103 protein-coding genes and 1 other RNA gene (2 of these 104 only partly in view) are annotated in these 112,995 nt (G+C 69.0%); 48 read left to right on the top strand and 56 right to left on the bottom strand.

Annotation, left to right across the window (positions count from 1 at the left end):
* On the bottom strand, positions 1–435 hold the beginning of the coding sequence (locus tag ACW5F0_RS03365; RefSeq protein WP_456964612.1) for an ArsR/SmtB family transcription factor. The gene continues 495 nt to the left of window position 1, outside the view; only the first 435 of its 930 coding nucleotides appear in the window; it begins with the start codon at positions 433–435; its stop codon lies off the left edge, out of view.
* Positions 436–596: 161 nt separating this feature from the next.
* Between ACW5F0_RS03365 and ACW5F0_RS03360 the strand changes: the two genes are divergently transcribed.
* The 3 genes from ACW5F0_RS03360 (at position 597) to ACW5F0_RS03350 (ending at position 7,685) form a co-directional block, all read left to right on the top strand.
* Positions 597–1,745, top strand: a complete 1,149-nt coding sequence (locus ACW5F0_RS03360; protein ID WP_456964611.1) for an acyl-CoA dehydrogenase family protein — start codon at positions 597–599, stop codon at positions 1,743–1,745.
* 162 nt (positions 1,746–1,907) lie between these two features.
* On the top strand, positions 1,908–6,809 hold the full coding sequence (locus ACW5F0_RS03355; RefSeq protein ID WP_456999015.1) for an NAD-glutamate dehydrogenase: 4,902 nt from the start codon (positions 1,908–1,910) through the stop codon (positions 6,807–6,809).
* A 90-nt stretch (positions 6,810–6,899) separates the two neighbouring features.
* Positions 6,900–7,685 carry an NAD kinase gene (locus tag ACW5F0_RS03350; protein ID WP_456964609.1) on the top strand — a complete coding sequence of 262 codons (786 nt, stop codon included), beginning with the start codon at positions 6,900–6,902 and terminating at the stop codon, positions 7,683–7,685.
* A gap of 27 nt (positions 7,686–7,712) precedes the next feature.
* On the opposite strand, the gene ACW5F0_RS03345 is transcribed toward ACW5F0_RS03350, so the two are convergent.
* Positions 7,713–8,858 (bottom strand): alpha/beta fold hydrolase, encoded by a 1,146-nt coding sequence (locus tag ACW5F0_RS03345; protein ID WP_456964608.1) that lies wholly within the window; start codon positions 8,856–8,858, stop codon positions 7,713–7,715.
* Between the two features lie 125 nt (positions 8,859–8,983).
* On the opposite strand from ACW5F0_RS03345, the gene ACW5F0_RS03340 reads away from it, so the two are divergent.
* Positions 8,984–9,892 (top strand): 5'-nucleotidase, encoded by a 909-nt coding sequence (locus ACW5F0_RS03340; RefSeq protein WP_456964607.1) that lies wholly within the window; start codon positions 8,984–8,986, stop codon positions 9,890–9,892.
* 276 nt (positions 9,893–10,168) lie between these two features.
* On the opposite strand, the gene ACW5F0_RS03335 is transcribed toward ACW5F0_RS03340, so the two are convergent.
* From ACW5F0_RS03335 to asnS, 15 genes are all read right to left on the bottom strand, one after another.
* Complete coding sequence (locus tag ACW5F0_RS03335) at positions 10,169–10,738, bottom strand: DUF2939 domain-containing protein (protein WP_456964606.1); 570 nt, start codon at positions 10,736–10,738, stop codon at positions 10,169–10,171.
* A gap of 2 nt (positions 10,739–10,740) precedes the next feature.
* The gene (locus ACW5F0_RS03330) at positions 10,741–11,427 is read right to left on the bottom strand and encodes a DUF2461 domain-containing protein (RefSeq protein WP_456964605.1); all 687 of its coding nucleotides are present in this window, start codon (positions 11,425–11,427) and stop codon (positions 10,741–10,743) included.
* Positions 11,424–12,908, bottom strand: a complete 1,485-nt coding sequence (gene sbcB / locus ACW5F0_RS03325) for an exodeoxyribonuclease I (protein WP_456999014.1) — start codon at positions 12,906–12,908, stop codon at positions 11,424–11,426. Before sbcB ends, ACW5F0_RS03330 begins: the two co-directional genes overlap by 4 nt.
* Before the next feature lie 184 nt (positions 12,909–13,092).
* The gene (locus tag ACW5F0_RS03320; RefSeq protein ID WP_456964603.1) at positions 13,093–14,487 is read right to left on the bottom strand and encodes an FAD-dependent oxidoreductase; all 1,395 of its coding nucleotides are present in this window, start codon (positions 14,485–14,487) and stop codon (positions 13,093–13,095) included.
* On the bottom strand, positions 14,484–15,776 hold the full coding sequence (gene kynU / locus ACW5F0_RS03315) for a kynureninase (RefSeq protein ID WP_456999013.1): 1,293 nt from the start codon (positions 15,774–15,776) through the stop codon (positions 14,484–14,486). The genes ACW5F0_RS03320 and kynU overlap by 4 nt, the downstream gene beginning before the upstream one ends.
* A gap of 138 nt (positions 15,777–15,914) precedes the next feature.
* The gene (locus tag ACW5F0_RS03310; protein WP_456964601.1) at positions 15,915–16,940 is read right to left on the bottom strand and encodes an amidohydrolase family protein; all 1,026 of its coding nucleotides are present in this window, start codon (positions 16,938–16,940) and stop codon (positions 15,915–15,917) included.
* 7 nt (positions 16,941–16,947) lie between these two features.
* Positions 16,948–17,496: a 3-hydroxyanthranilate 3,4-dioxygenase gene (locus tag ACW5F0_RS03305; protein ID WP_456964600.1), complete on the bottom strand. Its 549-nt coding sequence runs from the start codon at positions 17,494–17,496 to the stop codon at positions 16,948–16,950.
* Complete coding sequence (locus tag ACW5F0_RS03300) at positions 17,493–17,930, bottom strand: RidA family protein (RefSeq protein ID WP_456964599.1); 438 nt, start codon at positions 17,928–17,930, stop codon at positions 17,493–17,495. The genes ACW5F0_RS03305 and ACW5F0_RS03300 overlap by 4 nt, the downstream gene beginning before the upstream one ends.
* Position 17,931: 1 nt before the next feature.
* A complete protein-coding gene (gene can / locus ACW5F0_RS03295) occupies positions 17,932–18,594 on the bottom strand; it encodes a carbonate dehydratase (protein WP_456964598.1) in 663 nt (220 codons plus the stop codon).
* A 38-nt stretch (positions 18,595–18,632) separates the two neighbouring features.
* Positions 18,633–20,057, bottom strand: a complete 1,425-nt coding sequence (locus ACW5F0_RS03290; RefSeq protein WP_456999012.1) for an aldehyde dehydrogenase — start codon at positions 20,055–20,057, stop codon at positions 18,633–18,635.
* A gap of 31 nt (positions 20,058–20,088) precedes the next feature.
* A complete protein-coding gene (gene nei, locus ACW5F0_RS03285) occupies positions 20,089–20,901 on the bottom strand; it encodes an endonuclease VIII (RefSeq protein ID WP_456964596.1) in 813 nt (270 codons plus the stop codon).
* Positions 20,902–20,905: 4 nt separating this feature from the next.
* The gene (locus ACW5F0_RS03280; protein WP_456964595.1) at positions 20,906–21,691 is read right to left on the bottom strand and encodes an SDR family oxidoreductase; all 786 of its coding nucleotides are present in this window, start codon (positions 21,689–21,691) and stop codon (positions 20,906–20,908) included.
* Between the two features lie 34 nt (positions 21,692–21,725).
* Positions 21,726–22,043, bottom strand: a complete 318-nt coding sequence (locus ACW5F0_RS03275; protein WP_456964594.1) for a hypothetical protein — start codon at positions 22,041–22,043, stop codon at positions 21,726–21,728.
* The gene (locus ACW5F0_RS03270; RefSeq protein ID WP_456964593.1) at positions 22,040–22,345 is read right to left on the bottom strand and encodes a hypothetical protein; all 306 of its coding nucleotides are present in this window, start codon (positions 22,343–22,345) and stop codon (positions 22,040–22,042) included. The genes ACW5F0_RS03275 and ACW5F0_RS03270 overlap by 4 nt, the downstream gene beginning before the upstream one ends.
* Before the next feature lie 4 nt (positions 22,346–22,349).
* On the bottom strand, positions 22,350–23,750 hold the full coding sequence (gene asnS / locus ACW5F0_RS03265; protein ID WP_456964592.1) for an asparagine--tRNA ligase: 1,401 nt from the start codon (positions 23,748–23,750) through the stop codon (positions 22,350–22,352).
* 91 nt (positions 23,751–23,841) lie between these two features.
* Between asnS and ACW5F0_RS03260 the strand changes: the two genes are divergently transcribed.
* From ACW5F0_RS03260 to ACW5F0_RS03225, 8 genes are all read left to right on the top strand, one after another.
* Entirely contained in the window at positions 23,842–24,180 is a 339-nt protein-coding gene (locus ACW5F0_RS03260; RefSeq protein WP_456964591.1) for a HesB/IscA family protein, read from the top strand.
* A 387-nt stretch (positions 24,181–24,567) separates the two neighbouring features.
* Entirely contained in the window at positions 24,568–25,011 is a 444-nt protein-coding gene (rpsF, locus tag ACW5F0_RS03255) for a 30S ribosomal protein S6 (protein ID WP_456964590.1), read from the top strand.
* A gap of 11 nt (positions 25,012–25,022) precedes the next feature.
* Complete coding sequence (gene rpsR, locus ACW5F0_RS03250; protein ID WP_456964588.1) at positions 25,023–25,253, top strand: 30S ribosomal protein S18; 231 nt, start codon at positions 25,023–25,025, stop codon at positions 25,251–25,253.
* A 97-nt stretch (positions 25,254–25,350) separates the two neighbouring features.
* Positions 25,351–25,800, top strand: coding sequence for a 50S ribosomal protein L9 (gene rplI, locus ACW5F0_RS03245; protein WP_456964587.1), 450 nt, complete (start codon positions 25,351–25,353; stop codon positions 25,798–25,800).
* Between the two features lie 197 nt (positions 25,801–25,997).
* Positions 25,998–27,413, top strand: a complete 1,416-nt coding sequence (locus ACW5F0_RS03240) for a replicative DNA helicase (RefSeq protein WP_456964586.1) — start codon at positions 25,998–26,000, stop codon at positions 27,411–27,413.
* A gap of 6 nt (positions 27,414–27,419) precedes the next feature.
* Positions 27,420–28,562, top strand: coding sequence for an alanine racemase (gene alr / locus ACW5F0_RS03235; RefSeq protein ID WP_456964585.1), 1,143 nt, complete (start codon positions 27,420–27,422; stop codon positions 28,560–28,562).
* 92 nt (positions 28,563–28,654) lie between these two features.
* On the top strand, positions 28,655–29,332 hold the full coding sequence (locus ACW5F0_RS03230; RefSeq protein ID WP_456964584.1) for an OmpA family protein: 678 nt from the start codon (positions 28,655–28,657) through the stop codon (positions 29,330–29,332).
* Positions 29,333–29,501: 169 nt separating this feature from the next.
* A complete protein-coding gene (locus ACW5F0_RS03225) occupies positions 29,502–30,227 on the top strand; it encodes a helix-turn-helix domain-containing protein (RefSeq protein ID WP_456999011.1) in 726 nt (241 codons plus the stop codon).
* Positions 30,228–30,247: 20 nt separating this feature from the next.
* Here the strand turns inward: ACW5F0_RS03225 and ACW5F0_RS03220 are convergent, their stop codons facing one another.
* From ACW5F0_RS03220 to ssrA, 6 genes are all read right to left on the bottom strand, one after another.
* Positions 30,248–32,278, bottom strand: a complete 2,031-nt coding sequence (locus tag ACW5F0_RS03220; protein WP_456999010.1) for a PAS domain S-box protein — start codon at positions 32,276–32,278, stop codon at positions 30,248–30,250.
* Entirely contained in the window at positions 32,275–33,027 is a 753-nt protein-coding gene (locus tag ACW5F0_RS03215; RefSeq protein WP_456999009.1) for a response regulator, read from the bottom strand. Before ACW5F0_RS03215 ends, ACW5F0_RS03220 begins: the two co-directional genes overlap by 4 nt.
* 81 nt (positions 33,028–33,108) lie before the next feature.
* Complete coding sequence (locus ACW5F0_RS03210) at positions 33,109–33,348, bottom strand: hypothetical protein (RefSeq protein WP_456999008.1); 240 nt, start codon at positions 33,346–33,348, stop codon at positions 33,109–33,111.
* Positions 33,341–35,689, bottom strand: a complete 2,349-nt coding sequence (locus ACW5F0_RS03205; protein ID WP_456999007.1) for an FdhF/YdeP family oxidoreductase — start codon at positions 35,687–35,689, stop codon at positions 33,341–33,343. The genes ACW5F0_RS03210 and ACW5F0_RS03205 overlap by 8 nt, the downstream gene beginning before the upstream one ends.
* A complete protein-coding gene (gene fdhD / locus ACW5F0_RS03200; protein WP_456964578.1) occupies positions 35,686–36,549 on the bottom strand; it encodes a formate dehydrogenase accessory sulfurtransferase FdhD in 864 nt (287 codons plus the stop codon). Before fdhD ends, ACW5F0_RS03205 begins: the two co-directional genes overlap by 4 nt.
* A gap of 113 nt (positions 36,550–36,662) precedes the next feature.
* Positions 36,663–37,016, bottom strand: a transfer-messenger RNA (tmRNA) gene (gene ssrA, locus ACW5F0_RS03195).
* A 164-nt stretch (positions 37,017–37,180) separates the two neighbouring features.
* Here ssrA and ACW5F0_RS03190 point away from each other — a divergent pair.
* Positions 37,181–39,364: a CHASE domain-containing protein gene (locus tag ACW5F0_RS03190; protein WP_456999006.1), complete on the top strand. Its 2,184-nt coding sequence runs from the start codon at positions 37,181–37,183 to the stop codon at positions 39,362–39,364.
* A 75-nt stretch (positions 39,365–39,439) separates the two neighbouring features.
* Here ACW5F0_RS03190 and smpB read toward each other — a convergent pair whose 3' ends face one another.
* Complete coding sequence (gene smpB, locus ACW5F0_RS03185) at positions 39,440–39,937, bottom strand: SsrA-binding protein SmpB (RefSeq protein WP_456964576.1); 498 nt, start codon at positions 39,935–39,937, stop codon at positions 39,440–39,442.
* A 53-nt stretch (positions 39,938–39,990) separates the two neighbouring features.
* On the opposite strand from smpB, the gene ACW5F0_RS03180 reads away from it, so the two are divergent.
* Both ACW5F0_RS03180 and ACW5F0_RS03175 read left to right on the top strand, forming a co-directional pair.
* Positions 39,991–40,419 (top strand): type II toxin-antitoxin system RatA family toxin, encoded by a 429-nt coding sequence (locus tag ACW5F0_RS03180; protein ID WP_456964575.1) that lies wholly within the window; start codon positions 39,991–39,993, stop codon positions 40,417–40,419.
* A 3-nt stretch (positions 40,420–40,422) separates the two neighbouring features.
* Positions 40,423–40,680, top strand: a complete 258-nt coding sequence (locus ACW5F0_RS03175; RefSeq protein WP_456964574.1) for an RnfH family protein — start codon at positions 40,423–40,425, stop codon at positions 40,678–40,680.
* Positions 40,681–40,693: 13 nt separating this feature from the next.
* Here ACW5F0_RS03175 and ACW5F0_RS03170 read toward each other — a convergent pair whose 3' ends face one another.
* Positions 40,694–41,086: an outer membrane protein assembly factor BamE gene (locus tag ACW5F0_RS03170; RefSeq protein ID WP_456965256.1), complete on the bottom strand. Its 393-nt coding sequence runs from the start codon at positions 41,084–41,086 to the stop codon at positions 40,694–40,696.
* A 103-nt stretch (positions 41,087–41,189) separates the two neighbouring features.
* Between ACW5F0_RS03170 and fur the strand changes: the two genes are divergently transcribed.
* A complete protein-coding gene (gene fur / locus ACW5F0_RS03165; protein ID WP_456964573.1) occupies positions 41,190–41,594 on the top strand; it encodes a ferric iron uptake transcriptional regulator in 405 nt (134 codons plus the stop codon).
* Positions 41,595–41,617: 23 nt separating this feature from the next.
* On the opposite strand, the gene recN is transcribed toward fur, so the two are convergent.
* Complete coding sequence (recN, locus tag ACW5F0_RS03160) at positions 41,618–43,297, bottom strand: DNA repair protein RecN (RefSeq protein WP_456965255.1); 1,680 nt, start codon at positions 43,295–43,297, stop codon at positions 41,618–41,620.
* A 90-nt stretch (positions 43,298–43,387) separates the two neighbouring features.
* Here recN and hrcA point away from each other — a divergent pair, with 90 nt between their 5' ends.
* From hrcA to ACW5F0_RS03085, 15 genes are all read left to right on the top strand, one after another.
* Entirely contained in the window at positions 43,388–44,479 is a 1,092-nt protein-coding gene (gene hrcA / locus ACW5F0_RS03155; RefSeq protein ID WP_456964572.1) for a heat-inducible transcriptional repressor HrcA, read from the top strand.
* Positions 44,476–44,982 (top strand): nucleotide exchange factor GrpE, encoded by a 507-nt coding sequence (gene grpE, locus ACW5F0_RS03150; protein WP_456964571.1) that lies wholly within the window; start codon positions 44,476–44,478, stop codon positions 44,980–44,982. The genes hrcA and grpE overlap by 4 nt, the downstream gene beginning before the upstream one ends.
* Before the next feature lie 97 nt (positions 44,983–45,079).
* Positions 45,080–47,014: a molecular chaperone DnaK gene (gene dnaK, locus ACW5F0_RS03145; RefSeq protein ID WP_456964570.1), complete on the top strand. Its 1,935-nt coding sequence runs from the start codon at positions 45,080–45,082 to the stop codon at positions 47,012–47,014.
* Positions 47,015–47,016: 2 nt separating this feature from the next.
* Positions 47,017–48,150 carry a molecular chaperone DnaJ gene (gene dnaJ, locus ACW5F0_RS03140; protein WP_456999005.1) on the top strand — a complete coding sequence of 378 codons (1,134 nt, stop codon included), beginning with the start codon at positions 47,017–47,019 and terminating at the stop codon, positions 48,148–48,150.
* Between the two features lie 64 nt (positions 48,151–48,214).
* Positions 48,215–48,928: a 4-hydroxy-tetrahydrodipicolinate reductase gene (gene dapB / locus ACW5F0_RS03135; RefSeq protein ID WP_456999004.1), complete on the top strand. Its 714-nt coding sequence runs from the start codon at positions 48,215–48,217 to the stop codon at positions 48,926–48,928.
* A gap of 134 nt (positions 48,929–49,062) precedes the next feature.
* Positions 49,063–50,184, top strand: a complete 1,122-nt coding sequence (gene carA, locus ACW5F0_RS03130) for a glutamine-hydrolyzing carbamoyl-phosphate synthase small subunit (protein ID WP_456999003.1) — start codon at positions 49,063–49,065, stop codon at positions 50,182–50,184.
* Positions 50,184–53,429 carry a carbamoyl-phosphate synthase large subunit gene (gene carB / locus ACW5F0_RS03125; RefSeq protein ID WP_456964565.1) on the top strand — a complete coding sequence of 1,082 codons (3,246 nt, stop codon included), beginning with the start codon at positions 50,184–50,186 and terminating at the stop codon, positions 53,427–53,429. The genes carA and carB overlap by 1 nt, the downstream gene beginning before the upstream one ends.
* 8 nt (positions 53,430–53,437) lie before the next feature.
* Positions 53,438–53,899 carry a transcription elongation factor GreA gene (greA, locus tag ACW5F0_RS03120; protein ID WP_456965254.1) on the top strand — a complete coding sequence of 154 codons (462 nt, stop codon included), beginning with the start codon at positions 53,438–53,440 and terminating at the stop codon, positions 53,897–53,899.
* Positions 53,900–53,906: 7 nt separating this feature from the next.
* Entirely contained in the window at positions 53,907–54,848 is a 942-nt protein-coding gene (locus ACW5F0_RS03115; protein ID WP_456964564.1) for a phosphoglycerate mutase, read from the top strand.
* Positions 54,845–56,587: a single-stranded-DNA-specific exonuclease RecJ gene (recJ, locus tag ACW5F0_RS03110; RefSeq protein WP_456964563.1), complete on the top strand. Its 1,743-nt coding sequence runs from the start codon at positions 54,845–54,847 to the stop codon at positions 56,585–56,587. Before ACW5F0_RS03115 ends, recJ begins: the two co-directional genes overlap by 4 nt.
* Positions 56,588–56,683: 96 nt before the next feature.
* Positions 56,684–58,030: a hypothetical protein gene (locus ACW5F0_RS03105; protein WP_456999002.1), complete on the top strand. Its 1,347-nt coding sequence runs from the start codon at positions 56,684–56,686 to the stop codon at positions 58,028–58,030.
* Between the two features lie 97 nt (positions 58,031–58,127).
* A protein-coding gene (gene prfB / locus ACW5F0_RS03100) for a peptide chain release factor 2 (protein ID WP_456964561.1) occupies positions 58,128–59,256 on the top strand; the annotation gives its coding sequence in 2 pieces (ribosomal slippage) (positions 58,128–58,202 and positions 58,204–59,256; 1,128 coding nt in all).
* Positions 59,257–59,346: 90 nt separating this feature from the next.
* Positions 59,347–60,882 (top strand): lysine--tRNA ligase, encoded by a 1,536-nt coding sequence (lysS, locus tag ACW5F0_RS03095; RefSeq protein ID WP_456964560.1) that lies wholly within the window; start codon positions 59,347–59,349, stop codon positions 60,880–60,882.
* 163 nt (positions 60,883–61,045) lie between these two features.
* Positions 61,046–62,110 carry an HD domain-containing phosphohydrolase gene (locus ACW5F0_RS03090; protein WP_456964559.1) on the top strand — a complete coding sequence of 355 codons (1,065 nt, stop codon included), beginning with the start codon at positions 61,046–61,048 and terminating at the stop codon, positions 62,108–62,110.
* 5 nt (positions 62,111–62,115) lie between these two features.
* Positions 62,116–64,245: an ATP-binding protein gene (locus ACW5F0_RS03085; RefSeq protein ID WP_456964558.1), complete on the top strand. Its 2,130-nt coding sequence runs from the start codon at positions 62,116–62,118 to the stop codon at positions 64,243–64,245.
* Positions 64,246–64,257: 12 nt separating this feature from the next.
* Here ACW5F0_RS03085 and ACW5F0_RS03080 read toward each other — a convergent pair whose 3' ends face one another.
* Together ACW5F0_RS03080 and ACW5F0_RS03075 are read right to left on the bottom strand one after the other, a co-directional pair.
* Positions 64,258–65,178, bottom strand: a complete 921-nt coding sequence (locus ACW5F0_RS03080; protein WP_456964557.1) for a crotonase/enoyl-CoA hydratase family protein — start codon at positions 65,176–65,178, stop codon at positions 64,258–64,260.
* A 182-nt stretch (positions 65,179–65,360) separates the two neighbouring features.
* Positions 65,361–67,040: a long-chain fatty acid--CoA ligase gene (locus tag ACW5F0_RS03075; RefSeq protein ID WP_456964556.1), complete on the bottom strand. Its 1,680-nt coding sequence runs from the start codon at positions 67,038–67,040 to the stop codon at positions 65,361–65,363.
* Positions 67,041–67,231: 191 nt separating this feature from the next.
* On the opposite strand from ACW5F0_RS03075, the gene ACW5F0_RS03070 reads away from it, so the two are divergent.
* Positions 67,232–67,642, top strand: coding sequence for a nuclear transport factor 2 family protein (locus ACW5F0_RS03070; RefSeq protein WP_456999001.1), 411 nt, complete (start codon positions 67,232–67,234; stop codon positions 67,640–67,642).
* A 41-nt stretch (positions 67,643–67,683) separates the two neighbouring features.
* On the opposite strand, the gene acnA is transcribed toward ACW5F0_RS03070, so the two are convergent.
* Positions 67,684–70,443, bottom strand: a complete 2,760-nt coding sequence (acnA, locus tag ACW5F0_RS03065; protein WP_456999000.1) for an aconitate hydratase AcnA — start codon at positions 70,441–70,443, stop codon at positions 67,684–67,686.
* A gap of 162 nt (positions 70,444–70,605) precedes the next feature.
* On the opposite strand from acnA, the gene ACW5F0_RS03060 reads away from it, so the two are divergent.
* From ACW5F0_RS03060 to ACW5F0_RS03045, 4 genes are all read left to right on the top strand, one after another.
* On the top strand, positions 70,606–70,851 hold the full coding sequence (locus tag ACW5F0_RS03060) for an AbrB/MazE/SpoVT family DNA-binding domain-containing protein (protein ID WP_456964553.1): 246 nt from the start codon (positions 70,606–70,608) through the stop codon (positions 70,849–70,851).
* Positions 70,852–70,858: 7 nt separating this feature from the next.
* Positions 70,859–71,296, top strand: a complete 438-nt coding sequence (locus ACW5F0_RS03055) for a type II toxin-antitoxin system VapC family toxin (RefSeq protein WP_456998999.1) — start codon at positions 70,859–70,861, stop codon at positions 71,294–71,296.
* 49 nt (positions 71,297–71,345) lie between these two features.
* Positions 71,346–73,940 carry a bifunctional aconitate hydratase 2/2-methylisocitrate dehydratase gene (gene acnB, locus ACW5F0_RS03050; protein ID WP_456998998.1) on the top strand — a complete coding sequence of 865 codons (2,595 nt, stop codon included), beginning with the start codon at positions 71,346–71,348 and terminating at the stop codon, positions 73,938–73,940.
* A 118-nt stretch (positions 73,941–74,058) separates the two neighbouring features.
* A complete protein-coding gene (locus ACW5F0_RS03045; RefSeq protein WP_456964550.1) occupies positions 74,059–74,421 on the top strand; it encodes a DUF3817 domain-containing protein in 363 nt (120 codons plus the stop codon).
* Here ACW5F0_RS03045 and ACW5F0_RS03040 read toward each other — a convergent pair.
* The 5 genes from ACW5F0_RS03040 to ACW5F0_RS03020 all read right to left on the bottom strand — a co-directional run bounded on the left by ACW5F0_RS03040 (position 74,378) and on the right by ACW5F0_RS03020 (position 79,349).
* The gene (locus ACW5F0_RS03040) at positions 74,378–75,859 is read right to left on the bottom strand and encodes an MFS transporter (RefSeq protein WP_456964549.1); all 1,482 of its coding nucleotides are present in this window, start codon (positions 75,857–75,859) and stop codon (positions 74,378–74,380) included. The genes ACW5F0_RS03045 and ACW5F0_RS03040 overlap by 44 nt on opposite strands.
* Complete coding sequence (locus ACW5F0_RS03035; protein WP_456964548.1) at positions 75,859–77,088, bottom strand: amidohydrolase; 1,230 nt, start codon at positions 77,086–77,088, stop codon at positions 75,859–75,861. The genes ACW5F0_RS03040 and ACW5F0_RS03035 overlap by 1 nt, the downstream gene beginning before the upstream one ends.
* A gap of 64 nt (positions 77,089–77,152) precedes the next feature.
* Entirely contained in the window at positions 77,153–77,761 is a 609-nt protein-coding gene (locus ACW5F0_RS03030) for a lysogenization protein HflD (RefSeq protein WP_456964547.1), read from the bottom strand.
* Positions 77,758–78,870 carry a tRNA 2-thiouridine(34) synthase MnmA gene (gene mnmA / locus ACW5F0_RS03025; protein WP_456964546.1) on the bottom strand — a complete coding sequence of 371 codons (1,113 nt, stop codon included), beginning with the start codon at positions 78,868–78,870 and terminating at the stop codon, positions 77,758–77,760. Before mnmA ends, ACW5F0_RS03030 begins: the two co-directional genes overlap by 4 nt.
* On the bottom strand, positions 78,870–79,349 hold the full coding sequence (locus ACW5F0_RS03020; protein ID WP_456964545.1) for an NUDIX hydrolase: 480 nt from the start codon (positions 79,347–79,349) through the stop codon (positions 78,870–78,872). The genes mnmA and ACW5F0_RS03020 overlap by 1 nt, the downstream gene beginning before the upstream one ends.
* Before the next feature lie 156 nt (positions 79,350–79,505).
* Here ACW5F0_RS03020 and clpS point away from each other — a divergent pair, with 156 nt between their 5' ends.
* Together clpS and clpA are read left to right on the top strand one after the other, a co-directional pair.
* A complete protein-coding gene (clpS, locus tag ACW5F0_RS03015) occupies positions 79,506–79,826 on the top strand; it encodes an ATP-dependent Clp protease adapter ClpS (protein WP_456964544.1) in 321 nt (106 codons plus the stop codon).
* A gap of 183 nt (positions 79,827–80,009) precedes the next feature.
* On the top strand, positions 80,010–82,292 hold the full coding sequence (gene clpA / locus ACW5F0_RS03010; protein ID WP_456964543.1) for an ATP-dependent Clp protease ATP-binding subunit ClpA: 2,283 nt from the start codon (positions 80,010–80,012) through the stop codon (positions 82,290–82,292).
* A 151-nt stretch (positions 82,293–82,443) separates the two neighbouring features.
* Here the strand turns inward: clpA and infA are convergent, their stop codons facing one another.
* The 4 genes from infA to trxB all read right to left on the bottom strand — a co-directional run bounded on the left by infA (position 82,444) and on the right by trxB (position 85,647).
* Positions 82,444–82,662: a translation initiation factor IF-1 gene (gene infA / locus ACW5F0_RS03005; protein WP_456964542.1), complete on the bottom strand. Its 219-nt coding sequence runs from the start codon at positions 82,660–82,662 to the stop codon at positions 82,444–82,446.
* A gap of 88 nt (positions 82,663–82,750) precedes the next feature.
* The gene (gene aat / locus ACW5F0_RS03000; RefSeq protein WP_456964541.1) at positions 82,751–83,521 is read right to left on the bottom strand and encodes a leucyl/phenylalanyl-tRNA--protein transferase; all 771 of its coding nucleotides are present in this window, start codon (positions 83,519–83,521) and stop codon (positions 82,751–82,753) included.
* Positions 83,518–84,654 (bottom strand): GNAT family N-acetyltransferase, encoded by a 1,137-nt coding sequence (locus ACW5F0_RS02995; protein ID WP_456998997.1) that lies wholly within the window; start codon positions 84,652–84,654, stop codon positions 83,518–83,520. Before ACW5F0_RS02995 ends, aat begins: the two co-directional genes overlap by 4 nt.
* Positions 84,655–84,693: 39 nt before the next feature.
* Complete coding sequence (trxB, locus tag ACW5F0_RS02990; RefSeq protein ID WP_456964539.1) at positions 84,694–85,647, bottom strand: thioredoxin-disulfide reductase; 954 nt, start codon at positions 85,645–85,647, stop codon at positions 84,694–84,696.
* 176 nt (positions 85,648–85,823) lie between these two features.
* On the opposite strand from trxB, the gene ald reads away from it, so the two are divergent.
* The 5 genes from ald to ACW5F0_RS02965 all read left to right on the top strand — a co-directional run bounded on the left by ald (position 85,824) and on the right by ACW5F0_RS02965 (position 92,357).
* On the top strand, positions 85,824–86,894 hold the full coding sequence (gene ald / locus ACW5F0_RS02985; RefSeq protein WP_456964538.1) for an alanine dehydrogenase: 1,071 nt from the start codon (positions 85,824–85,826) through the stop codon (positions 86,892–86,894).
* Between the two features lie 56 nt (positions 86,895–86,950).
* The gene (locus tag ACW5F0_RS02980; protein WP_456964537.1) at positions 86,951–89,311 is read left to right on the top strand and encodes a DNA translocase FtsK; all 2,361 of its coding nucleotides are present in this window, start codon (positions 86,951–86,953) and stop codon (positions 89,309–89,311) included.
* Between the two features lie 182 nt (positions 89,312–89,493).
* Entirely contained in the window at positions 89,494–90,126 is a 633-nt protein-coding gene (lolA, locus tag ACW5F0_RS02975) for an outer membrane lipoprotein chaperone LolA (RefSeq protein ID WP_456964536.1), read from the top strand.
* Between the two features lie 95 nt (positions 90,127–90,221).
* Positions 90,222–90,944: a hypothetical protein gene (locus ACW5F0_RS02970; RefSeq protein WP_456964535.1), complete on the top strand. Its 723-nt coding sequence runs from the start codon at positions 90,222–90,224 to the stop codon at positions 90,942–90,944.
* 81 nt (positions 90,945–91,025) lie between these two features.
* Positions 91,026–92,357, top strand: a complete 1,332-nt coding sequence (locus tag ACW5F0_RS02965; RefSeq protein ID WP_456965253.1) for a replication-associated recombination protein A — start codon at positions 91,026–91,028, stop codon at positions 92,355–92,357.
* A gap of 48 nt (positions 92,358–92,405) precedes the next feature.
* Here ACW5F0_RS02965 and ACW5F0_RS02960 read toward each other — a convergent pair whose 3' ends face one another.
* From ACW5F0_RS02960 to hemN, 16 genes are all read right to left on the bottom strand, one after another.
* A complete protein-coding gene (locus tag ACW5F0_RS02960) occupies positions 92,406–93,128 on the bottom strand; it encodes a sulfite exporter TauE/SafE family protein (protein WP_456964534.1) in 723 nt (240 codons plus the stop codon).
* Positions 93,118–93,351 (bottom strand): cbb3-type cytochrome oxidase assembly protein CcoS, encoded by a 234-nt coding sequence (gene ccoS, locus ACW5F0_RS02955; protein WP_456964533.1) that lies wholly within the window; start codon positions 93,349–93,351, stop codon positions 93,118–93,120. The genes ACW5F0_RS02960 and ccoS overlap by 11 nt, the downstream gene beginning before the upstream one ends.
* Entirely contained in the window at positions 93,348–95,765 is a 2,418-nt protein-coding gene (locus tag ACW5F0_RS02950; protein ID WP_456998996.1) for a heavy metal translocating P-type ATPase, read from the bottom strand. The genes ccoS and ACW5F0_RS02950 overlap by 4 nt, the downstream gene beginning before the upstream one ends.
* Before the next feature lies 1 nt (position 95,766).
* Positions 95,767–96,270 (bottom strand): FixH family protein, encoded by a 504-nt coding sequence (locus ACW5F0_RS02945; RefSeq protein WP_456998995.1) that lies wholly within the window; start codon positions 96,268–96,270, stop codon positions 95,767–95,769.
* Positions 96,270–97,823 carry a 4Fe-4S dicluster domain-containing protein gene (locus tag ACW5F0_RS02940; RefSeq protein ID WP_456964530.1) on the bottom strand — a complete coding sequence of 518 codons (1,554 nt, stop codon included), beginning with the start codon at positions 97,821–97,823 and terminating at the stop codon, positions 96,270–96,272. The genes ACW5F0_RS02945 and ACW5F0_RS02940 overlap by 1 nt, the downstream gene beginning before the upstream one ends.
* Positions 97,820–98,074, bottom strand: coding sequence for a hypothetical protein (locus ACW5F0_RS02935; RefSeq protein ID WP_456965252.1), 255 nt, complete (start codon positions 98,072–98,074; stop codon positions 97,820–97,822). The genes ACW5F0_RS02940 and ACW5F0_RS02935 overlap by 4 nt, the downstream gene beginning before the upstream one ends.
* Positions 98,075–98,115: 41 nt before the next feature.
* Positions 98,116–99,051: a cytochrome-c oxidase, cbb3-type subunit III gene (gene ccoP, locus ACW5F0_RS02930; protein ID WP_456964529.1), complete on the bottom strand. Its 936-nt coding sequence runs from the start codon at positions 99,049–99,051 to the stop codon at positions 98,116–98,118.
* On the bottom strand, positions 99,048–99,191 hold the full coding sequence (locus ACW5F0_RS02925; protein WP_456964528.1) for a cbb3-type cytochrome oxidase subunit 3: 144 nt from the start codon (positions 99,189–99,191) through the stop codon (positions 99,048–99,050). The genes ccoP and ACW5F0_RS02925 overlap by 4 nt, the downstream gene beginning before the upstream one ends.
* A complete protein-coding gene (gene ccoO, locus ACW5F0_RS02920; protein ID WP_456998994.1) occupies positions 99,188–99,862 on the bottom strand; it encodes a cytochrome-c oxidase, cbb3-type subunit II in 675 nt (224 codons plus the stop codon). Before ccoO ends, ACW5F0_RS02925 begins: the two co-directional genes overlap by 4 nt.
* A 1-nt stretch (position 99,863) precedes the next feature.
* Positions 99,864–101,366: a cytochrome-c oxidase, cbb3-type subunit I gene (gene ccoN / locus ACW5F0_RS02915; protein WP_456964526.1), complete on the bottom strand. Its 1,503-nt coding sequence runs from the start codon at positions 101,364–101,366 to the stop codon at positions 99,864–99,866.
* Between the two features lie 246 nt (positions 101,367–101,612).
* A complete protein-coding gene (azu, locus tag ACW5F0_RS02910) occupies positions 101,613–102,068 on the bottom strand; it encodes an azurin (protein WP_456964525.1) in 456 nt (151 codons plus the stop codon).
* A 98-nt stretch (positions 102,069–102,166) separates the two neighbouring features.
* Complete coding sequence (locus tag ACW5F0_RS02905) at positions 102,167–102,574, bottom strand: SirB2 family protein (RefSeq protein WP_456998993.1); 408 nt, start codon at positions 102,572–102,574, stop codon at positions 102,167–102,169.
* A gap of 4 nt (positions 102,575–102,578) precedes the next feature.
* Complete coding sequence (locus tag ACW5F0_RS02900) at positions 102,579–103,817, bottom strand: NnrS family protein (protein ID WP_456964523.1); 1,239 nt, start codon at positions 103,815–103,817, stop codon at positions 102,579–102,581.
* A 3-nt stretch (positions 103,818–103,820) separates the two neighbouring features.
* On the bottom strand, positions 103,821–106,148 hold the full coding sequence (locus ACW5F0_RS02895) for a nitric-oxide reductase large subunit (RefSeq protein ID WP_456964522.1): 2,328 nt from the start codon (positions 106,146–106,148) through the stop codon (positions 103,821–103,823).
* A 122-nt stretch (positions 106,149–106,270) separates the two neighbouring features.
* Positions 106,271–107,029, bottom strand: coding sequence for a helix-turn-helix domain-containing protein (locus ACW5F0_RS02890; RefSeq protein WP_456964521.1), 759 nt, complete (start codon positions 107,027–107,029; stop codon positions 106,271–106,273).
* 22 nt (positions 107,030–107,051) lie between these two features.
* Entirely contained in the window at positions 107,052–108,455 is a 1,404-nt protein-coding gene (gene hemN / locus ACW5F0_RS02885) for an oxygen-independent coproporphyrinogen III oxidase (RefSeq protein WP_456964520.1), read from the bottom strand.
* A gap of 181 nt (positions 108,456–108,636) precedes the next feature.
* On the opposite strand from hemN, the gene ACW5F0_RS02880 reads away from it, so the two are divergent.
* On the top strand, positions 108,637–109,266 hold the full coding sequence (locus ACW5F0_RS02880; RefSeq protein WP_456964519.1) for a hypothetical protein: 630 nt from the start codon (positions 108,637–108,639) through the stop codon (positions 109,264–109,266).
* 65 nt (positions 109,267–109,331) lie between these two features.
* The gene (locus ACW5F0_RS02875) at positions 109,332–109,778 is read left to right on the top strand and encodes a hypothetical protein (RefSeq protein ID WP_456998992.1); all 447 of its coding nucleotides are present in this window, start codon (positions 109,332–109,334) and stop codon (positions 109,776–109,778) included.
* Positions 109,779–109,793: 15 nt separating this feature from the next.
* On the opposite strand, the gene ACW5F0_RS02870 is transcribed toward ACW5F0_RS02875, so the two are convergent.
* Together ACW5F0_RS02870 and ACW5F0_RS02865 are read right to left on the bottom strand one after the other, a co-directional pair.
* The gene (locus ACW5F0_RS02870) at positions 109,794–109,934 is read right to left on the bottom strand and encodes a hypothetical protein (RefSeq protein WP_456998991.1); all 141 of its coding nucleotides are present in this window, start codon (positions 109,932–109,934) and stop codon (positions 109,794–109,796) included.
* Positions 109,935–110,013: 79 nt separating this feature from the next.
* Positions 110,014–111,039: a zinc-binding alcohol dehydrogenase family protein gene (locus ACW5F0_RS02865; RefSeq protein WP_456964517.1), complete on the bottom strand. Its 1,026-nt coding sequence runs from the start codon at positions 111,037–111,039 to the stop codon at positions 110,014–110,016.
* Between the two features lie 447 nt (positions 111,040–111,486).
* Here ACW5F0_RS02865 and ACW5F0_RS02860 point away from each other — a divergent pair, with 447 nt between their 5' ends.
* The 3 genes in view from ACW5F0_RS02860 to ACW5F0_RS02850 are tightly spaced (each overlapping or abutting the next) and all read left to right on the top strand, a layout consistent with a single transcriptional unit that may run on beyond the window.
* A complete protein-coding gene (locus tag ACW5F0_RS02860) occupies positions 111,487–111,966 on the top strand; it encodes a winged helix-turn-helix transcriptional regulator (protein WP_456998990.1) in 480 nt (159 codons plus the stop codon).
* Complete coding sequence (locus tag ACW5F0_RS02855; protein WP_456964515.1) at positions 111,963–112,568, top strand: DsbA family protein; 606 nt, start codon at positions 111,963–111,965, stop codon at positions 112,566–112,568. Before ACW5F0_RS02860 ends, ACW5F0_RS02855 begins: the two co-directional genes overlap by 4 nt.
* Positions 112,565–112,995, top strand: the 5' portion of a protein-coding gene (locus tag ACW5F0_RS02850; protein ID WP_456998989.1) for an SDR family NAD(P)-dependent oxidoreductase. The gene runs 271 nt beyond the window's last position; 431 of the gene's 702 nt are visible here — the first part of the coding sequence; it begins with the start codon at positions 112,565–112,567; its stop codon lies off the right edge, out of view. Before ACW5F0_RS02855 ends, ACW5F0_RS02850 begins: the two co-directional genes overlap by 4 nt.

Raw genomic sequence — 112,995 nt, 5'->3', positions numbered from 1 at the left:
CAGCGGCAGCGCCGAGCGCGCCATGGCCTCCCAGGTGCGGCCCGGGGAGTAATGGCGCTCCATGTCGCCGGCCACCGAGTCGGCCCAGTTCTGGTCGGCGGCGCGCATCGCGAGGACGCCGGCCACGCGCTCGGCATCCTGGCGCAGCAGCGGATCGTCGCTGCCTTCGCGTAGCGTCTGCCACAGTGCACGCTGTGCCGGGTCGAGGCGATCCTCGTCGAAACGGTAGTAGGCGGAGACACCGGCGCGCCGGTCGCGCACCAGGCCGGCCTCCTTGAGCCGCGCGAGATGGGTGGACACCCGCGGCTGCGCCAGGCGGGTGATGGCCGAGAGTTCGGCGACCGTCAGCTCTTCGCCGTCGAGCAGCGCCAGCAGGCGCACGCGCGTGGCGTCGGCCAGCACCTTGAGGTGGCTCGACCAGGCTTCCAGATCCATATATATCTTCCCATCGCGATATAGCGATGCATTGTCCGACGGGATCCGGGCAGGGTCAAGCGCGATGGCTGCAGGCTGTCGAAGCCCCGCGGCGGGCAGGCTAGAATAGCGGCCTTGCCAACAGCTGCCGCGCGCATACGCGGCACGACCAGGAGCAGCGCGTGGATTTCAGCTTTACCGAAGAGCAGTTGATGATCCAGGACGTGGCCCGCCGCATCGCGCAGGAGAAGATCGCGCCGAGCGCCGAGCACCACGACCAGACCGGTGAATTCCCCCTCGACAACATCCGCCTGCTGGGCGAGAACGGACTCATGGGGATCGAGGTGCCGACCGAGTACGGCGGCGCCGACATGGACCCGGTGGCCTACGTGCTGGCCATGATCGAGATCGCCGCTGGCGACGCCGCGCATTCCACGATCATGTCGGTGAACAATTCGCTGTTCTGCAACGGCATCCTGACCCACGGCACCGAAGCGCAGAAGCAGAAGTACGTGCGCGCGATCGCCGAGGGCGAGGAAATCGGCGCCTTCGCACTGACCGAGCCGCAGTCCGGCTCCGACGCCACCGCCATGCGCTGCCGCGCCGTGAAGCAGGCCGACGGCAGCTACGTGATCAACGGCAAGAAGAGCTGGATCACGTCCGGTCCGGTGGCGAAGTACTTCGTGCTGTTCGCGATGACCGACCCCGACAAGGGCGCGCGCGGCATCACCGCCTTCCTGGTCCACGGCGACCGCGAGGGCTTCGGCCGCGGCAAGACCGAGCCCAAGCTCGGCATCCGCGCCTCGGCCACCTGCGAGATCGAGTTCAACGACTACGTCGTCCAGGCCGACGAGGTGCTGGGCGAAGAGGGCCAGGGCTTCAAGATCGCCATGGGCGTGCTCGATGCCGGTCGCATCGGCATCGCGTCGCAGGCCATTGGCATCGCTCGTGCGGCCTATGAGGCCACCATTGAATACGTGAAGGAGCGCAAGGCCTTCGGCCAGCCGATCGGCGCGTTCCAGATGACCCAGGCCAAGATCGCCGACATGAAGTGCAAGCTCGATGCGTCCCTGCTCCTGACGCTGCGCGCGGCGTGGACGAAGGGGCAGGGCAAGCGCTTCAGCAACGAGGCCGCGATCGCCAAGCTCACCGCGTCCGAGGCCGCGATGTGGATCACCCACCAGGCGCTGCAGATCCATGGCGGCATGGGCTACTCCAAGGAAATGCCGATCGAGCGCTACTTCCGCGACGCCAAGATCACCGAGATCTACGAAGGCACCAGCGAGATCCAGAGGCTGGTGATCGCCCGGCATGAGACCGGGCTGCGCTGACGCATCCAACGACCGTGCAGCCCGTGCCCAGACCCTGCCATTGCCCGCGTCACGTGCCGATCCCGATCCCGGGCGCGGACGCGACGGCGGCTCCTGGTTCCTGACGAAAACGACCCCTTGGCCCGTGCCTGTGCGCGGGCCTCATTGCATCCGGATGACGACATGAGCACCCCCAACAAGAAGGCTTCCGCCCGTACCTCCACCGCCGCGACCGCGAAGACCGGCAAGTCCGTGAAGACCGTGAAGGCCGCCGAGCGCCGCGCCGGGTCGCGCGCCGGCACGCTGCTCGACCCCGTGCTGGCCGCCCTGCGCAAGCGCGTGGGCAAGGCCGGCGGCGACGATGCCACCGCCTTCGCGAACGCGTTCTACCAGCGCATGGGCGACGACGAGATCGGCCTGCACGAAGCCGACGGCTGGGCGGCGCTGGCCGCCGATTTCCTCGCCTTCCTCGGCAAGCGCAAGCCGGGCACGGCCAGCGTGCGCCTGTTCAATCCGACCCTGGCCACCCACGGCTGGGAGACGCAGCACACGGTGCTGCAGATCGCCAACGACGACATGCCCTTCCTGGTTGATTCGGTGAGCATGGCGCTTGCCGAGCTGGGCGTGGGCGTGCACGTGCTGGGCCACCCGGTGGTGGCGCTGGACCGCGATCGCAGCGGCAAGCTGAAGGGCGTCGGCACGGGCGGGTCGGAGTCGCTGATCCACATCGAGATCGATCGCCAGTCGCCCGAGGGCTGCGCGCGCATCGAGGCGGCCGTGCGAGGCGTACTCGAGGACGTTCGCGTCATCGTCGAGGACTGGAGGGCGATGAAGACCCGCATGGAACAGGTCGCCGAAGGACTGGACGACGAGCCGCTGCCGGTGTCCGACGCAGAGCGCGCCGAGATCCAGGCCTTCCTGCGCTGGGCCGCGGACAACCATTTCACCTTCTTCGGCTACCGCGAATACGAAGTGGTGAAGACCGGTCGCGACGAGGTCCTGCAGGCGGTCGACGGCAGCGGCCTGGGCCTGCTGCGCGGACGCGACGTCGGCAAGCCGCGCCTGCTGAGCACGGTCGGCGCGCAGCGCACCGAGCGCACCGTGGAGCCGCTGATCCTGACCAAGACCAACGCCCGTTCGACCATCCATCGCCCCGGCTACATGGACTACATCGGCCTGCTCGGCTTCGACCGCAAGGGCGGCAAGGCGACCACCGAGAAGCGCTTCCTCGGGCTGTACACCTCCGGTGCCTACAACCGCCGTCCCTGGGACATCCCGATCGTGCGCGACCGCCACGAGCAGGTCATGGGCGCATCAGGCCTGGCCGACACCGGGCACAGCGGCAAGGCGCTCAAGCACATCCTCGAGACGCTGCCGCGCGACGAGCTGTTCCAGGCGTCGAGCAGCGAGCTGCAGCGCGTGGCCAGCGGCATCCTCGGCCTGCAGGAGCGCGTGCGCAGCCGCCTGTTCCTGCGCCGCGACCACTACGGCCGCTTCTATTCCGTGCTGGCCTACGTGCCGCGCGACCGCTACAACACCGAGGTCCGCCTGCGCGTGGAAGCGATGCTCAGGGAGGTGCTGGGCGCCGACCACGTCGACACCAACGTCGCGCTGGGCGAGTCGCCGCTGGCGCAGCTGCACATGCTCGTGCGTCCGCGCACCGGCGAGGCGGTGGACGTCGACGAAGCCGCGTTGCAGGTGCGGCTGGACGCGATCGTGCGCAACTGGCAGGACGACCTGCGCGAAACCCTGATCGCCGCCCACGGCGAGGCCGGCGGCCTTGCGCTGGCCTCGGGCTGGGGACGCGCGCTGCCTGTGCATTACATCGAACGCGCGACACCGGCCGTGGCTGCCGCGGACGTCGCGCACCTCGACGCCCTGGCCGGTCCGGACGACCTGCGCCTGAGCCTGCGCCGCTCCGCGCTCGACCAGCCCGACGAGGGCAGCCTGCGGCTCAAGCTCTACCGCGCCGGCCGTGACGTTCCGCTGTCGGACGTGCTGCCGATGATGGAGAACATGGGGCTGCGCGTGATCGCGGAGCATCCACACCGTCTCGAGGGGCAGTCGTCGGCGGCCACGGCCCCCCACGTGGCCTGGATCCAGGACTTCGAAGTCGAGGTGGTCGGCGGCGCCGAGCCCGACGCCGCCCGCTTCGAGGAGGCCTTCGCCCGCATCTGGCAGGGCGAGGCCGAGAACGACGGCTTCAACCGGCTGGTGGCCGCCGCGGCGCTCGACTGGCGCCAGGTATCGATGCTGCGCGGCTACTGCAAGTACCTGCTGCAGGTCGGCGTGCCGTTCTCGCAGAGCTACGTCGAAGAGACCCTGGTCCGCCACCCGCAGCTGGCGCGCCAGCTGGTCGAGCTGTTCGAAGCCCGTTTCGACCCCGCCGCCGAGAAGGCGCGGGCCGCACGCATGGCCGCAGCGCACGCCGCGATCAAGGACATGCTGGAGGGCGTCGCGAGCCTTGACGAGGACCGCATCCTGCGCGGCTACGTCGGCGTGATCGAGGCCACGCTGCGCACCAACTACTACCAGGTCGACGGCGAAGGCACGCCGAAGGACTACATCGCCTTCAAGTTCGACTCCGCTGCAGTGCCCGACCTGCCCAAGCCGCGTCCGTACCGCGAGATCTTCGTCTGCGGCCCGCGTGTCGAAGGCACCCACCTGCGCTTCGGCCCGGTGGCGCGCGGCGGCCTGCGCTGGTCCGACCGCCGCGAGGATTTCCGCACCGAGGTGCTGGGCCTGGTGAAGGCGCAGATGGTGAAGAACACCGTCATCGTGCCGGTCGGTTCCAAGGGCGGCTTCATCGTCAAGCGTCCGCCGATGGGCGGCGACCGCGACGCCGTGCAGGCCGAAGGCATCGCCTGCTACCGCCGCTTCATCAGCGGCCTGCTCGACGTCACCGACAACCTCACGGTGGACGGCAAGGTGCTGCCGCCGGCGAACGTGGTGCGCCACGACGATCCCGATCCGTACATGGTGGTGGCCGCCGACAAGGGCACCGCGACCTTCTCGGACATCGCCAACGGCATCGCCCGCGACTACGGCTACTGGCTTGACGACGCGTTCGCGTCCGGCGGCTCGGTGGGCTACGACCACAAGGGCATGGGCATCACCGCGCGCGGCGCGTGGGAGTCGGTCAAGCGCCACTTCCGCGCGCTTGGCCACGACACCCAGAAGCAGGACTTCACCGCGGTCGGCATCGGCGACATGTCCGGCGACGTGTTCGGCAACGGCATGCTGCTGTCGAAGCACATCCGCCTGGTCGCGGCGATGGACCATCGCCACATCTTCGTCGACCCGAACCCGGATTCGGCGAGCTCCTACAAGGAGCGCCAGCGCCTGTTCAAGGTGCCGCGCTCGAGTTGGGACGACTACGACAAGGGCCTGATCAGCAAGGGCGGCGGCGTGTTCGCGCGCAGCCTGAAGTCGATCCCGGTGTCGCCGGAGATGCGCGTGGCGCTGGGCCTCGAAGACGGCGTCACCGCGATCGCCCCGAACGAGCTGATGTCGGCGGTGCTGCGCGCGCCGGTCGACTTGCTCTGGAACGGCGGCATCGGCACCTACGTCAAGGGCGCGGGTGAAACCCACGCCGACGTCGGCGACCGCGCCAACAACGCCATCCGCGTCAACGGCGGCGAACTGCGCTGCCGCGTGGTGGGCGAGGGCGGCAACCTCGGCATGACCCAGCGCGGGCGCATCGAGGCGGCCCAGGCCGGCGTGATCCTCAACACCGACTTCATCGACAACTCCGCCGGCGTGGACACCTCCGACCACGAGGTGAACATCAAGATCCTGCTCAACGCGCAGGTGCAGGCCGGAAAGCTCAAGCTCGCCGACCGCAACACGCTGCTGAAGGCCATGACCGACGAGGTCGCCGGCCTGGTGCTCAACGACAACTACCGCCAGAACCAGGCGCTGAGCCTGATGGAGCGGATGAGCGTGCCGCGCCTGGGTTCCAAGCAGCACTTCATCCGCACCCTGGAGTCGCAGGGCCTGCTCGACCGCCAGATCGAGTTCCTGCCCAGCGATGCCGAGATCGCCGATCGCAAGGCGCGCAACCTGGGCCTGACCCGGCCGGAGCTGGCGGTGCTGCTGTCGTACTCGAAGCTGGTGGCGTTCGAGCAGCTGCTGGAATCGGACATTCCGGAAGATCCGTACCTGTCGCGCGAACTGCAGCGCTACTTCCCGCAGCCACTGCAGGCGAAGTACGCCAAGGCCATGGAGCAGCACCGCCTGAAGCGCGAGATCATCGCCACCGCGGTCACCAACTCCACCATCAACCGCATGGGTGCGACCTTCCTCCTGCGCATGCAGGAGGACAGCGGGCGCACGGCGGCCGAGGTCGCGAAGGCGTTCACGGTCACCCGTGAAACGCTCGATGCGCGTGCGATGTGGGCGCAGATCGACGCGCTCGACGGCAAGGTGGCCGAGTCGGTGCAGATCGACGCCCTGCAGGTGATCTGGGCGCTGCAGCGCTCCTTCACCCGCTGGCTGCTGGCACGTCCCGGGACGCTGCCCACGATCACGAGCGCCGTGGAGCGCTACCACGACGGCTTCCAGGCGATCCACGCCGGCGAAGAGATCCTCACTGCCGCCCAGCGCCCGGCGTACGAGCAGTCGCTGGCCGACTGGCGCGCGAAGGGCGTCCCCGCCGAGCTTGCCGGCAAGCTGGCCGCGCTGCCCTACCTCGAAGCCAGCCCGGACATCATCGAGCTGGCCCGCGAGCGCAAGCGCAAGCCGGTCGACGTGGCGCGCGTGCACTTCCGCCTGGCCGATGCGCTCGACCTGCCGTGGCTCGTGAAGCAGATCGACGCGCTGCAGGTGGATGGCCGTTGGCACGCGGTCGCCCACGGCGCGCTGCGCGACGAGCTGGCCGCACAGCATCGCGCCCTGGTCGGGCAGGTGCTGTCGATGCCGGGCCGCGATGCCGACGCCAAGGTCGCGCAGTGGATCGGCCGCGAGGATGCGGCGCTGAAGTTCACGCTCGGCATGCTCGCGGAGCTGGCGGCGCAGAAGACGCTGGATTACCCGACGGCGTCGGTGGCGGTGCGGAGGCTTGCCCAGCTGGCCAGCGCCGCCTGACCGGGTTCCCGCCCTTCCCCGCATTGCGGGGGAGGGTCGGGGGTGCGTGGCCCGGCTTTACCGGCCGGCGGTGCGCGGTATGCTGAACGCATGACCGGATCGCCGCGCATCGCCTTCCTCGCAAGCCCCACCCCGGATGCCCAGTCGGCGCTCGCGCAGTTCACCGCGCGCCACGGCCAGCACGCGCCCGAGGACGCCGACATCATCTGCGCGCTCGGCGGCGACGGCTTCATGCTGCAGACGCTCCATCGCCACGGGGCGCTGGGGAAGCCGGTGTATGGCCTGAAGCTGGGGACGGTCGGCTTCCTGATGAACCACGACCAGCGCGAGGGCGGCACCGTGCCCGACCTGATGGCTCGGCTGGAAGCCGCCGAGCCGGCCGTGCTGCGGCCGCTGGAAATGGTGGTGGCCACCGAGTCCGGTGCCAGCGTCGGCTCCCTGGCCTACAACGAGGTCTCGCTGCTGCGGCAGACGCGGCAGGCCGCCCACATCTCGATCGAACTCAACGGCCAGGTGCGCCTGGACGAACTGGTCTGCGACGGCGTGATGCTGGCCACGCCCGCCGGCAGCACCGCCTACAACTATTCCGCCCACGGCCCGATCCTGCCGCTGGGTTCCAGCGTGGTCGCGCTCACGCCGATCGCGCCGTTCCGGCCGCGGCGCTGGCGTGGTGCGCTGCTCAAGGCCGACACCGTGGTGCGCTTCCGCGTGCTGGATCCGTACAAGCGCCCGGTCAGCGCCACCGCCGATTCGCACGAAGTGCGCGACGTGGTCGAAGTCACCATCCAGGAGTCGCGCGAACGCACCGTGACCCTGCTGTTCGATCCCGAGCACAATCTCGAAGAGCGGATCCTCAGCGAGCAGTTCGAGGCCTGAGCGTAGCTGCGGTCGGGCCGGAGCGCCTCAGCGCGCCGGCGCCCCGTCGCCGTTGGCCACCGCGAAGGTCCGCACCCGATTCACCAGTGCCATCAGCACCCGCCCGGGCTCCTCCAGCGGCGCCAGGTGCGCCGAGTGCTCGAACCACACCGCGTCCTTGCCCGGCGCGTCCACCCGGGCCACCCAGTCGGCGGCCTGTTGCGAAGGCGTGGTGTAGTCGTGCCGCCCCATGAACATCACCACCGGCGCGCCGACCTCGCGCACGGCGCGGAAGTCGACCGCGTTCCACTCCGCCATGATCCGGTCCAGCGTCAGCATGCTGCCCTCGTGGATCGCGCGGCGATCGGACTCGCTGTAATCGGGCGACAGTCGCTGCGAGGCGAAGTACTGGTCGGCGTTGCTGCGATAGCCGCTGAGACCTCCGTAGTGGATGCTCCATTTGCGCTGCATGCCGATGCGGTCGCGGTGCAGCGGCTCGGATCCGGGGTAGGGCGCGAGTGCTTCGAGTTCGGCGATGGCCTCGCGATTGCCCTCGGTGCGTGCGCGGCGCAGGGCATATTCGTAGCCGAGGCTCTCGTTCTCCTCGATGCTGATGATCTGTCCCAGTCCGACGTAGGCATGCAGCCAGTCGGGGCGCTTCAGCAGCACTTCCATGCCGACGATCGTGCCCCAGCTGTGGCCCATCAACACGACCTTGTCCTTGCCGAAGCGCGCGCGAAGGAGTGCGATCAGCTCGATGGCGTCCTCGACGTAGCGCTCGATGTGGATCGTGTCGGCGACCGCGGCGGGGTCGTTCGCCCGATGGGTCTTGCCGGAGGCGCGCTGGTCCCATTGCACCACGGTGAAATAGTCTTCCCAGGCGCGCTGGAAGGTCCAGCTGGCCGGCATCATCGGCTGCGCGGGACCTCCATGCAGGTACAGCAGGACAGGATTGTCGCGGTCGGCGCCGCGCACCGAGATCCACTGGTCGATGCCGCCCAGCCGCACCTGCTCCAGGGTCTGCACGCCATCGGGCGTCACCACCCGCTGCAAGTCGGCGAGGATGCGCTTGGCTTCGGCGTTCGGTTCATCGCCGGGCGGAGGTGGCGGCGACGCCGCCGCCGTCGCGGTGAAGGCGAGCAGGGCGGCAAGGACGATCGCGGCGCGTGGATGCTTGCGGATGCGGGCTTCCATGAAGGGCCTGTCGGGTTGGCGGGCCCCCAGCCTCGCAATCCCGGGCGCGGCGCAACCAGTGCCTGCAGTCACGTGCCCTCCCGCGCGTCTCGCTGTCTGCGACGACGGTCGCGCATACTGTCCGCATGCCCTCCGATGTCCTGCCACCGCTGATCGTCGCCATCTCCTCCCGTGCGCTGTTCGACCTGGAGGACAGCCACGCGCTGTTCGAAAGCGACGGCATCGAGGCCTATGCCGAGCACCAGCGCACCAAGGAAGACGAGATCCTCGAGCCCGGCATCGCGTTCCCGCTGGTGCGGAAGCTACTGGGACTCAACGATGGCGCCGCCGCCGACGCGCCGCGCGTGGAAGTGATCCTCCTGTCGCGCAACTCCGCCGACACCGGGCTGCGCATCTTCAATTCGATCCAGCACCACGGCCTGGCGATCGCGCGCGCCACGTTCACGTCGGGCGAACCGACCTGGCCGTATATCCGGCCCTTCGGCGCGCAGCTGTTCCTGTCGGCCAACCCTGATTCCGTGCGCGCGGCGCTGGAAAATGGCGTGGCGGCGGCGACCATCCTGCCGGCCAAGGCCCCGGCGCACCGGCACGACCAGTTGCGCATCGCCTTCGACGGCGACGCGGTGATCTTCGGCGACGAGGGCGAGCGCGTCTCGCGCGAGGGCGGCATCGAAGCCTTCCACCGCCATGAGCTCGAGCGCGCACGCGAGCCCCTGTCGGGTGGCCCGTTCCGCGGCTTCCTCGACGCCCTGCACCACCTGCAGGCGGCCTATCCGCCGGGCGAGGCATCGCCCATCCGCACCGCGCTGGTCACTGCGCGTTCGGCGCCGGCGCATGAGCGCGTGATCCGCACCCTGCGCGAATGGGGCGTGCGCCTGGACGAGGCCCTGTTCCTCGGCGGCCGCGCCAAGGGCCCGTTCCTGGACGTGTTCGGCGCGGACATCTTCTTCGACGATTCGCAGCACAACATCGACAGCGCGCGCCAGCACGTGACCACCGGGCATGTGCCGCACGGGGTCGCCAATCACGGCTGAAGGGTCGGAACGGCAGGCTGTGCGTGTTGGTATTGCTGTCGTTACACGCTTATAGCCGCATGTTTGCGTCCGATCGATGACGTTTGCCGGCTTTGCAGTCGCTTCGCGCTGCCTTCCGTGCGTACATTTCGGCCGCCCGATCGCGTCGACTCGCTGGATGCGTTCCTGGCAGCATCGACGGCCCCGGAGATGCGTCCAGACGACGTGCCTGCAAAGCGGGCAGTAGCTGCACCGGTGCCAGCGCCAGCACCCGAAAGGGAGCTCGCGCGGGCCTGATCAACCGGGCAGGTCGGCTGGCGGCGGCAATCGCATCTCCGCCAGCCGCCAGCGCAGGCCCGTGCGGGTCAGCACCAGGCCGAGTTCGCTGCCGTCGTCCATGGTGACCGTGGCCGTGGCGCGGGAGAGTGATTCGAAGCGCAGCCGCGGGGCCGGGATCGGTTCCGGCTGCGCGCCGGTGTCGCTGCGCGTGGGGGGAGGAATGCCGCCCACCCGGTTCCAGGCCTTGCGTCCTTCCATCAGCGCACCCAGGCCGACGGGCGTCACCATCGCGTCCACCAGGCCGCCGGCGACGCCGGTGGCCACGGTCAGGCCGAAGGCTGCGAAGGGGCCGGTCTGCGCATCGACGCCCGCGGCGCGTACCAGGCGGTCCTGCACCTGGGGCTTCAGGCTCGCGCGCAGGGCCGGGAAATCGACGTGGCGCGCAAGCGCGCGCGCATCCTCGGTCTTGACCGCCTGGCGGATGCCCTCGATGGCGCGCCATGGGCCAGTGGCCGCCCACGCGAGCAAGGCCACCAGCACTGCCGCCACGATCCAGGGCAACCACCGCAGCCTGCGGGTGTCGGCCATGCTCAGAACTCCAGGTCCAACGCGGCGCAGAGGTAGTCGACGAAGGGCGCGAGGTCACGCAGGTCCTTCGCCAGCACCTGCCGCAGGCGCGGGCCGGTCACGGTCGCGTCGTCCAGCGCGCGCCAGGCCACGAAGCTGCGGTGGCGCAGGTCGTCGATGAAGGCGAAGTCGGCCGGGAACCCGCGCGGCGGACGCACCAGCATGTCCTCTTCGTCCAGCGCATAGCGGCGCTGGAACGCCGGCGCGTGCGCGGCCGCCTTCCAGCCCGCGGGGTTGTCGACGATGAACTGCCGGATCGCGCGCAGCGTTGGCGACTCCGGTCGCCAGATGCCGGCGCCGACGAAGCAGCCGCCGGGCTGGATGTGCAGGTAGTACAGCGGCGATGCGAGCTCCTTGCGGCGGGCATGGAACAGGCGCGCGCCCTGCCAGGTCTTGTAGGGGCGCTTGTCGTTGGCGAAGCGGGTGTCGCGCTGGATGCGGTAGAGCGATCCCCCGACCGTGCGCGGATCAGCCCGGAACTGCAGGCTGACCTCGGCCAGGTCGGGCGCGAGGTCCGTGACCAGGCGCTGCAGCGGGTCGCGCACGTGCGCGTCGTAGTCGTGCTTGTGGGCGTGGAACCAGGCGCGCTCGTTGTTCCGGGCCAGCGCGCGCAGGAAGCGGAAGGTCTTGTCGGAGAAATAAGCGCTCATGCAGGTGCGTCGAACATTGGCGGCGTGGCGGGTGCGAGGCCTGCCGCGAGGTCGCGGCCCCACTGCTCCAGCCGCTGGAGCAGCGCCTGGCGGTCCGCGTTGCCGGCGTGTTCCGTGCGCAGGCGGGCGATGTCGTTGAAATAGTCGTCGAAGGTGAGTTCGGACAGTCCGCTGTCGCCGGTCAGGCGCAGGCGGCGGTAATCGTCCCAACGGGTGCGCTCCCCGGCGTCGAGCGTTTCGGGCCAGTTGCGGGCGCGGTAGCGGAACAGCAGCTCCGGCAGGCGCGGGTCCTGGAAACCGAACTCGCGCGCACCCAGCTGTGCCGGTGGCGTGGCGCGCACCATCGCGAGGCGGGCCTTGTCGCCGTCGCCGATGAAGCCGTCGTACAGCGCGGCGTCGACATCCGGCGGGGCCCGTTCGCCATCGCGATCGCGGACGAACACGCGCCGCACTTTCTCCGCGATCGCCGGCCCCTGGGCGCGGATGCGCGCGGCGCGGGCCTCGGCGACGGCGGGATCGATTCCGAGCCGCTCGAAGTCCGCCGGCCGCAGGTGGCTCCACTGCACGAGGGCGGGGCAGCGGTTGGTGTGCACCTCTTTCAGCGGCACCCGCGATACGCCTTCGGGCAGGTCGGCCGCGCGTACATAGAGGCGGGCGGCGATCTCTTCGGCTGGCAGGTCCAGAAGGTCGTCGGGCTCGGCGTCGAGGTCGTACACGATCACGCGGTTGCCGATCTGGGGGTGCGTCGCCAACGGCAGCACGGCGGCGGCGCACATGCGCGCCGCGGGATAGCGCTGCGAGACGTGCAGCACGGGGGTCATCGCCATGGGGTCGAGCAGGCTGCCGACATGCCGTTTGTGGCGGAGCGCCAGCGCGTACTCCCACAGCCGTGGCTGCGCTTCGCGGAACAGCCGCGCGAGCCCGATCAGCGCAAGGACGTCGGACAGGGCTTCGTGCGCGTCGCCGCTGCGCACGCCGTTGGCCTCGGCCAGGTGCTCGAGCTTGAACGAAACGCCGGCACCGTCCTCGCGCATGGGCCACGCGATGCCCTCGGGCCGCAGCGCATGCGCCAGGCGCATGACGTCGAGCAGGTCCCAGCGGCAGTTGCCGTTGCGCCACTCGCGCTCATAGGGATCGTGGAAGTTGCGGAACAGCCCATGGCGCACGAACTCGTCGTCGAAGCGCAGCGAGTTGTAGCCCAGCGTGCAGGTGCCCGGGCGCGCCATTTCGTCGACGATCCGGGCGAATGCCTCGGACTCGCCGAGCCCCGTCTGCAGCGTGGCCTGCGGTGCCAGGCCCGTCACCATCGACGCGCCTGGCGATGGCAGCAGGTCGTCGGCCGGGCGGACCATGAACTCGATCGGAACTCCGAGCTGGCGGAGTTCGGTATCGGTGCGGATGGCGGCGAACTGCGCGACCCGGGTGCGCCGCGGATCGATGCCCCAGGTCTCGAGGTCGTAGAAGAGGAAGCTGTCGCTCATGCCCTGGCGACCTCGCCCGATATCGTGGGAGCGGCTGTGCACATTGTTGGCGCCGCCCCGCACATTGTGGAAGCGGCTGCGCACATTGTGGGAGCGGCTACAGCCGTGATTGCCCGGCAGGGCACGTCATCGCGGCTGTAGCCGCTCCTACAAATGCGGCTCCCGCTGGTGGGGGTGGACCGGGTCACGGGGTGTTCTCCAGCGGGGGGAGTGCCTGTTCAACCACCGGGTCCAGGGCGGGGAGGTCGACCTGCTCCAAGGTTGACAGCCCGCGGGTCGCGTCCTCGAGGATCCGCCGCTGCACTTCGCTGCGTTCCAGCGCGAGCGAGTAGGGGATGCGCATGAAGGTGACCATCGCGTAGTGCGGGATGAAGCGCGTGGGGTGCCTTGCCTGCAGGGCCAGTTCGAGTTCGCGCTGGAGAAGGAAGTCGGCGTCGTCGACGAGGTCGCGCATCTCGATGTAGTTGTCCAGGGCCATGCGCTGGATGGCCGCGGCATCGGGCATGCGCTGCGCTTCGAAGGCGGCGTAGGCCGTCGCCAGGTCAACCGATGCGTCCAGCTGCTTCGCAAGCGCCACGCAGTCCTCGAACGCGCAGTTCATGCCCTGGCCGTGGAAGGGCACCATCGCGTGCGCGGCGTCGCCGATCAGGACGGCGTCGCCGTCGAGGTGCCAGCGGTCGAGGTAGAGCGTGCCGAGGGTGCCGATCGGGTTGGAGTCGAAATGGTGCTCCAGCTCGGGGATCAGCGGCAGCGTGTCCGGGAAATCGCACTCGAACAACGCGCGCGCCTCCACGGATGTCGGTACCGTTTCGAAGCTCGGGTCGCCCACCCCTTCGTCACGCATCGCCATGAACAGGGTCACGGTGAAGGTGCGCTCGTCATTGGGCAGGGCGATGCACATGTAGCGGCCGCGCGGCCAGATGTGCAGGGCGTTGGGCTCGATGCGGAAGTCGCCGTCGGTGGCCGGCGGGATCTCCAGCTCCTTGTAGCCATGGCCGAGCCAGTCGGTGCGCTCGCCCAGGTCGCCGCGCTGCCCCATCTGTGCGCGCAGCGTGGAGCCGGCGCCGTCGCAGCCGATCAGGGTGGTGAAGCCGACACGGTGCAGCTCGCCGTCGCCGCGGTAGAACGCCCGCCGTGCGGCGAAGTCCACGGCCTCGAGCCGCCGGTCGAAGTGCAGCACCGCGCCCGCGGCCTCGGCGGCGTTGATCAGGGTGATGTTGAGTTCGCCGCGGCTGACCGACCAGATCACCTCGCTGTCGTCGCGACCGTAGCGCTGCAGCTGCGGCGCGCCGTCGAGGGGATGCACCATGCGCCCGCGCATCATCACCGCCTGCGCCAGGACGTCGCGGTCGGCGTCGGCGGCGCGCAGGGCGTGCAGGCCACGTTCGGCCAGCGCGAGATTGATCGAGCGGCCACCGGCGAATCCGTGGATGCGGGGGTCGCCCCGGCTTTCATAGACCTCGACCTTCCAGCCGCGCTGGGCGAGCAGGGCGGCCATCAGTGCGCCGGCCAGGCCCGCGCCGACGATGGTGGCTTCGCGTTGGGCGCCCGCTCCCGCCGTGGTTGCCGCCGAGCTCATGCCTGGTCCTCGCGCCAGGCTTCGGTGGCGCGCACGAAGCGCAGCACGTCGGCGTGGCTGTTGTACATCGGCGCCGGCGAAATCCGGATCACGTCGGGCTCGCGCCAGTCGCCGACCACGCCCTGCGCCGACAGCGACTCGAACAGAGATCGTCCGGCGTCACGACCGCTCAGGCCGCGGCCCTCGAGCACCCGCAGCGAAAGCTGCGCGCCGCGCTGCGCGGAGTCGCGCGGGGTGGCGATGCGCAGCGTGTCCGACAGCCGCGCGTCGATCAGCGCCTCCAGGTAGCCGGTGAGCGATTCGGACTTCGTACGCAATGCCTGCATGCCGACGCGATCGAACAGCTCCAGCGCGCCGCGCAGCGGCGCCAGGCCCAGGATCGGCGGATTGCTGAGCTGCCAGCCATCCGCGCCGGGCGATGGCTCGAAGCTCGGCGCCATGCGGAAGCGGGAGGCCTCGTCGTGTCCCCACCAGCCGGCAAAGCGCGGGCGGTCGGTGCGCGCATGGCGCGCATGCACGAAGCAGCCGGCTACCGCGCCCGGCCCGGAGTTCAGGTATTTGTAATGGCACCAGACGGCGAAGTCCGGATCGTCGTCGTGCAGCCGCAGCGGCAGGTTGCCGGCGGCATGCGCCAGGTCGAAACCCACCACCGCACCTGCGGCGTGCCCCAGCCGCGTGATCTCCGCGACGTCGAACGCCTGGCCGCTTCGGTACTGCACGCCCGGCCACAGCACCAGCGCCAGGCGCGGACCATGCATTTCGATGGCGCGTGCGATGGCCTCCATCGAGAACGTGCCTTCGGCCAGGTCGGGCTCGAGCTCGATCAGGTCGGTGGCCGGGTCGAAGCCGTGGAAGCGCAGCTGGGATTCCAGCGCATAGCGATCCGACGGAAACGCCCCGGCCTCCATCAGGATCGCCGGCCGCTCGCGCGTGGGCCGGTAGAAGCTGACCATCATGAAGTGGAGGTTGGCGGTCAGCGAGTTCATCGCCACCACCTCTGAAGGCTCGGCACCCACCACCCGTGCCAGCGGCTCACGCAGCAGCGCGTGGTAGGGCATCCACTGCGTGGTGCCGGTGAAGTGCGCTTCGACGGCTTCGGCGGCCCACTTGTCGAGCACATCGACCACGTGCGCGCGCGCCGACTTCGGCTGCAGCCCCAGCGAATTGCCGCAGAAGTACGCCTGCTCCCGCTCGCCATGCCGCGGCAGATGGAACTCAGCCCGCAGTCCGCGCAGCGGATCGGCGGCGTCAAGGGTTGCAGCGTGCTGGTCGGTGTACAGCTCGGTCATGGAGAAGAAGCCTCTTTTGCCACGGATTGACGCGGATAGACGCGGATAAAGCAGAAGCGAACAGATGTAGAGGCCAACTTCAAAAGCTCTTCGCTTCTGATCCGCGTTTATCCACGTAAATCCGTGGCCAAATGCTCTTCACGCGAACCTCGACCTCGGCAGGCCCAGCCATTCGAGCGCAGTACCGTGGTAGAGGCGCGCCTGGCCCGCGTCGTCCAGGCCCAGTGCGTCGATGCCGGCGCCAGGTTGCTGTTCGCCCAGGGGGAAGGGGTAGTCGGTGCCGAGCATCACGCGGTCGATGCCGCAGGTGTCGATCAGGTATTCAAGTGCCTTCGAGTCGGCGACCCAGGAGTCGAAGTAAAGGCGCGACAGGTACTCGCGGGGATTGCGCGGGTTGTCGGTGGCCACGAGGTCGGGGCGCATGTTGAAGCCGTGTTCGATGCGGCCGATGGTGTAGGGGAAGCTGCCGCCGCCGTGCGCCATGCAGATCTTGAGCTTCGGCAGCCGCTCAAGCACGCCGCCGAAGACCAGCGAGCAGGCCGCGCGTGACTGCTCGGCCGGCATGCCGACCAGCCAGGGCAGCCAGTACTTGGGCATGGTGTCGGTGCCCATCATGTCCCAGGGGTGCACGAGGATCGCCGCGCCCAGGTCGGCCGCGGCCTCGAAGAACGGGAACAGTTCGGGCGCGTCCAGGTTCCAGTGCGTGTCGGCCGATACCTGCACGTGCGAACCGATCTGCACGCCCTGCAGGCCAAGCTCGTCCATGCAGCGCTCGAGCTCCTGCACCGCCAGCCGCGGCGACTGCAGCGGTACCGTGCCGATGCCGGCGTAGTGGCGCGGATGCGCGCGGCAGGTTTCCGCCATGTGGTCGTTGAGTGCCTGGTGCAGCTCCAGCGCCTGGTTGGGCTTGGCCCAGTAGCTGAACATCACCGGCACCGTGCTGATCACCTGCACCTGCACCCCGAAGCGCGCGTAGTCGTCGATGCGCTCTTGCGGGTCCCAGGTCTTGGACCAGATCTCGCGGAAGAATCGGCCGTCCTTGTACATGCGGTGGCGGCCGTCCTCGGTGTGGTGGATCACCGGGAAGCGGTCGTCGCCGTACTTGCGCGCGAGATCGGGCCAGTCGCGGGGCAGGTAGTGGGCATGGATGTCGATCTTGAGCATGTCGCCCTCAGGTGATGTCGGCTTGCGAGTCGGCTTGCATCTCGTAGCGTGTCGGCCGCGGATTGAGATGCCCGCAGGCCTTGCAGGTGCGCAGCGCATCGCTGCGGTAGAAGTTCTCGAACACGCGGAAGAAGTCCTGCTCGATGTCCTCGAGGTGGAAGAACTCCTCGTAGACCTTCTCGTTGCAGTTGTCGCAGAACCACATCAGGCCGTCGTCCTCGTGCGGCAGGCGGCGGCGCTCGATCACCAGTCCAATCGACCCTTCGGCGCGCTGCGGCGAGTGCGGCACGCGCGGCGGCAGCAGGAAGGTCTCGCCGGCGCGGATCGGGATGTCCCGGACCTTTCCGTCCTCCTGGATGCGCAGGACCATCTCGCCTTCCAGCTGATGGAACCACTCGGGGCCTTCCTCCCAGTGGTAGTCGGTGCGCGCGTTGGGACCGCCGACCACCATGACGATGAACTCGCCGTCGTAGATGCACTTGTTGCCCACCGGCGGTTTGAGCAGATGCCGGTGGTCCTCGATCCACTTCTGGAAGTTCAGCGGCGCGGGAATCATGGCGGGTCTCCCTGGAAGGCGGCGATGCACTTGAGTTCGATCGCGATCGGCGTTGGCAGCGCGGTGATGCCGAGCGTGGTCCGGCAGGGCGCGGTGGCGGGGTCGGGGAAATGGGCTGCCCAGACCGCGTTGTAGGCCTTGAAGTCGCGCGCCATGTCGGTCAGGTAGACGGTCACGTCCACCAGGTCCTCCCAGCGCGCGCCGCTGGCTTCGAGCACCGCGCGGACGTTGGCGAACACGGCGTGGGCCTGGGCGGTGATGTCGTATGCGCGCAGGCGGCCGCCGCCGTCATGCTCGTTGCCCGGGATGGCGTCGGTGGACGGGTCGCGCGGTCCGATGCCTGACAGGAACAACAGGTCGCCCACGCGCCGTGCGTGCGGATAGGCGCCGACCGGCTTGGGCGCGGTGTCGGTGCGGACGATGCGGCCGTCCATCTCAGCGGTCCTCGCGGTCGTCGCGGATGCGCTCGACCGCCGGCTCGTACTGTGCAGGCAGCGCCGCGGGCGAATCGATCGACAGGCCCAGGTCGTGCACGCGGCCGTCGCGCAGCGAATACACCCACGCGTGCAACGCGACCTTCTGCCCGCGCGCCCAGGCCTCGCGGACCACGGTCGACTCGGCGACGTTGATCATCTGCTCCAGCGCGTTGAGCTCGCACAGGCGGTCGTGGCGGATGGCGTCGTCGTCGAGCTCCTCGATGATCGCGCGATGCTTGTGCTTGACGTCCTTGACGTGGCGGATCCAGTTGTCGGCCAGGCCGACGCGCTGGCCGTCGAGCGCCGCGCCCACGCCGGCACAGCCGTAGTGGCCGACCACGAGGATGTGTTCGACCTCGAGCACGTCGATCGCGTACTGGATCACCGACAGGCAGTTGAGGTCGGTGTGCACCACCACGTTGGCGACGTTGCGGTGCACGAAGACTTCGCCCGGGGCCATGTCGATGATCTGGTTCGCCGGCACGCGCGAATCGGAGCAGCCGATCCAGAGGTACTTCGGCTTCTGGATCTTCGACAGGCGCGTGAAGAAACCGGGATCCTCGGCTTCGACGCGTTCGGCCCAGATTCGGTTGCGTTCGAGGAGGTCGTGCATTCGGTGCATGGGATTCCGTCGTGCTTGGGGGAAAGGGGGTCGGGCGTTCAGGTCGCGATGCAGACGTTGCGCGGTTCGGTGAAGAAGCGCATCGCTTCCAGTCCGCCCTCGCGACCAAGGCCGGACTGGCCCATGCCGCCGAAGGGCGTGCGCAGGTCGCGCATCAGCCAGGCGTTGATCCAGACGATGCCCGTGCGCAGCTGCGCGCCGAAGCGGTGCGCGCGTGCCAGGTCGCGGGTCCAGACCGAAGCGGCCAGGCCGTAGTCGCCGGCATTGGCCAGCGCCAGCGCGTGGTCGTCGCCGTCGAATGCCTGCAGCGTGGCGACGGGGCCGAAGATCTCTTCACGGTTGCTGGCGCAGTCGGGGCCGAGGCCTTCGATCACGGTCGGCGCCACGAACCAGCCCGGGCGCTCCAGCACCGTGCCGCCGCAAAGCACGCTGCCGCCCTCGTCGCGGGCTCGGGCGATCGCCGCGACCACCTTGTCGAAGTGCGCCTGCGACACCAGTGGCCCGAAGTTGGCGTCGCTGTCCATCGGATCACCCGGGCGCAGCGCCAGCGTGCGTGCGACGAAGGCCTCGCGGAATTCGGCATGCACGCTGCGTTCGACCAGGATGCGCGAGCCGCAGAGGCAGATCTGGCCGCTGTTCTGGAACGCGGAGCGGACGATGGTGTCGAGGTGGTCCCGCCAGTCGCCATCGGCGAATACCAGGGTGGGGTTCTTGCCGCCCAGTTCCAGCGAGACCTTCTTCAGCAGTGGCCCGGCGATGCCGGCGATGCGCTTGCCGACCGCGGTGCTGCCGGTGAACGAGATCGCCTTGATCGCGTCGTGGCGCACGATGGCTTCGCCGACTTCGGGGCCGCCGCCGTGCACCACGTTGAGCACGCCCGCCGGCAGCCCGGCTTCAAGCGCCAGTTCGCCCAGCATCGTCGCGGTTGCCGGCGTCACCTCGGAAGGCTTGGCCACCACGGTGTTGCCCGCGGCGAGCGCCGGCGCGATCTTCCAGGTGAACAGGTACAGCGGCAGGTTCCAGGGCGAGATCGTGCCGACCACGCCCAGCGGCTGGCGCAGGGTGTAGTTCAGCCCGGCCTCGCCGTGGTGCGATTCGCTGGAGAACTGGGTGGCGGCGTGGGCGAAGAAACGCAGGTTGGACACCGCGCGCGGGATCTCGGCGTCGCGGGCGAGGGCGAAGGGCTTGCCGCCGTCGCGGGCCTCGGCGTGGGCGAAGTCGTCGATGCGCGCTTCCAACGCGGCTGCGAACCGTTCCAGATGCCGCGAACGTTCGCTGTTGCGCAGGCCGGCCCAGGCCGGGAAGGCGTCGCTGGCGGCTGCGACCGCGGCCTCGACGTCGCCGGCATCGCCATCGGCGACCTCGGCGTACGCCTTGGCCGTCGCCGGCTCGAAGACATCGCGCCAGCGACCGCTGGCGGCTTCGCGGCTGGCGCTGCCGATGACGTGTGCGTAGCGTCGCATCCCGCAAGCTTACCCGCGCCGGCCCGAGCCGTCAGGACTGGCAGGCCGGGCAGACGTAGAGCCGGCGTGATCCGACGCTCATGCGCTCGATCGTGGTGCCGCAGGCGGGGCAGGGCTGGCCTTCGCGGCCGAAGACCTGGAAGCGGAAGGCGTCGGGCGTATCGGTGAGGTAGTCGTCGCGCATGCGGTCGGCCGGCGCGATGCCGCGGGTGGCGTAGCTCAGGCGCGGGATGTCGAGCAGCGCCCGTGCCAGCCGCGCCGTCGCCTCCGGCTCCAGGTCCTTCGGTCGCCGTGCCGGCCGCAGCCCCGCGGCGAACAGCACTTCCGAGCGCAGGTAGTTGCCCATGCCCGCAAGAAAGCCCTGGTCGAGCAGCAGGCCGCCCAGCGCACGGCCGCGGAAGGGTGCGGACTGCAGTCGCGCGGCGACCGCGGCGGCGTCCAGCGCCGGGTCGAGCACATCGGGCCCGAGACCCTGCAGGAACGGGTGCGACTCGACCTCGTCGCTGCGCCACATCGACACATCCGATGCGGAGTACAGCAGGATCGCACCGTGTGCGGTCTCGAGCGCAACGCGCAGCGATCGCTTCGTCCCAGGTCGTTCACCGGGCGCGGCCACCTTCCAGACGCCGTACAGCTGGTTGTGGCTGTACATCGTCCAGCCGTGTTCGAAGCGGACCAGCATCGCCTTGCCCCGCGAGGTGATCGATTCGATGCGGCGGCCTGCAAGGCCGGCTTCGAAGCGCTTCAGTGCGGGGAATGCGAACCAGGCGCGGACCAGTGGCTCGCCCGCCACCGCCTCGACAAGGCGGTCGGCGGCGCGGCGGATCTCCGGGCCTTCGGGCACGGCCTCAGATCGAGGCCATGCGCCCGCCGTCGACCGCGAGGCTGACGCCGTTGACGTAGGACCCGGCCGGCGAACACAGGAAGGCGATCACGCCGCCGGTCTCGTCCGCGGTGGCGAAGCGGCGGGCCGGGATCGCGGCCTCCATCTCGCGGCGGACGTCGTCCTCGCTGCGGCGTTCCTTCTTCGCACGGTCGCCGATGATCTGGCGGATGCGCCCGGTCTCGGTGAAGCCTGGCAGGACGTTGTTGACGGTGATGCCTTCGGGCGCCAGCTCGCGCGACAGCGTCTTGGCCCAGGCCGCCACTGCGCCGCGGATGGTGTTGGACACGCCCAGGCCCGCGATCGGCTCGCGCACCGAGGTCGAGACCACGTTCACCACCCGGCCCCAGCGCGCTTCGCGCATGCCCGGCAGCACGGCCTGCAGCAGCACCTGGTTGGCGAGCAGGTGGCGGCGGAAGGCGGCTTCGAAAGCGTCCAGCGGCGCGTCGGCCGCGGGGCCACCGGGCGGACCGCCGGTGTTGTTGACCAGGATGTGCACGGGGTGCTGCGCGACCACCGAGGCCACGGCCTTGGCCAGGCCGTCGGTGTCTGCGCTGTCGGCCGCCACGAACGCATGCTCGCGGGAGCCACCGCCCGCCAGCGCCGACACCACCTCGCGCAGCGCATCCTCGCGGCGGGAGAGCACCGTGACGCTGGCGCCAAGCGCGGCCAGCTCGATCGCCGTGGCGCGGCCGATGCCTTCGGACGCACCGCAGACCAGTGCGTGGCGTCCTGTGAGGTCGAGGTCCATGGCTGTCTCCTTGCTGGGGTGGGGCGTGGCCCCGTCAGGCGTTGCCGCCGAAGGTCTGGACCATGCCGGCCTGCAGCACGCCGTCGTCGTCGCCCTGGGGCGGGGTGAGTTCGCCGGGGAGGAAGCCGCGCTCGGCGGCATCCGCGTCGTCCAGGCCGTCGAAGGCCACGAACTCGGCGTCCATCAGCATGGCGCGCGCGGTGTCCTCGCTGTCGTAGCCCAGGGTGTTGCCATCGCTGTCGAGCACCTCGGCGGTGCCGCCCTCGCGCACGCGCAACCGCGCCCAGATGACCATGCGTCCAAGCGTGGCCAGCCACCATTCGTCGCGCTGGCGACCGTCGTCGAAGGTCATGACAGCGCCACCGACCAGAGCCACATGATCGCGGCGCCGGACAGCCCGAAAATCACCGTCGACAGCGCCACGCGGGCCGGCGTCGCCAGGCCGGTGAACGCGGGATCGGCGGTCTCGCGATAGCCGCCCGACAGCAGCCACCACATCACCCGAGGCTTGAGGAACGCGCCTTCGCCCAGGCGCTCGCGCACGGCCGGATGCAGGTCGCGCAGCTGCACCAGCGACAGCGGCCAGAAGATGATGTACGCGCAGGCGCCGGCAATGGCGACGCCGACGAAGCACAGGGCAAAGAACAGCGGCACGGCCTCAGTACTCCGCCGTGCCCGGCGCACGCGGGTAGGGGATGGCGTCGCGGATGTTGGACAGCCCGCAGATGTAGACGATCAGGCGCTCGAAGCCCAGGCCGAAGCCGGCGTGCGGCACCGTGCCGTAGCGGCGGAAGTCGCGGTACCAGTCGTAGAGCTCGCGATCCAGCCCGAACTGGTCCATGCGCGCATCGAGCACGTGCAGGCGCTCCTCGCGCTGCGAGCCGCCGATGATCTCGCCGATGCCCGGGGCCAGCACGTCCATCGCGGCAACGGTCTTGCCGTCGTCGTTGAGGCGCATGTAGAAGGCCTTGATGTGCTCGGGATAGTTGGTCACCACCACCGGGCGGCCGACGTGCTGCTCGGTCAGCCAGCGCTCGTGCTCGGTCTGCAGGTCCAGGCCCCATTCGACCGGGAAGTCGAACTTGTGGCCGGACTTCTGCAGCAGCTCCACCGCGTCGGTGTACTCGATGCGTTCGAACGGCGCGTTGATGAAGGATTCCAGGCGCGTGATCGCGTCCTTCTGCACGCGCTCGGCAATGAAGGCCATGTCGTCGCCGCGCTCGTCGAGCACCGCCTTGAACAGGTACTTGAGGAACTCTTCGGAGATGCGCGCGGTTTCGGCCAGGTCGGCGAAGGCGATCTCCGGCTCGATCATCCAGAACTCGGCCAGGTGGCGCGTGGTGTGGCTGTTCTCGGCGCGGAAGGTCGGACCGAAGGTGTAGACCTTGCTCATCGCCAGGCAGAAGGCCTCGACGTTGAGCTGGCCCGATACGGTCAGGAAGGCTTCCTTGCCGAAGAAGTCGCGGTCGAAGTCCACGCTGCCGTCCTTGCCGCGCGGCAGGTTGGCGAGGTCGAGCGTGGACACGCGGAACATCTGCCCCGCGCCTTCGGCGTCGGAGGTGGTGATGATCGGCGTGTTGACCCAGTAGTAGCCGTTCTCGTGGAAGTACCGGTGCGCGGCCTGTGCCAGGCAGTGGCGGATGCGGGTGACGGCACCGAACAGGTTGGTGCGCGGCCGCAGGTGGGCAACCTCGCGCAGGAACTCGAGCGAATGCGCCTTGGGCTGGATCGGATATGTCTCCGGATCGTCCACCCAGCCGACCACTTCGATCGTCGAGGCCTGGATCTCGAAGCCCTGGCCCTGGCCCTGGGAGGGTACGAGGGTGCCGGTGGCGACCACCGAGCAGCCGGCGGTGAGGCGCTTCACCTCGTCGTCATAGTTCGAGAGACTGCTGGGCGCGACCACCTGGATCGGCGCGAAGCACGAGCCGTCGCTGACATTGACGAAGCTCAGCCCGGCCTTGGAGTCGCGGCGGGTGCGCACCCAGCCGCGGACCGTGACTTCGCCGCCGGCGGGGATCCTGCCCGCGAGCGCGTGTTCGACGCTGACCACCGTCATGCCTTGAATCCTCAGGGGAAGGGACAGATAGAAGGAGGGCAGTTTACCGGACGCCGCCGGACGCGGCGCCCCCACGGAGTAGAATGACGCCATGGCCATCACCCTTGCACCCGCCGCCCTCGAACGCGTGAAGGGCTATCTCGCATCCTCTCCCGCGGCCCTCGGTCTGCGCTTCGGCGTCAACCGCACCGGCTGCTCCGGTTGGGGCTACGCCGTCGACCTCGCGCGCGACGAGCGCGCCGACGACACGGTGTTCGAGCAGGACGGCGTCCGCATCTTCGTCGACGCCGACAGCCTGCCCCTGGTCGACGGCACCGAGATGGACTTCCTCAAGCAGGGCCTGAACGAGCAGTTCACCTTCAGCAACCCCAAGGCCGCCGCCGCCTGCGGCTGCGGCGAGAGCTTCACGACGGACGCCGACAAGGTCTGAGGGATTGCGTTGGCTGCCAGCGCTGAGGCGGGGTGGGGGAAGGGCGTCGGGCTTCCGCTTTTCCCGGCGGGCCGCGGGAAACCGCTGCGAGGCGGGTTGGGGGGTACGGAGTGGGCATGAAGGCCCGCGCAGCGGGACAGCCCACGGAGTACCCACCAGCCCGCCGTTCCGCGCGCCAGCGTAAGCAGCCCCACCAGTCCGCCGCGCCAGCGCCGGCCATGCCCGGCCTTCAGCCAGCCATGCGCCTTGCCGGAGCCCCGTGCCAGTGCAATACTGTGCGGCTCCCGTTTTGCGGGAGACCTTGCCCCACGGCGTCCGCCACGGACCTGCCGGGGGCTATCCGGGCCCCGGCGCGCTGCCGCGGCCGATATCCAGAAGGAACAACACATGCGTCATTACGAGATCGTGTTCCTGGTCCATCCGGACCAGAGCGAACAGGTGCCGGCCATGGTCGAGCGCTACAAGACCCTGATCGAAGGTGCCGAGGGCAAGATCCACCGCCTCGAGGACTGGGGCCGCCGCCAGCTGGCCTACCCGATCGACAACCTGGTCAAGGCCCACTACGTGCTGCTCAACATCGAGGTCGGCCAGCCGGTGCTCGACGAGCTGGTCGAGGGCTTCCGCTTCAACGACGCCGTCCTGCGCCACATCGTGATCCGTCGCGAAGAGGCCGAGACCGAGCAGTCGCTGATCATGAAGAACAAGGACGAGAAGCCGGAGAAGACCGACCGTCCGGAGCGTGGCGAGCGCCGCCGCCGTGACGACGAGGCCGAGGGCGAGGGCGAGAAGCCCGCCGCCACCGAGTCCGACGACAACTCCGAAGCCGCCTGAGGATCACCGACATGTCCAAGTTCTTCCGCCGCCGCAAGTTCTGCAAGTTCACCGCCGAGGGTGTGAAGGAGATCGATTACAAGGATCTCAACACCCTGCGCCAGAACGTCACCGAGAACGGCAAGATCGTTCCCAGCCGCATCACCGGCACCAAGTCGAAGTACCAGCGCCAGCTCGCGACCGCCGTCAAGCGCGCGCGCTTCCTGGCCCTGATCCCGTACACCGACAACCACAACGTCTGATCCCGCGGCCGCCCCAGCGGGCGGCGCGGCATCGTCCGTTCGGACAGCCACAAGTTGCGGCGCGCACGTGCGCCGCTAACGAACACGGAGCAAACCCATGGATCTGATCCTCCTGCAGAAAGTCGTGAACCTCGGCAACCTTGGCGACAAGGTCAGCGTGAAGCCGGGCTACGGCCGCAATTTCCTGGTGCCGCAGGGCAAGGCCGTTCCGGCCACCGCTGCCAACCTGGCCGATTTCGAGGCGCGTCGCGCCGAGTACGAGGCCAAGGCCCAGGGTTCGCTGGACAACGCCAACAAGCGCCTCGCCGCGCTTGCCGACGCCAGCGTCACCATCTACGCCAACGCCTCCACCGAGGGCAAGCTGTACGGCTCGGTCGGCCCGCGCGACATCGCCGAAGCGCTGACCAAGGCCGGCACCCCGGTCGAGAAGTCCGAGGTGGTGATGGGCGAGGGTGCGTTCCGCACCGTCGGCGAGTACGACGTCCTCGTGCACCTGCATGCCGACGTCGAGACCACGGTCAAGGTGGTGGTTGAAGCCGAAGCCTGATCCATCCAGGCAGGGCTTCTGACGGGCGCCTCGGGGCGCCCGTCTTCGTTTCCGGTGGCCCGTCTCGATTCCTGAGATGCCCACCGGTTATCCACAGGGTTGTCTGCAACGCTTCCCCCCCGGAGGCCATTAGGATGACAGTCCGACACATCATCAGGGGCCGCCGCGACGGTCCTGCCAGGGGAGTTCCGATACCGATGAGCCTACGACCGGGCTTCCAGAAAAAAGGCCGCGATTTCCAGGAGCGCGGCGAGGCCCGGGTCGAGCAGCTGCGGGTGCCGCCGCAGTCGGTGGAGGCGGAGCAGGCCGTGCTCGGTGGCCTGATGCTGTCGCCGGAGTCCTACGATCGCGTGGGCGACCAGCTCGTGGAGGGCGATTTCTACCGCCGCGACCACCAGCTGATCTTCCGCGCCATCAAGGAGTTGGCCGAACGCAACCGCCCCTTCGACGCGGTGACGCTGGGCGAATGGTTCGAGTCGCTGGGCCAGTCGGAGCTGGTCGCGGGCGGTGCCTACCTGGTGGAGCTGGCCAGCACGACGCCTTCGGCCGCGAACATCGTCGCCTATGCCGAGATCGTGCGTGACAAGGCGGTGCTGCGGCAGCTGATCGAGGTCGGCACCGGGATCGTCAATGACGGTTTCCAGCCCGAGGGGCGCGAGAGCGCGGAGCTGCTGGCCAAGGCCGAGCAGGAGGTGTTCGCGATTGCCGAGGCCGGCAGCCGCGGGCGCACCGACTTCACCGCGGTCAACCAGGCCATGGCCGAAGCCTTCGACGTGCTGCAGACCCGCTACGCCAACGGCGGCGGCATCACCGGCCTGCCGACGGGCTACACGGAATTCGACGAGATGACCGCCGGCTTGCAGCCGACCGACCTGATCATCCTCGCGGCACGTCCGGCCATGGGCAAGACCACGCTGGCGCTCAACATGGCCGAGTACGCGGCCATGAAGACCAAGAAGCCGGTGGCCGTGTTCTCGATGGAAATGTCGGCCAGCCAGTTGGCGCTGCGCCTGATCTCGTCCGTGGGCCGGGTCAACGCCACCCGCTTGCGCACCGGACAGCTCGAAGACGAGGACTGGAGCCGGATCTCGAGCGCCATCCGGCTGCTGAAGGAAACCAAGATCTTCATCGACGACACTCCGGCGCTGTCGCCCGACGTGCTGCGCGCCAAGGCGCGGCGCCTGAAGCGCGAGCACGGCCTGGGCATGATCGTGATCGACTACCTGCAGCTGATGGCGGTGCCGGGCAACAGCGAGAACCGCGCCACCGAGATCTCGGAGATCTCGCGCTCGCTCAAGGGCCTGGCCAAGGAGCTCAACGTGCCGGTGGTCGCGCTGTCGCAGCTCAACCGCTCGCTGGAAACGCGCACCGACAAGCGCCCGGTGATGGCCGACCTGCGCGAGTCGGGCGCCATCGAGCAGGACGCCGACGTGATCGTCTTCATCTACCGCGATGACTACTACAACAAGGAAAACTCGCCGGACAAGGGCCTGGCCGAGGTGATCATCGGCAAGCAGCGTAACGGCCCGACCGGCTCGGTGAAGCTCAAGTTCTTCGGCGAGTACACGCGCTTCGACAACCTCGCCCACGATTCGGTCGGCAGCTTCGAGTAGCGCGGCGTGAGCCTGCACGCCGCCGAGCGCCCGACGCGGATCCTGGTCGATCTCGACCGCATCGCCGGCAACCTGGGTGCCATCCGCGCCCACGTCGGCGTACCGGTGATGGCCATCGTCAAGGCCAACGCCTACGGCCACGGCCTGGTGCAGGTGGCGCGCCACCTGCAGGCGCAGGGCGTGGAGCACCTCGGCGTCGCGTTTCCGGAAGAGGGCATCGCGCTGCGCCGCGCCGGCATCACCGTGCCGATCCTGGTGCTTGGCGGCATCTACGGCCCGCAGGTGGCGCAGTACATCGTCCACGACCTGCAGGTCACGGTCTCATCGTTGGAAAAACTGCGCCAGGTCGAAGCTGCGGCCGAGGCACTGGGCCGCCGTGCCACCGTGCACCTCAAGGTCGACACCGGGATGGAGCGCATCGGCGTGCATGCCTGGACGGCCGGTCCCTTCATCGAGGCCGCAGTGGCCTCACGATGGATCCAGCTGGCCGGGATCTACTCCCACCTGGCCTGCGCGGACGAGCCCGATTCACCGGTGACGGCGTTGCAGCTGGAACGCTTCGAAGCCGCCTGCGCGCACTTCGGGCGCATCGGCGCGCCGGTGCCGCCGCGGCACATCGCCAACTCCGGCGGCATCCTGCACTTCCCGCAGGCGCGGCTGGACATGGTGCGGCCGGGCATCCTGCTCTATGGCGTGCTTCCGGGCGCGCAGTCGCGGTCGACGGTGGCCGTGCAGCCGGCGCTGTCGCTGGTCTCGCGGGTGGTCTACTTCAAGGTGGTGGAGGCCGGCCACGCCGTGAGCTATGGCGGCACCTGGGCGCCCGGGGACGACACCCGCGTGGTCACCGTGCCCGCCGGTTACGGCGACGGCTATCCCCGCGCGCTCTCCTCGCGCGGCACGGTGCTTATCCGTGGACGCGAGTACCCGATCGTGGGCCGGGTGTGCATGGACCAGTTCATGGTCGACATCGGCCACGACAGCGCGTGGAACGAGGACGAGGTGGTGCTGGTCGGGCGCCAGGGCGATCGCCGGCTGCGTGCGGAAGACGTGGCGCATGCCGCGGGAATGATTCCCTACGAAGTGCTGGTGGGTCTCAACGAGAGGATCCCGCGCGAATATCGCGGGGCCGGCTATCTGGAGCCTGAATAGGGCGCGGCGCCGTCACCCTGCAGGGACGCAATCGCGGGTAGCTTGGCGGCGTTCATTCACCGGGCGCACGCCGCCCCACAGGAGTCCCCACGATGCGCAATTCGCCCCGAATCCTTCTTGCCACCGCGGTCGCGGGTGCTGTCATGCTCACCAGCTGCGCCACCTATACCGGCCAGACCAGCGACCCGAATGATCCCAATCGCACCCGCAACAACGCGCTGATCGGCGCCGGTATCGGTGCGGTCGCCGGCCTGCTGAGCGGCTCCGACGCCACCGAGCGCCGCCAGCGCGCGCTGGTCGGTGCCGGCGTGGGTGGCCTGGCCGGCGGTGCGGTTGGCGTGTACCAGGACCGCCAGGAAGCCGAGCTCCGTCGCCAGACCGCCGGCACGGGCATCGTCGTCGACCGCGAAGGCGACGTCATCAAGCTCAACCTGCCCGACGGCGTGACTTTCGATTTCAACAAGACCGAGCTCAAGCCGCAGTTCTATCCGGCGCTGAACAACGTCGCGCGCACGCTGGCCGAGTTCGACCAGACCATCGTGGAAGTGGCCGGCCACACCGACAACGTCGGCGGTGATGCGGTCAACCAGCGCATCTCCGAGCAGCGCGCCTCGTCGGTCGCCAACTACCTGGTCGGCCAGGGCCTGATGCGCGAACGCTTCGAGGTGGTGGGCTTCGGCAAGACCATGCCGATCGCCGACAACTCGACCGAGCAGGGCCGTGCCCAGAACCGTCGCGTCGAGGTTCGCGTGGTGCCGCTGCGCAGCTGAACGGCGCAAATCGTGGATACAAAAGAAGGGCCGCGAAAGCGGCCCTTCTTCTTTCAGGCGACCCCGCGTGGCGTGTCGTTACATACCGTTACCAACGGTTACCGTGCGCTGCCCGTTCGGGAGACGCGCATCCATACAGTGGTCGGCATCGTGTCAACGGAGTGCCACCATGTTCCAGAACGCCCTGTCCAGCCCGCTCGTGCATCGCGGCCCAGCCGGTGACTGGTCGGCCGACCAGCGCCAGCGCGCGGCGCCGGCGCTGGAGTCACTGCTGCTGCGCTGGCCGCCGCGGGTGCATCGGCTGGAGCCGCGGCAATCGCTGTTCCATGCGGGACAGCCGAGGCACTCGCTGTTCTATGTCCGCGCCGGCTGTTTCAAGACCAGCGTGCTGAGCGAGGACGGGCGGGAGAAGATCACCGGCTTCCGCATGCGCGGCGACCTGCTGGGGCTCGACTCGGTCGACATGCCGGCGCACGCCTGCGACGCGGTGGCGCTCGACGCCGCCGAGGTCTGGGAGCTGCCCTGCGTGAAGCTGCACGACATGCTGCCCGAGCTCCAGGAGCGCGTGACCGCCATGCTTGCCGGCGAGATCCGTCGCGACTGGCGCTGGATGCTGGCGCTGGGGACCCTGGGCGCCGACCAGCGCGTGGTGGCCTTCCTGCTCGACCTGTCGGCGCGCTTTGCGGCGATGGGCCTGGACCCGCAGCTGCTGCAACTGCGCATGACGCGCGCCGAACTCGGCAACTTCCTTGCCCTCACCCTGGAAACCGTGACCCGCGCGCTGTCGCGCATGCAGGCCCGCGGGATGATCGAGGTCAACGGCCGCCGCATCCGTATCGTCGACGAAGCCGGCCTGCGCGCAGTGCTTGCCGGTGACGAGGAACGCTCCTACTGAGCTGATCGCGCAGGTGCAGCTCAGGCTCGCGCCGCAAGCTCCCCACGCACCGCGTCGAGCAGTTCCTCCCGCCGCCATGGCTTGCGCAGCAGGCGCAGGTCGGGATCGCCTTCGGCCCCGGCAGCGTGCTCTTCGTCGCCGGACGTCAGCAGCACCGCGAGGCCCGGGCGCAGTTCGCGCGCCTGCCGCGCCAGGGTCTTGCCGTCCATGCCCGGGCCGAGCATGACGTCGGTGAACAGCAGGGCGAAGCCGGCGTCGGCCAGCAGCCGCTCGAGCGCCGCTTCGGCGTCGGAGACGGCCTCGATCGCGTAGCCCGCGGCGCTGAGGAAGGCCACGGCGATCGCGCGCACGGCGCCGTCGTCCTCGACGACGAGTACGCGTTCGCCCCGGCCGCCGGATCCCTGCGGAGGCTTGTCCGGAGCGATGGTCCTGGCGGACATCGGCGCCGGCGGGCGCTCCACGGGCAGGTACAGCGTCACCTCGGTGCCGGCGCCCGGGGCGCTGTCGATCTCGAGGTTGCCGCCGCTCTGCAGCGCGAAGCCGTAGACCATGCTCAGGCCGAGCCCGCTGCCGCGCTCGCGGCCCTTGGTGGTGTAGAACGGCTCCATGGCACGCGCCAGGATCTCGGGCGGCATGCCGCTGCCGCTGTCGCGCACGGCCAGGCGCAGGTAGCGACCGGCTGCGAGTCCGGTGCCGGAGCGGTCGCCCCCGATCTCGGCGATCGCGGCGGCGACCACGATCTCGCCGCCTTGGAGCATGGCGTCGCGGGCGTTGAGCGCCAGGTTGAGCAGCGCGGCTTCAAGCTGGCCGGCGTCGACATGCGCGGTCGAGAGGTCCGGAGCCAGCTCCAGGCGCAGATGCACCGAATCGCCCAGCGTGCGGCGCAGCACCTGCTCGACGTCCTGCAGCAATGCCGGCACGTCGGTTTCCCGCGGTACCAGGCGCTGGCGGCGTGCAAACGCCAGGAGCTTTGCGGTGAGCTCGGCGCCGCGACCCACCGAGCGCAGGGCGCTGCCCAGCAGTTCGCGGCCGGACGCGCTGTCGACCTCGGTTTCGAGCAGCTGCAGGCTGCCTGACATCACCGTCAGCAGGTTGTTGAAATCGTGCGCGACGCCGCCGGTGAGCTGCCCGATGGCATCAAGGCGGTGCGCATGCGCGAGCTGTTCCTCGGCACGACGCTGCTGCACGAACGCCGACAGCGTGGCCGCGGCCGATTGCAGCAGGTGTCGCGCGTCGTGGTCGAAGCGCTGCAGTTCGCGGGCCACGGCGATGAGCGCGCCGGACGCCTGGTGGCGCTCGAGGACCGGCACCATCACCGCGCTGCCGGCATTGGGCAGCGGCAGGGGAAACAGTGCGGACGCGGCGGGGTCGGCGGCGATGTCGTCGATGTTCCAGGCGTCGCGGTGTTCGCCGGCGAAGGGGCGCGGCGTGGTCGCGCCGACCTGCCAGGCCGGCCCCGCGGTCGCACGGACCTCCGCGCGCTGGTGGCCATGCGCGGGCGCGAGCACGGCCACCGATTCGACCCCGAGCGCCTCGACGAGAAGCGGCGGCAGGGTGTCGATGAACTCGGGTCCGGTGGGGGCCTGCAGCGCGAGCTGTCCGATGTGGGCGGCGATCGCGTCGTAGCGCGCGCGGGCCAGCGCCTGGCGTACGCGCTGGGTGCCGGAAATGTCGCGGACCGAGGCCAGGTAGCGCGGCCCGTGATCGGACTGCAGCGGGCTGAGCGCGATTTCGATCGGGAACTCGTTGCCATCGCTGCGCAGCCCGACCAGGGTCTGCCCGGTCGCCCCCATGGGCCGTACGTGCGGGTGTTCCATGTAGCGGTCGCGGTAGTCGCGGTGGCGCGCGCGTGCCGCGGTCGGCACCAGCTCCTCGATTTCAAGCCCTTCCAGGCTGCCGCGGGCGTAGCCGAACAGGGCCTCGGTATGGGCGTTGGCGTGGACGATGCGGCCGTCCTTGTCGATCACCACCAGGGCGTCGGGCACGGCCTCGAACAGGCCGGGGATGCCCAGCGGCGGCAGTGCGTGCTCGCCATCGGCATGGCCACTCATGCCGGCCGCACCTCGGTGGCGAGCAGGTAGCCGGTGCCGCGTACCGAACGGATCAGCCCGGGCGCCGAAGGATCGGGTTCGACCTTGCGCCGCAGGCGTGCGATGCCGACGTCGATGGCGCGGTCGAAGGGGCCCGCTTCGCGACCGTAGAGCGCGCTCATCAGGTCGTCCCGGCTGCGTACTTCGTTGGGCCGCTCGAGCAGCGCACGCAGCAGGTCGAATTCACCGGTGGTGAGCAGGATCTCCTCGCCATCGGCACCGTGCAGCCGGCGTGCGGCCAGGTCGAGGACCAGGTGGGCGAAGGCCAGGCGGCGGGGCGGCTCGGGAGCCGACGGAGGCTCCACGGGCGCGGCGCGCCGCATGACCGAGCGGATCCGGGCCAGCAGCTCGCGGAAGTCGAAGGGCTTGGCGACGTAGTCGTCGGCGCCGAGCTCCAGCCCGACCACGCGCTCGACCGCTTCGCCGCGCCCGCTGACCACGATCACCGGACCGTGCCAGTGCGTGCGCAGCTGCTGCAGCAGCGACAGGCCGTCGGCGTCGGGCAGGCCGAGATCGAGCAGGACCAGGTCGGGGACCCCGCCGGTGAGCGCCGCCTGCATTGCGGCGCCGCTGTGCGCCGCGTCGACGTCGAAGCCGTGGGCACCAAGGTAGCGCTCGATCAGGGCGACGATGTCGACGTCATCGTCAACCACCAGCACCTTGGGGCGGGACGAAGCTGCGGAGAGGGAAGGGGTGGAGTCGTGGGCCATGCAGGGGCGGCGTTCGCGGACGGAGCGGGGCGGCACAGGATCGCATACGCGACCGCGGGAGGCGGATGCCGGATGGCGTGGTTACGGGAGCGCGCGTCCGGCATCGGTCAGGATCGCGAGCGTCCGCGCACCGTCCTCAACCGTCCGCACCCAGCCGGTGCCGGTGACGCCACCGACCTCGTCCTCGCCGATCCACGCGAGCGTGCGCAGCAGCACGCTCATGCGCACGTCCAGGCGCTTGCACAGGCGGGGCAGGGACACGCCTCCGGGCTCGCCTTCGAGTTCGGCGAGCAGGGCGCGGACGAGAGCCTCGTCAACCAACGACGCTGGCCGGGATGTCGCGATGGCGCGGCGCGGTGCCATCGGCGAGGTGCGGAACGATCACCACCGGGACCGACTTCGAGGTCGGCGTGCGTGACTCGTCTGCGAAGCTCGACAGCGGCACCAGCGGATTGGTCTCCGGGTAGTACGCCGCCAGGCAGCCGCGCGGGATGTCGTAGTCCACCAGCAGAAAGCCCATGGCTTGCCGGCGCACGCCGTCGTCGCACAGGCTTTCAAGGTCCACCCGGTCGCCGGCACGCATGCCCAGCGCGGCGATGTCGTCCGCATGGATGAAGAGCACGCGACGCTCGCCGAACACGCCGCGGTAGCGGTCATCGAGTCCGTAGACGGTGGTGTTGTACTGGTCGTGCGAACGCAGGGTGGTGAGCGTGAATACCGGGCGGGTGCCGCCCATGCGCCGGGCGCGGTGGATCGGATTGTCGACCGGCACGCCGGCGGCGATGAAGCGGGCCTTGCCGCTGTCCGTTTTCCAGACGCGGTCGCGCGCGCCATTGGACAGGCGGAAGCCCCCGGGCACGCGCACGCGGTTGTTGAAGTCGTGGAAGTCGTCGAACACCTGCGCGATCAGGTCACGGATGCGGTCGTAGTCCTCCACCAGCCACGCCCAGTCGACCTTCGAGCGTGCGCCCAGCGTCGCCTGCGCCAGCCCGGCAACGATCGCGGGTTCCGACAGCAACGTGTCCGATGCCGGCGGCCGGAGGCCCGCGGACATGTGCACCATGCTCATCGAATCCTCGACCGTCACGCCCTGCGGCCCGGCGGCCTGGATGTCGATCTCGGTGCGGCCCAGGCAGGGCAGGACCAGCGCTTCGCGGCCGTGCACCAGATGGCTGCGGTTGAGCTTGGTGGCGACATGCACGGTAAACGCGCAGTTGCGCAACCCGCGCGCGGTGGCGTCGGTGTCGGGCGTCGCCGCGGCGAAGTTGCCGCCCATGGCGAAGAACACCTTCGCGCGGCCGTCGACCATCGCCTCGATGGCGCCGATGGTGTCGTAGCCGTCCGCGCGCGGCGGCTCGAATCCGAACACCTGCTGCAGCCGGTCGAGGAACGCCGCGGGCGGCCGCTCCCAGATCATCATCGTGCGGTCGCCCTGCACGTTGCTGTGTCCGCGCACCGGGCACAGGCCCGCGCCCGCGCGGCCGATGTTCCCGCGCAGCAGCATCAGGTTGGCGATCATGTGGATGGTCGCCACCGAGTGCTTGTGCTGGGTGATGCCCATGCCCCAGCAGGCGATGACGCGCTCGGACCGCAGGTAGATCTCGCCGGCGTGGCGCAGCTGGGCTTCGTCGAGGCCGGACTCGGCGATGATCGTGTCCCAGGTCTCGGCGTGCACGTCGGCGGCGAAGGCGTCGAATCCGGTGGTGTGCCCGGTGATGAAGTCGTGGTCCAGCAGCGACGCGTCGCCGCGCGCGACCGCCTCCGCATCGCGCTCGAGCAGGTGCTTGGCCATGCCCTTGAGCAAGGCCAGGTCGCCGCCGATCTTCAGCTGGAAATAGTCCGAGGCGATCTTCGTCGAGCCGCCGCGCGCCATCTCCAGCGTGTCCTTGGGATCGGCGAAGCGCTCCAACCCGCGCTCGCGCAGCGGGTTGAAGGCCACGATCCTGCAGCCGCGCTTCGCCGCGTCGCGCAGTTCTCCGAGCATGCGCGGATGGTTGGTGCCCGGGTTCTGGCCGAAGACCAGGATGCAGTCGGCCTGCTCGAAGTCCTGCAGCGACACCGTGCCCTTGCCGACGCCGACCTGCTTGTTCAAGGCCGTGCCCGACGACTCGTGGCACATGTTCGAGCAGTCGGGGAAGTTGTTGGTGCCGTATTCGCGCACGAACAGCTGATACAGGAACGCGGCTTCGTTCGAGGTGCGTCCCGAGGTGTAGAAGACCGCCTCGTCCGGCGAGGGCAGGGCATTGAGGTGCCTGGCGACCAGCGCGAAAACCTCGTCCCAGGTGGCCGGCACGTAGTGGTCGGTGGCCGCGTCATAGCGCAGCGGCGTGGTCAGGCGGCCCTGGCTCTCGAGCCAGTGGTCGCTGTACTCCGCCAGCTGCGTGACGCTGTATCGGGCGAACAGCTCCGGACCCGCACGATGCCGGGTGGCTTCGGCGGCGACGGCCTTCGCGCCGTTCTCGCAGAACTCGAAGGTCGAGCTGTGGTCGCGGTCGGGCCAGGCGCAGCCGGGGCAGTCGAAGCCGTCGGGCTGGTTGGTGCGCAGCAGCGTCTTCGCGCCGCCAACGCCCACGCCTTCCTTCACCAGCTGCCGTGCGACGCTCTTCAGCGCGTCCCAACCGCCGGCGGGGCCGTCGTAGCTGCGAATGGGGCCCTTGCTCATGCCGCGCCGGTCCCGTCGCCATCGGTCGCCGCCAGCAGCCGCCGCCCATGCGCGTACACCGCCTGCCCATCGTCGCGCGCGAAGGCGATGAGCGTCAGGTTTGCCCGCTCCGCCAGCGAGATCGCCAGTGCCGTCGGCGCCGAAATCGCGGCCATGAAGCCGATGCCCGCGCTGGCCGCCTTCATCGCCATCTCATAGCTCGCCCGGCTGGTGACGACCAGGAAGCCATTCGCCGAATCGTGGCCTGCCGCATGCATCGCCCCGATCAGCTTGTCGAGCGCGTTGTGCCGGCCCACGTCCTCGCGCGCCAGCAGCAGCTCGCCGTCCAGCGCGGCCCAGCCGGCCGCGTGCGCCGCGCCGGTGAGCGCCGTGATCTCCTGTGCCGCGCGCAGTCCACCCAGCGCCCGTCGCAGTGCCGCGGTCGTGACCTCCACTTCGGACGCCACCGGCAGCGGATAGCGCAGCGCCGCCTCCAGCAGCTCGCTGCCGCAGACTCCGCAGCCGCTGCGCCCACTCATGCTGCGCCGGCGCAGGGCCAGCGCTTCGGCGCGTCCGGCCGGGATCCGCAGCCGGATCTCGATGCCTTCGATGAACTCCCGGATGTGCTCGATGGCCACGTCGTCGGCGCGCTCCACGATGCCCTCGCTGAGCGCGAAGCCGGTGGCGAAATCGGCCAGGTCCACGGGCGTGGCCATCATCACGGCGAAGGGTTCGTCGTTGTAGACGAAGGCCACCGGCACTTCTTCGGCGACGTGGTCGTCGAGCAGCTGCACGGCGCCGTCGCGCCAGCGCTCGACCGGGCGCAGGACGTTGCCGGTGGCGGTGGGGCGGTCAGCAGTGGAGGCGAGGCGCCGCGTCATGCGCATAGGATGCCGCATCCTGCATCACCTCGGCGCCGCGCACCGGCGGACCATAAGGAAAAGGCCGGGATCCAAGTGGATTCCGGCCTGTCCTGACTTGCGTGGAACTTGTTTGGTGGAGGTGGCGGGAGTTGAACCCGCGTCCGAAGGCACTCCATCCCCGGCACTACATGCTTAGCTCGCCGTTGGATCTCGTTCCCCGACAGCACGGCGTGCGAAGCGCACCAGGGAACCAGCCTGTGAGTTCAACCGTGGCAGACAGGCGGCCGCCGCGGCTGGATTCCCGTAATGATGACCCTACATCCACGAGTACGGGCACAAGTGGGTTCGGGGCTTACGCCTTAAGCGGCGAGAGCGTAGTTGTCGTCGTTGGCAACTAAAAGTTTGCAGCTGGATTTACGAGGAAAGCTACCCCCTCGGCATGCGCCAGGCGATTTCGCAACCCCCGTCGAAGCCAGTACACCCCCGTTGATCGGGAAACCTGGCGCCTGCCGGGTGGCAGTGAACACGCGCGACCGGACCAGTATAGGCGTGGCGGCAGCCCCTGCAAGCGATCCGGTCGCGTTGGCTGCACAAGGGTTCAGCTGGCTGAGCGCAGCCCGCCGGCGGGCACGCGTTATGCTCCGCCCCCATGGCCACGCCTGACCACGACATGCCTTCGGGCGAACCGCTGCCCGCGCGCCAGGGCTACGCGCTGGCTGTCCTGGTCCTGGTGGCGTCGCTGACCCTGGTGGCGGTCTATGCAACCGGTGCCGGCAATCGCGAGCTCGCGCTGGCGGAGGCGCGGCTGGCCGCGGAGGCCGACCAGGTGGCCGCGCGGCTGCGCCAGCAACTGCTGACGTACGAGCTGATCACCCGTGGTGGCGTGTCCTTGCTTGCCGCCGTCGACCGGCCCAGCGCCCGGCAGTGGCGCAATTATGCGGACGGCCTGGACCTGTCGACGCGGTTCCCGGCCATGCTGGGGCTCTGCTACGCGGCGGCGCTGTCACCGGCCCAGCTGCAGGACTTCCAGCTCGAGCAGCGCCAGGCCACGGGCACGCTGTTCCGGATCGATCCCCCCGGCGCGCGACCCGAGTACGGACCGGTGGTCCTGCTCGAGCCACAGACCTTGGACACCATCGACTTCATCGGCTTCGACATGCTGACCGTGCCGGCGCAGGCCGCTGCGATGGAGGCCGCGCGTGCCAACGCGTCCGCACGCATCACCGCGCCCCTGTCGCGGATGCGGGAGGGCGCAGGGCCGGGGCTGGTGATCTATGCGCCCGTGTATCGCAACGGGATCGTGCCCAGTAACCCGATGGCTCGCACGGCGGCGCTGGCGGGTTGGGTCTGCGCGCCGTTCCGCCTCGACCTGTTCGTTGCCAGGGCGCTCCCGGGCGGAGACCTGTCGCTGCGCATCGTCGACATCGGCGAAGGTGAAGGTGCAGGCGCCGAACTGCCGATGTTCCCGATCGATCCCGCGACGTTTCCCGGCGCCGAGGTCGAAGGCGTGCGCCACAGCAGGGTGGAGCACGTGTACGGCAGGCGCTGGCGGCTCGACTTCCACCAGGCACCGGCGCAGGGCGGGGGTGCCGGGCTTCTCGGCCCGGCAGGCACGATCTACGTCGGTGTGCTGGCGTCGCTGCTGCTGTTCGCGCTGGCGATGATCCTGGCGCGCACGCAGTCGCGCGCACAGAGCATCGCGGCGCGGATGAGCGACTCCTTCCGTCGCAGCGAGCTGCGCTTCCGGAGCGCGATCCGCTTCTCGGCGATCGGCAAGGCGCTGCTCGACCGCGACGGCCGCATCATCGACGCCAACCTGGCCCTGGCCGACATCCTGCGTGCTTCACCGGAAGAGCTGATGGGCCGGTTCTTCGGCAGCCTGGTCACCGGCGGCGGCGACGAGGCCGAAGCGCGTGCACGGGCGGCGTCGGGGAGCGTGTATCGCGTCACCCGGGAACTGCATCGCGACGATGGCGACATCCGCCACGTGCACCTGACCTACGCCCAGGTGCCGGGCGAACACGGGCAGGACCTGGCCAGCCTGGTGCAGGTCGAGGACATCACCGACCGGCTGCGCGCCGAGGCCCAGGTGCTGGCGCTCAACCGCACCCTGGAAGCACGCGTGGCGCTGCGCACGCGCGAGCTCACGCGCGCCAACGAAGAGCTTGAATCCTTCGCCTACACCATCTCCCATGACCTGCGCGCGCCGCTGCGCGCGATCGACGGTTTCAGCCGGATGGTCGCCGAGCGGCATGCCGACGCCTTCGACGATGTCGGTACCGGTTACCTGGCCCGGGTCCGCGCAGCGACCGCGCGCATGGGCGAGCTGATCGACGCGCTGCTGAAGATGTCGCGCGTGTCGCGCGGTGAACTCAGGCGCGAATCGCTGGACCTTTCGGCGATGGCCGAGGACATCATCGCCGAGCTGCAGCAGGGCGACTCCGCGCGGAAGGTCGAGCTGGATATCGAGCCGGGCCTCGAGGCCTCGGGCGACAGCACCCTGGTGCGCAACATGCTAGGCAACCTGCTGGGCAACGCATGGAAGTTCACCCGCGACACCGACCCGGCGCGGATCACGTTCCGGCGCGTCGAGCATGCGGGCGAAGCGTGGTTCGAGGTCGCCGACAACGGCATCGGCTTCGAGCAGGCCTATGCCTCGAAACTGTTCCGTCCGTTCCAGCGCCTGCACGCCGCCGACGAGTTCGCAGGCGAAGGCGTGGGCCTGGCTTCGGTGAAGCGGATCGTGGAGCGCCACGGCGGCGTGATCAGCGGCGAGGGCGCGCCAGGCGCGGGTGCGCGGTTCCGCTTCACGCTGCCCGACGAGCCAGCCTGAGTTTGTGGGAGCGGCCATGGCCGCGATCGCCGCTATAACGGCTCCCCCAGGCGCAGCGATCGCGCTATCAGGTGTTCAGGCGTTGGGGTTGTGGCGACGCATCAGGCGCTGCTTGTCGCGCTGCCAGTCGCGGTCTTTGGCGGCCTCGCGCTTGTCATGCGCCTGCTTGCCCTTGGCCAGCGCCAGTTCGGCCTTGACCTTGTTGCCCTTCCAGTACAGCGCGGTGGGCACGACCGTGTAGCCGTCGCGCTGCACCAGCCCGACCAGCTTGTCGATCTCGTGGCGGTGCAGCAGCAGTTTGCGCGTGCGCCGCTCGTCGGCGACGACGTGGCTCGAGGCCTGGGTCAGTGGCGTGACCTGGGCGCCGAACAGGAACAGCTCGCCGCCGCGCACCACGGCATAGCTCTCGCCGATGTTGGCGCGGCCGGCGCGGATCGACTTCAGCTCCCAGCCCTGGAGGGCGAGTCCGGCTTCGAAGCGGTCCCCGAGCTCGTACTCGTGGCGCGCGCGCTTGTTGAGCGCGATCGTGCCCCCGGCCTTGGCCTTTCCCTTATCCTTTGCGCTCTTGCCCATTGCGCCATTGTCCCACGGCGCCGGGCGCGACAGGTAATGGAAGCACGTCCCTCATGCCCACCATCACACGGTCCGCGCTGGTCGCGCACTCGGCAGCACGCATGTTTTTCCTGGTCAACGACGTCGAAGCCTATCCACGGCGCTTCGCGTGGTGCAGCGGTGCCGAGGTGATCGAGTCCGACGACAGCCGGATGCTGGGGCGCCTGGAGCTCGGCATCGGCGGCATCAGCACCTGGTTCACCACCGAGAACCAGCTGTCACCGCCGCACCACATCGACATGAACCTCCGCGACGGTCCGTTCCGCAGGCTGCAGGGGCGCTGGGAATTCCGCGCCCTCGACGAATCGGCCTGCAAGGTCACGCTGAGCCTCGATTTCGAGCCGCGCAGCCGCCTGCTGGTGCCGGCCCTGAAGCTCGGGCTGCAGGGCCTGGCCGACCGCATGGTCGACGACTTCGTGCGCGTCGCCGACGCCGGGGGCTGAGCGGTGCGGGTGGAGGTGGTGCTGGCGCTGCCCCGCGACCATCGCGCGGTGGTCGTCGAACTGGCGGCGCCTGCGACCGTCGATGATGCCGTGGCCGCGAGCGGACTGCCGCTGGAGGGCATCGACGGGTACGCGATCCACGGCGTGCGCGCCGCGGCGGGTCAGGGGCTGCGCGATGGCGACCGGGTGGAGCTGCTGCGTCCGCTGTTGCTCGATCCCAAAGAAGCGCGGAGGCGCCGCGCCGCACGCGCGGGCGGCTGAGGCTCGCGGGTGCTCAGCGGCCGCGCTTGCCCTTGTCGCGGGGCAGGTTGGGGCCGAATTGCCGGCGCACGTTGCCGATCAGCTCCTTGTCGCGGTCGGGGAAATAATCCCCCTCCCAGCGAGCGAGCGAGTCGCCCTCGAAGAACAGCACGAGGTTGTGGACCTCGGTCTTGCCGGCACGGCCGACGCGCTCGGTGGCGGTGTAGTCCCAACGCTCGTGGTGGAACGGATCCTGGATCGACGGCGTGCCGAGCAGCGCCGACACCTGCTGGCGGTTCATGCCGGCCTGCAGCTGTTCGACATGCTCCTGCGTCACCAGGGTGCCCTGGTAGATCGGCTGCTTGTAGATGACGCCGCAGCCGGTGACGAGGCAGGCGGTGAGGACGGGAACGATCAGTTTGCGCATCGGGAGCCAGGGCAGGGCGGACATGACGCGATGATACACTCGCCGGGCCGCCGCGACCGAACCACGGCAGCTGGCGCCGCAACCGCCAATGAACGGAATACGCATGGAAACCAATGAGCTGCGCAAGGCCGGGCTGAAGGTCACGCACCCGCGCATGCGCATCCTGCAGTTGCTCGAGCAGAAGACCGCGCACCACCACATGACCGCCGAGGACATCTACCGCCAGCTGCTCGACGGCGGTGACGAAATCGGCCTCGCCACGGTCTACCGGGTGCTCACCCAGTTCGAAGCCGCCGGCCTCGTGCTGAAGCACAATTTCGAGGGCGGCACTGCCGTCTACGAGATCGACCGGGGCGGCCACCACGACCACATGGTCGACGTCGACACCGGCAAGATCATCGAGTTCGAAAGCCCGGAGATCGAGGAGCTGCAGCACCAGATCGCGGACAGGTACGGCTATATCCTGGAAGAGCACTCGCTGGTGCTCTACGTGCGCAAGAAGCGCTGAGCCCGCGCTCGACCGCGCGTTCTTCAGCCGGCTGGCGCTTCATCGGCCTCGCGCAGCAGCCGTCGCGCCGCGGCACGCGCTTCGCGACTGACCTCGATCCCGCCCAGCATCCGCGCCAGTTCTTCCTGGCGGCCGGCGGCGTCGAGCAGGCGCACCGAGCTCTGCGTCATCCCCGCGCTTTCGGCCTTGCTGACGCGGTAGTGGGCATGGCCCTGCGCCGCGACCTGCGGCAGGTGGGTCACGCACAGCACCTGGCGCCGGCTGCCCAGGTCGCGCAGCTTCCGCCCCACGATCCCCGCCACGCCGCCGCCGATGCCGGAATCGACCTCGTCGAAGACCATGGTCTGCACGGCGTCCAGGCCGAGCGCGGCGACTTCGATCGCCAGCGAGATGCGCGAGAGCTCGCCGCCCGATGCCACCTTGCGCAGCGGCCGCGGCGGCTGACCGGCGTTGGCCGTGACCAGGAACTCGGCGCGCTCGGCGCCCTGTGCATCCGGAGCATCGGCGCCAGTGGGCTCCAGCGCGATCTCGAAGCGGCCGCCGCCCATGCCGAGTTCCGCGATCAGCGCGGTCGTGGCCTTGCCGAGTGCGGCGGCGGCCTTGGCGCGGGCCTTGCCCAGGCGCGTCGCGGCGGTGCGCCACGTGGCGGCGGCGACATCGATTTCGCCTTCCAGGCCCGACAGCCGTGCCGCCGAACCGACCAGTGTCTCCAGCTCGGCGGCTAGCGCGTCGCGATGTGTCGCCAGCTCCTCGGGCGCAACCCGGTGCTTGCGCGAGAGCTCGTGCAGGCGCGAGAGCCGGCGTTCCTGCTCCTGGAGCTGGTCCGGGTCGATATCCAGGTCGGCGCGGACGCGGTCGAGCAGCACGGCGGCCTCGTCCAGCTGGATCGCCGCGCCCTCGAGCATGCTGTCGACCTCGCCCAGGCGGGGCTCATGCGCCTGCATGCGCGCCAGCAGGCCGCGCAACTGCTGCACGGCCCCCGGCAGCGCATCGGCGTCGCCGCCCAGGCGCTCGAGCGCGGTGTCGCAGGCCTCGACCAGGTCGGTGGCGTGGGCCTGGCGGCGGTGTCCGGCCACCAGCTCCTCGATCGCCTCGGGCTCCAGTGCCTCGCGCTCGAGCTCGGCATGCTGGTGGGTCAGGAAATCGATGCGGTCGGAGACGTCGCCGGCCGCGTTCAGCCGCTCGCGCTCGTGCAGCAGCGCGGCCCAGGCGCGTGCCGCCGCGGCCACGGCCGCCAGCTCGGCCTCGTGGCGGCCGAAGGCGTCGAGCAGGGCGAGCTGGCTGCCGCGTGACAGCAGCGCCTGGTGCTCGTGCTGGCCGTGGATCTCGACCAGCAGCGCGGCCAGTGCGCTGAGCTGCGACAGCGTGGCCGGACGCCCGTTGATCCAGGTCCGCGAGCCGCCGTCCGCGCGCAGGGTGCGCCGCAGCTGGCAAGCCTGGCCGTCGTCGAACTCCTGTTCGCGCAGCCAGCCGAGCGCGGCGGGCGAGTCGGCGAGGTCGAACTCGGCGTCGAGCTCGGCACGCTGGGCGCCATGGCGGACCACTCCGCTGTCGGCGCGCAGCCCGGACAGGAAGCCCAGGGCGTCGACGATCAGCGACTTGCCGGCGCCGGTTTCACCCGAAACGACGGTCAGCCCCGGTCCGAACTCGAGTTCGGTGGCGGAGACGACGGCGAAATCCTTGATCGACAGGCGCTTGAGCATGGTCTGCGAATTGTGACGCGTGGACGCGAAGTCTGTCATCGACGGATCTCGTCGCTTGCGACAAGTGCCGCGCGGACGTATACCCGCGGCATGTCCCGACACCCTTCCGATCCCCTCGACCCGCGCGCGCGCCAGCTGTTGCGGACCCTGATCGGCCGCCATATCCGCGACGGCGAGCCGGTCGGATCGCAGACCCTGGTGCGCCACGCAGGGCTGGACGTGAGCGCGGCGACCATCCGCAACATCCTGTCCGACCTGGAGGAGGTGGGGCTGCTGTCGGCGCCCCACGCTTCGGCGGGGCGCGTGCCCACGGCCCGCGGCTACCGCGTGTTCGTCGACTCGCTGCTGCAGCTCAGCCCGCTGGGCGAGGGCGAGTTCGAGCGCCTGCGCGGGAGCCTCGCGCCCGGCGGCGGCACGCAGTCGCTGCTGGGCAGCGCCTCGGAGCTGGTCTCGGCCATGACCCGCTTCGTCGGCGTGGTCAGCGTGCCGGGCCGTGAGCAGTTCGCGTTCCGCCAGATCGACTTCGTGCCCCTGGACGGGCAGCGGGTGATGGCGATCGTGGTGTTCGCCGACAACGAGGTGCAGAACCGCATCGTCCAGACCCGGCGTGCCTACGACGCCGCCGAGCTGGAGCGCGTGGCCAACTACCTCAATGCCCATTTTTCCGGGCAGCCGCTGGCGGGCATCCGCGCCACCCTGCTGCGCGAGCTGAAGAGCGCGCGCAGCGAGATGGAAGGCCTGCTGCGCGCCACCACCGAGATCGCCGAGCAGGTGCTGGTGCCCGGGGGCGAGGACATGGTGGTCGCAGGCCAGGCGCGCCTGCTGGGCCTGCAGGACCTGGCCGACCTCGACCGCCTGCGCGAGCTGTTCGACGCCTTCACCGAGAAGCGCGAGATCCTGCAGCTGCTCGAACGCACGGTGAAGGCCCAGGGCGTGCGGGTGTTCTTCGGCGAGGAAACCGGGATCGCGCCGCTGGCCGGGATGTCGCTGGTGACCGCGCCCTACGGTGCCAACGGCCGGGTGCTGGGCGTGCTCGGGGTCATCGGCCCGACCCGCATGGCCTACGACCGGGTGATCCCGGTGGTGCAGGCGACGGCCGAAGTGCTGGGCGCCGCCTTGAAACCCGAGCCCGCATCCCCACTCAGTCCGGACCGAGACACTCCGGACCCACGAGAGCGATGACCACCGAACCCACGCCCGACCACGCCGCCGAGGCGCCCGCAGAAGACCGTCCCCTGGAAGACGTGATCGAATCCCTCCGCGCCGAACTGGAGCAGGTGCGCGCGCAGTCGTTGGTCGACCGCGCCGACCTGGACAACCAGCGCCGCCGCATGGAGCGTGACGTCCAGAACGCCTGCCGTTTCGCCAACAAGCAGATCCTCGGCGACCTGCTGCCGGTGTTCGACAGCCTGGACGCGGCGCTGGTCGCCGGGGCCGCCGGCCCGCTGCACGACGGCGTCGAGCTGACCCTGCGCGAGCTGCGCCGGGTGGCCGGCAACCACGGCCTGTTCGAGATCGCACCGGCTGCCGGCGACGCCTTCAACCCCGACCTGCACCAGGCGATGAGCGTGGTCGAAGCCCCGGACGTTGGTCCGGGTGCCGTGGCCCAGCTGTTCCAGAAGGGCTACCGGCTCAACGAACAGCTGCTGCGCCCGGCCATGGTGGCCGTCGCCCAAGCCGACTGAACCCACGGCCACCGGCGCTTGAAGGCGCCGGCGACCATCCCCAGATAGCAGTCATCGGCGGCGCCGCCGCCCCAGACACGAACCCAGAGGCAAACCCATGGCAAAGATCATCGGCATCGATCTCGGCACGACCAATTCGTGCGTGGCGATCATGGACGGCGGCAAGGCCCGCGTCATCGAGAACAGCGAAGGCGATCGCACCACCCCGTCCGTCGTCGCCTACACCAAGGACGGCGAAGTGCTGGTCGGCGCGTCCGCCAAGCGCCAGGCCGTCACCAACCCCAAGAACACCTTCTACGCGGTGAAGCGCCTGATTGGCCGCAAGTTCACCGATGCCGAAGTCAAGAAGGACCTCGAGCTGGTGCCATATTCCATCGTCGCGCACGACAATGGTGACGCCTGGGTCGAGACCAGCGACGGCAAGAAGCTGTCGGCGCAGGAAGTCTCCGCGCGCATCCTGGAAAAGATGAAGAAGACCGCCGAGGACTACCTGGGCGAGAAGGTCACCGAAGCAGTCATCACGGTGCCGGCGTACTTCAACGACTCGCAGCGCCAGGCGACCAAGGACGCCGGCCGCATCGCCGGCCTCGACGTCAAGCGCATCATCAACGAGCCCACCGCGGCCGCGCTGGCCTATGGCCTGGACAAGGACGGCGGCGACCGCAAGATCGCCGTGTACGACCTCGGCGGCGGCACCTTCGACATGTCGATCATCGAGATCGCCGAAGTCGACGGCGAGAAGCAGTTCGAGGTGCTGGCCACCAACGGCGACACCTTCCTTGGCGGCGAGGACTTCGACAAGCGCGTCATCGACTACCTGGTCGAAGAGTTCCAGAAGGACCAGGGCATCGACCTGCGCAAGGATCCGCTCGCCCTGCAGCGCCTGAAGGATGCCGCCGAACGCGCGAAGATCGAGCTCTCGACCGCGCAGCAGACGGAAGTGAACCTGCCCTACGTGACCGCCGACGCCTCGGGCCCGAAGCACCTCAACATCAAGCTGACCCGGGCCAAGCTCGAGGCGCTGGTGGAGGACCTGGTCAAGAAGACGATCGAGCCCTGCCGCGTGGCGCTCAACGACGCCGGCTTGCGCGCCAGCGACATCAACGAGGTGATCCTGGTTGGCGGCCAGACCCGCATGCCCAAGGTGCAGCAGGCCGTGGCCGAGTTCTTCGGCAAGGACCCGCGCAAGGACGTCAACCCCGACGAGGCGGTCGCCATCGGCGCCGCGGTGCAGGGCGGCGTGCTCGCCGGCGACGTCAAGGACGTGCTGCTGCTCGACGTGACCCCGCTGTCGCTGGGCATCGAGACCCTGGGTGGCGTGTTCACCAAGATCATCGAGAAGAACACCACCATCCCGACCAAGGCCTCGCAGACCTTCTCCACCGCCGAGGACAACCAGTCCGCGGTCACCGTGCACGTGCTGCAGGGCGAGCGCGAGCAGGCCCGCTACAACAAGTCGCTGGCCAAGTTCGACCTCAGCGGCATCGACGCCGCGCCGCGCGGCATGCCGCAGGTGGAAGTGTCGTTCGACATCGACGCCAACGGCATCGTGCACGTCACCGCCAAGGACAAGAAGACCGGCAAGGAGCAGAAGGTCGAGATCAAGGCCGGCTCGGGCCTGTCGGACGACGAGATCCAGCGGATGGTCGCCGACGCCGAGGCGCACCGCGAGGACGACAAGAAGTTCCATGAACTGGTCGGTGCCCGCAACCAGGCCGACGCGCTGGTGCACGGCACGCGCAGCGCGATCAAGGACAACGGCGACAAGGTCCCGGGCGATGTGATCGGCCGCGTGGAGTCCGCCATCGCCGAGGTCGAGACCGCGATGAAGGGCGACGACAAGGGCCAGATCGAAGCGAAGACCAAGGCGCTGGAAGAGGTTGCGCAGGCGCTGTTCGCCGCTGTCGCAGCCGCCGGCCAGGGCGAGGCCGGTGCCGGTGCCGGTGACGCGGGCCAGGCCGAAGGCGGTCAGGCCGACGACGTCGTCGACGCCGAGTTCACCGAGGTCAAGGACGACGACAAGAAGGCCTGACCTTGAGCAAGCGCGACTACTACGACGTCCTCGGTGTCGGCCGTACCGCCACCGAGGACGAGTTGAAGAAGGCCTATCGCCGCTGCGCGATGAAGCACCACCCTGACCGCAACCCCGGCGACGCTGCCGCCGAGGCCGCGTTCAAGGAGTGCAAGGAGGCCTACGAGGTGCTGTCCGACGGCGGCAAGCGCCGCATGTACGACCAGCACGGCCATGCGGCGTTCGAGCACGGCATGGGCGGCGGCAACGCCGGCCCGGGCTTTGGCGGCGCCGACATGGGCGACATCTTCGGCGACATCTTCGGCAACATCTTCGGCGGTGGCGGCGGGCCCCGTGGCCCGCGCCGCGGGGCCGATATCGGCTATGTGATGGAACTCGACCTCGAGGACGCCGTGGCCGGCGTCGAACGCAGGATCGAGCTGCCCAGCCTGGTGGAATGCGAGCCCTGCAAGGGCACGGGTTCCGAAGACAGCGTGCTCGAGACCTGCGATACCTGCCACGGCCACGGCCAGGTGCGCTTCCAGCGCGGCATCTTCTCGATGCAGCAGCCGTGCCCGTCGTGCCATGGCCGCGGCAAGACCTTCAAGTCGCCATGCCCGGCCTGCCGCGGCAACGGCCGCGTGGAGGAGGAGAAGGTGCTGTCGGTGAAGGTGCCTGCGGGCGTCGACAATGGCGACCGCATCCGCCTGTCCGGCGAGGGCGAGGCCGGCCCGTCCGGTACCCAGCCCGGTGACCTGTACGTCGAGGTCCGCGTCCGCGACCACGACATCTTCCAGCGCGACGGCGACGACCTGCACTGCGAGGTCCCGATCCGGATTTCACAGGCTGCCCTGGGGGACACCGTGCGCGTACCCACGCTCGGCGGCGAAGCGGAGATCCGCGTGCCCGCCGAGACCCAGACCGGCAAGGTCTTCCGCCTGCGCGACAAGGGCGTGAAGTCGGTGCGCAGCCGCGCCCCGGGCGATCTCTATTGCAAGGTGGTGGTGGAGACGCCGGTCAACCTGACCAACGAGCAGCGCGAGCTGCTGGACCAGCTGGAGGCGACCTTCGTGGGCGACAACGCGCGCCGCCATTCGCCGAAATCCAGCACCTTCGTCGACGGCGTGAGAGGGTTCTGGGAGCGTATGACGTCCTGAGCGGGCGCGGAGATGCGCGCGATCTTCCTTGTCGGGACCGGTGCGCGCGGCTAGCCTTGCGCGCATGGGCGAATCCACGCGAATCCTGATCCACGGTGCCAGCGGTCGCATGGGCCATGCACTGCTGCGCCTGTGCGCGGAAGGCGCGGCCGGCGACTGCACCGTGGTCGCGGCCGTCTCCCGCCGGCCCGCCCAGCGCGTGGTCGACGGCGTGCCGCGCTTCGCCGCCAGCGAGCTTGCGGGCGTACCCGCGTTCGACGTCGCGGTGGACTTCAGCCTGCCCGAGGGTTTCGATCCGCTGCTCGCGCTCTGCCGGCAGCGCGGCGCAGCCCTGGTGTCTGGCACCACGGGGCTGTCCGACGGACAGCGTCAGGCCCTCGCCGACGCCGCGGAGGCGATTCCCGTGCTCTGGGCGGCCAACTTCAGCCTGGGCGTGGCCGTGCTCGAGGAGCTGGTGGAGCGCGCGGCCGCAAGCCTGGCCGGCTGGGACTGCGATATCGTCGAGACCCACCACGTGCACAAGAAGGATGCGCCCTCGGGGACCGCGCTGGCCTTTGGCGCCGCGGCCGGGCGGGGTGGGGCGGAGGCGCGCTACGCCAGCCTCCGCGCCGGCGACGTGGTCGGCGAGCACCTGGTCCAGTTCACCGGTGCGGGTGAGCGGATCGAGCTGATCCACCGTGCCACCAGCCGCGATGTGTTCGCACGCGGGGCCCTGCACGCCGCCATGCGCCTGCGCGGTCGCGAAGCGGGCGCCTGGCGGCTCCGCGACCTGCTTTAACAGCATCGGTTCACGTCCCAAGCTGGCGCGGCCGGGGCCGCGCCGGTATCATTCCCGCTCGCCTGAACCACTTGCCTCCGGGCCGGCCGATGCCGGGCCGGCGGTGTCTTGCAACCCCACCTAGGCGACCGCCAGTGACCCCACCTGCAATCCTCGTGCTCGAAGACGGCACTGTCTTCGAAGGCGTATCCATCGGCGCGCCCGGCCTCTCCGTCGGCGAAGTCGTGTTCAACACCGCGATGACCGGCTACCAGGAGGTCCTGACCGACCCCTCGTACGCGCGCCAGATCGTCACCCTGACCTATCCCCACATCGGCAACACCGGCTGCACCGGCGAGGACGACGAGTCCGGCCGGGTCTGGTCGGCGGGCCTGGTGGTGCGCGACGTGCCGCGCCGCCCCAGCAGCTGGCGCAGCCGCGCCGCGCTTCCCGAGTGGCTGGCCGATCGCGGCGTGGTTGCCATCGCCGGCATCGACACCCGCCGCCTGACCCGCCTGCTGCGCGAGCGCGGCTCGCTGAACGGCGCGGTGATGGCCGGCGACATCGACGTCGACCGCGCCCTCGAGGCCGCCCGCAAGTTCCCCGGCCTCAAGGGCATGGACCTGGCGCAGATGGTCAGCACTGACAGCCGCTACCAGTGGAGCGAGGGCGACCTCGACCTCGACGCCGGCACGTTCCGCACCGTCGCGCCGCGCTTCCGCGTGGTGGCCTGGGACTACGGCGTCAAGCGCAACATCCTGCGCATGCTGGCCGACCGCGGCTGCGACGTCACCGTGGTTCCCGCGCGCACCAGCGCCGCCGAGGTGCTGGCGCTGAAGCCCGACGGGGTGTTCCTGTCCAACGGTCCCGGCGATCCGGAGCCCTGCGATTACGCGATCGAGGCGATCCGCGAAGTGCTGGCCGCGAAGGTCCCGACCTTCGGCATCTGCCTCGGCCACCAGCTGCTGGGCCTGGCGGTGGGCGCGCGCACGATGAAGATGGCCAACGGCCACCACGGCGCCAACCATCCGGTGCAGGACCTGGAAACGGGCAGGGTGATGATCACCTCGCAGAACCATGGCTTCGCGATCGACGAGGCCACGCTGCCGGACACCGTGCGCGTGACCCACCGCTCGCTCTTCGATGGCACCAACCAGGGCATCGCGCTCACCGACGCGCCGGCCTTCAGCTTCCAGGGCCACCCGGAAGCCGCGCCCGGCCCGCAGGACGTGACCCCGCTCTTCGACCGCTTCATCGCGCTGATGGAGGCGCACTGATGCCCAGGCGCACTGATCTCAAGACCATCCTCATCATCGGCGCTGGCCCGATCGTCATCGGCCAGGCCTGCGAGTTCGACTACTCCGGCGCGCAGGCCTGCAAGGCGCTGCGCGAAGAGGGCTACCGCGTGGTGCTGGTGAACTCCAACCCGGCCACGATCATGACCGACCCGGACACGGCGGACGCGGTCTACATCGAGCCGATCACCTGGCAGATGGTCGAGAAGATCATCGAGAAGGAGCGCCCCGACGCGCTGCTGCCGACCATGGGCGGCCAGACCGCGCTCAACTGCGCGCTGGATCTCGCCGACCACGGCGTGCTGGAGAAGTACGGCGTCGAGCTGATCGGCGCCAAGCGCGAGGCCATCATGATGGCCGAGGACCGCGAGCTGTTCCGCGTGGCAATGGCCGAGATCGGCCTGGAGTGCCCGAAGGCGGAGGTCGCGAAGACCTTCGAGCAGGCGGTCGACATCCAGACGCGCGTCGGCTATCCGACCATCATCCGCCCCAGCTTCACGCTCGGTGGCAGCGGCGGCGGCATCGCCTACAACCGCGAGGAGTTCGAGGAGATCGCCAAGCGCGGCCTGGAGCTCTCGCCGGTGGGCGAGATCCTGGTCGAGGAGTCGGTGCTGGGCTGGAAGGAGTTCGAGATGGAAGTCGTCCGCGACACCGCGGACAACTGCATCATCGTCTGCTCGATCGAGAACCTCGACGCGATGGGCGTGCATACCGGTGACTCGATCACCGTCGCGCCGGCGCAGACGCTGACCGACCGCGAATACCAGCGCCTGCGCCAGGCGTCCATCGACGTGCTGCGCAAGATCGGCGTCGATACCGGCGGTTCCAACGTCCAGTTCGGCATCAACGCCGAGACCGGGCGCGTGGTGGTGATCGAGATGAACCCGCGCGTGTCGCGCTCGTCGGCCCTGGCGTCGAAGGCGACCGGCTTCCCGATCGCCAAGGTCGCGGCCAAGCTGGCGGTGGGCTACACGCTTGATGAGTTGAAGAACGACATCACCGGTGGCCTGACGCCGGCGTCCTTCGAGCCCTCGATCGACTACGTCGTCACCAAGATCCCGCGCTTCGCCTTCGAGAAATTCCCGCAGGCCGATTCGCGCCTGACCACCCAGATGAAGTCGGTGGGCGAGGTGATGGCGATCGGCCGCACCTTCCAGGAATCGCTGCAGAAAGCGCTGCGTGGCCTCGAGACCGGCAAGGTCGGACTGGATCCCACCGGGCTGGACCTGGGCTCCGAGGACGGGCTGGCGGCGCTTCGGCGCGAGCTGCGCGAACCCAAGCCCGACCGCCTGTTCCACGTCGCCGACGCCTTCCGCGCCGGCATGACGGTGGACGACGTGTTCGCACTGTCGTGGATCGACCCCTGGTTCCTCGACCAGATCGAAGACATCGTCGCGGCCGAGCGCGAAGCCGAGGTCGCGGGCGTCGATGCACTGGACGCCGTGCGCCTGCGCGAGCTCAAGCGCATGGGCTTCTCGGATGCCCGCCTGGCGCAGCTTGTCGGCGTCGAGGAAAAGGCCGTGCGTGCGCTGCGCCGCGCCTTCGGCATCAAGCCGGTCTACAAGCGCGTGGATTCCTGCGCCGCCGAGTTCGCGACCACCACCGCCTATCTCTACTCGACCTACGAGGAAGAGTGCGAGGCCGAACCCACCGGCCGCGACAAGATCATGGTGCTCGGCGGCGGCCCCAACCGCATCGGCCAGGGCATCGAGTTCGATTACTGCTGCGTGCACGCGGCGCTCGCCCTGCGCGAGGACGGGTACGAGACCATCATGGTCAACTGCAACCCGGAAACCGTGTCCACCGACTACGACACCTCCGACCGCCTGTACTTCGAGCCGGTGACGCTGGAAGACGTGCTGGAGATCGTCGAGCTGGAGAAGCCCAAGGGCGTGATCGTGCACTACGGCGGCCAGACGCCGCTCAAGCTCGCGCGCGCGCTGGAAGCGAACGGCGTGCCGATCATCGGCACCTCGCCGGACTCGATCGACCTCGCCGAGGATCGCGAGCGCTTCCAGAAGCTGGTCGACGAGCTGGGCCTGAAGCAGCCGCCCAACCGCACCGCGCGCAGCGCCGAGCAGGCGCTGGCGCTGGCCGGGGAAATCGGCTACCCGCTGGTGGTGCGCCCGAGCTACGTGCTCGGCGGCCGCGCGATGGAAGTGGTGCATGCCGACGCCGACCTCGAACGCTACATGCGCGAAGCGGTGAAGGTGTCGAACGATTCGCCGGTGCTGCTCGACCGTTTCCTCGACAACGCGGTCGAGGTCGACATCGACGTCATCGCCGATGCCGACGGCCAGGTGCTGATCGGCGGCCTGATGGAGCACATCGAGGAGGCCGGCGTGCATTCGGGCGACTCGTCCTGCTCGCTGCCGCCGTATTCGCTGTCGGAGTCCACCAAGGCCCGCCTGCGCGAGCAGGTCGCGGCGATGGCGCGTGCGCTCAACGTGGTCGGCCTGATGAACACCCAGTTCGCCGTGCAGACCGACGACGAAGGCGAGGACACGATCTTCCTGCTCGAGGTCAACCCGCGCGCCTCGCGCACCGTGCCCTTCGTGTCCAAGGCCACCGGCGTGCCGCTGGCCAAGATCGCGGCGCGCTGCATGGCGGGCCGCACGCTGGCCGAGCAGGGCGTGACCGAGGAAGTCGTGCCCGGCTACTACTCGGTCAAGGAGGCGATCTTCCCCTTCGCCAAGTTCCAGGGCGTGGATCCGATCCTCGGCCCGGAGATGCGCTCGACCGGCGAGGTCATGGGCGTGGGCCAGAACTTCGGCGCCGCGTTCGCGCGGGCACAGGAAGCGGCCGGCATCCGCGCGCCGACGCCGGGCAAGGCCTTCGTGTCCGTGCGCGACCCCGACAAGAAGCGGCTGCTGCCGGTGGCGCATGCGCTGCTTGAACGCGGCTTCTCCCTGATCGCGACCTCGGGCACCGCACGCTGGCTGGGCGAGAACGGCGTGGCCTGCGAGCAGGTCAACAAGGTGGCCGAGGGCCGGCCGCATATCGTCGACCTGATCAAGAACGGCGAGATCGCCTATATCGTCAACACCACCGAAGGGCGCCAGGCGATCGCGGACTCGTTCTCGATCCGTCGCGAGGCGCTGCAGCAGCGGGTGACCTATTCGACCACCATTGCCGGTGCGAAGGCCTTGCTGCATTCTCTGGATTATCGCGGCAGCGGCCCGGTGTGGGCACTGCACGAACTGCATGAGGAGTTGAAGAAGACATGAGACCACCGATCACGGCACAGGGCGCGCAGCGGCTTCGCGCGGAGCTGGATGAGCTGAAGAGCGTCCAGCGGCCTGCCGTCATCAATGCGATCGCCGAGGCACGCGAGCACGGCGATCTGAAGGAGAACGCGGAGTACCACGCCGCGCGCGAGCAGCAGGGCTTCATCGAGGGCCGCATCAAGCAGCTCGAGGGCGAGCTCTCGCACGCGCAGGTGATCGACGTGTCCACGCTCAAGGTGGGCGACAAGGTGGTGTTCGGCGCCACCGTGCTGCTGGCCGACGAAGAAAGCGGTGCGGAAAAGCGCTACCAGATCGTGGGCGACCTCGAGGCCGACATCAAGAACGGCCAGATCGCGATCTCGTCGCCGGTGGCGCGTGCGCTGATCGGCAAGCACGCTGGCGACGTCGTCACCATCGAGGCGCCCGGCGGCACCAGCGAGTACGAGATCGTCGAGGTCAGCTACGGCTGATCCGGCGATGCCGGCCCCCAGCACCATCACCCTGCTGCTCCCGGCTGCCACGAGGCTCGGGCGGCAGCGCCTGTCCGTCGCGAACGCGACAGCGCTCGGGCGCGGCACGCGGCAGCCCGACGGCGAGCCCGGGCGACGCGCGCAGCTGCTCCGGTACTTCCCGCTGCGCGGCGAAGGCTGGCCGATCGCGGCGCTGTCGCGACAGGCCGAGGTCGGCGATGCCGAAGGCGCGGCCTGGCTGCGCGCCGATCCAGTGTGGCTGCGTCCGGACATCAACGGCGTGCGGCTGCTCGCGCATGGCGAGGCGCTCGCGCTCACGCGCGAGGACTGCGACGAACTGCTGCCCGCGCTGCGGCCGCTGTTTGGCGATGCCGGCTTCGCGCTCGACGCGCCGCACCCGGCGCGCTGGTACCTGCGCCTGCCCGGCGGCACGACGGTGCCTGCGTTCTCCGATCCGGGCGATGCGCTGGGCGAGGACCTCTTCGACCATCTCGACACCAGTCCCGAGGGCCGGCGCTGGCGCAGCCTCGCCAGCGAGGCCCAGGTGACCCTGCACAACCATCCGCTCAACGCGCGTCGCGCCGCGCGCGGGCAGGCGCCCGTGAACGCGCTGTGGTTCTGGGGTGGCGGTCGCCTCCCGGCGGTGGCCGGCGGCGGGGGCGAGACCGGCTACAGCGACGACGACACTGCGCGCGCACTGGCAGCGGTCGGCGGCTTGGGCGAAGCGCTGCCGGACCGGTTCACCGGCGCGCCCGGCGTGTACGACATCGAGGGCACGCGCGATCTCGAGTGGATCGAGCGCGAGTGGCTGCTCCCGGCGCTCGAGGCGCTGCGTGGGGGGCAAATCGCTGAGCTGCGGCTCGACGACGGCGACGGCTGGCGGCTTTCGCTCCGCCGCAGGCACCTGCTGCGGTTCTGGCGTCGCGCCACGTCCTGGCCCGCGCAGTGACGCCACCACGTACCATCCGCCGCCGGCAGGTCCCCGGCGTGCAGCCTGGCGCCGAGTGGCCGGCGGACGTGCCGCCACTGCTGCGCCGGATCTACGCCGCGCGCGGCGCCGCGGACATCGATGCCGCGCGCCCGCGCCTGGCCGGCCTGCTGCCGCCCGACGGCTTGCTCGACCTCGACCGCGCCACGAAGCTGCTGGCCACGGCCATCGCCGAGGGCCAGCGCATCCTCGTGGTCGGCGACTTCGACTGCGATGGGGCCACCGCCTGCGCCGTCGCGGTGCGGGGCCTGCGCATGCTCGGCGCGCGCGAGGTCCTGCACGCGGTACCCAACCGCATGATCCATGGCTACGGGCTGTCCCCGGCGCTGGTCGGCGAACTGGCGCCGACGCGCCCCGACCTCCTGGTCACGGTCGACCACGGCATCGCCTGCCACGCCGGCATCGACGCGGCCAAGGCGCTGGGATGGCGGGTCCTGGTCACCGACCACCACCTGCCCGGCGAACGCCTGCCGGCGGCGGATGCGATCGTGAACCCGAACCGGCACGGCGATGGCTTTCCCAGCAAGGTCCTCGCGGGCGTGGGCGTGATGTTCTACGTGCTGCTCGCGCTGCGGGCGCGGCTGCGCGCCGATGGACGGCTGGAAGGCAAGGGTCCGGACCTCGGGCAGCTGCTGGACCTCGTCGCGGTCGGGACGGTGGCCGACCTGGTGCCGCTGGACGCGAACAACCGTGCGCTGGTCGCCGCAGGCCTGCGCCGGCTGCGGGCGGGGCAGGGCTGCCCCGGGCTCAAGGCACTGATCGAGGTGGCCGGGCGCCGTGCGGAGTCGCTGGTGGCCGCGGATATCGGCTTCGCCGTGGGGCCGCGGTTGAACGCCGCCGGGCGCCTGGAAGACATGGCGCTGGGCATCGAGTGCCTGCTTTGCGACGAACCCGCGCGCGCCTACGAGCTGGCCCGCCAGCTCGACGCCATCAATCGCGAACGCCGCAACGTGCAGCAATCAATGCTCGACGAAGCAGAACGTGCGCTGTCGACGCAGGCCCTGGACGCGCTGGGGCGGACCGGGGCACTGCCTGCCGCGGTCTGCACCTTCGACCCGGGCTGGCACCCGGGTGTGGTGGGCCTGGTGGCCTCCAAGCTGAAGGAACGCCTGCATCGGCCAGTGGTGGCCTTCGCGCCCTCCGAACCGGGCAGCACCAGCCTGCGGGGCTCGGCGCGCTCGATCCCGGGCTTCCACATCCGTGATGCGCTCGCTGCTGTCGACGCCCGCCACCCCGGCCTGATCGAGCGCTTCGGTGGCCATGCGATGGCGGCTGGCCTGAGCCTCGACGCCGAGCGGCTGCAGGCGTTCGAAGCCGCCTTCCACGCCCATGCCGAAGCCACGCTCGATCCCGCTGCCTTGCAGGCCACCGTCGAAAGCGATGGCGCCCTGGCACCGTCCGAGTTCGATCGTGCCCACGCCCAGGCGCTGCGCGATGGTGGTCCCTGGGGGCAGGGGTTTCCAGAGCCCCTGTTCGATGGCGAGTTCGAGGTGCGCGACTGGCGCGTGGTCGCCGAGCGACATCTGCGGCTGACGCTGGGCGTGGATGGACTGCGTGCAACGCTGGCCGGCATCCACTTCGGCGCCTGGAAGGGGGAGCCGCCACCGCCCCGCGCCCGACTCGCCTATCGGCTCACGCCCGACGATTACCGCGGCGGCGATGCCATCCAGCTGGTGGTGGAACACCTCGAAGCCTGCTGACGCCGGTCCAGGGCTATCGCTGAATACGATAGCCCCGGATAATCCCGCGGCTTGGTCGGGCAATCAGGCCCTGCCGCATTTCGGGACCTCTTCAGCATGGAACACAAGCGACTGGCGGCACTGGCCGTTTCCCTCGGCCTTCTGGGCGGAGCACATACGGCACTGGCCACCGAGCCCGCGGCAACGCGGATCACCCCGGGACAGCAGGTCCGCGGGGAGATCACCAGCGCGGACGTGATCAACTGGCGTGACGGCTCCCGCAGCGAACTCTTCTCCTTCGCGCTCGACGCCGGACAGGCCGTCCAGTTCGCAGTCGAAGGCCCGCTGCGCGCGCAGCTCTCGGTGTTCCTCGATGGCCAGCTGGTGCGCGCCTCGTCCGGTGACGGGGAGGCCACGAACCTTTCGATCCGCGCCCCGCGTGCGGGCCGCTACGTGCTGGCGGTCAGCGGCCATGACGGCTCCGCGTACGGACCTTTCGTCCTCGGCGCGACCGAACTGCAGGTGTACGCAGGAGGCGAACTGGCGGCCGGCGCGTCGATCAGCGACTGGCTGGACGGCAGCAAGCGCATTCCGCTGCGCATCGAACGCGAAGGCGTGTACGCGCTACGCATGGCCGCCGACGGCTTCGACACGGTGCTGGGCCTGGAAGGCAACGGTGTCTCGCTCAGCAACGACGATGCCGAAGGCAGCAATTCGCAGCTGACCGCGTGGCTGGCGCCGGGCGCGTACACGCTGGTCGCCTCCGGCTTCGGCGGCATGGCGGAAGGGCAGTACGAGCTTTCCGTGGCCGAACGCGAACTGCCGCCCGGCGTCGAGATTGCCGCCGACGGCGAACTGGAGCCGGGCAGCGACATCACCGCGCTCTACCAGGGTCGGCCGGTGTCCTATCGTCTGAGCGTGAACGAGCGGCAACTGCTCGAGCTCGACATGCGCAGCCCCGAGCTTGATTCGCGCCTGCGGCTCGCTGGCGCGGGCGTGGTGCTTGAAGACGACGACTCCGGCGAGCGCCTGGACGCCCGCATCGCCTCGGTGATCGAACCCGGCGAATACACCGTGCAGGCGTCGGCTTTCGATGCCGAAGGTGGCGCAGGCGTGTTCACGCTGGCGGCGCGCCTGTCCCCGGTGCCTCACGATGCCGGCGGCGGCGTCCTCCAGGTGGGCCAGCAGCGCGAGGCCAGGCTGCTCCCGGGCGTGACCGACCGCTACACCTTCCGCATCGCGCGCGCAGGCAGCTACGCGATCACGATGGGGTCGAACGACGGCGTGGATGCCCACCTCAGGCTGTACCGCGACAACGAACTGCTTGCCGAGGACGACGATAGCGGTGGTGGTTTGGACGCCCGCATCGAGGACACCCTGCAGCCGGGTGACTACGTGCTCGAGGCGTCATCTGCGGTGGGCGGCGAGGGTGGCCGCTACCAGATCCAGGTACGGCGCCGCTGAGGCGAGGCCTTGCGCTCCGGATAGCCGGAGCGCAGGAAACCGGCTGGCAGCCGGAAATTGCTAGAATCCGCCTCTTTCCACGCGGATCTACCAGCACATGATGGAGCTCAATCCCGTCCGCCAGCGCATCGCCGACCTGAAGGGTCGGCTGGATGCGCTGAGGGGGTTTCTTTGACTACGACACCAAGCGCGAGCGGCTCGAGGAAGTAGAGCGCGAGCTCGAGAATCCCGACATCTGGAACGATCCCGAGCGGGCGCAGGCCCTGGGCCGCGAGCGCTCGCTGCTCGACAAGACCGTCAACGGCATTCGCGACCTGACCGACGGCCTCGTGGGCGCGGCCGAGTTGCTTGACCTGGCCGATGCCGAGGATGACGAAGAGACGGCCCAGGCGGTCGAAGCCGACCTCGACGGCTTCACCTCCCGGGTGGAGAAGCTCGAGTTCCAGCGCATGTTCTCCGGCAAGATGGATTCGGCCAATGCCTTCCTGGACATCCAGGCCGGCGCCGGTGGCACCGAAGCCCAGGACTGGGCCGAGATCCTGCTGCGCATGTACCTGCGCTGGGCGGAAGACCGCGGCTGGAAGACCGAGATCATGGAGGCCAGCGGGGGCGACGTCGCCGGCATCAAGTCGGCCACGGTGCGCGTCGAGGGCGAGTACGCCTACGGCTGGCTGAAGACCGAGATCGGCGTCCATCGCCTGGTGCGCAAGTCGCCGTTCGACTCCGACAACCGCCGCCATACCAGCTTCACCTCGGTGTTCGTGTCGCCGGAAGTCGATGACGACATCGACATCCAGATCAACCCGGCGGACCTGCGCACCGACGTGTACCGCTCTTCCGGTGCCGGCGGCCAGCACGTCAACAAGACCGAGTCGGCGGTGCGCATCACGCACATCCCGACCAATACCGTGGTCGCCTGCCAGAATGGGCGCAGCCAGCACCAGAACCGCGATACCGCGATGAAGATGCTGGCGGCGAAGCTCTACGAACTTGAAGTGCAGAAGCGCAACGTCGAGAAGGACGCGCTGGAAGCCACCAAGTCCGACATCGGCTGGGGCAGCCAGATCCGCAACTACGTGCTCGACCAGAGCCGGATCAAGGACCTGCGCACCGGCATCGAGCGCTCGGACACGCAGAACGTGCTGGACGGCGACCTGGATGAATTCATCGAAGCCAGCCTGAAGTCCGGGCTCGAGGCGGGTTCGAAGCGGCTTGACGCGATCTGACGTCGGGTCATGACCGGCCGTGGACGTTCCACGGTCCGGTGTTCGCAGCTCCGGCTGCTTCCACAGATGGTTTGTACTTTCGAGGCGAACGTGACGAAGACCGACCCAACCCCCGCACCCGCAGCGCCCGCGGACGAGAACAGCCTGGTCGCGGAGCGCCGCGGCAAGCTGGCCACGCTGCGCGGGCAGGGCATCGCGTTCCCCAATGATTTCCGGCGCAGCGACCATGCCGGCGACCTTCAGGGCGAGTACGCCGATGCGGACGCCTGGGACGCCGCGGCGCTCGAGGCCACGGGTCGCAGCGTGGCCGTCGCCGGGCGCATGCTCGCCAAGCGCGTGATGGGCAAGGCGGCGTTCGTCGAACTGCAGGACGTCAGCGGGCGCATCCAGCTGTTCCTGCAGGCCAATGCGCTGGGCGACATCTACGATGCGTTCAAGTCCTGGGACGTCGGCGACATCATCGCCGCCGAGGGCGGACTCACGCGCACCCGCACCGGCGAGCTGTCGGTCAAGGCCGCGACGCTGCGGCTGCTGACCAAGTCGCTGCGCCCGCTGCCGGACAAGTGGCATGGCCTGGCCGACGTCGAGCAGCGCTATCGCCAGCGCTACGTCGACCTGATCGTGAACCCGGAAGCGCGCGACGTGTTCGTGGTGCGCTCGAAAGTGGTCGCGGCCATGCGCCGCTGGCTCGACGCGCGCCGCTTCCTGGAAGTGGAGACGCCGATGATGCATTACATCGCCGGCGGCGCCACCGCGCGCCCGTTCACCACCCACCACAACGCACTCGACCTCGAGCTCTACCTGCGCGTGGCGCCCGAGCTCTACCTCAAGCGCCTGGTGGTCGGCGGCTTCGAGCGCGTCTACGAGATCAACCGGAACTTCCGCAACGAAGGGGTGAGCACCCGCCACAACCCCGAGTTCACGATGCTCGAGCTGTACGAGGCCTACGCCTCGTATACCGAGATCATGGACCTCACGGAGCGCATGATCCGCGACGTCGCCCTGGAAGCCACCGGTGGCACCCGCTTCGAATGGGACGGCCACGCGATCGACCTTGCGCCGGACTTCCGCCGCTGGAAGATGGAAGATGCCGTGCGCGAGCTCAACCCGGAAATCAGCGCCGCCGACTGCCGCGACCGCGAGGCGCTGGCTGGGCATTGCGCGCGCCTGAAGGTGTCGGTGAAGCCGTCCTGGGGCTGGGGCAAGCTGCTGCTCGAGCTGTTCGAGGCGACGGTGGAAGAGGGGCTGGTGCAACCGACCTTCATCACCCATTACCCGGTGGAAGTGTCGCCGCTGGCGCGGGAGTCGGACACCGATCCCGGCATCACCGACCGCTTCGAGCTCTTCATCGGCGGCAAGGAGATGGCCAACGGCTTCTCCGAACTCAATGATCCCGAGGACCAGGCCGCGCGCTTCCGCGCGCAGGTGGAAGCCAAGGCCGGGGGCGACGACGAAGCCATGCACTACGACGCCGATTACATCCGCGCGCTCGAAGTGGGCATGCCGCCGACCGGTGGCCTGGGGGTCGGCATCGACCGACTGGTGATGCTGCTGACCGGCTCGGCCTCGATCCGCGACGTGCTGCTGTTTCCTTACATGCGCCCGCAGGGCGCTGTCCAGGAGTGACGCACAAGGGCAGGCTTTGCCCGATCCGTCCCGGTTCTGACGTATTCTCCGGATACAAGGGCCGCCAGTCGGTGGCCACGTCGGGCACGGAATATGCGTGCCTCCATATCGGGCGGCACCTGCGTGCCGCGCCGCGACCGACCGGGCTTGGGGACAGGATCAGGTGAACATCGTCATCGTCGACGACCAGACCTCAGCGCGCACGATGCTGCGGCACATTCTCGAGGACATCAGTCCCGAGCTCGAAGTGCTCGACTTCAGCGAGCCGCAGGAAGCGCTGCGCTGGTGCGAGGCCAACCGCCCGGACCTGCTGCTGCTGGACTACCGTATGCCGGTGATGGACGGCCTCGAGTTCGCGCGCCGCTTCCGGCGCCCGCTGCTGCACCGCGACGTGCCGATCGTGCTGGTGACCGTGGTCGGCGACGAGCCCATCCGCCAGGCGGCACTGGACGCCGGCGTGATCGACTTCCTCGTCAAGCCGGTGCGCCCGCGCGAGCTTCGCGCGCGTTGCCGCAACCTGCTGCAACTGCGCCAGCAGGCGGAGTCGGTCAAGCAGCGTGCGCTGTCGCTCGAGCAGCGGCTGCTGTCGAGCATGCACGAGGTGGAAGAGCGCGAACGCGAGACCCTGACCCGCCTGGCGCGTGCCATCGCCTACCGTGACGCCGGCACCAGCGCCAACCTCGCGCGCCTGGCCGCGGTGGCCGGCGTCGTCGCCGAGGGCCTTGGACTGAACGAGGACGAAGTCCGCACGATCGAACTGGCGGCGCCGCTGCACGACATCGGCAAGATCGCCATCCCCGACGCCGTCCTGCTCAAGCCCGGTCCACTGACCGAGGACGAGCTCGAGGTCATGCGCAAGCACCCCGAGATCGGGCACGAACTGCTCAAGGACAGCCAGAACCGTTTCGTCCAGATGGGCGCCAGCATCGCCCTGCGCCACCAGGAGCGCTACGACGGCAGCGGCTATCCCGGGGGGCTGGTGGGCGACGCCATCCCGCTGGAGGCGCGCGTGGTGGCGGTGGCCGACGTCTTCGATGCCCTCCTGTCCGAGCGCCCCTACAAGCGCGCCTGGACCATGGACGAAACCTTCGCCTACATCGCCGGGGAAAGCGGGCGTCTGTTCGATCCGCGCTGCGTCGATGCGCTGGTGGCCGGCCGCACGCGCGTGGAGGAGATCTGCGCGCACTACGCGGCAGGCGTGGCCACCGTCGAGGCCAGCGGGGCCTGACCGCAGTGTTCGCCGCCCTGCACTGGGCCAGGCAACGCCTGGCGAACCGCCCCGACACCGAGCACGGACAGGCGCTGGTGCGCCTGGCGATGCTGGTGCTGGTGGTGCTCTACCTGCAGGTGGTGGTCAGCGGACGCCCGGACGTCGCGCAGGAGCTGCGGCTTTCGCTGCAACTGCTGGCAGTCGAATTCGGCGTCTGCTTCCTGATCCTGGGCTGGCTGCTGGCGCGCCCAGGCGTGTCGTACCCGCGCCGCGTGCTGGGCATGATCGCCGACTACAGCCTGATGGGCATCGGGCTCTACCTGCTGGGCGACCTGCTGGCCTGGATGTACGTGGTGATCCTGTGGGTTACCGTCGGCAACGGCCTGCGCTACGGCCCGCGCTGGCTGTACCTCGCGATCGGCTTTGCCGCGGTGTCCTTCGGCGCGGCGCTGGCCACCACGCCGTACTGGCAGGAGAACCTGCCGCTGGGTTACGGCCTGCTGCTTGGACTGGCCGCGGTGCCGCTGTACCTCAGCTCGCTGCTGCGCAAGCTGGTGCAGGCCACGGAGGCGGCGCAGGCGGCCAACCGGGCCAAGAGCCGGTTCCTGGCCAATATCAGCCATGAGCTGCGCACGCCGCTCAACGGCATCCTCGGCATGTCCGAACTGCTGTCGGCGACGCAGCTTTCCGCCGAGCAGCGCGACAGCGCGGAAGTCATCCGCACCTCGGCCCGCGCCTTGCAGATGGTGGTGGACGAAGTGCTGGACCTCTCCAGCCTGGAGGCCGGCAAGTTCAGGCGCACCGACGCCGACTTCTCGCTTCCCGAGCTGACGCGCGGTATCCAGCTGATGCTGCAGCCCAGTGCCCAGGCGAAGGGGCTGGCGTTCGAAACGCGCCTTGGCGACAACGTGCCCGCGTACCTGCACGGCGACGGCAACCACCTGCGCCACGTGCTGGTGAACCTGATGTCGAACGCGATCAAGTTCACCGACGCCGGTCGCGTCTCGCTGGTGGTCGAGCGGATGCCGCGCGACGACGGCTTCGCCTGGCTTCGCTTCTCGGTGCGCGATACCGGCATCGGCATCGCCGAGTCCGCCCAGCAGCGGATCTTCGAGGCCTTCGAACAGGCCGACAGCGGCCGCGAGCGCCGCTTCGGCGGAACCGGGCTCGGCACGACGATCGCCAAGGCGTTGGTCGAGCAGCTCGGCGGCAGCATCGGGCTGGAGAGCCAGCCCGGCGCCGGCTCGCACTTCTGGGTGGAGCTGCCCTTCGCGCTGGCCGAGCCGGCGGTCGACAACGGCAACGTCATCGCCTTCAGCGATCCCTTCGTCCGCCATCGCGCGCGCGTGCGGCCGATGCGCATCCTGGTCGCCGATGACCAGAGCGCCAACCTCATGGTCATGCGGCGCCTGCTGGAAAAGGCGGGTCACCGCGCGCAGGTGGTCGACGACGGCGAGGACGTGCTGGCCGCGCTCGAGGCCCAATCCTTCGACGCGGTGATCATCGACCTGCACATGCCCGGCGGCAGCGGCGTGGAAGTGCTCAAGCAGGCCCACTTCATGGAAGCCGGCCGCAGGCGCACGCCCTTCATCGTCCTCACCGCCGATGCCACGCCAGAGGCCCGTGCCGAGTGCGAACGCGCAGGCGCATTCGCCTTCATGACCAAGCCGGTGGTCGTCGATCGCCTGCTCGAACGTCTTGCGGCGGTTGCCGAGGGCGAGGCTCCGCAGGCCGGGATGGCCGAACTGCAACCTGCGAGCACGGACAAAGGCGACGGCAGCGTGATCTCGCAGCACATCCTGGAGGAACTCCGGGAGATGGGGCTGGGCGAGGAGTTCGTGCACCGCTTCCTCGGCGAGTGCGCGCGCGATGCGCGCAAGTGCCTGGCCGAACTCGAGGCCGCCGGAACGGGGGGGCAGTGGGACGCTTTCCGCGATGCCTGCCACGCGCTCAAGGGCGCGGCCGGCAACATGGGCGCGGTGCGGCTTTCGGAAAGCGCAACCCAGGGGATGCGCATGCACAGTGATGAACTGGGCCGCGAATGGCCCGGCGTGGTGCGCCTGCTCCGCCAGCAGCTGGAGCAGGCGCTGACCGCACTGCGCGCGCGCGGCGACCTCGTCCGTGAGGCCGCGACCGGTCCCGAAAGCGCCTGAGGAATTCCGGGGTCAGCGGCCGCCGCGGGCGACCGTCGCTCCTGCCGCCTCGGGGCGTTGCAGCTGCGCGCGGACCAGTCGCTCCATCATGCGCAGCTGGCGGTCGCCAAGCTGCAGCGCGGTGTCCACCCAGATCCGGGTGACTTCCATCAGTTCGTCGTGCGATACCGGATTGACCGTGTCACGCACGCGGTGCAGGGCGAGCCGGGCGGCGGCAATGCGCCGGTTCTGCCGGATCACCTCGTTGACCGCGCGGACGCCTTCGCCGCGCTCGACGAGCACGTCGACGATGCCCATCTCATGCAGCTGCTCGCTGCTGTACATCAGGCCGTCGAGCATCATTGCCTCGGCGCGCTTGGGACCGACCCGCGGCGACAGCAGTGAATAGGCGCCCATGCCCGGGAACAGGCCGAACAGCACTTCGGGGAAGCCCATCTGCACGCCGCGTTCGGCGACGATGGTCTGGCAGGCGAGCGCGAGTTCGAAGCCGCCGCCCAGCGCGTCGCCTTCCACGAGCGCGATGGTGTGCGCGGTCGGGTGCAGGCGGGTATGCAGCAGGTGGATGCTGTCCACGCATTCGGTGGCGTAGCGCAGCAGGCCGTCGCGATCCCGCTCACGGATCAGCCGGGCGAACAGATCCAGGTCACCGCCGAGGTTGAAGACGTGCGCGTCGGAGCCGATCACGATGTGCGACAGGGGCGGGGCAGGGCCGGTCGCGTCGGCAACCGTGGCTTCGCAGCCCTCGATCGCCTCGCGGGCGAACAGGCGCAGCTCACGGAGCAGCCGGGGCGAGAAACAGGGGCGGTAGGAGGCGTCGCGGAAGGCCTCACTGGCATGCATATGGCACCAGTGCGAGGCGTTTGACGGATCGTGGGAGATGCGGATCGTGGCCAGGTCGGTGGCGGTGGTGCCGTGCAGCAATTCAACGTTCATGTGGAGGTCCCCTGACGAGCAGGACGCCTCCGGCCGGGCCCGCCGGCGGAGTCCTTGGAAAAATGATGAATGCCCGATACCGGGCATCTATGCGCCGTTTACCGCGCCGGGGCAAGCAGGAGGCGCCAAGGAAGGGGAGTCGGACTCCCCCTCGCGGGCAAAAGTGTGAACCCGGTCACATGTCAGGCGGACGGCTCATCCCGAAGTTCCCGGCGCAGGATCTTGCCCACATTCGTCTTGGGCAGCTCGTCACGGAACTCGATATAGCGGGGCTGCTTGTAGCCGGTGAGCTCGGTGCGGGCGTGGGCCTTGACCTGGTCGGCGGTCAGCGACGGATCCTTCTTCACGATCACCAGCTTTACCGCCTCGCCGGATTTTTCGTCGGGCACGCCCACCGCGGCAACCTCGAGCACGCCCGGCATCATCGCGATCACGTCCTCGATCTCGTTCGGATACACGTTGAAGCCCGAGACCAGGATCATGTCCTTCTTGCGGTCGACGATGTAGAAGAAGCCGCCTTCATCCATGCGCGCCATGTCGCCGGTGTGCAGCCAGCCATCGGCATCGATCGCAGCCGCGGTGTCCTCGGGTCGGTTCCAGTACCCGCGCATCACCTGCGGACCCTTGATGCACAGTTCGCCGACCTCGCCGACGGGAAGCATGCGGCCGTCTTCGTCCTTCACGCAGGCGTCGGTGGAGGGCACCGGCAGCCCGATGGCGCCGTTGTAGTCGGCCAGGTCCATCGGGTTGATGCAGGCCGCGGGCGAGGTCTCGGTCAGGCCGTAGGCCTCGACCAAGGTGACACCGGTGACCTTCTTCCAGCGCTCGGCCACCGAGCGCTGCACGGCCATGCCGCCGCCCAGCGTCAGCTTCAGGCGCGAGAAATCCACTTCGTCGAAGCCTGGCGTGTTCAGCAGGCCGTTGAACAGCGTGTTGACGCCGGTGATCGCGGTGAAGGGCTCGCGCTTGAGCTCCTTCACGAAGCCCTTCATGTCGCGCGGGTTGGTGATCAGGATGTTCTTGGCGCCGAACTTGGTGAACACCAGGCCGTTCGCCGTCAGCGCGAAGATGTGGTACAGCGGCAGCGCGGTGACGATGACCTCCTGGCCCGGGGTCGCCTGCTTGCTGACCCAGGCCGAGGCCTGCTGCATGTTGGCCACCAGGTTGCGGTGGGTGAGCATCGCGCCCTTGGCGACGCCGGTCGTGCCGCCGGTGTACTGCAGGAAGGCAATGTCCTCGCGGTCGATGTCGACGGGCGGCACCGGGTGCGCCGCGCCGGCCTTGAGGGCGTCGCGGAAGCGGGTCGCGCCCGGGATGGAATAGTCCGGCACCATCTTCTTCACGTTGCGGACGACGAAGTTGACGATGGCGCCCTTGGGGAAGCCGAGCATGTCGCCCAGGCCGGTGGTGATGACCTTTTCGATCTTGCTGTCGGCCAGGACCTTCTGCACCACGTCGCCGAAGTTGTCCATCACCAGGATGACGCGCGCGCCGGAGTCGACCAACTGGTGGCGCAGCTCGCGGGCGGTGTACATCGGATTGGTGTTGACCACCGCAAGCCCGGCGCGCAGCGCGCCGAAGGTGGCGATCGGGTACTGCAGGCAGTTGGGCATCATGATCGCGATGCGATCGCCTTTCTTCAGCTGCAGGACGCCGAGGAGGTAGGACGCGAAGCGGTTGCTGAGCTCGTCGAGTTCGCCATAGGTGATCGAAACACCCATGTTGGAGAACGCAGGCTGGTCGCGGTACTTGTCGATGGCTTCCTGCAGGAGGGCGGGGATCGACGGATACTCGTCCGCGTCGATTTCAGCCGGAATTCCGTCGGGATAGTTCGCCAGCCATGGCCGTTCGGTACTGCTCATTCATTCCCCCTCGGGCTGTGTGCCGCCACGATCCATGCCGTGGCGTATCGTCTGGATTGGATCACAGGCCTCCGCCATGCGGCAAGGCGCAGTGCAGCTATGCTGGCGCAGGGACGGATACGCAGCGGGGAAGCGGCATGCGGGGAGTTGGGCAAGTAAACCCAGCGCGGTGGTTCCGACTGGCGGGCGTATTGGTGCTGCTGTGCGCGATCGCGGCGGGCTGCGCACGCACGCCGCCCGAGCAGGCCCTGCGCAACGCTTTCGACGGCCTGCAGGTGGCGATCGAATCGCGCGACGCAGGCGATGTCGCCGACTTCCTGGCCGAGGATTTCATCGGTCCCGGTGGCCTCGACCGCGAGGGTGCGCGGCGCCTGGCCGCACTCCACTTCATGCGCCATGGCGATGTTGGCGTATTGCCCGGTCCGCTCGACCTCGAACTGCAGGACGCCCATGCCCGCGTGCGCTTCAGCGCCGTGCTGTCGGGCGGGAGCGGGCGCGTGCTCCCCGAAAACGCCCGTGCCTGGCAGGTCGATACCGGTTGGCGCCTGGTGGACGGGGACTGGCTGATGACCAGCGCCGACTGGACGCCGGCGCTGCGTTGAGCTGAACGGGCGGCGGGCCCCGTGACCCGCCGCATCGCGGATCAGGCCCCGTGCCCGCTGGCGAGCTGACGCAGAACGTAGTGCAGCAGACCGCCGTTGCGGAAGTACTCCACTTCCTTGGGCGTCAGCAGCATGACCTCGGCCTCGAAGGCCTTGCTGCGGCCGTCGGTCGCGGTCGCGGTCACCGTCGCGCGCCGCGCAGCACCGTTCTCGAGGCCGGTGATCGCGAAGGTCTCGGTGCCGTCCAGGCCCAGCGAATCCGAGCTTTCGCCTTCGATGAACTGCAGCGGCAGCACGCCCATGCCCACCAGGTTGGAACGGTGGATGCGTTCGAAGCTCTCCGCGATCACCGCCTTCACGCCCAGCAGGTTGGTGCCCTTGGCCGCCCAGTCGCGCGAGGAGCCGGTGCCGTACTCCTTGCCGACGATAACGACCAGCGGCGTGCCGTCGGCCTTGTACTTCATCGCGGCGTCGTAGATCGACATCTTTTCCGGAGGATTGCTGCCGAAATACAGCGTATTGCCGCCTTCCTCGCCCCCGAAGAATTTGTTCTTGATGCGGATGTTGGCGAAGGTGCCGCGCACCATCACGTCGTCGTTGCCGCGGCGCGAACCGTAGCTGTTGAAATCCGCCGGCTGCACGCCGCGCGACTGCAGGAACAGTCCCGCGGGCGAGTCCTGCTTGATCGAGCCGGCCGGCGAGATGTGGTCGGTGGTGATCGAGTCGCCGAACAGCCCCAGCACGCGCGCGCCGTGGATGTCTTCGATGTTGCCGACCTCCATGGTCATGCCGTCGAAGTAGGGCGGGTTCTTGATGTAGGTCGAGTCTTCGTCCCAGGGATAGAGCTCGCTTTCAGGCGACGCCATCGAGTTCCAGCGCGCGTCGCCCTTGAACACGTCGGCGTAGTTCCTGGCGAACATTTCCGGACCCACGGCGGCGGCGATGGTGTCGCCGATCTCCCTGTTGCTCGGCCAGATGTCGCGCAGGTAGACATCGTTGCCGTCGCGGTCCTGGCCCAGCGGGTCGTTGGTCAGGTCGATATCGACCGTGCCGGCGATCGCATACGCCACCACCAGCGGCGGCGACGCGAGGTAGTTCATCTTCACCTCGGCGTGGATGCGGCCCTCGAAGTTGCGGTTGCCGGACAGCACCGCGGCGACCGCGAGATCGTTGTCGGCGATGCCCTTCGACACCGCTTCGGGCAGCGGTCCGGAGTTGCCGATGCAGGTGGTGCAGCCATAGCCGACGACGAAGAAGCCGAGCTTCTCCAGTTCGTCCATCAGCCCGGCCTTCTTCAGGTAGTCGGTCACGACCAGCGAGCCCGGGCCCAGCGAGGTCTTGACCCACGGCGCCGGCTTCAGCCCCTTGGCCACCGCGTTGCGCGCGAGCAGGCCGGCGCCCAGCATCACCGCCGGGTTGGAGGTGTTGGTGCAGGACGTGATCGCGGCGATGACGACCGAGCCGTCGGCGAGATGGTGTTCGCCATCGTCGATGGTGATCTTCGATACCGGCTTCGCAGCCAGGCGTTCGGCCTGTGGCTGGTCGCCGCCGTCCTTGTCGAAGCGGTTGATCTGGCGATCGGTGGTGCCGTTGCGGCGCGCGACCAGCGGGCCAAGGTTGTCGTGGAAGTTCTGCTTCACGTCCTCGAGCAGCACCCGGTCCTGCGGGCGTCGCGGGCCGGCCAGCGAGGGCTTGACCGTGCCCATGTCGAGCTCGACGACCGACGAATACGTCGCTTCCGCCTGGCCGGCTTCATGCCACAGGCCCTGCGCGCGCGCATAGGCTTCCACCAGCGCGATCTGCTCTTCGCTGCGCCCGGACAGGCGCATGTAGCGCGTAGCCTCGGAATCGATCGGGAAGATGCCGCAGGTGGCGCCGTATTCCGGCGACATGTTGCCAATCGTCGCGCGGTCGGCCAGCGGCAGATGCTGCAGGCCCTCGCCGAAGAACTCGACGAACTTGCCCACCACGCCGTGCTTGCGCAGCATCTCGGTGACCGTGAGCACCAGGTCGGTGGCGGTTGCGCCCTCGGGCATCTTGCCGGTCAGCTTGAAGCCGACCACCTGCGGGATCAGCATCGACGAGGGCTGGCCGAGCATCGCCGCTTCGGCCTCGATGCCGCCCACGCCCCAGCCGAGCACGCCGATGCCGTTGATCATGGTGGTGTGGCTGTCAGTGCCGAAGACGGTGTCCGGGAAGGCCCAGGTCTCGCCTTCAACTTCTCGCTCCATCACCACGCGGGCGAGGTGCTCAAGGTTGACCTGGTGGACGATGCCGGTGTTGGGCGGCACCACCTTGAAGTCCTTGAACGCGTTCTGGCCCCAGCGCAGGAAACCGTAGCGCTCCTTGTTGCGCTGGAACTCGATCTTGCCGTTGAGGTCCAGCGCGTCGGCACGGCCGAAGACGTCGACCTGCACCGAGTGGTCGATCACCAGCTCCGACGGAATCAGCGGGTTGATCTGCTCCGGGCTGCCGCCCAGGCGTGCGACGGCGTCGCGCATCGCGGCCAGGTCGACCACGCAGGGCACGCCGGTGAAGTCCTGCAGCACCACGCGCGCGGGCATGAAAGCGATCTCGGTGTCGGGTTCGGCGGCCGCATCCCACTGCGCCAAGGCTTCGATGTGCTCCTTGCCGACCGTGACCCCGCCGTCTTCGTGCCGGAGCAGGTTCTCCAGCAGGATCTTCATGGCGTAGGGCAGGCGCGCGAGGTCGAACCGCTCCCCCAGCTTCGCCAGGCTGGCATAGGTATAGGACCGTCCGTTGACGTCGAGGCGGGCGCGGGTAGAGAAGGAATCGGCCATGGCTGGGCTCCTTGTGCGAATGGCGTGGCGGGCAGGCAGGCCGCCAGTGTACGAATGAATGAGTTACCGCTGTGTTCCGGTATGCGGCCTTGGGTATGCATCGGCAAGTATGTATAATTCCAGCATACCGTTCCACCCAGACCCGACCGCGCAGGAGGTCCCATGGAAGCCACCGTTGCCGAACGCGGCCAGATCACCCTGCCCAAGGCGGTGCGCGATGCCCTCGGGCTGACCAAGGGCACGCTGCTGAAGGTCGAGCTGGAGGGCGGTCGCATCATCCTGCGCAAGAACGTGGACGATGCGATCTCCCGCGCCCGCGGCCGCTTCAAGCTGCCCGAAGGCGTGAGCACCGACGACGTCATGCGCGAGCTGCGCGGGCGAGCGCCGAGCGACCCGGTCGACCCCTGATCCGCCGATGATCGCGATCGACACCTCCGTCCTGATCGACCTCCTGGGCGACGACAGCGGCATGGCCGACGCCGCCGAGCAGTGCGTGCGCGACGCGCTCGCGCAGGGTCCGGTGGTGCTGTGCGACGTGGTGGTCAGCGAGATCACCGCCGGCCTCGGCCACGGCACCGACATCATGGACGTGGTGGAGGAGATGGGCATGCGCTACGTGCCCGTCGAACGCCGCTCGGCCATCCGCGCGGGGGAGATGCAGCGCCGCTTCAACCAGCGCCGCCGTGCCGCCGGGCAGGGCGCACAGGGCGGGCAGGCATCACCGCGCACCGTGCCGGACTTCATCGTCGGCGCCCATGCCTTGCTGCAGTGCACGGCACTGATCACGCGCGACGCCGGTTTTTTCCGCGACTACTTCAAGGGCCTGAAGATCATCGTTCCCAAGGTCCCCTGATCGACCCCACGCTTCATATCCACCGCGACATTCCTGGAGTACCCCCACCATGTTGGAAGCCTATCGCCACCACGTGGCCGAACGCGCTGCGCTCGGCATTCCCGCGCTGCCGCTCACGCCGCAGCAGACCGCCGACGTCATCGAGCTGCTGAAGGACCCGCCGGCGGGCGAGGACGCGTTCCTGCTCGACCTCATCACCCACCGCGTGCCCGCCGGCGTGGACGATGCGGCCAAGGTCAAGGCCAGCTGGCTGGCCGCCATCGCCTTCGGCACCGAGATGAACGCGCTGATCACGCGCGAGCGCGCCACGCAGCTGCTGGGCACCATGTTGGGCGGATACAACGTCGCGCCGCTGGTGGAGCTGCTGGATGACGCCACGCTGGGCGCCGCGGCTGCCGACGGCCTCAAGCACACGCTGCTGGTGTTCGATGCCTTCCACGACGTGGAAGAGAAGGCGAAGGCCGGCAACGCGAATGCGAAGGCCGTGATGCAGAGCTGGGCCGATGCCGAGTGGTTCACCAGCAAGCCGGAGGTCCCGGAGTCGCTGACCATCACCGTGTTCAAGGTGCCCGGCGAGACCAATACCGACGACCTGTCGCCGGCCCCCGACGCCACCACGCGTCCCGACATCCCGATGCATGCGCTGGCGATGCTGAAGAACAAGCGTCCCGACGCGCCTTTCGTTCCTGAAGAGGACGGCAAGCGCGGCCCGATCCAGGCCATCCTCGACCTGAAGGACAAGGGCCACCTGGTCGCCTACGTCGGCGACGTGGTCGGCACCGGCTCCAGCCGCAAGTCGGCCACCAACAGCGTGCTGTGGTGGACGGGCGAGGACATCCCCTTCATTCCGAACAAGCGCTTCGGCGGTGTCTGCCTCGGCTCGAAGATCGCCCCGATCTTCTACAACACGATGGAAGACGCCGGCGCGCTGCCGATCGAACTCGACGTGTCGAAGATGGAGCACGGCGATGTCGTCGAGCTGCGTCCGTATGACGGCACGGCGCTGAAGAACGGCGACGTGATCGCCGAGTTCCAGGTGAAGTCCGACGTGCTGTTCGACGAAGTGCGCGCCGGTGGCCGCATCCCGCTGATCATCGGCCGTGGCTTGACCGCGAAGGCGCGCGAGGCGCTGGGCCTGCCGGCCGTCACGCTGTTCCGCCAGCCGGCGACGCCCGCCGACACCGGTCGCGGCTTCACGCTTGCGCAGAAGATGGTCGGCCGCGCCTGCGGCCTGGCCGAGGGGCAGGGCGTACGCCCGGGCACCTACTGCGAGCCGAAGATGACCACCGTGGGCTCGCAGGACACCACCGGTCCGATGACCCGCGACGAGCTGAAGGACCTGGCCTGCCTGGGCTTCTCCTCGGACCTGGTGATGCAGTCGTTCTGCCACACCGCGGCCTACCCGAAGCCGGTGGACGTGAAGACGCACCACACCCTGCCGGAGTTCATCTCCACCCGCGGCGGCGTGTCGCTGCGCCCGGGCGACGGCATCATCCACAGCTGGCTCAACCGCATGCTGCTGCCCGACACCGTCGGCACCGGCGGCGACTCGCACACGCGCTTCCCGATCGGCATCTCGTTCCCCGCAGGCTCCGGCCTGGTGGCGTTCGCCGCCGCCACCGGCGTCATGCCGCTGGACATGCCGGAGTCGGTGCTGGTGCGCTTCAAGGGCCGGATGCGGCCCGGCGTCACGCTGCGCGACCTCGTGCACGCGATCCCGCTGTACGCGATCAAGGCAGGCCTGTTGACGGTCGCCAAGCAGGGCAAGAAGAACATCTTCTCCGGCCGCATCCTCGAGATCGAGGGCCTGCCGGAGCTGAAGATCGAACAGGCCTTCGAGTTGGCAGACGCGTCCGCAGAGCGCTCCGCCGCCGGCTGCACCGTGCGCCTGGACCAGGCTCCGATCATCGAATACCTCACCAGCAACATCACGCTGCTGAAGTGGATGATTGCCGAAGGCTACGCCGACGCCCGCACCCTGCAGCGCCGCATCGCCAAGATGGAACAGTGGCTCGCGGACCCGCAGCTGCTCGAGCCCGACGCCGACGCCGAGTACGCCGCGGTGATCGAGATCGACCTGGCCGAGATCGTCGAGCCGATCGTGTGCTGCCCGAACGACCCGGACGATGCCAAGACCCTGTCCGACGTCGCCGGCAATACCATCGATGAAGTGTTCATCGGCTCGTGCATGACCAACATCGGCCATTTCCGCGCGGCGGCGAAGCTGCTGGAAGGCAAGCGCGACATCCCCACGCGCCTGTGGGTCGCGCCGCCGACCAAGATGGACGCCGCCGAGCTGACCAAGGAAGGCCACTACGGCACCTTTGGCGCGGCCGGCGCGCGCATGGAGATGCCAGGCTGCTCGCTGTGCATGGGTAACCAGGCGCAGGTGCGCGAGGGCGCCACGGTCATGTCGACATCGACCCGCAACTTCCCCAACCGCCTGGGGCGCAACTCCAATGTCTACCTTGGTTCGGCGGAGCTGGCGGCGATCTGCTCGCGCCTGGGCCGCATCCCGACCCGCGAGGAATACATGGCAGGCGTCGGCGTCATCAGCGACAAGGGCGCCGAGATCTACCGGTACATGAACTTCGACCAGATCGAGGAGTATCGGGAGGTCGCGGAGGCTGTTTCTGCCGGCTGATCCAGACGGCCGTTGCAGCACAGGAAGCGCCCGGCATCGCCGGGTGCTTCCTTTTCAAGCCCCTGTTCTTGTGGGAGCGGCTACAGCCGCGATCGACTCACCCAACCCGGACCCACCCATGCATCCAGCACAGCACCCCCTGTCACCCACCGGCAGGCTCTTCTCCGTCGTCGCCCTGATCGAAGCCTTCACCTGGGCGGGGCTGTTGGTCGGCATGTACCTCAAGTACGTCAGCGGCACGACCGAGCTCGGCGTCTGGCTGTTCGGTCGCCTCCATGGCGGCGCATTCCTGCTTTACGTGGTCGTCGCGTTTGTCGCAGGCACAAGGCTGCGCTGGCCGATGTGGGCCTTGCTGATGGCGGTGCTCGCCGCGATACCGCCGCTGGTGACGCTGCCGCTCGAATACTGGTTCCGTCGCCGGGGACTGCTTTCGGCAGTCACGCCCCGGGCGTTGCGTCACCCTTCTTCTGCTTCGGAATGAAGATGGTGATGGAGATCAAGGCTGCGATCGCCATCAACGCATTGAACGCCAGTCCCACCATGCCGGCCTCGCGCACCGCGACGTTGTCCTGCCGGCCGGAGAATTCGATCACCGTGCCCACGACATCGAGGCCGGTTTCCGACAGCGCGGTGAAGATGGCAGCCGAGGCCGCGACGCCGAACGCGGCGCCCAGCGAAGACGCCATCTTGTAGATACCCGATCCCGCGCCCGCCTGGTCGCCCGGGAGATTGGTCAGCGCGGCATCCGTAGACGGCGTGGCATAGAACGCCAGGCCGAGGCCGAACAGGGAGTAGGCGACGACCGCCAGGATGGCGTACTGCCACTGCATGGTGTGGGTGGCCATCAGCAGCAGGATCGAGCCGAGCACGATCAGCGAGCCCCATAGCATGGGCTTGCGCGGGCCGAAGCGCTGCAGCAACTTCTCGCCCACGCGGATGAAGGCGATGATGAAGATGGCGTAGCCCACCGTGAGGTATCCGGCCGTGGCCGCGGACATGCCGGCCGCGCCCTGCAGCACCCAAAGTGAGACCGTCAGCGCGCCGGCGGTGCCGTTGATCAGGAAGTTCGAGATCGTCGCGCCGGTGAACACCGGGTTCCTGAAGAGCTTGAAGTCCACCAGGGGGTAGTCCGCCTTGAGCTCGGCGTTGACGAAGATCCCGAAGGCCACCAGGAAGACCGCGAACAGCGCCCACGTCAGCAGGCTGGCCCAGCCGATGCTGGAGCCCTGGGTGACCACGATCAGGAGCGCCGCGAGGCCCACGGCCATCGAGACGATGCCCGTCCAGTCGGTCTTTCCGGGACGCCCGGCCAGCGGCGCGGACTCGGGGATCTGTCGCATCAGCACGATCGAGGCCACCGAGACCAGCGCGCAGATGATGAAGATCGCGCGCCAGCCGAGCACCGTGGAGGCCATGAAGCCGCCGAAGATGGCGGTCAGTCCGGAGCCGCCCCAGGAACCGATCGACCACATCGACACCGCCCGCTGGCGGTCCTTTCCGTCCCAGTAGACCTTCAGCAGTGCCATCGTCGAGGGCATGATCGCGCCCGCGGCCAGACCTTGCAGGATGCGGCCGAGGAGGATCATCGGCGTCGCGGCGGCATCGACTGCGAAGGCGATCAGCAGGGAGCCCGCAATGTTCAGGAGGTTGCCGAGGAAGACGATGCGCACCCGGCCGTACCTGTCGCCCAGGCCGCCGAGCACCACGATGAACATGCCGGAGAACAGCGCCGACAGCGAGATGGCGATGTTCATCACCGGCATCGGCATGCCGACGTCCTCGGCCATCAACGGGCCGATGTTCATGGTGGTCTGGGCGAACAGCCAGAAGGTCAGCACCGCCAGGACGATGCCCAGCAGCGCGGAGTCGTTGCCCTTGAAGCTGTTCGCCTGTGGCTGGGAAGCGGTCGCGGTGGCCATCAGCGGTCCTTCAGCAGCCAGGGGGACGCGGCGACGACGATCGCTTCGATGCCGCGGTCCAGGGTGGGATGGATGTCGGGCGCGAAGAAGGGCGAGTGGTTGCCCGGTGCATTCTTCCAGTCGGCGAAGCCCCCCAGCCCCCAGTAGGTGTACGGACAGCCGAAGGCATCGGGAATGATCGAAAAGTCCTCCGACGCCGGCACCGGGGACATGTCGACGGAGTCCTCGCCGAAGTACGCGTCGAACGCGGCGCGGACCCGGACGGTGGGCGCCTCGTGGTTGTCGGTCAGCGGGTACTGGTCGTAATAGCGGAACTCCGGCTCCGTCGGAGACCTGGCCGCCTCGCACTCCGCGCGCACGATGCGCTCGATCGCCTCGTGCAGGTGCTTCTCGACGTCCTTGTTGAAGGCGCGGGTGTTGAGCTGCAGCACGGCGGAGTCGGGGATGATGTTGGACTTGGTGCCGGCGTGGAAGCTGCCGACGGTGATGACGGCGGTCTCCCGCGGCGCGACCTCGCGCGCGACGATGGTCTGCAGCCGGGTCACGATCGCGGCGCCCAGCACGATCGGATCGACGCCGAGGTTCGGCATCGAGCCGTGCGAGCCTTTTCCGTAGAGGGTGATCTCGATCGAGGCCGCAGCCGAGAACAGCGGGCCGCTGCGGATGCCCACGGCGCCGCCTGGCAGCGAGCCCAGCACGTGCTGGCCCAGGTAGACATCGGGCTTCGGCAGCTTGTCGACGATCCCGGCATCGACCATGGCACGGGCACCTGCGGCGTTTTCCTCGCCGGGCTGGAATACCGCCAGGAAGGTGCCGGACCAGTCATCGCGGTGGTCATGCAGCGCCTGCGCCGCGCCCAGCAGGGACACGATGTGCACGTCATGCCCGCAGGAGTGGGCAACCGGTGTTTCCTTGCCCGTGGCCTCGTCGACCTGGGTCACGCCCTCGGCGGCGTAATCACGTCCGGAGCGCTCCGCCATGGGAAGGCCGTCGGTGTCGCCGCGCATCGCGACGACCGGGCCCTCGCCGTTCCTCAGGATTGCCACGATCCCGGTCTTGCCGATCCGCAGCACGTCTTCGATGCCGTAGGCCTTGAGCTCTTCCTCGATCCTTTCGGCGGTCCTGTATTCCTGCAGCGACAGCTCGGGGTGCCGGTGAAAATGCTTGTACAGCGCCTCCCGGGTATCCCGGTTGGAATCGAGGCCGGACAGGATGTTCTGCGTCGACATGGAGGCTCCTGGAGGAGGGTGCGGCCGGCGCCTCCAGAGTAGTACCAACCCGTTCCGGCCGCACTCAGCCCAGCAGGTCCTCCACCGCCTGCGCCATCGCTCCGCGCCGCAGCAGGAAATCCCAGGGGCTGCCGCCGAACTGCCGCCACAGCACGGCCGATCGCAGGGCGGCCAGCAGCATCGCGCGGATCTCGGCGACGATCGGAGCCTGCCCCAGGTAATGCGGATTGCCCTGCACCAGCACGCGCGGACGCAGCTGGCTGACTGTGTCGGCGTACAGCGTGCCGAGCTTCGCGAGTACGTCAGGGTGCGCGTTGCCCAGGCGCTCGGCGTCGATCCGTGCCGCAAGAATGCCCTCGTGCACGCGGCCTGCGATGTCGTCGTCCTGCACGAAGCGGCGTTCCAACTGGGTCACGGCCAGAGCCAGCTTCGGGAGCAGGGGATCCTGGCCACGGTTGGCCAGGTAATCGCGCACCAGCATCAGGCCCGGGCGCACGTTGGGCACGCCGCCGTAGATCTCGGCAGTGGAATCGGCATCGATCCGGAACACGCTTCCGAGCGCGGTCTCGAGCACGGTGCCTTCGGCCTGCCCGGTCTCCGCGACGCGGCGCACCTGGCGCAGCGCCTGCGCCAGGCCGGCGAGGGCGAGCATGCGGTCGTGGATCTCGCTCATGCCGGCACTCCCCTCGGGTCCGCAGGCGCGTCGGTGGCTGCGATCACGGCACCGCCCAGGCAGGCGTCGCCGGCGTACAGGACCACGGACTGGCCGGGGGTCACGGCGCGCTGCGGTCGGTCAAAGGCGACCCGCAGGGTCCCGGAATCATCAACGGTCACTTCGCATGGCTCCTCTTGCTGGCGGTAGCGCGTCTGCACCGTGCAGCTGAAACGGGTGGATGGTGGTGCGCCGGCGATCCAGTGTGCGGATTCGCTGCGCAGGCTCCGTGACATCAGGTAGGGGCTGTCGTGGCCCTGGTCAACCGTGAGCACGTTGGTGGCCACGTCCTTTCCGACCACGTACCAGGGCTTGTCGTCGAAGCCGCGGCGCCCGCCGATGTTGAGGCCTTCACGCTGGCCAAGCGTGTAGTAGAACACGCCCTGATGCGCGCCCACGACCTGTCCGCCAGGCGTGCGTATCTCGCCGGGGCGCGCCGGCAGGTACTGACCGAGGAACTCGCGGAAGTCGCGCTCGCCGACGAAACAGATACCGGTGGAGTCTTTCTTGGCCGCGGTCGGCAAGCCGGCGGCCGAGGCCATCGCACGCACCTGGTCCTTTTGCAGCCCGCCGAGCGGGAACAGGGTGGCGGCCAGCTGCTCCTGGCCGAGCTGGTGCAGGAAGTAGCTCTGGTCCTTGCCGCGGTCGGCCGCGCGCAGCAGGCGCCAGTCGCGTCCGTCGTGGTCGACGCGCGCGTAGTGTCCGGTCGCGATGCGCGCGGCGCCCAGGTCGCGGGCGGCATCCAGGAAATGCTTGAACTTGATCTCGCGGTTGCACAGCACGTCCGGATTGGGCGTGCGCCCGGCGGCGTACTCGGCCAGGAAGTGTTCGAACACGCCGGCCCAGTATTCGCGCGAAAAGTCGCGGAAATGGATCGGTATGCCGAGCCGCCCGCAGACCGCCACGGCATCGCGCCGGTCCTCGTCGGCACGGCAGTGGCCGCTGCCGTCGTCGGCCCAGTTGTCCATGAACAGCCCGGCGACGGCCTCGCCGGCATCGCGCAGGAGCAGCGCGGCGACCGATGAATCCACGCCGCCGGACATGCCGGCGATGACCCCGGGGGTGGCCATCAGCGCACCGAGCGCAGCAGCGACAGCGGCTGCCGGCTGCCGCCGAGGTGGTCGGCCACGACCTGCCAGACCAGAGGACTGCGGTGGCGGTCGGCCTGGGCCTGGAGTTCGGCCGGTGTCAGCCACAGGGCGCGCACGATGCCCTGGTCCAGCGTCCGCGCCGGATCATGCGACAGCGGCCGCGCGGCGAAGGCGAAACGCAGGTAGTGGCGGCCGGGGCTGCCGTCGGGCAGGGCGGGGGAGGTCCACTGGTAGGCACCGATGAAGGCCGTGGGCTCCACGGTCCAGCCGGATTCCTCGAGCGTCTCGCGGACCGCAGCTTCGATCAGGTCTTCGTCGGGCTCGAGGTGGCCGGCAGGCTGGTTCAGCACCAGGCGCCCGCCGGAATGCTCCTCGACGCAGAGCAGCCGTCCGTCGTCGACCACCACGGTGGCCACGGTCACGTCGGGTTGCCAGAACCGCCCCTGTCGATATGTCACGGCCTGCACCGCCCACGCCTGCCCGCACGCACCGGGGCGTGGACGCAGTCGATCATCGCGGGGCTGGCAGGCTGCATGTGGAAACCTTGGGCGAGTGCGGCATTTTCCCCTGCGCGGCGGGGGCCGTCCACCGGGCACGTCGCTATAATCACGGCCATGAGCCACAACCCCGGACACGAGCGCGACCATGGTGTCGCCGTCGAAGTCGGCCGCCCCGAAGTGGCGCGGCCGCCGCTGTACTCCGTCCTGCTGCTGAACGACGATTACACGCCCATGGACTTCGTGGTCGAGGTGCTGCTGCGCTTCTTCGGCATGGACATCGAGCACGCCACCCAGGTGATGCTCCACGTCCACACCCGCGGCCGCGGCGTGTGCGGGGTGTTCAGCCGCGACGTGGCCGAATCCAAGACCGCCCAGGTCAACGAATACGCGCGGCTGAACCAGCATCCGCTCCTGGCGACGATCGAAAAAGCCTGAGCCGCGCGCCGCCGGTGGCGCGGCGCCTCACTCCCCGATGACAGCTCCCGGCGGGATACTGGAACCCGTGGATGGTGCTTGCCAACGACGCGGGCAAGGGCCTACAAGGAACCAGTCGCCGGATGGAAAAGTGGCTCGGGCACCCCCATCTGGTAAGCAGTGAATCCAGGAGGCACACCCCCCATGTTCAGCAAGGATCTCGAGTACAGCATCGGCCAGTGCTACAAGCGCGCCCGCGAGGCGCGCGACGAGTACATGACGGTCGAACACCTGCTGCTGGCGCTGCTCGACAACCCGTCCGCGGAGACCGTCCTGAAGGCCTGCGGCGCCGATTTCCATCGCCTGCGCTCGGACCTCGAACAGGCCATCGCCAGCTCCGTCTCGCGCCTGGCCGAAGACGACGGCCGCGACACCCAGCCGACGCTGGGCTTCCAGCGCGTGCTGCAGCGCGCGGTCTACCACGTGCAGTCCTCGGGCAAGAAGGAGGTCAGCGGCGCCAACGTGCTGGTGGCGATCTTCGGCGAGAAGGACTCGCACGCGGTCTACTTCCTCAACCAGCAGGACGTCACCCGGCTGGACGTGGTGAATTACCTGTCCCACGGCATCGCGCGCACCGGTGACGAGCCGCAGTCCGGCCCCGGGGACGAGGCCGAGGGCAAGGTCGAAGGCGGCGAGGGCGACGGCAAGGGCGATGCCCTGACCGAGTTCGCCACCGACCTCAACGCGCTCGCCCGCCAAGGGAAGATCGATCCGCTGGTCGGTCGCGCCGACGAAATCGAGCGCACCATCCAGGTGCTCTGCCGCCGCCGCAAGAACAACCCGCTGTACGTGGGCGAGGCCGGCGTCGGCAAGACCGCGATCGCCGAAGGCCTGGCCAAGCGCATCGTCGACGGCGAAGTGCCCGAAGTGCTGGCGGACGCGACCATCTATTCGCTTGACCTGGGCGCGCTGGTGGCGGGCACCAAGTACCGCGGTGATTTCGAGAAGCGCCTGAAGGCGGTACTGGCCGCGGTCGGCCAGCACGAAGGCGCGATCCTGTTCATCGACGAGATCCACACCATCATCGGTGCGGGCTCGGCGTCAGGCGGCACGATGGATGCGTCGAACCTGATCAAGCCCGCGCTGGCGTCCGGCGAGCTGCGCTGCATTGGCTCGACCACGTTCCAGGAATACCGCGGCATCTTCGAGAAGGACCGTGCGCTCGCGCGCCGCTTCCAGAAGATCGACATCGTCGAGCCCACCGTCGGCGAGACCTACGAGATCCTTCAGGGGCTGAAGCCGAAGTACGAGGCCCACCACAACGTCACCTATGCCGACGATGCGCTGCAGGCCGCGGTGGACCTGTCGGTGAAGCACATCGGCGACCGGCTGCTCCCCGACAAGGCGATCGATGTGATCGACGAGGCGGGCGCGCGCCAGCGGCTGCTGCCCGACGACAAGCGCAAGTCGCTGATCGACGTGGAAGAGGTCGAGATGATCGTCGCGCGGATGGCGCGCATCCCGACCAAGCAGGTCAGTGCTTCGGACAAGGATGTGCTTGAGCACCTGGAGCGCAACCTCAAGATGGTGATCTTCGGGCAGGATCCGGCGATCGCCACCCTGACCTCGGCGATCAAGCTTGCGCGCTCCGGCCTGGCGAGTCCGGACAAGCCGATCGGCAACTTCCTGTTCGCCGGACCCACCGGTGTCGGCAAGACCGAGGTCACCCGCCAGCTCGCGCTGCAGCTGGGTATCGAACTGGTGCGCTTCGACATGTCGGAGTACATGGAGCCGCACTCGGTCAGCCGCCTGATCGGCGCGCCCCCGGGCTATGTCGGGTTCGACCAGGGCGGGCTCCTGACCGAGAAGATCGTCAAGACGCCGCACTGCGTGCTGCTGCTCGACGAGGTCGAGAAGGCGCACCCGGATATCTTCAACATCCTGCTGCAGGTGATGGACCGCGGCATCCTGACCGACACCAACGGTCGCGAGGCCAACTTCCGCAACGTGGTGCTGGTGATGACCACGAACGCGGGCGCGGCGCAGGCGGCACGGCGCACGATCGGCTTCATGCAGCAGGACCACAGCACGGACGCGATGGAGGTGATCCGCAAGGGCTTCACGCCGGAGTTCCGCAACCGCCTGGACGCGATCGTGCAGTTCCAGGCGCTGGGCTTCGAGCACATCCTGCGGGTGGTCGACAAGTTCATCATCGAGCTCGAGGAGCAGCTGCACGAGAAGCACGTGAGCCTGGCGGCGACGCCGGCGGCGCGCGACTGGCTGGCCCAGCACGGCTTCGACCCGCTGATGGGCGCGCGCCCCATGGCGCGGGTGATCCAGGACAAGGTGAAGCGGCCCCTGGCCGACGAGCTGCTGTTCGGGAAGCTGGTCGCTGGCGGCAGGGTGTCGATCGACGCCGTGGACGGCGAGCTGGTGCTCGACGTGCAGGCGGAGCCGGAGAAGCTGCTGCCCGCGACGGTCGACTGAGCGGGCTTGTGGGCTCTCTTGTGGGCTCTCTTGTGGGAGCCGCTATAGCGGCGATCGCGGCCATGGCCGCTCCCACAAAAAGAGGCCCGCTCCACAGAAACGGAAAAGGCGGCCTGCGGGCCGCCTTTCTTCTTCGGGCGCGAATGGCGCCTTACTTCATGCGATAGGTGATGCGGCCCTTGGTCAGGTCGTAGGGCGTCATTTCAACCTTGACGCGGTCACCGGTGAGGATGCGGATGTAGTTCTTGCGCATGCGCCCGGAGATGTGCGCGATGATCTCGTGCCCGTTCTCCAGCTTCACACGGAACATCGTGTTGGGAAGCGTCTCGGAGATCGAGCCTTCGAATTCAATGACATCATCTTTCGCCATGCGTACTGTCTGACCAATTCAAGGGACCGGGCCGGGGCCCGAAAGACGGCAATTGTCGCATGGACGGGGGCGCCGTGCAAAATTCCCGTTAAGCGGGCGCGGACCGCCCGTCCACCGCGGTTGCCGTCGCGAGGCTGGCGGCAGGCAGGGCGAAGTCCATGTCCCAGCGGCCGACGCGTCCCGGCAACGCGGCCTGCCGTCGCACCTCGGCCAGGAAGCGGGGGCGCGGCCACGCCTGGGCCCCCATCCGCTGCAAATGCGCGTTCCCGACCTGGGCGTCGAGCAGCGGCCAGCCCCACGCGTGCAGGACCCTGGCCAGCGCCGCAAGCGCGACCTTTGAGCCGCCGCTCTCGCCGCTGAACATGCTTTCGCCGAAGAACATCCGGCCGACTGCCACGCCGTACAGCCCACCGACCAGGCGTCCCTCGCGGTCACGCACCTCGATCGAGTGCGCATGGCCCAGGGCGTGCAGGGCGGAGTAGGCGGCCCGCATCGCATCGGTGATCCAGGTCCCGTGCCCGCCGCGCCCCGGCGCGGTGGCGCAGGCCAGCATCACCTGGTCGAAGGCACAGTCGGCGGTCACGTTCCAGTCGGAACGACGCAGCTGGCGGCGGAAACGCGAGGACAGGTGCACGCTGTCGGTGGCGAAGACCGTGCGCGGGTCCGGCGACCACCACAGCAGCGGCTGCCCCTGCGAGTACCAGGGAAAGATGCCGGTGGCGTAGGCATTGAGCAGGCGTTGCGCGCTCAGGTCGCCGCCGATCGCCAGCAGGCCGTCGGGTTCGCGCAGCGCGGTCTCCGGATCCGGGAACGGCGCACCGGGGTCGGCGCCCAGCAGGGCGGGCAGCCTGCGGGTCACGTCGCTGGTCCCGCGTCGCGAAACGGCGAGCGTTGCATCAGTGCACGGGCCATGCCGTCGACCGCCGTCTCTTCCTCGCGGCACCAGTCACCCAGTGCGCGGCGGAACTCGGGGTCGGCGATCCAGTGGCGGCTGCGCACCGGCGTCGGCAGGAAGCCGCGCGCGATCTTGTGCTCGCCCTGCGCGCCGGGTTCGAAGTGCGTGAGCCCCTCGCGCAGGCAGTACTCGATGCCCTGGTAGTAGCAGGTCTCGAAGTGCAGGCCGGGCACCTGGCGCACGGCGCCCCAGTAGCGTCCGTACAGGGTGTCGCGCCCGCGCAGGCACAGCGCGCCGGCGATGGCTTCGCCGTCGAGGTTGGCGAGCACCAGCACCAGCGCGCGGGGCAGGGTGCGTGCCAGGTGGCGGACGAACTCGAAGGTCAGTGCCGGCGCGTTGCCGTAATCGGCAAAGGTCTCCAGGTAGAAGGCATGCATATGCGCAAGGTCGGTATCGCTGGCCTCGTCGCCATGCAGCACGCGGAAGCTCACGCCCGCACGTACGACCTTGGCCCGCTCCTGGCGGATGTTCTTGCGGTGGCGATGGTCCATGTCGCCGAGGAAGGCGGCGAAGTCCGGCCATCCGGCGTCGTTGCGCCAGTGGTACTGGATGTCGCTGCGGCGCATCCAGTCGGCGCCGAATGCGGCGTCCTCGCCGGCCTCATGGAAGTTGACGTGTGCCGACGACAGGCCCAGTTCGCCGGCGTGCGCCACGATGGCCTCGAGCAGTGCGCGTCGTGCGGCATCGTCGCGTGCCAGCAGCCGCGGCCCGGTCACCGGCGAGTAGGGCACCGCGCCCAGCCACTTGGGGAAGTAGTCGCGTCCGTAGCGCGCATAGGCATGCGCCCAGGCGTGGTCGAACACGAACTCGCCGTGCGAGTTGTCCTTCAGGTAGCCCGGTGCCGCGGCCACCAGTTCGTCGCCTACCCACAGCGTGATGTGCCGCGGCGTCCAACCCCAGCCCGCGCGCAGGCAGCCGCTGGACTCGAGGCCTTCGAGGAAGGCGTGCGTGACGAAAGGGTTGCCGCCGTCATGGAGTGCATCCCAGGCGGCGGCGGGGACTTCGGACAGCGAAGCGTGGATGCGCGCGACGGGCATGCGCGGACTCAGCCGGCCCGACCCGCCGCGCGACGCGGCTCAGGCATCCTTGTCGAGGAAGCGCTCGGCATCGAGCGCGGCCATGCAGCCGAAGCCGGCCGAGGTGATCGCCTGGCGATAGTGCTGGTCGGCGACGTCGCCGGCGGCGAACACGCCCTGGACCGAGGTTTCCGTCGCCCCACCCGACAGCCCGGAGCGGATCTCGAGGTAGCCGTTGTTCATCGCCAACTGGCCTTCGAACAGCGAGGTGTTGGGCGTGTGGCCGATGGCGACGAAAAAGCCGTGCACCTCGATCTCGCGGGTGCTGTCGTCCTGCACCGACTTCAGGCGCAGCCCGGTGACGCCGGCCTCGTTGCCCAGCACCTCGTCGACGACGTGATGCCACACCGGCACGATCTTGCCGGCGTCGATCTTCGCCTGCAGCTTGTCCTGCATGATCTTCTCGGCGCGCAGGGTGTCGCGGCGGTGCACGAGGTAGACCTTGCGGGCGATGTTGGACAGGTACAGCGCCTCTTCGACGGCGGTGTTGCCGCCACCGACCACGGCCACGTCCTGGTCCTTGTAGAAGAAGCCGTCGCAGGTGGCGCAGGCGGACACGCCGCGGCCCTTGAACGCTTCCTCCGAAGGCAGCCCCAGGTACTTCGCGGTGGCGCCGGTCGCGATGACCAGGGCGTCGGCGGTGTAGTCGCCGTTGTCGCCCTTCAGGCGGAACGGGCGCTGCGACAGGTCGGCGCTGTGGATGTGGTCGAAGATCGTCTCGGTCTCGAAGCGCTCGGCATGCGCCTGCATGCGGTTCATCAGGTCCGGGCCCATGAGGCCATGGGCATCACCGGGCCAGTTGTCGACCTCGGTCGTGGTCATCAGCTGGCCGCCCATCTGCAGCCCGGTGACGACCACCGGCTTGAGATTGGCGCGTGCGGCGTAGACGGCGGCGGTCCAGCCGGCGGGACCGGAACCGAGGATCAGCAGGCGGCAGTGCTTGGAAGTGCTCATGTATACTCGCGGGCCATGGAATCACGGCGTTGGGAAGCCCATAGCTTGGCGGCGCCGGCGCGGCATGACAAGGCGCGGGGAGTGTCTTCGGCCGCAACGCAGGGTTCCCGTTGGCAATACGATGACTCGCCGCACATGCGGCGTTTTTTGTGCAGGACCTGAAGAGGACTCGACGGATGCGCATCGGTGTTGCCAGGGAAACCAAGACCCTCGAAGGGCGCGTTGCCCTCGTGCCCGCAGCCGCCGGCGACCTGGTGAAGCACGGCCATGAGGTGTGGCTGGAAGCGGACGCCGGGCTGAAGTCCGGATTCACCGACGCCGACTACGCGGCCCTGGGCGTGAACATCGCCCCCGACGCCGCCGCGCTTTACGGAAAGGGCGAACTGATCGTCAAGGTCAAGGAGCCGATCGCCGGCGACCTGCAGCACCTGCGCCGCGACCATCTGCTGTTCTGCTACCTGCACCTGGCCGCCGAGCCTGCGCTGACGCGCAGCCTGCTCGACATCGGCCTGACCGCCATCGCCTTCGAGACCGTCGAGCTGCCCAACGGCGACCTGCCGCTGCTGGCGCCGATGTCGATCATCGCCGGCCGCATCGCGGTGCAGGTCGGCACGCACCTGCTGCACCAGCCCGAAGGCGGCAAGGGCAAGCTGCTTGGCGGGCTGCCTTCGACCGAGCGCGGCAAGGTGGTGGTGTTCGGCGCAGGCAAGGCCGGCGGTGCATCCGCCGCGCTGGCCGCGGCCGGCGGCGCCAACGTCACCGTGTTCGAGATGCGCACCGACCGCATGGACGAGATGATGCGCCTGGGCGACAACGTCACTGCGTTGTACCCGTACCACGACGTTGTCGTGCGCGAGGTGGCCGCGGCCGACCTCGTGATCGGTGCGGTGCTGGTGACCGGTGCCAAGGCACCCAAGGTGCTGACCCGCGACATGCTCAAGGCGATGGAGCCCGGCAGCGTACTGGTGGACATCGCCATCGACCAGGGCGGCTGCTTCGAAACCTCGCGTCCGACTACCTGGAAGGATCCGACCTACGTGGAGGAGGGCGCGACCCACTTCTGCGTGACCAACATGCCGGGCGCCGTGCCGCAGACTTCGTCGCAGGCCATCTGCGCGGCGATCCTGCCCTGGGCGAACAGGCTTGCGGCCGGGGGCGACTGGCAGGCCGATCCGGCGCTGGCCCGCGGCATCAACGTCGCCGATGGCAAGCTGGTGCATCCGGCACTGCTTGGCATGGCTGTTTGACGCGCAATATGTTTAGAATCATCCCATTGCGGGAACTTCTTAAGGTCTGATCACACGTGGCAGCACGCCCGGCATCCGAACGCGGCACCCGGCGCCAGCGCAAAGCAGCGCCGCGCGCGGCTGTCTCGGCCCCCAATCCCAGGCGGCAGAAACTGCTGCGCGACATCGCACTGATCGCGATCGCGCCGCTGCTGGTCTACCTGCTGGTGTGCCTGGTGACGTATTCGTCCCAGGATCCGGGCTGGAGCAACTCCGGCAACCTGACCGCACCGCTGCACAACGCTGGCGGCAAGGTCGGCGCCTGGACGGCCGGCATGCTGCTGGGCCTGTTCGGTTACGTCGCCTTCGTGCTGCCGCTGATCCTGGGGGCGGTGGCCTGGATCGCGCTGTTCGGCATGGACACCGATGGCGACGGCCAGGCCGACCTGGGTCCGGCGCTGCGCCTGGTCGGCATCGTCGGCTTCATCATCTCCGCCACGGGCCTGCTGTTCCTCCGGTTCAGCGCCGTGGAAGGGCTGCCGGAAGGCGGCGGCGGCATCCTCGGGCGGCTGGTGGGCAATTCGCTGTACGCCGGCTTCGGCGGCATCGGTGGCAACCTGTTCCTGCTGGCGCTGCTGCTGGTGTCGGTGACGCTTGCCACCGGGCTGTCCTGGTTCGGCGTCATGGACACGATCGGCCGGTGGGTGCTGCGGCTGCCCGAGTTCTTCCGCCGCGGCAGCAAGCAGGCCAGCGAGTGGCAGGAAGCCCGCGCCAAGCGCGAGGAGCGCACCGAGGTGCGCAAGATCGACAGCGAGCTGCGCAAGACGCGTGCACCGGTGCGCATCGAGCCGCCGTCGGCCCCGGTGGTGGAGAAGAGCGAACGCGCCAAGCGCGAGCAGCAGATCCCACTGTTCAACGTCGGCGACGGCACCGGCATCCCGCCGCTGGCGCTGCTCGACGATCCCAAGCCGCAGCCCAAGGGCTACGACGAGGACACGCTCGAAACACTGTCCCGGCAGATCGAGTTCAAGCTCAAGGACTTCCGCATCGATGCCCAGGTGGTCGGCGCCTATCCGGGCCCCGTGATCACCCGCTTCGAGATCGAGCCGGCACCCGGCATCAAGGTCAGCCAGATCAGTTCGCTGGACAAGGACATCGCGCGCGGGCTGTCGGTGAAGTCGGTGCGCGTGGTCGACGTGATCCCGGGCAAGTCGGTGGTCGGACTGGAAACGCCGAACACGCACCGCGAGATGATCTACCTCAGCGAGCTGCTGCGGTCGAAGGAGTACGACAAGTCCCCCAGCCCGCTGACCCTTGCGCTGGGCAAGGATATCGCCGGCCGGCCGACGGTCGCCGACCTCGCGCGCATGCCGCACCTGCTGGTGGCCGGGACCACCGGCTCGGGCAAGTCGGTGGCGGTCAACGCCATGGTGCTGAGCCTGCTGTACAAGGCGTCCGCCAAGGACGTGCGCATGCTGATGATCGACCCGAAGATGCTGGAGCTCAGCGTCTACCAGGGCATCCCGCACCTGCTTGCGCCGGTGGTCACCGACATGAAGGAGGCCGCCAACGGCCTGCGCTGGTGCGTGGCGGAGATGGAGCGCCGCTACAAGCTGATGAGCGCGGTGGGCGTGCGCAACCTCGCCGGCTTCAACAAGAAGGTGAAGGACGCGCAGGACAGCGGGCAGCCGCTGCTCGACCCGCTGTTCAAGCCGAATCCGGAATTGAACGAAGTGCCACAGCCGCTCGAGCCGCTGCCGTTCATCGTCATCTTCATCGACGAATTCGCCGACATGATGATGATCGTCGGCAAGAAGGTGGAGGAGCTGATCGCCCGCCTGGCGCAAAAGTCGCGCGCCGCCGGCATCCATCTGATCCTGGCTACGCAGCGGCCGTCGGTGGACGTGATCACCGGCCTGATCAAGGCCAACATCCCCACGCGCATCGCGTTCCAGGTGTCGAGCAAGATCGACTCGCGCACCATCCTCGACCAGTCAGGCGCCGAGACGCTGCTGGGCCATGGCGACATGCTCTACCTGCCGCCGGGCACGGCGATGCCCGAGCGCGTGCACGGTGCCTTCGTTTCCGACGAGGAAGTGCACCGCGTGGTCGAAAACCTCAAGCAGTCGGGCGGCGGCCCGGACTACATCGAGGGCGTGCTCGAGGAAGTGCAGACCATGGGCGACGGCGTGGTGGTCGGTGCCACCGGCCTGCCGGAATCCAGCAGCAGCGGCGACGAGAGCGACCCGCTGTACGACGAGGCGGTCCGCGTCGTGACCGAGACCCGCCGCGCGTCGATTTCCGGCGTGCAGCGCCGCCTGAAGATCGGCTACAACCGCGCCGCGCGCCTGGTCGAGGCCATGGAGGCCGCGGGCGTGGTGACTCCGCCGGAGCACAACGGCGACCGCAGCGTGCTGGCGCCGCCGCCGCCGCAGTAGCCCCCCCCTGTGGGAGCCGCCATGGCGGCGATCGCGGCTATAGCCGCTCCCACACACCCGAGTCGCTCGCACCCCCCGCCTTTGTGGGAAGCCGCTATAGCGGCGATAAACCCGCACTTCGCGTGATCCCGCATTCAGCCGCCAGGCCGCACACTCGCGACGCATTCCGAGGAGACCCACCGATGATCCGCAAGCGCTACTGGCTGGCCGCGCTGGCCGCACTTTCGATGATTGCCGGCACCGCGTTCGCCGCCGGCGCACGCGACCACCTCGCCGCTTTCAGCAGCGGCCTGAAAGGGCTCGACGGTCGCTTCGAACAGAAGCTCTACGACCTGGACGGCCGCCTGAAGGAAACCTCCACCGGCCGCGTGGCGCTGTCGGCACCGCGCATGTTCCGCTGGGAGTACGCCACGCCCTACGAACAGCTGATCGTCGCCGACGGCGAAAAGGTCTGGGTGTTCGATCCCGACCTGGAGCAGGTGACCGTGCGCCCGCAGGGCGTGGAAGAGCAGAACAGCCCGCTCGCGGCGCTGATCGACCCCGCGAAGCTCGAGCGCGACTTCAACGTGCGCGAGGGCGGCGAAGCCGATGGCCTTTCGTGGCTGCTGCTGTCGCCGCGCCAGTCCGACCAGGCCAGCTTCAGCAGCGCCCGCCTTGGATTCAAGGGCAGTGCGCTGGTGCGGATGGAGGTCGTCGATACCTTGGGCCAGCGCACGAACGTCGTATTCAGCGACTGGAAGCGGAACCCGGCCTTTGATCGCGGCACGTTCCAGTTCGTGCCGCCCGCCGGCGTCGACGTGGTCGGCGAGGGCTGAGGTTCGCAGGGCTCGAGCCGTCAGGCGGCCGCGGTGTCCCCGCGGTCGCCGTTTACGCGTTACCCCGGACGTACCCCGCATCAGGGAAACGTTCCATGCCGGCACTCCGCCGCGCCAAGATCCTGTGCCTGGCCGTGTTGCTGGCCTCGGCGGCGCCGTGGGCATTCGCGCAGGCCTGGGACGATGCGGCCACCACCGCAGCTTCGCCCGAACCCGACTCCACATGGTTGCCGGCCGACGAGCAGGTGCAGGCGGCGGTCGCCGCGGTGCTGGTCCCCACGCTGGGCGGTGAATTCGGCGAGGCCGTGCTGGAGCTGAGGCTCGGCGAGGCCGATGTCGAGATCATCGGCCCCCGCGACCACGTCGTGCATGGCGCCGGCCAGCTGCGTTTAACCGGCGATGCCGGCAGCGATGACTGGCTCGCCTTCCGCTACCGCACCCGCTACGACCCCGTGTTCGCAACGGCGGGCTACCCCGAGATCATGCTGGGGGGTGATGGCGCGGGTGATGGCGAACACTTCGTCCCCAACGACGCCGGCCTGATGGCCGAACTCGAGGCGCGCGTGGGGGCCGAGCTCGAGGCGTATCCGGGCGCGGGGCGCGTGTTCCTGCAGCTGGATGACATCTCGAGCATGCAGTCGGGCCAGCGTTTCGTCCGCATCGAAGCCCATGGCCTGGCCGACTTCGGCCCCGGCGGCAGCACGACGGCGCGCATCGACGCCCTCTACGATCTGCACGCCTCTGCCTGGCTGAGCGTCGACCACGCGCTCGGCCCGAACATCGTCGCCAACCCGGATTTCGCCGCCGCCATCCGCTGACTTCGATCGCCGCGGCGGCGACCTTGGTATCGTTGCCTCCTGCATTTCCCTCTTGGATGCGACGTGTCCCGCAAGCACGCAATGGATGCCGGCACGCCCGGCCTCCTTCCCCCTGCCACCGACGCGCTGGCGCTGCGCCCGCTGGCCGAGCGCATGCGTCCGCGCACGCTCGACGAGATGGTCGGCCAGCGCCGCCTGCTGGCACCCGGCTCCGCGCTGCGTCGCGCCGTCGAATCCGGCCGCGTGCACTCGATGGTGCTGTGGGGGCCGCCGGGCTGCGGCAAGACCACGCTGGCGCTGCTGCTGGCCGAGTACTCCGACGCCGAGTACCGGGCGATCTCGGCGGTGCTCACCGGGCTGCCCGATGTCCGCAAGGTGCTTGCGGAGGCCGAGCACACGTTCGCGGGCGGCCACCGGACGGTGCTGTTCGTCGACGAGGTGCATCGCTTCAACAAGGTGCAGCAGGACGCGTTCCTGCCGCATATCGAACGCGGCACGATCATCTTCGTCGGCGCCACCACCGAGAACCCCTCGTTCGAACTGAACTCGGCGCTGCTGTCGCGCTGCCGCGTGCACGTGATGGAAGCGGTCTCGCCCGAAGACATCGGCATCGCCATGCAGCGTGCGCTCGACGACGATGCGCGCGGCCTCGGCGGGCGCGGCATCGCCATCGGCGACGAACAGCTGCGGCTCATCGCCAGCGCCGCCGACGGCGATGTGCGCCGCGCGCTGACCCTGCTCGAGATCGCGGTGGAGCTGGTGGGCGAGGGCGGCACCATCACCGACGAAACCCTGGCCCAGGTGCTGGCCGACCGCAGCCGACGCTTCGACAAGGGCGGCGACCAGTTCTACGACCAGATCTCCGCGCTGCACAAATCCGTGCGCAGTTCGAACCCCGACGCGGCGCTGTACTGGCTGGCGCGGATGCTCGACGGTGGCGCGGATGCGAGCTACCTGGCGCGCCGGCTGACGCGCATGGCGGTGGAAGACATCGGCCTGGCCGATCCGCGCGCGCTCACCATGGCCCTTGAGGCCTGGGATGCCTACGACCGCCTGGGCAGTCCGGAGGGCGACCTCGCGCTGGGCCAGCTTGCGATCTACCTGGCCAGCACCGCAAAGTCGAACGCCGCCTACGTGGCGATGGGCGAGGCGAAGCGCGACGTATCCGAATATGGCAGCGCCGAGGTGCCCATGCACCTGCGCAACGCGCCCACGAAGCTGATGAAGCAGCTCGGCCACGGCGCGGGCTACCAGTACGACCACGACGCGAAGGGCGGCGTGGCGCTGGGCCAGACCGGCTTCCCCGACGCGATGGGCGAACGCGTCTACTACCGCCCGGTGGAGCGTGGTCTGGAGATCAAGCTGCGCGAGAAACTGGAGCGGCTGCGGGCGGCGCGCAAGGGCGGCGGGTAGCGCCCGGCACCTGCACGCCCGGGTGCGACGTGCGGTGAAGCATGCTGCTCAGGGCGGCGGCAGGCAGCCCAGTGCCGCCAACGGTCCGGCAAGCGCGGGGATATGCATCAACCACGGCGCGGCAAGGGTCAGCACGCCCGCCGCGAGCACGAGCCCGCCAATGGCCATGCGCCAGGGTCCGCGTTGAAGCCACTGCCCCAGGCGCGCGCCCGACCAGGTCAGCGACACCATCAGCGGCAAGGTGCCGAGGCCGAAGGCGGCCATCGTCAGCGCGCCGTTGCGGGCATCGGCCTGCAGCCAGGCGGCCGCGAGCAGCGTGGTGCTGAGGCCGCAGGGCATCCAGCCCCAGAGCACGCCGAGCGCGAGCCGCTTGGCGGCGGTGTTGGCAGGCAACAAGGGCCGCTGCAGCACGCGCAGGTGCTGCCAGAGCGCGGCACCGGGGCGGCCGAGGAAGGACAGGCGGCCGGAGCGGTCGAGCAGCCGCAGCGCCACCAGCACCAGCACTGCGCCCACCAGCATGCGCGCGCCGAAAGCGAGCCAGGGGCTGCGCGCCGCGGCGAGGATGCCGCCGCCGATGCCGCCGGCGACCGCGCCGGCCAGCACGTAGCCACCCACGCGCCCGAGGTTGGGCTGCAGCGCCGGCCACCAGCCGCGGTGTCCGCCCATCGCCGAGAAGCCGGTGGCGATGCCGCCGCACATCGCTGCGCAGTGCACGCCGCCCATCAGGCCGGCCAGCAGCGCCGCGCCGATTGCGAGCCAGTCAGTCGGCATGGGTCCGGTCGCCCCGCGGTCGCCTTGCCGACTCGTCCGTTGGCACCGATGCGGCTGGCGGAGCGGCGGTGGGCGGGAGATCCGCGGCGTCATCGCGCAGGATGTCGATCGCCGCGGCGTCCAGGTTCTCGAACTGTCCCTTGCGCACCGCCCAGCGGAACGCCCAGACCGCCAGCAGCAGCAGCACCAGGCTCATGGGGATGAGGAACAGCAGGATGGTCATGCGGCCGGACTCCGCGCCAGGCGCAGCGCATTGACGGTGACGATGAGCGATGACAGCGCCATGCCCAAGGCCGCCACCCAGGGCGTTACCAGGCCGGCGGCGGCCAGCGGAATGGCCACCACGTTGTAGCCCAGCGCCCAGGCCAGGTTCTGCCGCACGATGGCACGCGTGCGCCGCGCCAGGCCGATGGCGGCGGGAACGCGCAGCAGCGACGGCCCCGTCAGCACCAGGCTCGCTGCGCGGTGGGCGAGGGCGGCCCCGCTGCCGATCGCGATTGACACGTCGGCCCCGGCCAGCACAGGGGCGTCGTTGAGGCCGTCGCCGACCATCGCCACTGTCCTGCCCCCGGCCTGGAGGGCGCGCACGCCGCGCAGCTTGTCCTCGGGAGACTGGCGCGATGCTGCACGGTCGATGCCGAGCTGGTCGGCGAACGCGTTCACCGGTGCCGCGGCGTCACCGCTGGACAGGTGCACCTCGATGCCCAGCTCGCGCAGCGCGGTCACGGCTGCGGCGGCATCGGCGCGCGGCGGTTCTTCCAGCACGAAGCGTGCGACCGCCTCGCAGCCATCGCCCAGCCACAGCGCACCGTCATCGGCGCGACCGGCCGCGAAGTCGGCGCGGCCCATGCGCCAGGCGCGACCCTCGACCGTGCCGGCGATACCGAGCCCCGGGTGCTCCTCCACCGCCTCGACGGCCAGGCCGGCGTCCTGCCCTGTGAACGCACGCGCGATCGGATGCAGGCTGTCGCGTTCCAGCGCCGCGGCGATGCCCAGCGCGTCTTCGATATCGAGGCCGCTGAAGGCCTCCACGCGCGCGAGCGTGGGCTGTCCGCTGCCAAGGGTGCCGGTCTTGTCGAATACGATGTCGGTGGCCGCCGCCAGCGACCCCAGCGCGTCCGGGTTGGTCGACAGCACCCCGAGCTTCGCCAGCGCGCCGTTGGCGACCGTGAGCGCCGTGGGCACCGCCAACGACAGCGCGCAGGGGCAGCTGATCACCAGCAGGGCGATGGTGACCTCGAGCGCGCGCGACGGGTCGTACACCCTCCAGCCGAGATAGACCACGACCGCGGCCAGCAGGATCCCGGCCACGAAGCGGCTGGAGAAGGCGTCCGCCAGCTGTGCCGCACGGGGGCGGTGCGACTGCGCGCGCTCGACCAGGGATTCCAGCTCCGACAGGCGGGTGCCGGCGCCAACCTGCTCGACGCGGATCCGCGCCGGCGCTTCGCGGCAGACGGTGCCGGCGAAGATGGTGTCGCCGGGAGCATGCAGCACCGGATGCGCTTCGCCGGTCAGCAGTGCTTCCTCGAAGCGCGCACTGGCCTCGAGCAGGATGCCGTCGGCGGGCACGGTGTCGCCGGCGGCGATGCAGGCGATGTCGCCAGCGACCAGGGCCGCGGTCGGCACGACCTCGCGGCTGCCGTCGGCCAGCTCGCGCGTCGCAAGCTCGGGCCGCGCCCGCGCCAGCGTGTCGACCTGGGCCACGGCGATGCGCCGCGCCCGCTGTTCGAGCATGCGCGCACCGAGCAGCAGGAAGACGAACATCACCGCGGCGTCGTACCAGACATGGGTGCCGCCGCGGAGGGTTTCGAACACGCTGGCGAAGTAGGCCAGCAGGGTGGAGCTGGCGATCAGCGTGTCCATGCCCAGCTGGCGGTTGCGCAGCTCGCGCAGCATGCCGGCGATGAACGGCCAGCCGCACCAGAACACCACCGGCGTCGACACCAGCAGGGTGATCCAGCGGAAGAAATCGCGCGTGGCGATCGGCATCTGCTGGTAGATGTCGAGATACAGCGCCTCGGCGAACATCATCGCCTGGATCGAGACCAGGCCCGCGATGCCGATGCGCACGAGGTCGCGGTTGCGCTGCGCGCGGCGCTCGCGCTCGCGCGCGCTGCCCGATGCGAGGTAGGGCACGTAGCCGAGGCCGGCCAGGCGCCGCAGCAGGGCGGAGAGTGCGGTGCGCGCCGGGTCCCAGGCGATGCGGATGCGGCCGGTCACGGCATTGGCGACGACTTCGAGTACGCCGGGTTCGCGGGCCACCGCCCGGTCGACCAGCCAGGCGCAGGCCGCGCAGCGCATGCCGTCGGTCAGCACCGTGATCTCGCGGCCGCCATCGACGTCGCGCACATGCCCGGCCTGGACGTCGTCGCGGTCGAAGGCGGCGAGCTGGGCGTCGAGGTCGGTGGCGGCGCGGCCGCCCCGCTGGGTGCGCAGGCGGTAGTAGTCGACGAGGTTGGCGTCGCGGATCCACTGCGCGGCGGCGGCGCAGCCGTCACAGCAGAAGCGGCGCTGTTCGCCGTCGATGCGCGCGCTGGCCGGGTCCGGGGGCAGGGCGTCACTGCAGTGAAAGCAGCCTTCGCCCACGCCCTGCGCGTCGCGCACGGCGGTGGCCGTGACGACCGCGCCCGCGTTCACCTCACTCCTGCTCGCCGGAGGACACCGGCAGGTGCGCCGCGCGCAGATTCCTGGGCAGGCGGCCCTTCAAGCGCCAGGGCATGCCCTCGGGCATCAGCTCGACGTTCCAGTCGTTGTCCTGACCGACTGTGGCCTCGGCGCGCCAGCCGTTGTCGCTGGGTTCGGCGCGCAGCTCGACGTCGGAGGCGGCCGCGATGGGATGGCGCAGCACCACCCGCAGCGGCTGGTCGCGCCTGAACTCGCCGGTCACGGGAAGCACTTCGACATAGCCTTCGTCGATACGGATGATCGCGCTCAGGCCCAGTTCGCGCGCCCGGGCGTCGGGGCTCAGGTCGGAGACCTGGATCTGCGCGGTGCGCTGGACCACGTCGCCCACTGAATCGCTCGAATCGCGGAGCGCAAGGCTGAGCAGGCTCACCCCGGCAATCACGGACGCCAGCGGCAGCGCGATCACCAGCCACATCATGGGTTCGCGCCAGAAGGGGCGCTTTTTCTCGTCTGTCATCACATGGGTCCGAAGAAGCTGCTGTCGACCGTCTCGCTGGCCTCGCCGTCGATGGTCTCGACACGGAAGGTCAGGGAGTGGCGGCCCTTGAGGGAGTCGGGGGCGGCGATGATCACGGGCACGCTGATCACCTGCTGGGCATCCGCGCGTACGGCGTCGAGGCCCGTGCCGCGCAGCTCGATGCCGGCCGCGCCGCCTTCGATGGCGATGCGATAGGTGCTGGCGCCGTCGCTCTTGTTGACCACCTTGATGGTGTAGTCGTTTTCCACTTGGCCATCGGCGACCACGCGGTAGAGCGCGTTGCGATCGCGCAGCACCTCGACGATCAGCGGGCTGCGCATCTGCACGCCCGCCACCCAGGCCACGCTCAGCGCCAGCAGCAGGGCGCCGTAGACCAGCACGCGAGGACGCATGACGCGAGTGGGCTTGCTGTCGATCGCGTTCTGGGTGCTGTAACGGATCAGGCCGCGTTCGAAGCCCATCTTGTCCATCACGTCGTCACAGGCGTCGATGCACGCGCCGCAGGCGATGCACTCGTACTGCAGGCCGTTGCGGATATCGATGCCGGTCGGGCAGACCTGCACGCACAGGGTGCAGTCGATGCAGTCGCCGAGCTCGTCGGTGGCGAACTTCGGCAGCGGCTCGGCCACCTCGCCGATGCCGCCAAGCGTGATCGTGCCCGCGGCCTGCACGCGGTTGTCGGCCGCGGTCGGGTGCAGTGCCGCGCGGAACACGTAGTCGTAGGCGGTGATCTGGTCGAGCAGGCCGCGCGCACGCTGGACAACGCTGCCCAGGCCGCGCTTGCGTGGCCCGCGCGGCTCGCCGCGCATCGGGTCGTAGGCGATGATCAGGGTATTGCGGTCGAACATCGCGCTCTGGAAGCGCGCGTAGGGACACATGTACTTGCACACCTGCTCGCGCAGGAAGCCGGCGTTGCCCCAGGTGGCCAGTGCGTAGAACACCACCCAGAACACTTCCCAGCCGCCCCATTCCAGGCGCGGCAGGCGCGCGGCCAGGTCGCCGATGGGCGTGAAGAAGCCGACGAAGGTGAAGCCGGTCCAGAGTGCGAACACCAGCCACAGCGTGTGCTTGGCACCCTTGCGCAGGACCTTCTCGCGGGTCCAGGGGCCGGCGTCGAGCTTGATGCGCTTGTTGCGCTCGCCCTCGGTCCAGCGCTCCATCCACAGAAACACTTCCGTCCACACCGTCTGCGGGCAGGCATAACCGCAGAACAGGCGCCCGGCCAGCGCGGTGAAGAAGAACAGCGCCAGCGCGGCGATGATCAGCAGCAGCGCCAGGAACAGGAAGTCCTGAGGCCAGAAGGTCAGGCTGAAGACGTGGAACTTGCGCGCCGGCAGGTCGAACAGCACCGCCTGGCGGTCGTCCCAGCGCAGCCACGGAAAGACATAGAACATGCCCAGCAGCCAGAACACGGCGGCCACGCGCAAGGTGTTCAGGCGTCCGGAGACTTCGCGCGGATAGACCTTGCGCTCGCTGACGTACATCGAGCCGCCGGTGTCCTCGGCGAGCTCCAGGGGAATACGACGGTTCATCTGTCGGGGGGAAGCGCCTTGTTGTACCGGCTTGCCGGGCGCAGCAGGATCCATGTGAAAAGGCTCGAGGCCGCCGTGGCGACCCAGAACATGAAGAAGGCGATCGAATAGCCGAGGCTGCGGCTGATCTCGACGTCCGGGAAGGTGATGTCGCGCAGCATCAGCGGGTCGACGAAGGCCGAGAACACCATCGTCGCGACGCCGGCGGCGAAGAAGCTGGGCCACAGGATGGCACCGACCCGCTGCGCCATGGGGCGCGGCGGGTGGTCGAAGCCGGGGCCCGGGACGTGGCTCACTGGGTGTCCGCGCTCTGCGCCTGGTCGCCCTCACCGCGGGACAGCGACCAAACATAGGACGCCACCAGCCGGGACCGGGTCTCGCCAAGCAGGTCGCGGTGCGCCGGCATGACGCCGTGGCGGCCCTTGTTGATGGTCTCCATGATCGACTCGACGGAGTTGCCGTACATGGTGTAATCGTCGGTCAGGTCGGGCGCGCCGAGGTCCTGGTTGCCCGCGCCGTCGATGCCGTGGCAGGCCACGCAGACGCCTTCGTACAGGCCCTTGCCCTGGGCGGCGAAGAAGTCGTTCTCCGGCACTTCACCGGCCAGCGCGCGCACGTAGGTGGCGACGGAGAGCACGGCGTTGTTGCCGCCCATGCCGGTGAGGACCGTGCCCCATTCCGGCATCACGCCCTGGCGGCCGTCGAGGATGCTTTCGAGGATGCGCTCCTCGGAGCTGCCCCAGTGCCAGATGTCGTCGGTCAGGTTGGGGTAGCCGACCGCGCCCTGCGCGGAGGATCCGTGGCAGGTCGCGCAGGTGTTGGCGAAGATCGCGTGCCCGAGCTCGACCGCACGCGGATCGCCCGCAAGCGCGGAGATCGGCTGGCCGTCATAGGGACGGAAGGTCTCGGCGAGGACGGCGTCCTGGCGGGCCTTGTCGGCGTCGTGTTCGCCGGCCGAGGTCCAGCCGCTGATGCCCTTGAAGTTGCCCAGGCCCGGATACCAGATCAGGTAGCCGACGGCGTACACCATGGTCAGGTAGAAGCCGATGATCCACCAGCGCGGCAGCGGCTTGTTGTACTCGGTGATGTCGCCGTCCCAGACGTGGCTGGTGTCGTCGGGCTTGGGATCGCCCGGGCGGCGCCGGGCGGTCCACGCCAGCAGGGCCCAGAGGCCGGCGATGTTCAGCACCACCAGCACGATGACATAGATGCTCCAACCGGTGGTCATTCCCGGGGCTCCTCGGAATCGTCCTCAAGGGGCAGCTGCGCGGCTGCGTCGAACTCGGCCTGGTGCATGGGCCGCCATATCCAGATCCAGCCGCCGACGAACAGCAACAGCAGGGCCACGGTGATGATCCCGCCCATCATTGCGCGGCCTCCGTGGATGCCGTGGCGGCGGCGCCGACCGTCGGCGCGTGCAGGCCCAGGCCCTGCAGGTAGGCGACCACCGCGTCGAGCTCGGTCCTGCCGGCAACGATCCCGGCGGCATCGGCGATCTCTTCGTCGGAGTAGGGATCGCCAAGCCGCTGCAGCTGCCGCATGTTGCGGCTGACCGCCCGGCCGTCGACCGGCGTGTCCGCGAGCCACGGGAAGGACGGCATGTTCGATTCCGGCACGACTGCACGCGGGTCGATCAGGTGCACGCGATGCCAGTCGTCGGAGTAGCGGCCGCCGACGCGGGCCAGGTCCGGCCCGGTGCGCTTGGAGCCCCACAGGTGCGGGCGATCGTAGACCGACTCGCCGGCCAGCGAGTAATGGCCGTAGCGCTCGGATTCGAAGCGCAGGGTACGGATCATCTGCGTGTGGCAGTTGGCGCAGCCCTCGCGCACGTAGATGTCGCGGCCTGCGAGCTCGAGCGCCGGATAGGGCTCGACGCCGGGCAGGGGCTCGATCGCCTCGGCCTGGTACATCAGGGGCACGATCTCGGCCAGCCCGCCGAAGGACACGGCAATCGCCACCAGGCCGATCAGCAGGCCGACGTTCTTCTCGATCTTCTCGTGCGCGTTGGGCGGCGGGGGAATCTTGTTCTGTTCGCTCATGTCAGGCTGCCTGGACTGGAACGCGGGCGTCGGACGGGTCGGGCGGCAGCAGCGGCTGCGGGGCCGGATTCCTGGCCATCTGGAATGTCTTCCAGGTGTTGACCGCCATCAGGAGCATGCCGACAAGGATCAGCAGGCCGCCGCCGAAGCGCACGAGGTAGTAGGGATAGGTGGCGTTGAGGGACTCGACGAAGCTGTAGGTCAGCGTGCCGTCGGCGTTGGTCGCGCGCCACATCAGGCCCTGCATCACGCCAGCGATCCACATCGCTACGATGTAGAACACCACGCCGATGGTGTGCAGCCAGAAGTGCGCGTCGATCCACTTGATCGAATACATCTCCTTGAGGCCGAGCACGCGCGGCATCAGCGAATAGATCGAGCCGATGGTGATCATGGCCACCCAGCCCAGGGCGCCGGCGTGCACGTGGCCGACGGTCCAGTCGGTGTAGTGCGACAGCGAGTTGACCGTCTTGATCGACATCATCGGCCCCTCGAAGGTGGCGATCATGTAGAACGACAGCGCGACGATCAGGAACTTCAGGATCGGGTCGGTGCGCAGTTTGTACCAGACACCCGACAGGGTCATGATTCCGTTGATCGCGCCGCCCCAGCTGGGCGCCAGCAGGATCAGCGAGAACACCATCCCCACCGACTGCACCCAGTCGGGCAGGGCGGTGTAGTGCAGGTGGTGCGGGCCGGCCCACATGTAGACCGCGATCAGCGCCCAGAAGTGGACGATCGACAGGCGATAGGAATAGATCGGGCGCCCGGCCTGCTTGGGCACGAAGTAATACATCATGCCGAGGAAGCCGGTGGTCAGCAGGAAGCCGACCGCGTTGTGGCCGTACCACCACTGCACCATCGCATCGACCGCGCCGCTGTAGACCGGGTAGGACTTGGTCCAGCCAGAGGGGATCGCGATGTTGTTGACGATGTGCAGCAGGGCGATGGTGATGATGTACGCGCCGAAGAACCAGTTCGCGACATAGATGTGCTGCACGCGTCGCTTGGCGATCGTGCCGAAGAACAGCACCGCATACGCGATCCAGACCACGGCGATCAGCCAGTCGATCGGCCATTCGAGTTCGGCGTACTCCTTGCTCTGGCTCATGCCCATCGGAAGCGTGATGACCGCCGCCACAAGCACTGCCTGCCAGCCCCAGAATACGAATGACGCCAGCCTGTCGGAGATGAGGCGGACATGGCAGGTGCGTTGGACCACGTGCAGGCTGGTGGCGAACAGCGCGCAGACCCCGAAGGCGAAGATCACGCCGTTGGTGTGCAGCGGACGCAGGCGGCCGTAGCTCAGCCACGGGATGCCTTCGGCGATGGTCGGCCAGTAGAGCTGTGCGGCGATGAACACGCCGACGGCCATGCCGACGATGCCCCAGACCACGGTCGCGATCGTGAACTGGCGTACCACCTTGTCGTTGTAGTAGCCGGACCTGGCTGCGTCTTGGCCGCTGGCGGCCAGGGCCGAAGCGGTGGCGGGGGTCGATGACATGGGCGGGAGACCTTGGTTGCTTGGTATGTATTCTGCGGCGCGGCGCGCGGCCCGGGATTGATCGTGATCAATGTGGACGTCGGATCCACCCGCAGGCAGCGTGCTGCCGGGCACGGGCCGGCAGCACGCTGCCGGCGGATGTTGCATCCGCACATTATAGGCCGCCGCCATGCGAAAGGGGCGCGCCAGGGCGCGCCCCTTGGGGCATGCAGGTCCGCGGCACCCGGCCGCGACCCTTGATTTTTCTTACGGAATGACGACCAGTTTGCCCTTCATCAGCGCGGCGTGGCCGGGGAAGGAACAGAAGAAGGTGTAGTCGCCGCCGGCAGTGAGCTTGCTGCCCGGGAACGATGCCTTGGTGCTTGCACCGCCGCCGATCATGTCGGTGGCGCCCAGCACCTTGGCGTCATTCTCGGGCAGGTAACCCGCGGCCGCACCCGCCTTGGCGCCGGCCGCGTTGACCGCGGACACGTCGGCCGTTGCGGAAACCACAACGTTGTGTCCCATCGCCACCACCGGCAGCTGGCCGGTGTGCGCGAGCTCGATGTTGATCGTCTTGCAGGACGCCGACACCGTGACCTCCTTCTGGTCGAATTGCATGCGGTCGTCGCCGTTGAGCTTGATCGTGCAGTTGGACGCCGCCGCGGCGCCGCCGAAGGCGAGCAGTCCGAGGCCGAGTGTGGCGATGATGAAACGCTTCATGGTGCATCTCCTTGGGGGTTTGATTGCGTGCGCCGGCGCAGTGGTCCGGTGCATGGGTGCATTATCCGGCCGCGGGGTGCCCGCGGCCATGACATGGGTCAAGCGGCAGTCAGCAGCCATGCCAGCCCGCCCGGGTGGTGCGTCCTGGCAATCGTGTACATGAAGCCGAACACCGCCAGCGCCGCGAAATAGCAGGCCACGCGCACGCGCGGCGTCCGCCCGCGCTTGAGCGCGAACGTGCCCAGCACCACGTAGACCACGAGCAGCGCGAGCTTGGCCGCCAGCCAGCCGTTGGCGAACATCGCCCCGGGAAGGATGGTGAGCAGCATCAGCGCCGCGGTCAGCAGCGTGGTGTCGATGGCGTAGCTCAGGTAGCGCACCGGCGCCGCCGTCGCCAAGCGCGGCCGTCCCGCCTGCACCAGCAGCCCGCGCAGCGCGAACAGCAGCCCGCTGGCCAGTACCGTGGCCACGTGCACCCATTTGATCTGGGGGTAGAACTCGATCATCGGCTCACCCCGGGCGCCCATCCTTGCGCGGCGACAGGTAGATCCCGCCGATCCTCGCAACCCAGGGGGCCAGTGCCAGCAGCCAGCCCAGCGCCGCCACCGCCCACCAGGCGCCGGCATCCGTCGAGACATCCGCCAGGATGCGCGCCACGGCCACCACCTGGATCGCAGCGAAGGCGAACCAGGCCACGCCAGTCATCTCGATCTTCCGACCCGAATGGCCATGGGTGACCCGCGTCACCATGGCCACCAGCACGCTGCCGAAGAAGCCCACGAACAGCGCGTGCGCAGGCGCCCGGCCAAGGATGAATCCGTCGCCGGCGAGGTAGACCAGGCTTTGCACGGCGTAGAGCGCGAAGGTCACCGGCAGCCAGGCCAGCCCCAGGAACAGCACTGCAAGGATTCCGGGCTTGGGCCCACGCGGCCACCAGCGCCCGAGCGCCAGCAGAGACAGCGCCAGCAGCGGCAGGTCGGCCAGCCACAGCCAGGCGTAGGCGTGCGCCAGCTCCAGTCCCAGATGAAGCAGGCAGAGCGCCCAGGCCGTGGCCAGCAGCCACATCGGACGCCATGCCACATAGCCCGGGACCACGTTGGCGGCGAAGAACGGGAACATGCGGTGCGCCACCGTGAGGTAGACCGGCAGCAGCAGTCCGAAGGTGCCGATCTTGATGCTGGCGAAGATCCACTGCGGGCTCCCGGTCAGCAGGGCGCCCCCGAACGCGGCCAAGCCCAGCCAGCCCAGCGCCAGCGCGGCGAAACAGGAGCGCGCATGCCATGTGCGGTTGCGGTCGCGCAGCACCAGGTCGCCGAGGAAGCACAGGCCCGCGGTCCAGCCCGCGAGCGTCATCGCGACGCCGACCTCGATGCCGGCAGGCGCACCCAGCGCACCCATCAGGGTCGCCACCTGTCCGCCGAACATGCCGATGCCCACCGGCACGTAGTGCCATCGCGCCGCGTCCGGCAGGCCCATCCACTTCGGGAAGGTGGTCAGCAGGAAGCCGAAGATGAAGCTCGGCAGCATCTGGTACTGCATGACGAGCGCATGCAGCCAGCCGGCATAGGGATCGGGTTGCGGCATCTGCAGCAGCCCGGGCCAACGCGCGGCGACCAGCCAGGCCGTCCACCACGCCATCGCCAGCAGCACGTTGCCGGCGCCGACGAAGAACATCAGCCTGTGCGGCGCCGCTGCGAGCTGCACGAACGGCGCCGAAGCGCCGCCGTGCCGGGTGTCGTTGCCCGCCATGCCTCAGGCCTGTTCCCGGCCTTCCGCGCCCGGCACCGGCTCGCGACGCGGAGCGATCCACAGCCGCAGCACGAACCAGGTCAGCGCGAAGGCACCGATGCTGAAGATCGTGTCGCCCGGCACCCGCATCCATACCAGCAGGTCGACGATCGGCTGCTGCATGAACTCGGCCGAACGTGCGTAGGCATAGCCATGCTCGATCGCCGCCAGCAGCTGCATCGTGCCCAGCGGCAGCAGTGTGAGCAGGGCCATGAGGGCGAGGCCGATGTTGAGGCACCAGAACGACACCTTCAGCGCTCCCGTATCCCAGACCATCTGCCCGCGCAGGCCGCGTAGGCAGAACAGCATCAGGGCGATGCCGAGCATGCCATACACACCAAACAAGGCGGTGTGGCCGTGGAGCGGCGTCAGGTTCAGGCCCTGCATGTAGTACAGCGACAGCGGCGGGTTGATGAGGAAGCCGAACAGGCCTGCGCCCACCAGGTTCCAGAACGACACCGCGATGAAGAACATCACCGGCCAGCGGTAGCGGGCCATCCAAGGCGTCGCCTTGCCGTATTTCCAGGTCTGGTAGCCCTCGAAGCCGATATAGGCCAGCGGCACTACTTCAAGCGCGGAGAAGCTGGCGCCCAGGGCGACCACCGCCGTCGGCGTGCCGACGAAGTACAGGTGGTGCAGGGTGCCCAGCACGCCGCCGGCCATGAAGATGATCGTGGCGAACAGTACCGCGACCGTGGCCGTGGACGTCTTCAACAGGCCGAGCTTGGTGAAGATCAGCGCCATCACCGCGGTCGCGAATACTTCGAAGAAGCCTTCGACCCACAGGTGCACCAGCCACCAGCGCCAGTACTCGACCTCGGAGATGTGCGTGTGCTCACCCCACATCAGCGCCGACGCGAAGAACAGGCCGATCGCGGCAGTGGCCATGAACAGCAGGCCGACGATGTGCCGAGTTTCGTTGTCTCGGTTCCTCAGTACCGGCCACAGCCCGCGCCCGACCAGCGCCACCCACAGCAGCAGTCCGACGAACAGGTACCACTGCCAGAAGCGGCCCATGTCGGCGTATTCCCAGCCCTGGTGGCCGAACCAGAAGTTGTGTTCAAGGCCGAGCTTCTGCATCACCGCGAACCACTGCCCGGCGAACGAGCCCACCACGATGATGATCAGCGAGAAGAACAGGAAGTTCACTCCGAAGCGCTGGAACTTCGGCTCGTGTCCCGACAGCAGCGGCGCGATGTACAGCCCGGTGCCGAGCCATGCCACCGCGATCCACAGCACCGACAGCTGCGTGTGCCAGGTGCGCGACAGCGAGTAGGGCAGGACCTCGGACAGCGCGAAACCGTAGGCGTCCTGGCCCTCCACCTGGTAGTGCGCGGTGATCGCGCCCAGCAGGATCTGCACCAGGAACAGGCCCAGCACCAGCCAGAAGTACTTGGCCACTGCCCGCATCGATGGAGTGATGCGCACCGCGGCGAAGGGATCGCTCGCCGGGATGGCGTGGCCGCGCTCTTCCTTGTCGTGGGTGACCGCGTGGTGCCAGCCGAGGAGCGCGATGCCCAGGATCAGGAACAGCACGCTGAACGCCGACCAGACCCACAGCGGTGCGGCGGGCGTGTTGCCGACCAGCGGCTCGGACGGCCAGTTGTTGGTGTAGGTGACCTGCTTGGGCACGACGCCGGTCCTGTCGGACACCATGTTGTCGCCGCTTTCGAGCGGACGCTCGGTGGTCGCCGCCCAGGCCGTCCACCAGAAGAACGCCGTCATCGCCTGCCGGTACTCGGCATCGTGGATGGTGTCGTTCTTCATTGCGTAGGCTTCGCGCAGCTCCGCCGTGGCCGGGTCGTTGCCGAACAGGCTCACGTAGTGCGCGGCGACCCGGGAAATCGCGGCGGCCCGGTCGGCGTCCAGGGTGACGGTGCCGGTGGCCGGGTCGTAGGTGTTCCGGCGCATCATTTCCTGCAGGCGACCCTGCAGGTTGGCGCGCTCGGCCGCCGGCAGGTCCGCCCAGGCAGCCGCGGTGCCGCCTTCGCTGGCCCAGCCGTCGAGCACGGCCACCGCTTCGCGGTGCAACCAGTCGGCGCTCCAGTCGGGAGCCACGTAGCCGCCGTGTCCCCAGATCGAGCCCAGTTGCATGCCGCCGATCGACTGCCAGACCTGGCGGCCGCGTTCGATGTCGGCACGGGTGTAGATGACGCTGCCGTCTTCCGAGACCACCTGCTCGGGGACCGGTGGCGCTGCGCGGAAGATCTCGCCGCCTGCCCAGAGCAGGACGGAGAACGATGAGACGAGGAGGACGGCCAGGCCGATCCAGAGCTTGCGATAGTTGCTCATGACGCACTCGTTTGACGGATGCCGCAATGCTCCGGATGCAGCCGGGACCCCGCCATGACGCAGGTCAAGAGTGCGTGCGACTCAGTCCAGGAGTGCGCTTCCAGCCCGGAAGCCGCGGGACGCTACTGCTTCCAGAGCACCGGTGCAGCGAGTGCGCCCAGCCGCGCCTGGTCGAGGATCTCGAGCTCGCGGCGGTCGACGTGCAGCAGCGCGTCGGCCTGGAAGCGTTTGAGCACGCGGCTGACGGTCTCCGGCGCCAGGCGCAGGTAGTTGGCGATGTCGGTGCGGGCCATGGTCAGCTGGAAGCGATCGGGCGAGAAGCCGCGCGCGGCCAGGCGGCGCGACATCATCACCAGGAAGGCCGCCAGGCGTTCGTCGGCCGTCCAGTCGCCGGCGAGCAGGGCGGCACGGCCGATGTCGCGACTGAGCAGGCGGAACAGGTGCTGTTGCAGGCCGGGCAGGCGCCCGGCGAGCACCGAGATCTTCGGGAACGAGAAGCGGCACAGCATCACCGTGTCGAGCGCGACCGCGTTGACCGGGTAGGTGTCGCCGTCGATGCCGTCCAGGCCGATCACCTCGCCCGGGAAATGGAAGCCGAGCACGTGCTCGCGGCCATTGGGATCGATGATGTAGGTCTTGACCGTGCCTGCACGCACCGCGGCGATGGCCTCGAACGGGTCGCCGACGCGGAAGACGTGGTCGCCGGCATGCAGCGGGCCGACGTGCTCGACCAGCATGTGCAGTTCGCCCAGCGACCCCTTGTCCATGCCCTGCGCCATGCACGCCTGCGAGAAGGCGCAGGTGGAGCAGAAGTGGAAGGCATCGCCGTCGTCGGCCAGCACGCTGGGATCGACGCGTGGGAACGCGACCTTGTCATTCACCACGCCGGCGCCTCCCCTTGCGTCAGATCGCGCGAGAGAAGCGGGGCCGTGTATCGGGGTCGGCGGGGGCAGGGGTGAGGTAGCGATCGAAGCACATGGCAATGTTACGCAAGAGCAGCCGTCCGCGCGCGGTCACCTTGATCCGGCCGGGCTCGATCCGCACCAGGCCGTCGTCCTCCAGCGGCTTCATCTTTTCCAGAGCCTCGGCGAAATATTCCCGGAAAACAATGGCATGCCGGCGCTCCAGCGCGTCCATCGGCACTTCCGCCTGGCACATCAGCTGCTGGATCAGGTCGGCGCGGATCACGTCGTCTTCCTCCAGGCGCATGCCGCGGAACACCGGCAGGCGGCCTTCGTCGATCGCGAACTGCCAGGACGGCAGGTCGCGCGGGTTCTGGCTGAAGGTGTCGCCGATGTGGCTGATCGCGCTCACCCCCAGGCCGACCAGGTCGCTGTCGGCGTGGGTGGTGTAGCCCATGAAGTTGCGGTGCAGGCTGCCACGCGCCTGGGCCATGGCCAGGTCGTCGTCGGGCAGGGCGAAGTGGTCCATGCCGATGTACTGGTAGCCGGCACCCGACAGCTTGGTGATCGCCAGTTCCAGCAGCGCGAGCTTCTCCTCCGGGCTGGGGAGGTCTTCGGCCCTGATCTGGTTCTGGGGGCGGAAGACCTCCGGCAGGTGCGCATAGCCGTAGACCGCCAGGCGATCGGGACGCATCTCCACCACGGTGTCGAGCGTGCGCGCGAAACCTTCCGGATTCTGCTTCGGCAGGCCGTAGATCAAGTCCACGTTGACCGAGCGGAAGCCGTTGCCACGGCAGGCATCGACAACCGCACGCGTTTCCTCGACCGACTGGATGCGGTTCACCGCTTCCTGCACGACGGGATCGAAATCCTGCACGCCGAAGCTGGCACGGGTGAATCCGATCCGGCCCAGCTCGGCGATGTCGGCGGGCGACACGAAGCGCGGGTCGAGTTCGATGGAGATATCGCTTTCTTCCGGGCGCCCGAAATGGAACTGGCGGCGCAGCGCGTCGACCAGTTCGCCGATCTGGCCTGGATGCATGAAGTTCGGAGTGCCGCCGCCAAGGTGCAGCTGCACCACTTCGCGGTCGCGGTCGAAGAGCGCCGCGGTCATGTCGATCTCGCGGTACAGGCGCGCCAGATAGGTCTCGGCGCGCGACTTGTCGCGGGTGATGATGCGGTTGCAGCCGCAGTAGAAGCAGGGGCTGACGCAGAACGGAACGTGGACGTACAGCGACAGCCGGCGCGGGATCGGATCGCCGTTGCTGGCGGCAGCGGCGTCGCGCAGATGGTCCTCGCCGAACGCATTGTTGAACTGCGGTGCGGTGGGGTAGGAGGTGTAGCGCGGACCGGGCCGGTCGTAGCGGCGCAGGAGCTCGGCGCTGAAGGGGAGGGAAGCGTCCATGGGAAGGGATCGTGCCGCAGCCGCGGCGGGCACGCCTTGATTCCGGTCAAGCATGGGGCAGGGCGGTCGCGGGCTAATCCGACACGATCGGCTTGAGCTGCCTCAAGCACCGCACGTAGCGCTTCGGCTAGTATCCGCGCACACCCGCCCTCCGGGCATGCACGCACACATGGAGCCAACGATGAACGCGAAGCCGTCCGTTTGCCTGTTTCCTTTCGCCGCAGCGCTCGCGCTCGCCCTGGCCGCTACCGGCTGCAGCGCTGCCGTCGCCACAGACGCGGACCAGGTGGAACAGGGCACCGGAGACCAGGTTGAAACCATCGTGCAGGCAGAGGTCGCGGTGCGCGGAGCCGTCTCCGCCATCGATCTCGAACAGCGGCTGGTGACCCTGGATACCGGCACCGGCTCCCGCGTCCTGCCCGTCGACCCGCGCGTCGCCGACCTCGACAAGCTCCGCGTGGGCGACGTCGTGGACGTGCGTTACCACCGTTCGATCCTGTTCGACATCCAGCCCGGCGGCACGGCGGAGCCGGGCGCCTGGATCGCCGAAGACGGTCGCGCGGGCGACGGCCCTGACGGCGCACCCGCGCGCGTCGGCGAACAGGAAGTCACGGTGCTGGCAACTGTGGTGGAGGTCGATGGCGGGGCGGGCGCATTCACCGTCCAGGGTCCGACGGGCAATGTGCGCACCCTGCAGGCCGAGACGCCCGAGCATCGGGAAGCGGTCAGGAAGATCACGGTCGGCGACCTGCTGCGCGTGCGCTTCCGCGAAGGTTTGGCGGTGTCGCTTGCGCCGGTGGAGGTGCACTAGCGGATACGTTTCCGCGCCCTCGCTGGCGCGGGGAACCGGCATTCACCCGTTTGGCAGGAGGCCGTATGCGGGAAGCATCCAGGGAGGGTGGGTGGCTGGCGCTGTTGCTGGTCGTGGGCGTGGCGATGCCGGGATCGATCGCTCCAGCCGCTGCGCAGACCGTGCAGAAGTGCATCGATGCGGATGGCCACGTCACGTTCACCAGCGGTGCGTGTGCGGACGGTCATCTGCTCGCGAACACGTATGACGCCGTGCCGGAGCCGGCCGCGAACGCCGCGGCTGCGAGACCCGTCCCACAGCAGCGACAGACCGGCGCTTCGTCGCGATCCGCTACGACTGCCCGAACCGGCTCGCGGACCACGCGTCCGGCCCGGACGACGACGCGCGGCAAATCAGACCGTTGCCAGGCTGCCCGCGACCGGCGCGAGCAGACACTCCGGCGCGTGGGCCTGAAGCGGACATTCGATCTGTTGCGGAAGCTCGATGACGAGGTCTGGGCGGCCTGTCGATAGAGCGGGGTGGGCGACTCAGGTGCGCACCAGGCGCGCCACGGACTCAGCGACCGGCGCCTCGCCTTCGGGCAGCTCGATGATGATGTGGCTCACCGCCGGGTGTTCGATCTCCACGCCACCCTTGCCCGAGCCGCCGATGATGAAGACCTTGCGCATGATGAATGCCTCTTCGATGTGTGGAGTCCGGATCAGATCACAGCGGCCGTATGCGCTTGGTGTCGCGCCATTGGGGCAATCACCGGGCCGCGAACCCTTCCAGGACGATCTTGCCGCGCGCCTTGCCGCTTTCGATCAGGCCGTGGGCCTGTTTCAGCGTGGCCGCGTCGATGGGGCCGAGGCGTTCGGCCAGCGTGGTGCGCAGCGTACCGGCGTCGACCAGGCGCGAGACCTCCTCGAGCACCGCGCCCTGGGCGGCGATGTCGGGGGTATCGAACATCGAGCGGGTGAACATGTATTCCCAGTGCACCGACACGCTCTTGCGCTTCAACAGGCCGAGTTCGAACGTCACCGGGTCATCGATCAGCGCCAGCCGGCCCTGGGGCGCGATCAGCGCGGCGATCTGCGCCAGGTGCTCGTCGGTGTGCGTCGTCGAGAAAACGAACGCGGGGGCACCGAGCCCGAGCGCGGCGACCTGGTCAGCCAGTGGCTGGCGGTGGTCGATGACATGGTGGGCGCCGAGGTCCTTGACCCAGGCGTGGGTTTGCGGCCGTGACGCGGTGGCGATGACGGTCAGGTCGGTCAGCCGGCGTGCAAGCTGGGTCGCCATCGAGCCGACGCCGCCCGCGGCGCCGACGATCAGGATGGCCGGTGCCGCGCCCGGCACCTGGTGATCGCGGACTTGCAGACGCTCGAACAACGCTTCCCAGGCGGTGATCGAGGTCAGCGGCAGGGCCGCTGACTCGGCCCAATCGAGGCTGCGCGGCTTGTGGCCGACAATGCGCTCGTCGACCACGTGGAACTCGGCGTTGGTGCCGGGCCGGGTGAGCGAGCCGGCGTAGAACACCTCATCGCCGGGCTTGAACAGGCTGGCGTCGGGGCCGGCCTCGACCACCACGCCGGCGGCGTCGAAGCCCAGCACCTTCCACGTGCCGGCCTCGGGTTGCGCGTTGCGACGGACCTTGGTGTCGACCGGATTGACCGACACCGCGCGTACCTGGACCAGCAGATCGCATCCGGACGCGACCGGTCGCGGCAGTTCGATGTCGACCAGGGCAGCGACGTCGTTGATGGGTCGCGAGGTCTGGTAGCCGACGGCACGCATGACGAAGTCCTTCAAGGCGGGGCGCATCAATGTGATGGATGGGCATGTTCTTCGCAAGAATGCACATGAATCATCCAAGTGTCGAAGGTGTATCCGCAAGGTGGAGTACAGCCTGGCCGAGCGCGGCCGCAGTCTGGCACCGGACTTCAGAAGGTATAGGACTCGCCGTCCGCCGGAACCAGCACGCGTTCGGGATCCATGCCCGTTGCCTTGATGTGGTCGTGCAGGTCCTGGCGCGTCTGCATGGCGTGATTGACGGCTTCCATTCATCGCCATGCTGTCCACCGGTGATGCTCAGCTGCGTACCGTTGAAGACGATGTTGCGGGTCAACACGCGCACGTCGGTGAAGTCATCCTGGCGGATGTCGACAAAAGCTCTGAAACACATATACTTCAATAATTGAAGTAATAGGTACCGGCAAATTGAAAGTGAAGTCTTTCGCAGGAATGCGGTGTTCCATCGCGGGCGCGCTCGAGCTGATCGGGGATCGCTGGACGCTGCTGCTGATCCGCGACCTGTCGCTCGGGCTCCGCCGCCATGACGCGCTGCGCGAGAGCACGGGCATTCCCACCGCCACGCTGGCGGCGCGCCTGAAGCATCTGACGCAGCACGGCATCGTCGAACAGTCGCGGTACCAGGAGCGACCACCACGGGTCGAATACCAGCTGACGACCAAGGGCCGCGACCTGTGGAAGGTCAGCGTCGCACTGCGCGAATGGGGCGACCGCTGGGATGCGAGCGGCGTTGGCGCGCCGACCGTGGAGACAATCGATTGCGAGACCGGGCGACCGCTGCGCCTGGCGCTGGTCGATCCCGAAACCGGCACGGCCGTGCCCACGAACCGCATCCAGCTTCGCCCCGGACCCGGTGCCGACGACGGCGTTCGCCATCTTCTGAACAACCTCGCCACAGGAGCAGCCCGATGACGCAACCGCTCGAACTCTTCTACGATTTCCGCAGCCCATACAGCTACCTTGCCTTCACGCAGCTACGCGAGATGGGCGTCGACCTCGTGCTCAGGCCGATGATGGTGCTGAAGGTGATGGAGGCGGTCGGCAACGTGCCGACCACGCTCACCTGCGCCGCCAAGAGGCGTTACGCCCGCGACGACCTGGCGCGGTGGGCGCAGCGCTACGGCTTCGCTCTGAACCCGTCGGACATGCGCGCGAACGATGGCGATGCCTGTTCGCGCGCGGTGCTGGCGGCGGGCTCGCCCGCGGATGCCGCGACGATCACGCTGGCGCTGTACCGTGCGTGCTGGAGCGAAGGCAAGGCGCTGGCCACGAAGGACGACATCCTTGCCGTCATCGCCGCGGCCGCAACCGGGATCAATGTCGACGCCGACGCGATCGCCGCGCGGATCGATGCGCCCGAAACGATTGCGCAGCTGGAGGCCAACACCCGCGAAGCCATCGAGCGCGGCGTGTTCGGCTCACCGACCATGTTCGTCGGCGACGCGATGTTCTTCGGCAACGACCGTCTCGATTTCGTGCGCGAACATCTCGCGCACCTGGAGCAAGCTGCATGACCGACAAGACCACCAAACCGCTCGCCCTCGTGACCGGGGTCGGCCCCGGCACCGGCACTGCCCTGGTGCGGCGCTTCGCCGAGGGTGGCTACCGCGTGGCGATGCTGGCGCGCAACGCCGATCGCCTCGCGGCGCTGGAAGCAGAGATCCCCGACACCATCGCGGTGCTCTGCGACGTGACTGACGTGGCCGCGCTCGAGCAGGCCATCGCCGACGTCGGCATGCCGAAGGTGGTCGTCCACAACGCCGTGGGCGGTGCGTTCGGCACGTTCATGGAGATCGAGGCGGAGACGCTGCAGAAGAACTTCGACATCAACACGATGGCGCTGTTCAACCTCGCGCGGCTGACCGCCCCGGCGATGGTGGAGGCCGGCGAGGGCGCGTTGATCGTGACCGGCAATACCTCTGCCCAGCGCGGCAGGGCGGG

The organism is Luteimonas sp. A534 (genome assembly GCF_054072805.1).
This window is presented reverse-complemented; position numbering and strand designations above follow the sequence as displayed.

Excerpts from the sequence above, each read along its gene's own strand:
- ACW5F0_RS03355 (WP_456999015.1), top strand. The coding sequence starts at position 1,908 with ATGAGCACCCCCAACAAGAAGGCTTCCGCCCGTACCTCCACCGCCGCG.
- ACW5F0_RS03350 (WP_456964609.1), top strand. The coding sequence starts at position 6,900 with ATGACCGGATCGCCGCGCATCGCCTTCCTCGCAAGCCCCACCCCGGAT.
- ACW5F0_RS03345 (WP_456964608.1), bottom strand. The coding sequence starts at position 8,858 with ATGGAAGCCCGCATCCGCAAGCATCCACGCGCCGCGATCGTCCTTGCC.
- ACW5F0_RS03340 (WP_456964607.1), top strand. The coding sequence starts at position 8,984 with ATGCCCTCCGATGTCCTGCCACCGCTGATCGTCGCCATCTCCTCCCGT.
- ACW5F0_RS03335 (WP_456964606.1), bottom strand. The coding sequence starts at position 10,738 with ATGGCCGACACCCGCAGGCTGCGGTGGTTGCCCTGGATCGTGGCGGCA.
- ACW5F0_RS03330 (WP_456964605.1), bottom strand. The coding sequence starts at position 11,427 with ATGAGCGCTTATTTCTCCGACAAGACCTTCCGCTTCCTGCGCGCGCTG.
- sbcB (WP_456999014.1), bottom strand. The coding sequence starts at position 12,908 with ATGAGCGACAGCTTCCTCTTCTACGACCTCGAGACCTGGGGCATCGAT.
- ACW5F0_RS03320 (WP_456964603.1), bottom strand. The coding sequence starts at position 14,487 with ATGAGCTCGGCGGCAACCACGGCGGGAGCGGGCGCCCAACGCGAAGCC.
- kynU (WP_456999013.1), bottom strand. The coding sequence starts at position 15,776 with ATGACCGAGCTGTACACCGACCAGCACGCTGCAACCCTTGACGCCGCC.
- ACW5F0_RS03310 (WP_456964601.1), bottom strand. The coding sequence starts at position 16,940 with ATGCTCAAGATCGACATCCATGCCCACTACCTGCCCCGCGACTGGCCC.
- ACW5F0_RS03305 (WP_456964600.1), bottom strand. The coding sequence starts at position 17,496 with ATGATTCCCGCGCCGCTGAACTTCCAGAAGTGGATCGAGGACCACCGG.
- ACW5F0_RS03300 (WP_456964599.1), bottom strand. The coding sequence starts at position 17,930 with ATGGACGGCCGCATCGTCCGCACCGACACCGCGCCCAAGCCGGTCGGC.
- can (WP_456964598.1), bottom strand. The coding sequence starts at position 18,594 with ATGCACCGAATGCACGACCTCCTCGAACGCAACCGAATCTGGGCCGAA.
- ACW5F0_RS03290 (WP_456999012.1), bottom strand. The coding sequence starts at position 20,057 with ATGCGACGCTACGCACACGTCATCGGCAGCGCCAGCCGCGAAGCCGCC.
- ACW5F0_RS03280 (WP_456964595.1), bottom strand. The coding sequence starts at position 21,691 with ATGGACCTCGACCTCACAGGACGCCACGCACTGGTCTGCGGTGCGTCC.
- ACW5F0_RS03275 (WP_456964594.1), bottom strand. The coding sequence starts at position 22,043 with ATGACCTTCGACGACGGTCGCCAGCGCGACGAATGGTGGCTGGCCACG.
- asnS (WP_456964592.1), bottom strand. The coding sequence starts at position 23,750 with ATGACGGTGGTCAGCGTCGAACACGCGCTCGCGGGCAGGATCCCCGCC.
- ACW5F0_RS03260 (WP_456964591.1), top strand. The coding sequence starts at position 23,842 with ATGGCCATCACCCTTGCACCCGCCGCCCTCGAACGCGTGAAGGGCTAT.
- rpsF (WP_456964590.1), top strand. The coding sequence starts at position 24,568 with ATGCGTCATTACGAGATCGTGTTCCTGGTCCATCCGGACCAGAGCGAA.
- rpsR (WP_456964588.1), top strand. The coding sequence starts at position 25,023 with ATGTCCAAGTTCTTCCGCCGCCGCAAGTTCTGCAAGTTCACCGCCGAG.
- rplI (WP_456964587.1), top strand. The coding sequence starts at position 25,351 with ATGGATCTGATCCTCCTGCAGAAAGTCGTGAACCTCGGCAACCTTGGC.
- ACW5F0_RS03240 (WP_456964586.1), top strand. The coding sequence starts at position 25,998 with ATGAGCCTACGACCGGGCTTCCAGAAAAAAGGCCGCGATTTCCAGGAG.
- ACW5F0_RS03230 (WP_456964584.1), top strand. The coding sequence starts at position 28,655 with ATGCGCAATTCGCCCCGAATCCTTCTTGCCACCGCGGTCGCGGGTGCT.
- ACW5F0_RS03225 (WP_456999011.1), top strand. The coding sequence starts at position 29,502 with ATGTTCCAGAACGCCCTGTCCAGCCCGCTCGTGCATCGCGGCCCAGCC.
- ACW5F0_RS03220 (WP_456999010.1), bottom strand. The coding sequence starts at position 32,278 with ATGAGTGGCCATGCCGATGGCGAGCACGCACTGCCGCCGCTGGGCATC.
- ACW5F0_RS03215 (WP_456999009.1), bottom strand. The coding sequence starts at position 33,027 with ATGGCCCACGACTCCACCCCTTCCCTCTCCGCAGCTTCGTCCCGCCCC.
- ACW5F0_RS03205 (WP_456999007.1), bottom strand. The coding sequence starts at position 35,689 with ATGAGCAAGGGCCCCATTCGCAGCTACGACGGCCCCGCCGGCGGTTGG.
- fdhD (WP_456964578.1), bottom strand. The coding sequence starts at position 36,549 with ATGACGCGGCGCCTCGCCTCCACTGCTGACCGCCCCACCGCCACCGGC.
- ACW5F0_RS03190 (WP_456999006.1), top strand. The coding sequence starts at position 37,181 with ATGGCCACGCCTGACCACGACATGCCTTCGGGCGAACCGCTGCCCGCG.
- smpB (WP_456964576.1), bottom strand. The coding sequence starts at position 39,937 with ATGGGCAAGAGCGCAAAGGATAAGGGAAAGGCCAAGGCCGGGGGCACG.
- ACW5F0_RS03180 (WP_456964575.1), top strand. The coding sequence starts at position 39,991 with ATGCCCACCATCACACGGTCCGCGCTGGTCGCGCACTCGGCAGCACGC.
- ACW5F0_RS03170 (WP_456965256.1), bottom strand. The coding sequence starts at position 41,086 with ATGCGCAAACTGATCGTTCCCGTCCTCACCGCCTGCCTCGTCACCGGC.
- fur (WP_456964573.1), top strand. The coding sequence starts at position 41,190 with ATGGAAACCAATGAGCTGCGCAAGGCCGGGCTGAAGGTCACGCACCCG.
- recN (WP_456965255.1), bottom strand. The coding sequence starts at position 43,297 with ATGCTCAAGCGCCTGTCGATCAAGGATTTCGCCGTCGTCTCCGCCACC.
- hrcA (WP_456964572.1), top strand. The coding sequence starts at position 43,388 with ATGTCCCGACACCCTTCCGATCCCCTCGACCCGCGCGCGCGCCAGCTG.
- grpE (WP_456964571.1), top strand. The coding sequence starts at position 44,476 with ATGACCACCGAACCCACGCCCGACCACGCCGCCGAGGCGCCCGCAGAA.
- dnaK (WP_456964570.1), top strand. The coding sequence starts at position 45,080 with ATGGCAAAGATCATCGGCATCGATCTCGGCACGACCAATTCGTGCGTG.
- dapB (WP_456999004.1), top strand. The coding sequence starts at position 48,215 with ATGGGCGAATCCACGCGAATCCTGATCCACGGTGCCAGCGGTCGCATG.
- carB (WP_456964565.1), top strand. The coding sequence starts at position 50,184 with ATGCCCAGGCGCACTGATCTCAAGACCATCCTCATCATCGGCGCTGGC.
- ACW5F0_RS03115 (WP_456964564.1), top strand. The coding sequence starts at position 53,907 with ATGCCGGCCCCCAGCACCATCACCCTGCTGCTCCCGGCTGCCACGAGG.
- ACW5F0_RS03105 (WP_456999002.1), top strand. The coding sequence starts at position 56,684 with ATGGAACACAAGCGACTGGCGGCACTGGCCGTTTCCCTCGGCCTTCTG.
- ACW5F0_RS03080 (WP_456964557.1), bottom strand. The coding sequence starts at position 65,178 with ATGAACGTTGAATTGCTGCACGGCACCACCGCCACCGACCTGGCCACG.
- ACW5F0_RS03075 (WP_456964556.1), bottom strand. The coding sequence starts at position 67,040 with ATGAGCAGTACCGAACGGCCATGGCTGGCGAACTATCCCGACGGAATT.
- acnA (WP_456999000.1), bottom strand. The coding sequence starts at position 70,443 with ATGGCCGATTCCTTCTCTACCCGCGCCCGCCTCGACGTCAACGGACGG.
- ACW5F0_RS03060 (WP_456964553.1), top strand. The coding sequence starts at position 70,606 with ATGGAAGCCACCGTTGCCGAACGCGGCCAGATCACCCTGCCCAAGGCG.
- ACW5F0_RS03055 (WP_456998999.1), top strand. The coding sequence starts at position 70,859 with ATGATCGCGATCGACACCTCCGTCCTGATCGACCTCCTGGGCGACGAC.
- acnB (WP_456998998.1), top strand. The coding sequence starts at position 71,346 with ATGTTGGAAGCCTATCGCCACCACGTGGCCGAACGCGCTGCGCTCGGC.
- ACW5F0_RS03045 (WP_456964550.1), top strand. The coding sequence starts at position 74,059 with ATGCATCCAGCACAGCACCCCCTGTCACCCACCGGCAGGCTCTTCTCC.
- ACW5F0_RS03040 (WP_456964549.1), bottom strand. The coding sequence starts at position 75,859 with ATGGCCACCGCGACCGCTTCCCAGCCACAGGCGAACAGCTTCAAGGGC.
- ACW5F0_RS03035 (WP_456964548.1), bottom strand. The coding sequence starts at position 77,088 with ATGTCGACGCAGAACATCCTGTCCGGCCTCGATTCCAACCGGGATACC.
- ACW5F0_RS03030 (WP_456964547.1), bottom strand. The coding sequence starts at position 77,761 with ATGAGCGAGATCCACGACCGCATGCTCGCCCTCGCCGGCCTGGCGCAG.
- mnmA (WP_456964546.1), bottom strand. The coding sequence starts at position 78,870 with ATGGCCACCCCCGGGGTCATCGCCGGCATGTCCGGCGGCGTGGATTCA.
- clpS (WP_456964544.1), top strand. The coding sequence starts at position 79,506 with ATGAGCCACAACCCCGGACACGAGCGCGACCATGGTGTCGCCGTCGAA.
- clpA (WP_456964543.1), top strand. The coding sequence starts at position 80,010 with ATGTTCAGCAAGGATCTCGAGTACAGCATCGGCCAGTGCTACAAGCGC.
- infA (WP_456964542.1), bottom strand. The coding sequence starts at position 82,662 with ATGGCGAAAGATGATGTCATTGAATTCGAAGGCTCGATCTCCGAGACG.
- ACW5F0_RS02995 (WP_456998997.1), bottom strand. The coding sequence starts at position 84,654 with ATGCCCGTCGCGCGCATCCACGCTTCGCTGTCCGAAGTCCCCGCCGCC.
- trxB (WP_456964539.1), bottom strand. The coding sequence starts at position 85,647 with ATGAGCACTTCCAAGCACTGCCGCCTGCTGATCCTCGGTTCCGGTCCC.
- ald (WP_456964538.1), top strand. The coding sequence starts at position 85,824 with ATGCGCATCGGTGTTGCCAGGGAAACCAAGACCCTCGAAGGGCGCGTT.
- lolA (WP_456964536.1), top strand. The coding sequence starts at position 89,494 with ATGATCCGCAAGCGCTACTGGCTGGCCGCGCTGGCCGCACTTTCGATG.
- ACW5F0_RS02970 (WP_456964535.1), top strand. The coding sequence starts at position 90,222 with ATGCCGGCACTCCGCCGCGCCAAGATCCTGTGCCTGGCCGTGTTGCTG.
- ACW5F0_RS02965 (WP_456965253.1), top strand. The coding sequence starts at position 91,026 with ATGGATGCCGGCACGCCCGGCCTCCTTCCCCCTGCCACCGACGCGCTG.
- ACW5F0_RS02960 (WP_456964534.1), bottom strand. The coding sequence starts at position 93,128 with ATGCCGACTGACTGGCTCGCAATCGGCGCGGCGCTGCTGGCCGGCCTG.
- ccoS (WP_456964533.1), bottom strand. The coding sequence starts at position 93,351 with ATGACCATCCTGCTGTTCCTCATCCCCATGAGCCTGGTGCTGCTGCTG.
- ACW5F0_RS02945 (WP_456998995.1), bottom strand. The coding sequence starts at position 96,270 with ATGACAGACGAGAAAAAGCGCCCCTTCTGGCGCGAACCCATGATGTGG.
- ACW5F0_RS02940 (WP_456964530.1), bottom strand. The coding sequence starts at position 97,823 with ATGAACCGTCGTATTCCCCTGGAGCTCGCCGAGGACACCGGCGGCTCG.
- ACW5F0_RS02935 (WP_456965252.1), bottom strand. The coding sequence starts at position 98,074 with ATGGCGCAGCGGGTCGGTGCCATCCTGTGGCCCAGCTTCTTCGCCGCC.
- ccoP (WP_456964529.1), bottom strand. The coding sequence starts at position 99,051 with ATGACCACCGGTTGGAGCATCTATGTCATCGTGCTGGTGGTGCTGAAC.
- ACW5F0_RS02925 (WP_456964528.1), bottom strand. The coding sequence starts at position 99,191 with ATGATGGGCGGGATCATCACCGTGGCCCTGCTGTTGCTGTTCGTCGGC.
- ccoO (WP_456998994.1), bottom strand. The coding sequence starts at position 99,862 with ATGAGCGAACAGAACAAGATTCCCCCGCCGCCCAACGCGCACGAGAAG.
- ccoN (WP_456964526.1), bottom strand. The coding sequence starts at position 101,366 with ATGTCATCGACCCCCGCCACCGCTTCGGCCCTGGCCGCCAGCGGCCAA.
- azu (WP_456964525.1), bottom strand. The coding sequence starts at position 102,068 with ATGAAGCGTTTCATCATCGCCACACTCGGCCTCGGACTGCTCGCCTTC.
- ACW5F0_RS02905 (WP_456998993.1), bottom strand. The coding sequence starts at position 102,574 with ATGATCGAGTTCTACCCCCAGATCAAATGGGTGCACGTGGCCACGGTA.
- ACW5F0_RS02900 (WP_456964523.1), bottom strand. The coding sequence starts at position 103,817 with ATGGCGGGCAACGACACCCGGCACGGCGGCGCTTCGGCGCCGTTCGTG.
- ACW5F0_RS02895 (WP_456964522.1), bottom strand. The coding sequence starts at position 106,148 with ATGAGCAACTATCGCAAGCTCTGGATCGGCCTGGCCGTCCTCCTCGTC.
- hemN (WP_456964520.1), bottom strand. The coding sequence starts at position 108,455 with ATGGACGCTTCCCTCCCCTTCAGCGCCGAGCTCCTGCGCCGCTACGAC.
- ACW5F0_RS02880 (WP_456964519.1), top strand. The coding sequence starts at position 108,637 with ATGAACGCGAAGCCGTCCGTTTGCCTGTTTCCTTTCGCCGCAGCGCTC.
- ACW5F0_RS02875 (WP_456998992.1), top strand. The coding sequence starts at position 109,332 with ATGCGGGAAGCATCCAGGGAGGGTGGGTGGCTGGCGCTGTTGCTGGTC.
- ACW5F0_RS02870 (WP_456998991.1), bottom strand. The coding sequence starts at position 109,934 with ATGCGCAAGGTCTTCATCATCGGCGGCTCGGGCAAGGGTGGCGTGGAG.
- ACW5F0_RS02865 (WP_456964517.1), bottom strand. The coding sequence starts at position 111,039 with ATGCGTGCCGTCGGCTACCAGACCTCGCGACCCATCAACGACGTCGCT.
- ACW5F0_RS02860 (WP_456998990.1), top strand. The coding sequence starts at position 111,487 with ATGCGGTGTTCCATCGCGGGCGCGCTCGAGCTGATCGGGGATCGCTGG.
- ACW5F0_RS02855 (WP_456964515.1), top strand. The coding sequence starts at position 111,963 with ATGACGCAACCGCTCGAACTCTTCTACGATTTCCGCAGCCCATACAGC.